The organism is Sphingobium sp. B2D3A (assembly GCF_025961795.1).
Classification (GTDB): domain Bacteria; phylum Pseudomonadota; class Alphaproteobacteria; order Sphingomonadales; family Sphingomonadaceae; genus Sphingobium.
On record NZ_JAOQOI010000001.1, the window covers coordinates 3471333 to 3586675 of the forward strand.

At 64.2% G+C, this 115343-nt stretch carries 108 protein-coding genes (1 of these 108 only partly in view); 39 read left to right on the top strand and 69 right to left on the bottom strand.

What is annotated here, in order from left to right:
• The 11 genes from M2337_RS16185 to ubiA all read right to left on the bottom strand — a co-directional run.
• Positions 1-418: the 5' end (the start) of a phage major capsid protein gene (locus tag M2337_RS16185; RefSeq protein WP_181560371.1), read on the bottom strand. It extends 734 nt beyond the left edge of the window; the window shows 418 of its 1152 coding nt (coding positions 1-418); the start codon lies at positions 416-418; the stop codon falls past the left edge of the window.
• A 79-nt stretch (positions 419-497) separates the two neighbouring features.
• A complete protein-coding gene (locus tag M2337_RS16190; protein WP_264571066.1) occupies positions 498-917 on the bottom strand; it encodes an HK97 family phage prohead protease in 420 nt (139 codons plus the stop codon).
• Entirely contained in the window at positions 914-2059 is a 1146-nt protein-coding gene (locus M2337_RS16195) for a phage portal protein (protein ID WP_264571067.1), read from the bottom strand. The genes M2337_RS16190 and M2337_RS16195 overlap by 4 nt, the downstream gene beginning before the upstream one ends.
• 116 nt (positions 2060-2175) lie before the next feature.
• Complete coding sequence (locus M2337_RS16200; protein ID WP_181560374.1) at positions 2176-2883, bottom strand: helix-turn-helix transcriptional regulator; 708 nt, start codon at positions 2881-2883, stop codon at positions 2176-2178.
• 106 nt (positions 2884-2989) lie between these two features.
• Positions 2990-4294 (bottom strand): DNA-packaging protein, encoded by a 1305-nt coding sequence (locus M2337_RS16205; protein ID WP_413716239.1) that lies wholly within the window; start codon positions 4292-4294, stop codon positions 2990-2992.
• 13 nt (positions 4295-4307) lie between these two features.
• The gene (locus tag M2337_RS16210; RefSeq protein ID WP_264571069.1) at positions 4308-4847 is read right to left on the bottom strand and encodes a hypothetical protein; all 540 of its coding nucleotides are present in this window, start codon (positions 4845-4847) and stop codon (positions 4308-4310) included.
• Between the two features lie 158 nt (positions 4848-5005).
• On the bottom strand, positions 5006-5713 hold the full coding sequence (trmB, locus tag M2337_RS16215) for a tRNA (guanine(46)-N(7))-methyltransferase TrmB (RefSeq protein ID WP_181560376.1): 708 nt from the start codon (positions 5711-5713) through the stop codon (positions 5006-5008).
• A gap of 153 nt (positions 5714-5866) precedes the next feature.
• Complete coding sequence (gene metK / locus M2337_RS16220; RefSeq protein WP_264571070.1) at positions 5867-7075, bottom strand: methionine adenosyltransferase; 1209 nt, start codon at positions 7073-7075, stop codon at positions 5867-5869.
• An 88-nt stretch (positions 7076-7163) separates the two neighbouring features.
• Complete coding sequence (lnt, locus tag M2337_RS16225; protein WP_264571071.1) at positions 7164-8753, bottom strand: apolipoprotein N-acyltransferase; 1590 nt, start codon at positions 8751-8753, stop codon at positions 7164-7166.
• Positions 8754-8757: 4 nt separating this feature from the next.
• The gene (locus M2337_RS16230) at positions 8758-9339 is read right to left on the bottom strand and encodes a YqaA family protein (protein WP_264571072.1); all 582 of its coding nucleotides are present in this window, start codon (positions 9337-9339) and stop codon (positions 8758-8760) included.
• Between the two features lie 55 nt (positions 9340-9394).
• Positions 9395-10306, bottom strand: a complete 912-nt coding sequence (gene ubiA, locus M2337_RS16235) for a 4-hydroxybenzoate octaprenyltransferase (RefSeq protein WP_264571073.1) — start codon at positions 10304-10306, stop codon at positions 9395-9397.
• A 268-nt stretch (positions 10307-10574) separates the two neighbouring features.
• On the opposite strand from ubiA, the gene M2337_RS16240 reads away from it, so the two are divergent.
• Both M2337_RS16240 and M2337_RS16245 read left to right on the top strand, forming a co-directional pair.
• The gene (locus tag M2337_RS16240; RefSeq protein ID WP_264571074.1) at positions 10575-11336 is read left to right on the top strand and encodes a 16S rRNA (uracil(1498)-N(3))-methyltransferase; all 762 of its coding nucleotides are present in this window, start codon (positions 10575-10577) and stop codon (positions 11334-11336) included.
• Between the two features lie 64 nt (positions 11337-11400).
• Entirely contained in the window at positions 11401-12774 is a 1374-nt protein-coding gene (locus M2337_RS16245) for a glutamate--cysteine ligase (RefSeq protein ID WP_264571075.1), read from the top strand.
• Between the two features lie 149 nt (positions 12775-12923).
• Here M2337_RS16245 and sthA read toward each other — a convergent pair whose 3' ends face one another.
• Complete coding sequence (gene sthA / locus M2337_RS16250) at positions 12924-14321, bottom strand: Si-specific NAD(P)(+) transhydrogenase (RefSeq protein ID WP_264571076.1); 1398 nt, start codon at positions 14319-14321, stop codon at positions 12924-12926.
• Between the two features lie 318 nt (positions 14322-14639).
• Between sthA and M2337_RS16255 the strand changes: the two genes are divergently transcribed.
• The 3 genes from M2337_RS16255 to M2337_RS16265 all read left to right on the top strand — a co-directional run bounded on the left by M2337_RS16255 (position 14640) and on the right by M2337_RS16265 (position 17012).
• Complete coding sequence (locus tag M2337_RS16255; RefSeq protein ID WP_181560383.1) at positions 14640-15845, top strand: toxic anion resistance protein; 1206 nt, start codon at positions 14640-14642, stop codon at positions 15843-15845.
• Between the two features lie 10 nt (positions 15846-15855).
• The gene (locus tag M2337_RS16260; protein WP_264571077.1) at positions 15856-16569 is read left to right on the top strand and encodes a hypothetical protein; all 714 of its coding nucleotides are present in this window, start codon (positions 15856-15858) and stop codon (positions 16567-16569) included.
• A 260-nt stretch (positions 16570-16829) separates the two neighbouring features.
• The gene (locus M2337_RS16265) at positions 16830-17012 is read left to right on the top strand and encodes a DUF465 domain-containing protein (protein WP_181560385.1); all 183 of its coding nucleotides are present in this window, start codon (positions 16830-16832) and stop codon (positions 17010-17012) included.
• A gap of 38 nt (positions 17013-17050) precedes the next feature.
• Here M2337_RS16265 and M2337_RS16270 read toward each other — a convergent pair whose 3' ends face one another.
• Positions 17051-18022 (bottom strand): ArsR/SmtB family transcription factor, encoded by a 972-nt coding sequence (locus M2337_RS16270; protein WP_264571078.1) that lies wholly within the window; start codon positions 18020-18022, stop codon positions 17051-17053.
• A 183-nt stretch (positions 18023-18205) separates the two neighbouring features.
• Here M2337_RS16270 and M2337_RS16275 point away from each other — a divergent pair, with 183 nt between their 5' ends.
• Entirely contained in the window at positions 18206-18415 is a 210-nt protein-coding gene (locus tag M2337_RS16275) for a circumsporozoite protein (protein WP_181560387.1), read from the top strand.
• Between the two features lie 73 nt (positions 18416-18488).
• Here M2337_RS16275 and M2337_RS16280 read toward each other — a convergent pair whose 3' ends face one another.
• Positions 18489-18869 (bottom strand): GtrA family protein, encoded by a 381-nt coding sequence (locus M2337_RS16280; RefSeq protein ID WP_264571079.1) that lies wholly within the window; start codon positions 18867-18869, stop codon positions 18489-18491.
• Between the two features lie 208 nt (positions 18870-19077).
• Between M2337_RS16280 and M2337_RS16285 the strand changes: the two genes are divergently transcribed.
• On the top strand, positions 19078-21126 hold the full coding sequence (locus M2337_RS16285; protein WP_264571080.1) for a hypothetical protein: 2049 nt from the start codon (positions 19078-19080) through the stop codon (positions 21124-21126).
• Here M2337_RS16285 and M2337_RS16290 read toward each other — a convergent pair.
• Positions 21085-21543 carry a nucleoside deaminase gene (locus tag M2337_RS16290; RefSeq protein WP_264571081.1) on the bottom strand — a complete coding sequence of 153 codons (459 nt, stop codon included), beginning with the start codon at positions 21541-21543 and terminating at the stop codon, positions 21085-21087. The genes M2337_RS16285 and M2337_RS16290 overlap by 42 nt on opposite strands.
• Before the next feature lie 159 nt (positions 21544-21702).
• Between M2337_RS16290 and rpmB the strand changes: the two genes are divergently transcribed.
• Positions 21703-21996, top strand: coding sequence for a 50S ribosomal protein L28 (rpmB, locus tag M2337_RS16295; RefSeq protein WP_181560391.1), 294 nt, complete (start codon positions 21703-21705; stop codon positions 21994-21996).
• A 101-nt stretch (positions 21997-22097) separates the two neighbouring features.
• Here the strand turns inward: rpmB and M2337_RS16300 are convergent, their stop codons facing one another.
• Positions 22098-23102, bottom strand: coding sequence for an esterase-like activity of phytase family protein (locus tag M2337_RS16300; protein ID WP_264571082.1), 1005 nt, complete (start codon positions 23100-23102; stop codon positions 22098-22100).
• 188 nt (positions 23103-23290) lie between these two features.
• Here M2337_RS16300 and M2337_RS16305 point away from each other — a divergent pair, with 188 nt between their 5' ends.
• Complete coding sequence (locus M2337_RS16305) at positions 23291-23665, top strand: glycine zipper 2TM domain-containing protein (protein WP_181560393.1); 375 nt, start codon at positions 23291-23293, stop codon at positions 23663-23665.
• Positions 23666-23767: 102 nt separating this feature from the next.
• Here the strand turns inward: M2337_RS16305 and M2337_RS16310 are convergent, their stop codons facing one another.
• From M2337_RS16310 to M2337_RS16320, 3 genes are read right to left on the bottom strand one after another with little or no spacing between them, the layout of a single operon-like run.
• Positions 23768-24568, bottom strand: a complete 801-nt coding sequence (locus M2337_RS16310) for a LytR/AlgR family response regulator transcription factor (RefSeq protein ID WP_264571083.1) — start codon at positions 24566-24568, stop codon at positions 23768-23770.
• The gene (locus M2337_RS16315; protein ID WP_181560395.1) at positions 24565-25665 is read right to left on the bottom strand and encodes a sensor histidine kinase; all 1101 of its coding nucleotides are present in this window, start codon (positions 25663-25665) and stop codon (positions 24565-24567) included. Before M2337_RS16315 ends, M2337_RS16310 begins: the two co-directional genes overlap by 4 nt.
• Positions 25666-25673: 8 nt before the next feature.
• Positions 25674-26183: a winged helix-turn-helix transcriptional regulator gene (locus M2337_RS16320; protein WP_264571084.1), complete on the bottom strand. Its 510-nt coding sequence runs from the start codon at positions 26181-26183 to the stop codon at positions 25674-25676.
• 178 nt (positions 26184-26361) lie between these two features.
• On the opposite strand from M2337_RS16320, the gene M2337_RS16325 reads away from it, so the two are divergent.
• Positions 26362-28458 carry a RelA/SpoT family protein gene (locus tag M2337_RS16325; protein ID WP_181560397.1) on the top strand — a complete coding sequence of 699 codons (2097 nt, stop codon included), beginning with the start codon at positions 26362-26364 and terminating at the stop codon, positions 28456-28458.
• Positions 28459-28696: 238 nt separating this feature from the next.
• A complete protein-coding gene (locus M2337_RS16330) occupies positions 28697-29296 on the top strand; it encodes a PEPxxWA-CTERM sorting domain-containing protein (protein WP_264571085.1) in 600 nt (199 codons plus the stop codon).
• Between the two features lie 64 nt (positions 29297-29360).
• Here M2337_RS16330 and M2337_RS16335 read toward each other — a convergent pair whose 3' ends face one another.
• The 5 genes from M2337_RS16335 to M2337_RS16355 all read right to left on the bottom strand — a co-directional run bounded on the left by M2337_RS16335 (position 29361) and on the right by M2337_RS16355 (position 34928).
• Positions 29361-30089 (bottom strand): DUF2807 domain-containing protein, encoded by a 729-nt coding sequence (locus M2337_RS16335; RefSeq protein WP_264571086.1) that lies wholly within the window; start codon positions 30087-30089, stop codon positions 29361-29363.
• Between the two features lie 183 nt (positions 30090-30272).
• Positions 30273-30803: a CarD family transcriptional regulator gene (locus tag M2337_RS16340; protein WP_181560400.1), complete on the bottom strand. Its 531-nt coding sequence runs from the start codon at positions 30801-30803 to the stop codon at positions 30273-30275.
• A 391-nt stretch (positions 30804-31194) separates the two neighbouring features.
• On the bottom strand, positions 31195-31533 hold the full coding sequence (gene fdxA, locus M2337_RS16345; RefSeq protein ID WP_264571087.1) for a ferredoxin FdxA: 339 nt from the start codon (positions 31531-31533) through the stop codon (positions 31195-31197).
• A gap of 94 nt (positions 31534-31627) precedes the next feature.
• Positions 31628-31912, bottom strand: coding sequence for an RNA-binding S4 domain-containing protein (locus M2337_RS16350; RefSeq protein ID WP_264571088.1), 285 nt, complete (start codon positions 31910-31912; stop codon positions 31628-31630).
• A gap of 52 nt (positions 31913-31964) precedes the next feature.
• Entirely contained in the window at positions 31965-34928 is a 2964-nt protein-coding gene (locus M2337_RS16355) for a helicase-related protein (RefSeq protein ID WP_264571089.1), read from the bottom strand.
• A gap of 226 nt (positions 34929-35154) precedes the next feature.
• Between M2337_RS16355 and M2337_RS16360 the strand changes: the two genes are divergently transcribed.
• The 6 genes from M2337_RS16360 to M2337_RS16385 all read left to right on the top strand — a co-directional run bounded on the left by M2337_RS16360 (position 35155) and on the right by M2337_RS16385 (position 43107).
• Entirely contained in the window at positions 35155-36741 is a 1587-nt protein-coding gene (locus M2337_RS16360; RefSeq protein WP_264571090.1) for a M23 family metallopeptidase, read from the top strand.
• A gap of 162 nt (positions 36742-36903) precedes the next feature.
• Positions 36904-39093, top strand: coding sequence for a TonB-dependent receptor (locus M2337_RS16365; protein ID WP_264571091.1), 2190 nt, complete (start codon positions 36904-36906; stop codon positions 39091-39093).
• Between the two features lie 111 nt (positions 39094-39204).
• Positions 39205-40293 carry a YjgN family protein gene (locus tag M2337_RS16370; protein WP_264571092.1) on the top strand — a complete coding sequence of 363 codons (1089 nt, stop codon included), beginning with the start codon at positions 39205-39207 and terminating at the stop codon, positions 40291-40293.
• Positions 40294-40308: 15 nt separating this feature from the next.
• Positions 40309-41391 (top strand): M48 family metallopeptidase, encoded by a 1083-nt coding sequence (locus M2337_RS16375; protein ID WP_264571093.1) that lies wholly within the window; start codon positions 40309-40311, stop codon positions 41389-41391.
• A gap of 13 nt (positions 41392-41404) precedes the next feature.
• Positions 41405-42163, top strand: a complete 759-nt coding sequence (locus M2337_RS16380; protein WP_264571094.1) for an alpha/beta hydrolase — start codon at positions 41405-41407, stop codon at positions 42161-42163.
• Positions 42164-42171: 8 nt separating this feature from the next.
• Complete coding sequence (locus M2337_RS16385; protein WP_264571095.1) at positions 42172-43107, top strand: hypothetical protein; 936 nt, start codon at positions 42172-42174, stop codon at positions 43105-43107.
• Positions 43108-43126: 19 nt separating this feature from the next.
• On the opposite strand, the gene M2337_RS16390 is transcribed toward M2337_RS16385, so the two are convergent.
• Positions 43127-43843 (bottom strand): SIMPL domain-containing protein, encoded by a 717-nt coding sequence (locus M2337_RS16390; protein WP_264572297.1) that lies wholly within the window; start codon positions 43841-43843, stop codon positions 43127-43129.
• Between the two features lie 112 nt (positions 43844-43955).
• Between M2337_RS16390 and M2337_RS16395 the strand changes: the two genes are divergently transcribed.
• The 3 genes from M2337_RS16395 to M2337_RS16405 all read left to right on the top strand — a co-directional run bounded on the left by M2337_RS16395 (position 43956) and on the right by M2337_RS16405 (position 45665).
• Positions 43956-44390: a VOC family protein gene (locus M2337_RS16395; protein WP_264571096.1), complete on the top strand. Its 435-nt coding sequence runs from the start codon at positions 43956-43958 to the stop codon at positions 44388-44390.
• Positions 44384-45115: a hydroxyacylglutathione hydrolase gene (gene gloB / locus M2337_RS16400; protein ID WP_264571097.1), complete on the top strand. Its 732-nt coding sequence runs from the start codon at positions 44384-44386 to the stop codon at positions 45113-45115. Before M2337_RS16395 ends, gloB begins: the two co-directional genes overlap by 7 nt.
• A 133-nt stretch (positions 45116-45248) precedes the next feature.
• Positions 45249-45665, top strand: coding sequence for a DUF6491 family protein (locus tag M2337_RS16405; RefSeq protein ID WP_264571098.1), 417 nt, complete (start codon positions 45249-45251; stop codon positions 45663-45665).
• A gap of 15 nt (positions 45666-45680) precedes the next feature.
• On the opposite strand, the gene M2337_RS16410 is transcribed toward M2337_RS16405, so the two are convergent.
• On the bottom strand, positions 45681-47474 hold the full coding sequence (locus M2337_RS16410; RefSeq protein WP_264571099.1) for an AMP-dependent synthetase/ligase: 1794 nt from the start codon (positions 47472-47474) through the stop codon (positions 45681-45683).
• A 219-nt stretch (positions 47475-47693) separates the two neighbouring features.
• Here M2337_RS16410 and ggt point away from each other — a divergent pair, with 219 nt between their 5' ends.
• Positions 47694-49436 (top strand): gamma-glutamyltransferase, encoded by a 1743-nt coding sequence (ggt, locus tag M2337_RS16415; RefSeq protein ID WP_264571100.1) that lies wholly within the window; start codon positions 47694-47696, stop codon positions 49434-49436.
• A gap of 66 nt (positions 49437-49502) precedes the next feature.
• Here ggt and M2337_RS16420 read toward each other — a convergent pair whose 3' ends face one another.
• The 4 genes from M2337_RS16420 to M2337_RS16435 form a co-directional block, all read right to left on the bottom strand.
• A complete protein-coding gene (locus M2337_RS16420; protein WP_264571101.1) occupies positions 49503-51230 on the bottom strand; it encodes a hypothetical protein in 1728 nt (575 codons plus the stop codon).
• Between the two features lie 394 nt (positions 51231-51624).
• Positions 51625-52998 (bottom strand): hypothetical protein, encoded by a 1374-nt coding sequence (locus tag M2337_RS16425; protein WP_264571102.1) that lies wholly within the window; start codon positions 52996-52998, stop codon positions 51625-51627.
• A gap of 95 nt (positions 52999-53093) precedes the next feature.
• The gene (locus M2337_RS16430; RefSeq protein ID WP_181560414.1) at positions 53094-54542 is read right to left on the bottom strand and encodes an undecaprenyl-phosphate glucose phosphotransferase; all 1449 of its coding nucleotides are present in this window, start codon (positions 54540-54542) and stop codon (positions 53094-53096) included.
• Between the two features lie 24 nt (positions 54543-54566).
• Positions 54567-56099: a tetratricopeptide repeat protein gene (locus M2337_RS16435; RefSeq protein ID WP_264571103.1), complete on the bottom strand. Its 1533-nt coding sequence runs from the start codon at positions 56097-56099 to the stop codon at positions 54567-54569.
• Between the two features lie 271 nt (positions 56100-56370).
• Between M2337_RS16435 and M2337_RS16440 the strand changes: the two genes are divergently transcribed.
• From M2337_RS16440 to M2337_RS16455, 4 genes are read left to right on the top strand one after another with little or no spacing between them, the layout of a single operon-like run.
• Positions 56371-56988, top strand: a complete 618-nt coding sequence (locus M2337_RS16440) for a polysaccharide biosynthesis/export family protein (protein ID WP_264571104.1) — start codon at positions 56371-56373, stop codon at positions 56986-56988.
• On the top strand, positions 56985-58178 hold the full coding sequence (locus M2337_RS16445) for a hypothetical protein (protein WP_264571105.1): 1194 nt from the start codon (positions 56985-56987) through the stop codon (positions 58176-58178). Before M2337_RS16440 ends, M2337_RS16445 begins: the two co-directional genes overlap by 4 nt.
• Positions 58178-59680 (top strand): GumC family protein, encoded by a 1503-nt coding sequence (locus M2337_RS16450; RefSeq protein WP_264571106.1) that lies wholly within the window; start codon positions 58178-58180, stop codon positions 59678-59680. Before M2337_RS16445 ends, M2337_RS16450 begins: the two co-directional genes overlap by 1 nt.
• A gap of 32 nt (positions 59681-59712) precedes the next feature.
• On the top strand, positions 59713-60516 hold the full coding sequence (locus M2337_RS16455; RefSeq protein ID WP_264571107.1) for a CpsD/CapB family tyrosine-protein kinase: 804 nt from the start codon (positions 59713-59715) through the stop codon (positions 60514-60516).
• 417 nt (positions 60517-60933) lie between these two features.
• Here M2337_RS16455 and rfbB read toward each other — a convergent pair whose 3' ends face one another.
• Genes rfbB through rfbA form a run of 4 tightly spaced genes read right to left on the bottom strand, consistent with a single transcriptional unit; the run spans position 60934 to position 64280 of the window.
• Positions 60934-62004 (bottom strand): dTDP-glucose 4,6-dehydratase, encoded by a 1071-nt coding sequence (rfbB, locus tag M2337_RS16460; RefSeq protein ID WP_264571108.1) that lies wholly within the window; start codon positions 62002-62004, stop codon positions 60934-60936.
• Positions 61997-62863, bottom strand: a complete 867-nt coding sequence (gene rfbD, locus M2337_RS16465) for a dTDP-4-dehydrorhamnose reductase (RefSeq protein WP_264571109.1) — start codon at positions 62861-62863, stop codon at positions 61997-61999. The genes rfbB and rfbD overlap by 8 nt, the downstream gene beginning before the upstream one ends.
• Entirely contained in the window at positions 62860-63405 is a 546-nt protein-coding gene (gene rfbC / locus M2337_RS16470) for a dTDP-4-dehydrorhamnose 3,5-epimerase (protein ID WP_264571110.1), read from the bottom strand. Before rfbC ends, rfbD begins: the two co-directional genes overlap by 4 nt.
• Positions 63405-64280, bottom strand: coding sequence for a glucose-1-phosphate thymidylyltransferase RfbA (gene rfbA / locus M2337_RS16475; RefSeq protein ID WP_264571111.1), 876 nt, complete (start codon positions 64278-64280; stop codon positions 63405-63407). The genes rfbC and rfbA overlap by 1 nt, the downstream gene beginning before the upstream one ends.
• A gap of 237 nt (positions 64281-64517) precedes the next feature.
• On the opposite strand from rfbA, the gene M2337_RS16480 reads away from it, so the two are divergent.
• The 3 genes from M2337_RS16480 to M2337_RS16490 all read left to right on the top strand — a co-directional run bounded on the left by M2337_RS16480 (position 64518) and on the right by M2337_RS16490 (position 67185).
• The gene (locus M2337_RS16480) at positions 64518-64775 is read left to right on the top strand and encodes an XrtV sorting system accessory protein (RefSeq protein ID WP_181560423.1); all 258 of its coding nucleotides are present in this window, start codon (positions 64518-64520) and stop codon (positions 64773-64775) included.
• 71 nt (positions 64776-64846) lie between these two features.
• On the top strand, positions 64847-66148 hold the full coding sequence (locus M2337_RS16485; RefSeq protein WP_264571112.1) for a UDP-glucose dehydrogenase family protein: 1302 nt from the start codon (positions 64847-64849) through the stop codon (positions 66146-66148).
• Positions 66149-66321: 173 nt separating this feature from the next.
• Entirely contained in the window at positions 66322-67185 is an 864-nt protein-coding gene (locus M2337_RS16490) for a UTP--glucose-1-phosphate uridylyltransferase (RefSeq protein ID WP_264571113.1), read from the top strand.
• A 153-nt stretch (positions 67186-67338) separates the two neighbouring features.
• Here M2337_RS16490 and M2337_RS16495 read toward each other — a convergent pair whose 3' ends face one another.
• From M2337_RS16495 to petA, 3 genes are read right to left on the bottom strand one after another with little or no spacing between them, the layout of a single operon-like run.
• Positions 67339-68178, bottom strand: coding sequence for a cytochrome c1 (locus M2337_RS16495; RefSeq protein WP_181560426.1), 840 nt, complete (start codon positions 68176-68178; stop codon positions 67339-67341).
• Positions 68179-68193: 15 nt separating this feature from the next.
• Positions 68194-69534 (bottom strand): cytochrome b, encoded by a 1341-nt coding sequence (locus M2337_RS16500; RefSeq protein ID WP_181560427.1) that lies wholly within the window; start codon positions 69532-69534, stop codon positions 68194-68196.
• A gap of 11 nt (positions 69535-69545) precedes the next feature.
• Positions 69546-70112, bottom strand: coding sequence for a ubiquinol-cytochrome c reductase iron-sulfur subunit (gene petA / locus M2337_RS16505; RefSeq protein WP_181560428.1), 567 nt, complete (start codon positions 70110-70112; stop codon positions 69546-69548).
• 298 nt (positions 70113-70410) lie between these two features.
• Between petA and M2337_RS16510 the strand changes: the two genes are divergently transcribed.
• Together M2337_RS16510 and hemF are read left to right on the top strand one after the other, a co-directional pair.
• On the top strand, positions 70411-70869 hold the full coding sequence (locus M2337_RS16510; RefSeq protein ID WP_264571114.1) for a tRNA (cytidine(34)-2'-O)-methyltransferase: 459 nt from the start codon (positions 70411-70413) through the stop codon (positions 70867-70869).
• A complete protein-coding gene (gene hemF / locus M2337_RS16515) occupies positions 70866-71747 on the top strand; it encodes an oxygen-dependent coproporphyrinogen oxidase (RefSeq protein WP_264571115.1) in 882 nt (293 codons plus the stop codon). Before M2337_RS16510 ends, hemF begins: the two co-directional genes overlap by 4 nt.
• Here hemF and M2337_RS16520 read toward each other — a convergent pair.
• Entirely contained in the window at positions 71734-72495 is a 762-nt protein-coding gene (locus M2337_RS16520) for a hypothetical protein (RefSeq protein WP_264571116.1), read from the bottom strand. The two genes, hemF and M2337_RS16520, sit on opposite strands and share 14 nt — an antisense overlap.
• 104 nt (positions 72496-72599) lie before the next feature.
• On the opposite strand from M2337_RS16520, the gene lipB reads away from it, so the two are divergent.
• Together lipB and M2337_RS16530 are read left to right on the top strand one after the other, a co-directional pair.
• Entirely contained in the window at positions 72600-73280 is a 681-nt protein-coding gene (gene lipB, locus M2337_RS16525) for a lipoyl(octanoyl) transferase LipB (RefSeq protein WP_264572298.1), read from the top strand.
• 146 nt (positions 73281-73426) lie between these two features.
• Entirely contained in the window at positions 73427-73705 is a 279-nt protein-coding gene (locus M2337_RS16530) for a hypothetical protein (RefSeq protein WP_264571117.1), read from the top strand.
• A 3-nt stretch (positions 73706-73708) separates the two neighbouring features.
• On the opposite strand, the gene queE is transcribed toward M2337_RS16530, so the two are convergent.
• From queE to nadB, 12 genes are all read right to left on the bottom strand, one after another.
• The gene (queE, locus tag M2337_RS16535) at positions 73709-74350 is read right to left on the bottom strand and encodes a 7-carboxy-7-deazaguanine synthase (RefSeq protein WP_264571118.1); all 642 of its coding nucleotides are present in this window, start codon (positions 74348-74350) and stop codon (positions 73709-73711) included.
• Positions 74351-74359: 9 nt separating this feature from the next.
• Entirely contained in the window at positions 74360-75064 is a 705-nt protein-coding gene (queC, locus tag M2337_RS16540) for a 7-cyano-7-deazaguanine synthase QueC (protein ID WP_413716208.1), read from the bottom strand.
• A 138-nt stretch (positions 75065-75202) separates the two neighbouring features.
• A complete protein-coding gene (locus M2337_RS16545; RefSeq protein ID WP_264571120.1) occupies positions 75203-75625 on the bottom strand; it encodes a DUF3617 domain-containing protein in 423 nt (140 codons plus the stop codon).
• A gap of 123 nt (positions 75626-75748) precedes the next feature.
• Positions 75749-76669 (bottom strand): Hsp33 family molecular chaperone HslO, encoded by a 921-nt coding sequence (locus tag M2337_RS16550; protein WP_264571121.1) that lies wholly within the window; start codon positions 76667-76669, stop codon positions 75749-75751.
• Between the two features lie 48 nt (positions 76670-76717).
• A complete protein-coding gene (locus M2337_RS16555) occupies positions 76718-77860 on the bottom strand; it encodes an acyltransferase family protein (RefSeq protein WP_264571122.1) in 1143 nt (380 codons plus the stop codon).
• A gap of 138 nt (positions 77861-77998) precedes the next feature.
• Complete coding sequence (gene argF / locus M2337_RS16560) at positions 77999-78928, bottom strand: ornithine carbamoyltransferase (protein ID WP_264571123.1); 930 nt, start codon at positions 78926-78928, stop codon at positions 77999-78001.
• Positions 78925-80124 (bottom strand): aspartate aminotransferase family protein, encoded by a 1200-nt coding sequence (locus M2337_RS16565; RefSeq protein ID WP_264571124.1) that lies wholly within the window; start codon positions 80122-80124, stop codon positions 78925-78927. Before M2337_RS16565 ends, argF begins: the two co-directional genes overlap by 4 nt.
• A 116-nt stretch (positions 80125-80240) precedes the next feature.
• Complete coding sequence (locus tag M2337_RS16570; RefSeq protein ID WP_264571125.1) at positions 80241-80756, bottom strand: serine O-acetyltransferase; 516 nt, start codon at positions 80754-80756, stop codon at positions 80241-80243.
• Positions 80753-81793, bottom strand: a complete 1041-nt coding sequence (locus M2337_RS16575; protein WP_264571126.1) for a glycosyltransferase family 2 protein — start codon at positions 81791-81793, stop codon at positions 80753-80755. Before M2337_RS16575 ends, M2337_RS16570 begins: the two co-directional genes overlap by 4 nt.
• Positions 81790-82830, bottom strand: coding sequence for a glycosyltransferase family 2 protein (locus tag M2337_RS16580; RefSeq protein ID WP_264571127.1), 1041 nt, complete (start codon positions 82828-82830; stop codon positions 81790-81792). Before M2337_RS16580 ends, M2337_RS16575 begins: the two co-directional genes overlap by 4 nt.
• Positions 82831-82916: 86 nt before the next feature.
• Positions 82917-84140, bottom strand: a complete 1224-nt coding sequence (locus tag M2337_RS16585) for a class A beta-lactamase-related serine hydrolase (protein ID WP_264571128.1) — start codon at positions 84138-84140, stop codon at positions 82917-82919.
• Positions 84141-84462: 322 nt separating this feature from the next.
• Positions 84463-86067 carry an L-aspartate oxidase gene (gene nadB, locus M2337_RS16590; RefSeq protein ID WP_264571129.1) on the bottom strand — a complete coding sequence of 535 codons (1605 nt, stop codon included), beginning with the start codon at positions 86065-86067 and terminating at the stop codon, positions 84463-84465.
• A 228-nt stretch (positions 86068-86295) separates the two neighbouring features.
• Here nadB and M2337_RS16595 point away from each other — a divergent pair, with 228 nt between their 5' ends.
• Positions 86296-86964 (top strand): PEPxxWA-CTERM sorting domain-containing protein, encoded by a 669-nt coding sequence (locus M2337_RS16595; protein ID WP_264571130.1) that lies wholly within the window; start codon positions 86296-86298, stop codon positions 86962-86964.
• An 89-nt stretch (positions 86965-87053) separates the two neighbouring features.
• Here the strand turns inward: M2337_RS16595 and M2337_RS16600 are convergent, their stop codons facing one another.
• The 8 genes from M2337_RS16600 to M2337_RS16635 all read right to left on the bottom strand — a co-directional run bounded on the left by M2337_RS16600 (position 87054) and on the right by M2337_RS16635 (position 92890).
• On the bottom strand, positions 87054-87974 hold the full coding sequence (locus M2337_RS16600) for an ABC transporter ATP-binding protein (protein ID WP_264571131.1): 921 nt from the start codon (positions 87972-87974) through the stop codon (positions 87054-87056).
• Between the two features lie 39 nt (positions 87975-88013).
• The gene (locus tag M2337_RS16605) at positions 88014-88712 is read right to left on the bottom strand and encodes an ATP12 family chaperone protein (RefSeq protein ID WP_264571132.1); all 699 of its coding nucleotides are present in this window, start codon (positions 88710-88712) and stop codon (positions 88014-88016) included.
• An 8-nt stretch (positions 88713-88720) separates the two neighbouring features.
• A complete protein-coding gene (locus M2337_RS16610) occupies positions 88721-89011 on the bottom strand; it encodes a purine permease (protein WP_264571133.1) in 291 nt (96 codons plus the stop codon).
• On the bottom strand, positions 89008-89667 hold the full coding sequence (locus M2337_RS16615) for an HAD-IA family hydrolase (protein WP_264571134.1): 660 nt from the start codon (positions 89665-89667) through the stop codon (positions 89008-89010). The genes M2337_RS16610 and M2337_RS16615 overlap by 4 nt, the downstream gene beginning before the upstream one ends.
• A gap of 136 nt (positions 89668-89803) precedes the next feature.
• Positions 89804-90394 (bottom strand): nuclear transport factor 2 family protein, encoded by a 591-nt coding sequence (locus M2337_RS16620; RefSeq protein WP_264571135.1) that lies wholly within the window; start codon positions 90392-90394, stop codon positions 89804-89806.
• 44 nt (positions 90395-90438) lie between these two features.
• Positions 90439-91926: a carotenoid oxygenase family protein gene (locus tag M2337_RS16625; RefSeq protein ID WP_264571136.1), complete on the bottom strand. Its 1488-nt coding sequence runs from the start codon at positions 91924-91926 to the stop codon at positions 90439-90441.
• Between the two features lie 44 nt (positions 91927-91970).
• A complete protein-coding gene (locus M2337_RS16630) occupies positions 91971-92279 on the bottom strand; it encodes a hypothetical protein (protein WP_264571137.1) in 309 nt (102 codons plus the stop codon).
• A 146-nt stretch (positions 92280-92425) separates the two neighbouring features.
• Positions 92426-92890 (bottom strand): MarR family winged helix-turn-helix transcriptional regulator, encoded by a 465-nt coding sequence (locus M2337_RS16635; RefSeq protein WP_264571138.1) that lies wholly within the window; start codon positions 92888-92890, stop codon positions 92426-92428.
• Between the two features lie 260 nt (positions 92891-93150).
• Between M2337_RS16635 and M2337_RS16640 the strand changes: the two genes are divergently transcribed.
• Complete coding sequence (locus M2337_RS16640) at positions 93151-94707, top strand: carboxylesterase/lipase family protein (protein WP_264571139.1); 1557 nt, start codon at positions 93151-93153, stop codon at positions 94705-94707.
• 123 nt (positions 94708-94830) lie between these two features.
• Here M2337_RS16640 and M2337_RS16645 read toward each other — a convergent pair whose 3' ends face one another.
• Positions 94831-95748 (bottom strand): hypothetical protein, encoded by a 918-nt coding sequence (locus M2337_RS16645; protein ID WP_264571140.1) that lies wholly within the window; start codon positions 95746-95748, stop codon positions 94831-94833.
• A gap of 37 nt (positions 95749-95785) precedes the next feature.
• Positions 95786-96790 (bottom strand): helix-turn-helix domain-containing protein, encoded by a 1005-nt coding sequence (locus tag M2337_RS16650; RefSeq protein ID WP_264571141.1) that lies wholly within the window; start codon positions 96788-96790, stop codon positions 95786-95788.
• Positions 96791-97123: 333 nt separating this feature from the next.
• Here M2337_RS16650 and M2337_RS16655 point away from each other — a divergent pair, with 333 nt between their 5' ends.
• From M2337_RS16655 to M2337_RS16675, 5 genes are all read left to right on the top strand, one after another.
• Complete coding sequence (locus tag M2337_RS16655) at positions 97124-99727, top strand: TonB-dependent receptor (protein ID WP_181560454.1); 2604 nt, start codon at positions 97124-97126, stop codon at positions 99725-99727.
• Between the two features lie 236 nt (positions 99728-99963).
• Positions 99964-101418, top strand: a complete 1455-nt coding sequence (locus tag M2337_RS16660) for a cytochrome ubiquinol oxidase subunit I (protein ID WP_264571142.1) — start codon at positions 99964-99966, stop codon at positions 101416-101418.
• Entirely contained in the window at positions 101415-102413 is a 999-nt protein-coding gene (gene cydB / locus M2337_RS16665) for a cytochrome d ubiquinol oxidase subunit II (RefSeq protein WP_264571143.1), read from the top strand. The genes M2337_RS16660 and cydB overlap by 4 nt, the downstream gene beginning before the upstream one ends.
• Complete coding sequence (locus tag M2337_RS16670) at positions 102410-102532, top strand: DUF2474 domain-containing protein (protein ID WP_264571144.1); 123 nt, start codon at positions 102410-102412, stop codon at positions 102530-102532. Before cydB ends, M2337_RS16670 begins: the two co-directional genes overlap by 4 nt.
• Before the next feature lie 101 nt (positions 102533-102633).
• Positions 102634-103053, top strand: coding sequence for a hypothetical protein (locus M2337_RS16675; protein WP_264571145.1), 420 nt, complete (start codon positions 102634-102636; stop codon positions 103051-103053).
• Positions 103054-103146: 93 nt separating this feature from the next.
• Here M2337_RS16675 and M2337_RS16680 read toward each other — a convergent pair whose 3' ends face one another.
• The 9 genes from M2337_RS16680 to M2337_RS16720 form a co-directional block, all read right to left on the bottom strand.
• Complete coding sequence (locus M2337_RS16680) at positions 103147-103734, bottom strand: urea carboxylase-associated family protein (RefSeq protein ID WP_264571146.1); 588 nt, start codon at positions 103732-103734, stop codon at positions 103147-103149.
• Entirely contained in the window at positions 103734-104417 is a 684-nt protein-coding gene (gntA, locus tag M2337_RS16685; protein ID WP_181560460.1) for a guanitoxin biosynthesis heme-dependent pre-guanitoxin N-hydroxylase GntA, read from the bottom strand. The genes M2337_RS16680 and gntA overlap by 1 nt, the downstream gene beginning before the upstream one ends.
• A gap of 118 nt (positions 104418-104535) precedes the next feature.
• Complete coding sequence (locus tag M2337_RS16690; protein ID WP_264571147.1) at positions 104536-106629, bottom strand: M3 family metallopeptidase; 2094 nt, start codon at positions 106627-106629, stop codon at positions 104536-104538.
• Between the two features lie 221 nt (positions 106630-106850).
• The gene (locus M2337_RS16695) at positions 106851-108137 is read right to left on the bottom strand and encodes a porin family protein (RefSeq protein WP_264571148.1); all 1287 of its coding nucleotides are present in this window, start codon (positions 108135-108137) and stop codon (positions 106851-106853) included.
• A 99-nt stretch (positions 108138-108236) separates the two neighbouring features.
• Positions 108237-109316, bottom strand: coding sequence for a transferrin-binding protein-like solute binding protein (locus M2337_RS16700; protein ID WP_264571149.1), 1080 nt, complete (start codon positions 109314-109316; stop codon positions 108237-108239).
• A 183-nt stretch (positions 109317-109499) separates the two neighbouring features.
• The gene (gene ahpF / locus M2337_RS16705) at positions 109500-111083 is read right to left on the bottom strand and encodes an alkyl hydroperoxide reductase subunit F (protein WP_264571150.1); all 1584 of its coding nucleotides are present in this window, start codon (positions 111081-111083) and stop codon (positions 109500-109502) included.
• A gap of 168 nt (positions 111084-111251) precedes the next feature.
• Positions 111252-111815: an alkyl hydroperoxide reductase subunit C gene (gene ahpC / locus M2337_RS16710; RefSeq protein WP_181560465.1), complete on the bottom strand. Its 564-nt coding sequence runs from the start codon at positions 111813-111815 to the stop codon at positions 111252-111254.
• 253 nt (positions 111816-112068) lie between these two features.
• Positions 112069-113079 carry an alpha/beta hydrolase gene (locus M2337_RS16715; RefSeq protein ID WP_264571151.1) on the bottom strand — a complete coding sequence of 337 codons (1011 nt, stop codon included), beginning with the start codon at positions 113077-113079 and terminating at the stop codon, positions 112069-112071.
• A 120-nt stretch (positions 113080-113199) separates the two neighbouring features.
• A complete protein-coding gene (locus M2337_RS16720) occupies positions 113200-115341 on the bottom strand; it encodes a PQQ-dependent dehydrogenase, methanol/ethanol family (protein WP_264571152.1) in 2142 nt (713 codons plus the stop codon).
• Positions 115342-115343: the final 2 nt, after the last annotated feature.

Genomic DNA, 115343 nt, shown 5'->3' on the forward strand with positions numbered 1-115343 from the left:
ATACGACACCGCCAGTCGTCACAAGCTTGCGGTATCCCGCCGACCCCGTACGCACCACATTGGCCACCGCGCGGATCGGGGAAATCGACTTGAGCGCCGCGTCGATCATCTGGTCGATCTCGCGCGGCACCGCATAGCCACCGCTGCCGCCGCTCGCGCCCGAGAAGCTCTTCAGCTCCACACCGGCCTCGATGCCGCGCCGCAGATAGCGGTCGGTGAAGGCTGCCCGCGCCGGGTCGACGTCGCTGCCCTTGGCGCCGTCCAGAGGCGGCCGACCGGCCAGCGCCATCGCCCGCTCGGCCTGCTTGCGCAGCGCTTCGTCAAAGGCGTCCATCCGGGCTTCCATGCCCGTCAGCCGGTCTGCTTGCAGGATCGCGTCGAAGCTCTCCTCAAGGCTCTTGGTTTCCACGTCCTGCATTGCGTCATTCTCCTGCGGTCAAAAACAAAAAAGGGGCCGCAGTCGGCCCCTCGAACATCCAGAAAATCGGCGCGCGCTGTTAGCCAGCCTCCACCGCGTGAACCCGCGCCAGCGGCTGCATCGGGTGAGTCACCAGGCTCACCTCGACCAGATCGAGCGCATCCAGCCGTCGGGGTTGATGGCCCTGCGCCGCCACCACGCGATAGCCGAAGGACAATCCCTCAATCCGGCGATCGCGCAGCAGCGCCTTCGCCTGTTCCGCTGTTGGCCCGGCCGCACTAATCGTGCCGATCACTCGCAACCCGCGCGCATCCTCCGCGACATGATCGATCCGCCCGATCACCGCGCCCGCCCGATGCTGCCAGAGCAGCGGCAGCGCTGTCGCCGCACGGCGCGCGAGGCTGGCCGAGAAGGCGCCCGGCGCGATGACATCGCCGCCCTGATCAATCTTGTCGAAGATCGCCGCATAGCCGGCGAACCGCACGATCCCGGCGGTCACGCGCGCGTGGCGTCCAGCCCCAGCATCGCGCGCTTTTCCTCGGTCGAGAGGAAATCTGCCCTCTCGATCCGGTCCCACAGCAGCATCCTGTCCTCGGCGAGCGCGGGCAAGCGGTTGAGATCGACCTCCAGCACCAGTTCGGGCCAGAAGTCGCGCAGCCCCTGCCCGAGCGCGCCGAGCAGTTTGGCCAGCAGCGGCAGCACGCTTTGCCGCCACAGCGCCTTATTGGCCTCCCGATAATTCGAGTAGGTGCTGTCCCCCGGCATCCCAATCAGCACGGGGGGCACACCGAAGGCGAGCGCGATGTCCCGCGCCGCCGCTGCCTTTAGCGCCACAAAATCCATGTCGTGCGGGGAAAGGCTCATCGACTGCCAGTTCAGCCCGCCTTCCAGCAGCATCGGCCGCCCCGCATTGTCCGCACCCTGAAATGCGCCTTCCAGTTCGGCCTTCAGCCGAGCGAACTGCTCAGGCGCGAGCACGCTGCCATCGCCCGGCGCATAAATGAGCGCCCCGGATGGCCGCGCTGCATTATCGAGCAGCGCCTTGTTCCACTGCGTCGCCACATTGTGAATCGCCACCGCACCCGCTGCAGCGCCCAGGCAGCCTAGCCCATAATGATCGTCTGCCGGGTTGATCGCTTTGACATGGATGACCGCAGTCCGCCCCGCCGCGTCCTCGCTGGCATAGCGCATCTCGCTATCGCCCGCCCGGTAGCGATAGCCCACGGGCCAGCCGGCGCGATCCTGCTCGATTGTCACCCGTTCGGGGCGCAGGGCATAGAGGGTCGCGGGCAGACCATCGGCGCCATGGCCAATCTGTGCGTAGCCGTTGCCATGCAGCAGCACATGCGCGGCGAGCGTCTCAATGAGACTTTGCCCCGCCACGCGCCGCTGCACGAGCGCCAGAGCCGCTTGCGCATCCCCCTCCTTGGCGGCCACCGCGTGCAACGCCGCGCTTCCCGCCGCCTCCGCCACCAGCCGCACCGCACGCTGCGCCACCGGGTTGGCAATCACTGCCGCGTTGAGTTGCGCCTCATAGCTTTGCGGCCAGTCGCCCGCTCCTGCCCAGCCAAGCCCCAGCCAGGCGCGCGCCAGCGGCGGCCGCGTCGGTGTCGACGCGGCTTTTCGTCCAAACCATTTCACCTGATCGTCTCCTCGCTTGCGCACGAAAAAGCCGCCAGCGTCGGGGCTGGCGGCTGCAAGATTCACTTATGGGTCGCGACGGCCGATACGTGGCAAACCCCGCGATCGCGCGGAGATCAGGCCGCGATCAAGCCCGACCCCACACCTTTGACGGCGGCAGACGTCCGGTCAGACACCTCCAGCTTCTCGTAAATCCGCCGCATATAGGTATCGACCGTTCCCGGCGATATCTGGAGGATGTCGGCAATCACCGTGTTGCTTTTACCCCGCGCCACCCAATGCAGGATCTCCTTTTCCCGCGCAGAAAGTTGCCGTTCGCGCCCCGTTTCTTCCGCGAAGAGACCGCAGATCCGCAAATGCGCCGCTTGCGCCGCAAAATGCAGTTGGGTCATCCGCTCTTCGCTCAGGTCCGCATCCGGCGCGATCCTTCCAAGGCCAACAACGCCATTGCGATTGCCGGGGCCATAGCAAGGCAAGGAGAACCCATCGGTGAAATCGATCTGCCGCATGGCCTCCAGAAACTGGCGCTCCTCGACCGTCAGTTCGGTATTGCCCCACACCTCATGCCACCGAATTGGTACGCCTGCTGCCAGCGCCGCGCGCGGCACGATATCCAGCCGCTGGAAATCGAACGAGCAATAGAGCGCCACCTCCTTTTTGGAGAAGCCATGTTGCAGCGGCAGGGTCGCCGGCATGTTGGTGCCGATTTTCACCCAATAATAGCTGACCGCGCCGAAGCCGTTGCGCGCATAATAGCGCGTCATCCCGCGCCACAGCAGCGGGAGGCTGGATGCCTCGGCAATCTTCTCCAAAATGTCGTTCACCCGTGGAAGCTCCTGGGGACAGCTTCATGGGACGATCATGCTGTGCCTGCTTGCAACCAATAGCAAGCACTTCCGTATCGTTCCCGAAACGGGGTGAAGCGACAAGCTAGAGTGATCGCACCCGCGCCTGCGGATTGGTCTTCAAAAGCAGTTCGGTCAGGCACCAGACGAGGGCATCCGCACGGTCAGGCGATCGTCCCGGCCCCTCGTAACGTCCATTGATCAACAAGCCGCACAACTGGTCCTCAAGCATCGCAAAGGGTCGGGCATGGCGGACCCGACCGGCCTCATAGGCGGCGGCAATCGGCTCGGCTCGCGCCACTTTGCCCTGCGCCGCATGAACCAGACGGACCGGCAGGGCCATGTCGGCCCCGCGCAGCACGGTACGCACCATCTCGCCGCCGTTGTTCGCTTCCGCCACGATGCGATCTGCCGCCCAGCGCTCCGCGGCGTGCGCTACAGCCTGTGCCCAGCGTTGCGGGCTCGCCCGCTCGACGCTCGCATCCTCCAGCACGATTGCCGTGCCGGCGTGATCGATTCCTGCGACAATGATGCCGCAAGCGTCGCCCTCCGCACTGGCTGGCGGATCAACGCCGACCGCGACCCGCACCAGATCCCCACGCTCCAGCACGGGGCCCGTTAAACGGCACGTCTCAATGAGCGCCCGCGTCCACAGCGCGCCTTCATGATCGAGCAACAATTCGCCATCCAGCTCCTGTCGCCCCAGCCGCGTGCCTCCGAAATTGCGTTCCATCTCCGCGAGGAAGCTCTGCGGAAGCGCACCTCGATTGTCCTGCGTGCTGCCCCGCGTCACCACCACGCGCGGATCGGCAGCTAGGCGTCGGACCAGTGGCACGGCGCGCGGCGTGGTGGTCGCGACGATGGCCGGTCGATTGCCCAGACGCAGCCCCATCGCCAGATTGTCCCACGCCGCTTCTCCGCGCGGCCACTTCCCGATCTCGTCCGCCCAGGCATGGCTGTGCTGCGGTCCGCGCAACGTTTCCGGGTCCGCAGCGCCGTAGAGCATGGCGCACGCCCCACCCGGCCAGCGCAACTGGCGCTTGGCAGGAAACCATTTCGGTTCAATGCCCTGCGTCGCGATGGCAAGCAGCCCGCTCTCACCTTCCACCATCACAGCTCGCGCTTCATGCAGGCTCGCCCCAACCAAAGCGATCCGCGCGGTGGGATCGCCCTCGGCCACCATTCGTACCCATTCGGCACCAGCCCGCGTCTTACCGAAGCCCCGCCCCGCCATGATCATCCAGGTGAACCAGTCGCCCGGCGGCGGCAATTGCGCAGGTCGCGCCCGAAAGCGCCAAGCCTGCATCAAGCGCCGCCGTTGCAAGAGTGACAAGTTTCGTAACAATTGCTGCCGCCGCGTGGGGCTCAGTCTGGCCAGGCGATCGATCATCGACAGCCTGTCGTCATTCACCTGCTGGCTCCCCGGCATTCTCCTCTCCATCGTCCTCCGTGAGGAACCGCTCGCAAATGGCCTCCAGTTCGGCATCCAGCCCGTCCAGATCTTCCGGGTCATCGCCAGCGCCACTTGCCGCCTCGGTTTCGCGCCGCCAGGATTCCACCTCCTGCCGATGGGCTGTCAGCAATCGCACGGCCACCGTCAACGGATAGCTGTGGATGGTCCGCACCTGCTTGACCGCCTTGGTTTCGCCATCGATAACCGTTTCGGTTCGCATCGTCCCGTCCATCGATTGGCGCATTAGGTGCAATTCGAGGTCGGAATAGCCCTGCTCCAGCGCCTCCTTCCAGGCTCGTGCGAAGTCCGGGTCGCGCCCCTTGAGCGCATAGGCCGTGCATCGGTGCATAGAGGCCGCCTGCGCCGCTGCACTGACATTGGATGTCTCGGCGAGCACCGCAAGAAACTGGCGGCGACGCTGGATTGTCCAGCGCGGGCGCCGGGGACGCGACATGCGCAGTCGCGGCGCACCGATCGGGCGTTGCGTCATGAACACCATCCTGTTGAGAGAGGCCTTCGCAACGCGCCGCATGACGAGGTGGCCGGTTCCATCAAAGCGGCCCGCTCGAGCGATTCGAATTGCGATGATGCCTTCTTCTAACCAGACAGCGTCACGATGTCAACAATAAATAACCTAAATGGTTATTTTCACTTCCGCCGATATCGGAAATACCAGACCTCATGTCCCTGCCTGCGGGCTTTGGCCTCATAGCGGGTTTCCGGCCAGCCGCCCGGACGGTTGAGGAAATCGCGCGGGCTATCGCAGAGCCAGTCGAAGTCCTCGCGGTCCCGCATCACCATCAGCGCCCAGCGCAGGTAGATCGGATGATCGGTCCCGAACCGGAATTCGCCGCCCGGTTTCAGCTTGGCGGCGATCATGTCGACCGGCCCCTTGTTCATCATCCGCCGCTTGGCGTGGCGGGCCTTTGGCCATGGGTCCGGGTGGAGCAGATACACGAAGCTGAGCGCCCCATCGGGGATGCGCGCCAGCACTTCGAGGGCATTGCCCATATGCAGCCGGACATTGCCCAGATGCTGGTCCCGCACATGCCCCAACGCGCCGACCACGCCGTTGAGAAAGGGCTCGCAGCCGATGAAGCCATGGTCCGGCAGCATATCGGCGCGGTAGGCCAGATGCTCGCCGCTGCCGAAACCGATCTCGAAATGCAGCGGTCGCTCGCCAAAGGCGGTCGGGCCGAACAAGCGCTCGGCGGTGATCTCGCCCTCCTCGGGCACGCTGATCGCCGGCAGCAGCTCATCGACCAGGGCCTGCTGCCCCTGCCGCAGCTTATGGCCGGATTGGCGGCCATAGAGACGGTTGAGCGTGGTGGGATCGCCTGATTTGTGCGCAGTCATGCGCGTGCGCCTAGATCATTTTGTCGCTGGAGGAAACGGGGGACGGCGCGCGCGGTGCCTGCTTTCATCCGCCCGCGCAGCACCTACGAAAAACGGCGCGAAGCAAGCCTCGCGCCGTTCCCTATCTCTTGGAACGCAAAGGAGCGCTTCGGCTCAGCCCAGCGCGGCCTTGAGGTCCTCGACCAGATCGGTCTTTTCCCAGGGGAAGAAGTCGCCTTCCGCCTTGCGGCCGAAATGGCCGTAAGCTGCGGTCTTGCGATAAATCGGCTTGTTGAGCCCCAGATGCGTGCGGATGCCGCGCGGGGTCAGGCCGCCCAGCTTCTCGATTTTGCCGATCGCCGCCTCGATCTTGTCGTCGCCCACCGTGCCGGTGCCGTGCGTATCGACATAGAGCGAGAGCGGCTTGGACACGCCGATGGCATAAGCCAGCTGGATGGTGCACTTGCTGGCCAGGCCCGCCGCCACGATGTTCTTGGCGAGATAACGCGTGATGTAGGCCGCCGAACGGTCAACCTTCGTCGGGTCCTTGCCGGAGAACGCGCCGCCGCCATGCGGTGCCGCGCCACCATAAGTGTCCACGATGATCTTGCGGCCGGTCAGGCCAGCGTCGCCGTCCGGGCCGCCGATCTCGAAGCTGCCGGTCGGGTTGATGTGGTACTCGGTCTCGTCGCTCAGCAGCGCGTCGGGCAGGACATCGGCGACCACTTTCTTCACATAGGCCTTGAGCTCGGCTTCCTTTTCGCCGGCATCATAGCCCTTGGCATGCTGGGTGGAGACGACGATAGCGGTGCAGGCGACCGGCTTGCCGTTCTCGAAGCGCAATGTGACCTGGCTCTTGGTGTCCGGCTCCAGGAAGGGCGCGGCGCCTGAGTGGCGGTCGGCGGCCATGCGCTCGAGGATCTTGTGGCTGTAATCCAGCGTCGCCGGCATCAGGTCCGGCGTCTCATTGCAGGCATAGCCGAACATAATGCCTTGGTCGCCAGCGCCTTCATCCTTGTTGCCGCTCGCGTCCACGCCCTGCGCGATGTGCTCGCTCTGGCCGTGGAGATTATTCTCGAAGCGCAGCGTCTCCCAGTGGAAGCCCTCCTGCTCATAGCCAATGTCCTTGACCGTCTGGCGGACCGTGCGTTCGATTTCCTCCAGCGCGCCCGGCGCCCACTGGCCATTCTCGTACACGCCCTTGCAGCGGATCTCGCCGGCCAGCACCACCAGCTGCGTCGTCGTCAGCGTCTCGCAGGCGATGCGCGCCTCGGGGTCTTTGGAAAGAAACAGGTCGACGATCGAATCGCTGATCTGGTCGGAAACCTTGTCCGGGTGCCCTTCGGAAACGGATTCAGACGTGAAGAGATAGCTGGAACGCATGGGAGATCGTGACCTTTCTTCTAGCGGCTCTCGTGGCGGAAGTTCGGGGCCGCAGTTCATATAAAGAAATGTTTATGTTGCGCGCTCCTTAGCGAGTGCGCCGGGCGATAGCAACGCCGCTTGCGAGCAGCAGCACGGCCAGGCCGACCGGCAGCAGGTTGCCCAGCCGTGCGAACAAGGTGGGCGGAAGCGGCGCCGGCAGGGGTGCCTCAAAAGCACCCGCCTGCTGGAAGGGTATGGACCGCACGACACGCCCGGCGGGGTCGACCAGCGCCGAAATGCCGGTGGGGGTCGAGCGGATCACCGACAGCCCCTCCTCGATCGCCCGTAGCCGCGCCTGCGCCAGATGCTGCGGCGGGCCCCAGCTACCGAACCACGCATCATTGGACGGGTTGAACAGGAAATCGGGACGGTTAGCCCGGTCGATCACCTGCCCGGAGAAGATGATCTCGTAGCAGATCTGCACCGCCATCCGCAGCTTGCCGCGCGCCTGCCCGCCATCCGGCGTCGCAGGCAGATCGAGCGTGCGCGGCCCCGGCCCGGGCCAGAAGTCGACGCTGCCCGGCACGAGCCGGGAAAGGCCGATCGCCTCCAGCACCGGGCGCATAGGAAGATATTCGCCATAAGGAACGAGGTGCGCCTTGTCGTAGCGGCCCTTAAGGTCCCCGCGCGCGTCCAGCACCCACAGGCTGTTATTGGCGCCCTCCAGAACCTGCGTATCCACCACGCCGCCCTGCTCGTGGAAATGATATTTGTCACCGCCGAGCATCAGCAGATCGTCCATCCCCAGCAGCGAGGCGATCCGCCCGCGCCAGCGTGGTTCCATATCCAGCACCGCTGGTACGGCTGCCTCCGGCCAGAAGATCAACGCAGGCTTGCCGGACCGCAGCATGGTCAGCTCCGCCAGACGGCGGAAGTTCAGGATTTCAAGATTGGCGTCGTACTTCTCGTTCTGATTGATATTGGGCTGCACCACATGGATGTTGGCAAGGGCGCCAGACTGGCCGTTTGCGCCGATATAGCTCGCCCGCAGCAGCCCCAGCCCAGCCACCAGCGCCAGACCGACGATCATGAGACCTGCCGGCCGCCATTGCCGGTGCGCCAGCCACCACAAGGCCGCCGCCGCCAGCATGGCGACCAGACCAAGACCATAAGTGCCGATGGCGATGGCCGTCTGCTCCACGCCCGTGCCCAGCCAGATCACCCCGAGCGGGTTCCAGGCGAAACCGGTGAACAGGCTCGCGCGCAGATATTCGGTCAGCAGCCACGCCGTGGCGAGAAACAGGGCGAAGACCTGCGGCCGGTCCCGCCCGAGCGTCCAGCCGATCATGGCGGCCATCGCCGGATAAACCGCCAGATACACCGAGAGCAGCCCAACCGCTGGATAGCCCAGCCAAGCCGGCATCGAATCCTGAAAGGTGAAGGCATGGGCAATCCAGTTGAGCCCGAGCATGAAATGCCCGAGGCCGAACAGATAGCCGATCTGCCCTGCGCTCTTGCGGTCCGACGCCACCCAGATCAGTTGCATCACCAGCGCGAGCATGATGAGCGTCACCGGCCACAGCCCGAGCGGCGCGAAGCCAGTGGCTGAGATCAGCCCGGCAAGCAGGGCCGTCACCCCCGGCCTGCGCGCAACGAAGGCCGCAGCGATCCGGTAAGGCGCGGGGGAGATTGTCACGCCATCACACCAGATACTTGACCAGCACGAACCCGCCGACGCCCAACGCGCCGACAATTGCCGTGATCAGCCCGAAGTTCCGGTCGATAAAGGCTTTCATCGGCTCTCCGAACTTCCACAGCAGACCTGCGACCAGAAAGAAGCGCGCGGCCCGCGAAATGATGCTCGCGATCACCAGCACATAAAGGGGCATCCCGGTGGCGCCCGCCGCAATGGTGATCACCTTGAAAGGCAGCGGCGTGAAGCCGGCGAGCAGCACGATCAACCAGCCTTGCTCGTTAAAGCGTTGCGCGAAGTGCTGAAACTCCGCCGTCAGACCATAAAAATCGAGGATCGCCCGCCCGATCGTATCGAACAGGAACATGCCGATGACATAACCGAGCAATGCGCCCAGCACGGACGCCACGGTGCAGATCAACGCGTATTGAAAAGCCTTGTGAGGCTTGGAAAGGCACATCGGCCCCAGCAGCACGTCCGGCGGAATCGGGAAGAAACTGCTTTCCATGAAGCTGATGCCGAACAGCCAGCGCGGCGCGGTGCGATGCCCGGCCTTCTCGAGAGTCCATTCATAGATGCGACGCAGCATTGGCGCTCCCCGGCGGTGTCAGGCTGCCTGCGCCTGCCCGCCCCCGCTGCGTTCGTCAAGCACTGCCCACCGCAAGGCAGGCGGCGAACATCAGCAAACCGGCAAAGCGGTTGGAGCGAAACTTGATGAGCGGATCCTTGCCATCCTCGCGCAAGGTCCCGACCTGCCAGCCGAACTGCACCGCCAGAGGCATCAAGGCCACGAGCGAGAGCCAGCTCGGCAGCACCTGCCAGAGCGCGCCGCCCCACAGAAGGAGGGACAGGGCAAAGCAAAGCCCCACGCCCGCCCGCACATGCCGGCCCATCGCCAGGGCGCTGGAGCGGATACCGACCAGCGCGTCATCCTCCTTGTCCTGCAGGGCATAGATGGTGTCATAGGCGATCACCCAGAAGAAGGCGCCGCCATAGAGCAACAGGCCAGCCGCGTTCATGCCCCCGCTGATCTCGACCCAGCCGACTAGGGCGGCCCAGGTGAACACCAGCCCCAGCCAAGCCTGCGGCCACCAGGTAATGCGCTTCATGAACGGATAGGCCGCGACCAGCGCAAGGCTCGCCAGCGCCACGACCTGCGCCTGCCAGCGCAATTGCAGCAGCACGATCAACCCGATGAAGCACAGGATGAGCAACCACGCCCAAGCCGCCTTCAGCGACACAGCGCCGCTGGCGATGGGCCGGTTGGCGGTCCGCGCCACCTTCGCGTCGAGGTCGCGGTCTACGATATCATTGTAGACGCACCCCGCCCCCCGCATCGCGATGCTGCCGAGCAGGAACCAGAGCAGCATCGTCCAGCGCTCCGGCACCCCGCCGGCGAGCGCAATCGCCCAAGCGCCGGGCCAAAATAGGAGCCACCAGCCGATCGGCCGATCGAACCGCGCCAGCATCGCGTAGGGCCGTGCCGCAGCGGGGAGCAGGCGTAAGAGACCCTGTACTTCGGTATCCGGCACATATTGCGGCTCGCTGCGCTCCATCGCCTTGCTAGTCCCTGTTGCCTTGATGGTCGCCCCACCCCTGCGCCAGGAGCGACCATCCGATCAACCCCTCGTCGAGCCGGACCTCCTCTTCCGCCACCTCCTGACGGCCTCTGCCCGTGTGCCTTGAGCGGCCACCGTTCGTGTCGAGCGAAGTCGAGACACGCCCCTCGACCTTACGCCATGCTGTCGAGTGTCTCGACTTCGCTCGACAAGAACGGAATTGAGGCGTTGCCGATTCAACGGACGATGCACTAGGGCAATGCCCATGCCCGCCACCCCTGCCTGGCCGCCCAAGTCCACGCCGCGCCTGTTCGTCGAAACAGAGCTTGGCGATCACATCGCCGTGCCGGTCGAGGGCAACAGCGCTCATTATCTGATTTCGGTGATGCGCATCCGCGAGGGCGACACCGTCCTTCTCTTCGATGGCCGCTCGGGCGAATGGAGCGCCACCGCCGAGCAGGTCCGCAAGCGCGATCTCGTCCTGCGCTGCACGGCGCAGACGCGGTCGCCGGAGAGCGTGCCGGATTTCTGGCTCTGTGTCGCCCCGATCAAGAAGGGCCGGATCGATCTGGTCGCCGAAAAGGCCTGCGAACTGGGCGTCGCGCGTCTCGTCCCGGTACGCACCGAGCGCAGCATCGTCGACAAGGTCAACGGCGAGCGGTTGCACGCCCATTTGGTCGAGGCCGCAGAGCAATGCGGCCGCACCGCGCTGCCCGAGCTTTCCGACCTCACCACCCTCCCCGTCCTGCTCGCCGATTGGCCGGCTGACCGCACCCTCTTCTTCGCCGACGAGACGGGTGGCGAGCCGATGACCACGAGCTTTGCGGCGAACAGCGGCCCGGCCGCCCTGCTCATCGGGCCGGAAGGCGGCTTTACCGAGAAGGAGCGCGCCCTGATCCGCGCGCATGCAGCCACCCGCCCCATCTCCCTTGGCCCGCGAATCCTCCGCGCCGAGACAGCCGCCATCGCCGCCACGGCCTGCTGGATGGCGCTCAACGGCGACTGGACAAGTTTCGAATCGAAATGAATTTGCGCGGGCGCGGCAAACCTCTTATGGGCGCGCCGATGCAGGGCGAGGACCGGATCAGGCAATGAGTACACGCAAGGAAACGGCGGGCGAAGATCCGATCATCGAGTCTCGCAGCCAGCTCATCAGCCTGTTCCAGGATGGCGAAAAGCCTGCGGATCGCTGGAAAATCGGCACCGAGCACGAGAAGTTCGTCTACCGCCTCGCAGACCACCGCGCCCCCTCTTATGATGAGCCCGGCGGCATTCGCGATCTGCTCGATGGCCTGCGCACGTTCGGTTGGGAACCGGTCGAGGAAGGCGGCAAGGTCATTGCGCTGTCAGGCAGCGATGGCACGATCAGCCTTGAGCCTGCCGGCCAGCTCGAACTCTCCGGCGCCCCGCTCGACAATCTCCACCAGACCTGCGCCGAAACCGGACGGCATCTGGAACAGGTCAAGGCCGTCGGCGACAAGCTCGGCCTCGGCTTCCTCGGCCTTGGCATGTGGCCGGACAAGACGCGCGAAGAGCTGCCGATCATGCCCAAGGGCCGCTATGGCATCATGCTGCAGCACATGCCGCGCGTCGGCAGCATGGGCCTGGACATGATGCTGCGCACCTGCACGATTCAGGTCAATCTGGATTATTCCAGCGAAGTGCGCATGGTGAAGATGTTCCGCACCAGCCTCGCGCTCCAGCCACTGGCGACAGCTCTCTTCGCCAATTCGCCGTTCACGGAGGGCAAGCCCAACGGCTACCTCTCCTATCGCAGCCACATCTGGTCGGACACCGATCCGCACCGCACCGGCATGCTGCCCTTCGTGTTCGAGGAGGGCTTCGGCTACGAGCGCTATGCCGATTACGCACTCGACGTGCCGATGTACTTCGTCTTCCGTGACGGCAAATATATCGACGCCGCCGGCCAGAGCTTCCGCGACTTCCTCAATGGCAAGCTGCCCGCCCTCCCCGGCGAGCGCCCGACCATGGGCGACTGGGAGGATCACCTCTCCACCGCCTTCCCGGAAGTGCGCATGAAGAGCTTCCTCGAAATGCGCGGCGCCGATGGCGGCCCGTGGAACCGCATCTGCGCCCTGCCCGCCCTGTGGGTCGGCCTGCTTTATGATGACGGCGCGCTCGATGCCGCCTGGGATCTGGTGAAGGATTGGACGATGGAGGAGCGCGAGACCCTCCGCACCGAAGTCCCCCGCCTCGCCCTTGGCGCGCCCGTCCCCGGCGGCCGCACCCTGCAGGACATCGCCGGCGAGGTCCTCGCCATCGCCCGCGCCGGCCTCACCGCCCGCGCCCGCCTCAACAGCATCGGCGAAAATGAAGGCGGCTACCTCTCCGCGCTGGACGAAGTCGTCGCCACCGGCCGCACCCACGCCGAACGCCTGCTGGATCGCTACAATGGCGCATGGGCCGGCGACATCACGAAGGTCTACGGCGAAGAGAGTTTTTGAGGGGGGTCAGTTTACCCCCCCCCGAGCGCTCATTCTCACCCCCGTCATTCCCGCGAACGCGGGGATCCAGATTCGGCGTTGGGTCTAAGCGGATAAGGCGCAACTGGATTCCCGCGTTCGCGGGAATGACGAAGTGAAGAACCGAACCCTCACCCCTCCCGCGGCATCCGGTTCCATGCATCCAGCGCCGCAATCTTGTAGGCCTCCGCGAGCGTCGGATAATTGAACGTGTTCTCGATAAAATAATCGATCGTGCCTTTGAGGTTCAGCACCGCCTGGCCGATGTGGATCAGCTCCGTTGCGCCCTCGCCGATGATGTGCACGCCAAGCAGCCGCCGCGTCTTGAGCGAGAAGATCATCTTCATCAGCCCTGAATCCAGCCCCATGATGTGCCCGCGCGAGGTTTCGCGAAAGCGCGCGATCCCGCATTCATAGGGAATCTTTTTCGCCTTCACGTCCTGCTCGCTCATGCCGACCGTGGAAATCTCCGGCACCGCGTAGATGCCATAGGGGAAATAGGCCGGCGCCGGCGGCATCGGCAGATCGAAGGCATGGCACGCCGCGATCCGTCCCTGCTCCATCGAGGTCGAGGCAAGGCTTGGAAAGCCGATCACGTCGCCCGCCGCGTAGATATGCGGCACCTCGGTCTGGAACGTCTTGGGGTCGACCTTCAGCCGTCCGCGATTGTCCACCGCCAGTCCGCAATGCTCCAGCCCGAGCGTATGCGTCGCGCCCACCCGCCCGGCCGCGAACAGCATCATCTCGGAGCGGATGGCGCGCCCGTCCTCCAGCGTCGTGACGACGGCTCCGCTCGCATCCTTGGCCACGTTGGTGACCTTGGCGCCCAGCCGGATGGTCATGCCCCGGTCGCGCAGCTGGTGGATGAATTCCTCGATGATCTCCCGGTCGATGAAGTCCAGGAATGTCTCGCGCGGCTCGATGAGCGTCACCGCCACATCCAGCGCGGAGAAGATCGTCGCATATTCGATGCCGATGACGCCCGCGCCTATGACCACCAGCGAGCGCGGCACGCGCGGCGCCTCGATCAGCACGTCACTGTCCAGCACGATATCGTCATCGAACGGGATATTATCCGGCCGGAACGGCGCAGTGCCGACCGCAATCAGGATCCGCTCGCCACGCACCCGCAATTCGCTCTCGTCCGGCGCGGTGACCAGCAGCGTGTGCGGATCGGTGAAGCGGGCAAACCCCTCCAGCGTGCGCACGCCATTGCGCTGGAACTGGTGCTCCAGCACGTCCACCTCATGCTCCAGCGTCTTGTCGATCCGGTGATCGAGATCGCTGCCGCCAATGTCCTTCTTCACCCGGTAGGAGCGGCCGTAAAAGCCGCGCTCGCGCCAGCCCGTCAGATTGAGCACGGTCTCCCGCAGGGTCTTGGACGGAATGGTGCCGGTGTGCACGGACACGCCGCCGACACGCTTGCGCCCTTCCACCACCAGCACCGATTTACCGAGCTTTGCGGCCTGCACCGCTGCCCGGCGCCCGGCCGGCCCACTGCCGATCACGACGAGATCATAAACATCCATAATGGCGCCCCCCGATGCCTGACAGGCTGCCTGCCTGTCCACCCGCCTTCCAAGGGACATCCTCTCGAAGCGATGATGGTGGTGCATTTCCGCCGCCTTTGCAATGTTCTCTCCAAGGCGGCAGGGCCTAGCCTCAAATGGCTTAGATTTGATTTACCATCGCTCGGCCCCGCGTCTCCTCGCGAGGGCCGTGGCCGCGCATCGCAATCCACGTCCTCGCCTCCAGGGACTTACTTCTCTGCCCCATGACCCCTATACTGAAGACCGGCCTTGAACCGGCGGTGTTATATCGCAATATTACACCCCAAGGAGACCCAGATGGCGACCAGCGCGACGACGACCCAAGACAAGCTCGATCTCACCCCACCCGAGGTGGTGCCCAATGTGACGGCTGAACGCGCTGCCGGCCTCGTCCCGCTGGAAGATGAGAAGAAGAGCAAGCTCGACGAAAAGGTCGATGCTTTTGTCGAGGAACTGGCCGCGCTCGACGCCAATTCCCCCGAGTTCGGCGCCAAGGTCGATCAGATCACCAATATGGGCCGCAAGGAGATTGCGGAAGCTGCCGGCCACTCCAACCGCTTCCTCGATCGCCCGGTGCGCGCCATGGACGCGGACAGCAATGTCGGAACCGACCTTGCCGAGCTGCGCCGTGTCATCGAGGATCTCGATCCCGGCAAGCGCGGCAATCTGCTCGCGCCGCGCAAGCTCTTCGGCATCATCCCGTTCGGCAACAAGATGCGCAACTATTTCGACAGCTACAAGTCGAGCCAGACGCACATCAACTCAATCCTCGGCAGCCTCGCCAGCGGCAAGGACACGCTGATCAAGGACAATGCCGCCATCGATGTCGAGCGGCAGAACATGTGGGCGACCATGGGCCGGCTGGAGCAGATGATCCACATCGCCAAGGCCATGGACGCGCGGCTCGAACAAAAAGCCTTCGAGCTGGAGGCGACCGATCCGGCCAAGAGCAAGGCCATCAAGGAGAGCGCGCTGTTCTACGTGCGCCAGCGCACCCAGGACCTGCTGACGCAAATGGCGGTCACCGTGCAAGGCTATCTGGCGCTGGATCTGGTCAAGAAGAACAATGTCGAGTTGGTGAAGGGCGTCGACCGTGCGAGCACGACCACCGTCTCTGCCTTGCGCACGGCGGTCACCGTGGCGCAGGCACTGGCCGGGCAGAAGCTGGTCCTCGACCAGATCACCGCCCTCAACACGACCACGGCCAATCTCATCGATTCGACGGGCGAACTGCTCAAGACCCAGTCGGCGCAAATCCATGAGCAGGCGGCCAGCAGCACAATCCCGCTGGAGACGCTGCAGCGCGCTTTCCAGAATATCTACGACACCATGGACAATATCGACACCTTCAAGCTGAAAGCGCTGGAGAATATGAAGACGACGGTGAACACGCTCAGCACTGAAGTCGAGAAGTCGAAAGGTTATATCGCGCGCGCGGAGGGTCAGGCCCGCGCGCAGGCAGCGGTCACCAGCGGTCAGTCTCCGCTGACGGCGATCGAGTAACACGGCCGCCATGCCCAGCGAAGTCGACGAGATCGTCCAGCGCGCCAATGAGCTGATTGCGCGGACCAGCGAGCGCTACCGCCATACCGGTCGCAAGATCGCCCGGATGCAGCGCGACTGGACGCGGCGGCTCAAGCGCATGATCCTCGCGGTCGCTGCCGTGCTGGTGGGCGCGGCGATTGCCGGGTTCGTGCTGGGTGGCATCGGCACCACGGGCGTTCTGCTGGTCATGGGCCTGCTCATCGCCTGCCTCGCTTTCGCGTTCATCTCCACCGAGCCGCGCGTCATGGAGCCGGAACGGCTCGCGCAGGCGGACCTCAAGACGCTTCCGCAAAAGACCGAGATCTGGCTCGACAACCAGCGTCGCGCGCTCCCGGCGCCCGCCATTCCCATCGTCAACGCCATCGGCAACCGCTTGGAAACGCTGGCACCGCAGCTCGCCAAGCTCGACCCCCGCCAGCCCGCCGCCGTCGAGGTCCGGCGCCTGCTCAGCGACCATCTGCCGGAGCTGGTTACCGGCTATCAATCGATTCCCGAACCGCTGCGTCATGTCCCTCGCAACGGCCGCGTGCCGGACGCGCAGCTGGTCGAGGGCCTCTCCGTCATCGAGCAGGAGATCGCGCATATGACGGCCCAGCTTGCCGATGGCGATCTCGACAAGCTCGCGGTTCATAACCGCTATCTTGAGCTCAAATATCAGGAAGCCCGCCAACTCGGCGAATAACGCCGGTCGCTCCGCGCCACGCCCGCTATGAGGCGGTTTTTGCGACAGAAAAAGCCTGTTCAGACTTGAACAGCCGTCCCGGCTTGCTACATTGGATGTGCGGGCCGGGCCCCTCTGGCGAGCAACGACGTTCCCCCTGCGTCAGCTCGTGATGTCGGACCGCATCGGGTGACACCGGTGCGACGTCTGGCACCCCCATGCAGACAAGATCATCGCCCGGTTGTCACCCGAGTTTTGGAAACCTTCCAACGGAGTGGCATATGTCCAAGCATATCTTCAGTCTCCTCGATCGGCACCAGAAGCTCGATGAAGCCCTGCGCTTTGAACAGCGGCAGCGCGCGCCGGATTTCGGAAAGCTGCAGCGACTCAAGCGCCTCAAGCTGGCGGTCAAGGACCGGCTGGCCTTGATGGCGCGCCGGCGCCACCTCGTGCCGAGCGACTGATCTCCCTCGTTGCGCAATGCAGTCGCGGCGCCCGGCGTTTATGCGCGTCGGGCGTCCTTTTTTGGAGCTAGCGGCACGCGCTGGCTCAGGCCGAGCCACAGCTTCACGGTCAACTCGCCTCCCGCCAGCGTATCCACCTGTTCCAGCGCCACGCCCGCCGCGGCAAACCATGCCCTGATCTGCTCGTCGGAAAAGCCCAGCCGGCTATGGGCGTCGCGCGTTCGCAATTCCTCCCGCTCATGCGGCGCGAAATCGACGATCAGCAGCCGCCCGCCCGGCCGCAAGGTGCGCGCGATCTCGGCGATGACCCGTTCGGGCGCCTGCGCATAATGCAGCACCTGATGCAAAATCGCCGTGTCGGCCGATCCATCCTCGATGGGCAAGGCACTGAAATCACCGGCCAGAAAATGCACCCGGTCGGCGATGTCGCGCGGCAGCTTCCCGCGCGCGAGCCGCAGCATTTCGGCACTGCGATCGATCGCCAGCACCTGCTCGGACTGCGCGGCGAACAGCGTCGCGATCCGCCCCGTCCCCGTTCCCACATCGAGCAAGCGGCCAAGCTTGTGCGTCTTGAGCATCGCCAGCATGGCCGCTTCCACATCGGCCTCCGGCACATAGAGCGAGCGCTGGGCGTCCCACTCCTCGGCATGGCTGGCGAAATAATCCTCGGCCGCGCGCGCCCGCTCCGCCCGAACGGCCGTAAGGCGGGCCTGGTCCGCCTCGATCCACAGCCGCTCGCTCGCCGATGGCGCCGCCGCGTCAAGCAGGGCCAGCAATGCCGGCGTCTCCCGTCCCCCGCACAGGCGCAGGAACACCCAACTGCCCTCCTTCCGGCGTTCCGCCAGCCCGGCCTCGACCAATATGCGGACATGCCGGGAGACGCGGGGCTGGCTCTGCCCGACGACGAGCGCGACTTCGCCCACCGCCAGTTCCATCTCACGCAGAAGATGCACGATCCGCAGCCTCGTGGGATCGGCAAGAGCGCGGAAAAGATCGAGTTGTCCCAGCATTGCCCGGCTGTCTGCGGCATCCGCGGAGGCAGTTCAAGCCATAGCTTTCATCGCTGGTTAATGGGCATCATTACCAAGGGATTGCGCTGGCGCTCACAAATCGATACGAATCGCTCCGCAGGCAAAGGGGGGGGACCCCTTCCACAGCTTCTGCTCGGTTTGAATTCATCAAGGGGTTTGCCCATGACCAAGACTATTGCCATCTCGCTTGTTCTGGCTGCTTCGCTCGGCCTCGCCGCGTGCTCCAAGTCCGAGACCAACGAAGCCGTCAACAACACCGTGAACATGTCGAACGACGTGGAAAACGCTGCCGACAACACCATGAACGCCGCGGGCAACGCGATGGACAACATGGCGAACGGTGCCAGCAACGTCGCCAACAACGCGATGTAATACACGGCTTTGCCGTAAGAATTCGAAAAGGGCTGCCGGCGATCCGGCGGCCCTTTTTTATTGCGCGCTCGCCTTAGCGGAACACCCATTGGCGGTTGAGCGTGAAGACCAGCACCGGCGTGACCACGCCCATCAAGGGAATCGGCGACCAGAGCGCCAGCATCAGCCGTTCCACGCACAGCCAGACCCAGAAGGCGTTGAGCGCCAGACTGAGCAGTGAAACGATCCCAAAGCGCACCGCCTGCGCCACCGGACGATCCCGGCTACCATGCCCCCGAAATGTGAAGCGGCCATGCAGCACATAGCCTGTAGCTACCGCAACCAGATAGCCGCAGACATTCGCGAGTTGCGGGTGGACGCCCAGCAATTGCGCCAGAACCCAGTAGACGCCAGCCTGCAGCGCCGTGACGAAGCCGCCGGTCAGCACATAGCGCACGAGTTGTCCACCGATCATCAGCTACACGCACTTTCAGCCGACCGGCGTTTCGATTCACTCATGTGTGATTTGCCCCGTTGCGCTTTTGATGCACATGGCTAAGCCCTAGGCCGTGAACTCGGCAGCGGCAATGGTCGCGGTTCCCCATTGGGGAAGACCGCAGGCGTATCGGGACGACGAGGCCGCCCTGCCTGTTCCTGCACATATGGCTATCGGGCGCTGAACCATGCGGATTGACAGTTCTGCCACTCAAAGCGGGTGGACATCGCGCGCGAGCCGGCTGTGGCGCGCCATAGATGGGTTCGCGCAGCGTGAATGGCGCTGGCTGATCGTCATCGCTTGGCTGATCATCGCGGCCTATTTCCTGAATCGCTCCGCGGATGCCATTCGCTTCCTCTCCCTTGGCGATACCGACGATAATATGCGGTATCTTCAGGTGAGGGACTGGCTCGCCGGGCAGAGTTGGTGGGATTTGCGGCAGCACCGCATGGCCCCGCCCGATGGCGCCAATATCCACTGGAGCCGGCTGGTCGATCTGCCGATCGCCGCCCTCATCCTCTTCTTCAGCCTGTTCACCGATCGCGCGCGCGCCGAGGAACTGGCGGTTGGCGTCGAGCCTTTGCTCCCGCTGCTGCTGCTGATGCTCGCCCTCGCCTTCATCGCCCGGCGCTTGTCGGATCGTGGCCAGGGCCAAGGCTGGTTCATCGCGATGCTGCTGCCGCTGGGCGCCGGCATGGGCCTCTCCATGTTCATGCCGCTGCGCATCGATCATCATGGCTGGCAGTTGGCGCTCACCGCGACCGCCCTGGCCGGCCTTGTCGATCGCAAATGGACGCGCGGCGGGGTCGTCACCGGCGTTGCAAGCGCTCTCTCCGTGGTCATCGGCATGGAAATGCTGGTGTATCTCGTCGGGGCCGGCGCGCTCATTGCCTTGCGGTGGATTTTCAAGGAAGGCGCTGCCCGCCGCGTCCGCCCCTATGCGCTTGGCCTCGGCGGCACGACGGCGCTTGGCTACGCGCTGTTCGCCAGCAACGCCAATCGCGCGCCGGTATGCGATGCCATCTCACCGGTCTGGGCCAGCGTACTCGTGCTGACGGCGGGCGTGCTTTACGGCCTCACTCTCCTGCCGCTCCGCGGCTGGTTGCAGCGCCTGGGGGCCGCGGCCCTTGGGGGAGCGGCCGTTCTCGCTTTTGCATGGCTGAGCTGGCCCAATTGCGTGACGGACCTCTACGGCATCTCGCCGGAACTCCAGAAGAGCTGGCTGATCTACATCCGCGAGGCCAAGCCGATCTACGTGCAGGCGCAATCGAGCTGGGTGCCTATGATCAGCCTGCCGGTCACAGGTCTACTGTGCGGCCTGATCGGTTGCTGGGCCGCCCGCCGCGATTCGGAGCGGATGTGGGCCTGGGCCACGGTCACGCTGATGATCGCCTTCGCCATCGCGCTGACTTTCTGGCAGATCCGCGCCGGCCCTGCCGCGCAACTTCTGGCCATCCCGCCGGTCGCCTGGGCCGGCTGGGCGATCATCGTGACCCTCATCACCGGCTCGTGGGTGCGGCGATTGCTCGCCGTGCCGGCCGCGCTCGTCCTCATCTGGGCGAGCAGCGTCTATTTCCTCTATCCCATCGTTTCGAAGACCTTTGCCCAGGCGCCCAAGCCAGAAAACCAGGCGAACGCCGCGCGTCCGACGCGCAACCAAGCGCCGCCCTCGGCGAAGAACGCCTCAGCCAACAGCGCCAACGCGGCACCGGCGGCCAACCTGTCCGCTATCTCAAAGCCCGTGGCAAAGCCCCTCACCGGCGCGCATCGACCGGAAGTGCGCTGCCGCACCCAGCCTGCGCTGCAACCGCTCGACCAGATCGCGCCTGCGACGATCTTCACCCTTGTCGATCTCGGGCCGCGCCTCATCGCCATGACGCATCACACGGTCATTGCCGGCCCCTATCACCGCAATCAGGAAGCCATTCTCGACGTGCATCATGCCTTCGATGGGTCGCCCGAGACATTCCGCAAGATCGCGCAGAAGCGCGGCGCGAGCTATCTGCTCTATTGTCCCGGCTTCCCGGAAGGGACGATCTACCAGCGCCGCAGCCCCAAGGGCTTCTATGCGCGGCTGGCGCGTGGCGAGACATTCCCCTTCCTGACGCCGGTCACCGTCAAGGCGGCGAGCGAGCTGCCCTACCGGCTTTACCGGATCACGCCGCTGGAGACGCAGGCGTCTTCTGCAACCGCGTCACCGCCGCGCGGCGAAAAAGTCCCACAAAAGGCGCGCTGAGCTGTCCTCGCCGATGCCGGGGAAGATCTCCGGACGGTGATGGCATTGCGGCTGCGCAAACACCCGCGCGCCATGTTCGACGCCCCCGCCCTTGGGATCGGCCGCGCCATAATAAAGCCGGGCGATCCGGGCATGGGCAATGGCCCCCGCGCACATGGGGCAGGGTTCGAGCGTCACCCACAGGTCGCAATCGCTTAGCCGGTCCTGCCCGAGATGCGCGCAGGCAGCGCGGATCGCGACGATCTCGGCATGCGCCGTGGGATCGCGATCGCGCCGGTTGCGATTCTCGCCCTGCGCGATCACCGCGCCATTCCGCGTTATCACAGCGCCGATCGGCACTTCCCCCGCGTCCGCAGCGCGGCGCGCGCAGCCCAGCGCCAGACGCATCGGCTCGGGCAGGGGAAAAGCGCTCGACATGATCGCAGCTAGTGGCTCATCCGCCCTTCCCTGTCGAGGCCAGTCCTGCTAGGCCGCGCGCAAGGACAGGGTCGTTTTGCGGGAAACCGCCTTGACGATTCGTCCCCCGCCTTGTATCGGCGCCGCTTTCAGAACGACCAAGTATCAGGATCGATTGACATGTCGCGCATCTGCGAACTGACCGGCCGGGGCCGCCAAGTGGGCCACAACGTGTCCCACGCCAATAACAAGACCAAGCGCGTGTTTCTGCCCAACCTGCAGAACGTGACGCTCATCTCCGACACGCTGGAGCGTGGCGTGAAGCTGCGGGTTTCGACCCACGGCCTGCGCTCGGTCGAGCATAACGGTGGTCTGGATAACTGGCTGCTCAAGACCTCTGACGAAAAGCTCTCGCTGCGCGTGCGTCGCCTGAAGCGTGAGATCGTCAAGAAGGTGGCCGTCAAGGCTGCCTGAGCTTCTGGCCGATCCAGTCGGCCAGAGACGTTTTCGAAAGGGGCGGCCTGACCGGGCCGCCTTTTTCTGTGCCTGCGCTTCCCTTTTTCTGTGCCTGTGATTCAGGGCCGCACACCCTCGCCGATCCAGTCGGGCGGCAAGGCGAAGCGCAGCAGCAAGGTGCGCTGCAGGGCAAAGCGGTTATTGTCGGAAACGACCCACAGGATCGGCTGGCCCGCCTCCCAGCCCAGCGCCAGCCCCTCGAAATTATCCGCCAGCCCCGGCGGCTCCAGCCGGGCCACGACCGTGCCGGAAAGCGCGGCGCCATCCTTGAACGCAGGCAGCTGCACAAGGCTCAGCCGCGCCGAAAAGCCATGTGCCAGTGTCAGCCGACGATTGAGGACCAGTAACCGGTCTCCGCCCAACCACAGCGCATCCGTCGGCCGGTATCCGACTGGCGCGTGATAGCGAAGCCGCAGCGGCGGTGGCGTCTCCCGCGCGACAGGATCGCCTTGCCACAGCAGGGCCTCGAACGCACCGGAGCGGTCCTGCGCCATCTCCGCAATGGCGAGAAACCGCCCATCGCCAAACCGCACCAGCGATTCGATGCTACCCGTCGATGGCCAATGTCTGATTTCCGCCGGCGCCACACAGGCTTCGACACGGCGAAACCGGGGCGCATAGCGGCAGATTCGCTGAAGATGCTCGAACCCCACCCAGGAGCGCCCCGACACCGGGTCATGCGCGAGGCTCTCCGAATCCATCTTCCACCGCGGCCAGTCCTGCTCGACCGCCCAGCGCGGCAGGGACTGGACCTTGCCAACGCCCGGCCGCCCCGGCCGCATGATCTCGAACAATTCCCCCGAATCGCTCAGCCCGGTCAGATTGCCGTCAGCGCGCACCATCAGCGCAGAAATGCCGCCGAAGACCTCACGCGCGCTGGTCAGGGACCAGACGCCCGTCAGGCGGAGCGGCCCGAAGGCCGTGGCGTCGGCTGCGGCCGACCTCAGCGCCAATGGCTCGGCCTTGATCAGCAGCGGCCCGCTCTCAAGACCCGGAGAAAGCGCCGGGTGGCGGCCATTCATCAGCAGAATGAAGAGGGCGAGAATGAGCAGGATGCGCCGCATGGCCTTGCTCCTAGCGCGCCCTCGGGCAGCGCGCCAGCCAAGCGACGTCAGGTCGGCAAAGCTGAACCTTGGCTAAAATGTCCATTCAGCTTTGGCTCAACGGATGGCGTCTAAACAGAGATCATGACGGACAAGGCGTGGCCACCGTGCCGCAAGATGCCCGCCAAAGGATTTCAAGGAGCAAGACCATGACTGCACGCAAGTTCCTCAGCATCACGGCGGCCGCCACCATGGTCGCAACCTCCTTCGGCGTCACGGCTCCGGCCATGGCTCGCGACCATTATCGTGACTATCGCGGCGATTATGGCCGTGACTATCGCTACAACGACCGCGACTATCGTGATTACCGAGATGCCCGTTATTCGGATCGTCGCAACTATCGCTACGACAACCGCTGCCGTGACAATGGCACGGGCGGCACGATCATCGGCGCCCTTGCCGGTGGCCTGCTCGGCCATGAGGTCGCCGGTCGCCGTGGTGACAAGACCGCGGGCGTGATCATCGGCGGCGCCGTGGGCGCGATTGCCGGCCGCGCGATCGACAAGGCCGACAGCCGCTGCTGAGCAGCCTGACAGCCGAGCTTCTGCCTCCCAGGCAAATGGAAAGGCCGGACCCGCAAGGGACCGGCCTTTCTTTTCAGTCGCATCACCTGAGCGGTGGCGCTCTTAGTGCACGAAGCGCGCGACCACGTCGCGATAGGAGCGGCTCACCTTCACCTGGCTGCCGGATTCAAGGATCAGGAAGCACTCGCCATTGGTATGCGGCTTGACCTGACGAACCTGCGACAGGTTGACGATGGTCGAGCGATGGATGCGCTGGAAATTGCGGGGATCGAGGCGCTTTTCCAGATCCTTCATCGTCTCGCGCAGGATCAGCGAATTATCTGCAGTGTAGATGCACATATAATCGCCCGCGGCGTCGATGCGTTCGATCGTATCGACGTCGATGCGGAAGATCTGCCCACGGTCCTTGATGTTGATGAGCTTTTCATAGCGGCTGGACGAAGGCGCCTCAGCCTCTGCCGGCATCTCAGACACCGCGTCCGGCGCGACCTCTGCCAGCACTTCGCGCAGGCGGCCGGCTTCCTCCACCTGCTTCTTCTCATGCAGGCGGGTGCGGGCACGGTCGAGCGCATCGGCAAGGCGCTGCTCCTCCACCGGCTTCATCAGATAATCGATCGCCTTGGCCTCAAAGGCTCGCAGCGCGTGATCGGAATAAGCCGTCACGAAGATGAAGAGCGGCGGTTCGACCTCCATCACCCCCTGGACCACGGAGAAGCCGTCAAAGCCGGGCATTTGGATATCGAGAAAGACGAGATCGGGCTTGTGTGTCTTGATCGCGCGGATCGCTTCGCGACCGTTGGTGCACGTCTCCACGATCTCAACGTCGGGATGAGCCTCCAGGCGGAGCTTCAGCCCCTGAATGGCGAGGCTTTCATCGTCGACGAGAATGGTGCGTATGGTCATGCGGCTACCCTTGATGGTTCGGCGGTAATGAACGGCATCTCGATGATGACGCTGTAGCCCCCCTCGGGTGGTGAACGCGTTTCCATATTCTGGCGTTCCCCGAACGCCTGAACCAATCGGTCACGAATGTTGGCAAGGCCCACACCCGTACCCTTCGTCATGCGCTGATCGCTCCCATTCAAGCCGGGACCGGTGTCCGAAACGACGATCCGCACGTTTTCGCCGACAGGCTGCGCTGTGACCACGATATCCGCGCCCTCCTCCTGGGGGGTTACGGCATATTTAATGGCGTTCTCGACCAAAGGTTGCAGCAGCAGCGAAGGAAGTCGCGCGGAGGCGACCGCCGGATGAATGTCGAAGATCGGGCGCAGACGATCCTCGAAGCGCATTTTCTCGATTTCCAGATACAGCTTGAGCGTCTCCACCTCCTGCTCCAGCGTCACCTGCGCGGTCGGCTCGTTGATCAGCGTGTAGCGCAGGAAGGCCGAAAGGCGGGAGAGCATCGCATTGGCACGCTCGGTCTGCTTGAGCAGCACCAGCGTGGAAATGCTGTTCAACGTATTGAACAGAAAATGCGGATTGAGCTGATAGCGCAGCATGGCCAGTTGAGCGCTGCTCGCCTGGCTCTCCAGCAACTGCAACTGGTCGGCCTGCTCTTCTACCGTGATGTAGAAATTAATCGCGTAATAGAGCGCCGACCACGCCCCCAGCAGCGTGAAATTGAGGTAAAAGGCTCCCAAGAACAGCTTGAGACTGGAGCCATCGCCCGACTGGTTGAGCGTTGTGAACACCCAGGCGTCGATAAAGGCCGATGTTCCGCCCGCGACGATCGCGATGACGATCGAGGCGGTCCAGGTGACGATCGGCGTCTGCCGCAGCAGGAAGCGATAGCCCACCGCCATCAGCAGCGTCAGCGAATAGCCGGTGATCGTCGAGATCAGCACCGGCACCAGGAAGGACATCGGCTGGCCATTGGCGATGCCGGAGACGGCGCGCAGGAGGAACGCGCCGGTCCATCCGACCGCCTGCAAGGTCCAAAACGCCTTGTTCTTGTCCTCAAAGAACGGCCGACGGCGGATGACGAGCACGGAGGTCATCGGCGGGCTCAACGCGCGGCCCCCATCGCGCGCAAGGGCGCGGCGGTGCAATCCGGCTCCTCATCGGCCGCGGCCGGCGCCTCGATCCAGCACAGATCCTGATAGTCGAGCAGCCGGCCATCGGCGGCCTGCAAGCGCACCTCGCGGACTGGCTGCCGGTCCCGGCTATCCGCCAGAATCCGGCGCGCAGGTGGCACCGGTTCCCAGCGCTCCCCCCACTGGCGCAGCGCAATCATCACCGGCATCAAGGCTTTGCCTTTCTCGGTAAGGCCGTAAGCGACACGGCGCTTGTCATTGGCGACCGGCTCACGGGTGAGGATTCCCCTCGCAACCAGCTTGCCCAGCCGATTGGACAGGATGTTGCGGGCGATGCCGAGCGCGCATTGGAAATCCTCGAAATAAACGATGCCGCTGAAGCAGGCGCGCAGGATCATGAACGACCACCGCTCGCCCATCGTTTCGAGCGCGGCCGGCAGGGCGCAGCCCTCAAATGCATCAAGACCCTTGCGTTCAGCCATGGCCAGCGACGCTAGCGCATTCGGCGCGCCGCGCCAAATGGCGAGTGCGCTCGACTGTGCCTTCGTCGCACGGATCGGGCGGAGCGTGGCGTTGAGGGGACAACTTCCCCCTCCCCGGCCGCTGCAGCGCGAGTTTTTTGTTGCGCTGCACGGGGTCCGCCCACCATGTTGCGCGACGATGTTGCGTCAATATGAACTGGTCGAGAGGGTCAAAGGCTATGACCCGGATGCCGATGAGGCCCTGATCAACCGCGCCTATGTGTTTTCGGTCGCCAAGCATGGCACGCAAAAACGCGCCAGTGGCGATCCCTATTTCAGTCATCCGATTGAAGTCGCAGGCATTCTGACCGATCTGTTCCTCGACGATAAGACCATCGTCACCGCCCTGCTGCACGATACGATCGAGGATACGCTCACCACCACAGCGGAGATTGAGCGGCTGTTCGGGCAGGACGTCGCCCGGCTTGTCGATGGCGTGACCAAGCTCAGCAAGATCGAGGCGCAGAGCGAGAGCCAGCGGGCGGCCGAGAATCTGCGCAAGTTCCTGCTCGCCATGTCGGACGATATTCGCGTGCTGCTCGTCAAGCTGGCCGACCGGCTGCACAATATGCGCACGCTGCACTTCATCAAGAATGAGGAAAAGCGCCGCCGCATCGCCCGCGAGACGATGGATATCTACGCGCCGCTCGCCGAGCGCATCGGCATGTACGAGTTCATGCGCGAAATGCAGCTCCTTGCCTTTCAGCAGCTTGAGCCCGATGCCTATGACAGCGTCACCAAGCGTCTTGCCCTGCTCAAGGAAGGCGGCGAAAGCAAGGTCGCCCGCATCTCGACGCAGCTGCAAAATATGCTCACCTCAGCGGGCATGCACGTCACGGTCTCCGGTCGCGAAAAGCATCCCTACTCGATCTGGCGCAAGACGCAGGAGCGCCACATCAGCTTCGAGCAGCTGACGGACATCATGGCGTTCCGGGTCGTCACCGACAGCACGGACGATTGCTACCGCGCCCTGGGCCTCATCCACCAGCGCTTCAAGATGGTGCCCGGGCGGTTCAAGGATTACATCTCCACGCCCAAGCGCAATGGCTATCAGTCGCTGCACACCACCGTGATCCACGAGGAGAATGCCCGCATCGAGGTGCAAATCCGCTCGGAACGAATGCATCAGGATAGCGAGTTCGGCCTTGCCGCCCACTGGGCCTACAAGCAGTCCGGCGCGCGGCCCGACGGGCAGGCCGGCTGGCTGCGCGATCTCGTCGAAATCCTCGAGCAGAGCCACGATGCGGAGGAGTTGCTCGAGCACACCCGCATGGCGATGTATCAGGATCGGATCTTCGCCTTCACCCCCAAGGGAGAGTTGCAACAACTGCCCAAGGGATCGACGCCGGTCGATTTTGCCTATGCCGTCCACACCACGCTCGGCAACCAGACCGTGGGTGCGAAGATCAATGGGCGCGTCATGCCGCTGCGCACGCAGCTTGAGAATGGCGACCAGGTCGAGATCCTCAAGTCCGATGCGCAGGAGCCCCAGCCCGGCTGGCTCAGCTTCGCGATCACCGGCAAGGCGCGCGCAGCGATCCGCCGGTTCATCCGCCAGAAGCAGCGCACCGAGACGATCGCACTGGGCGAGAAGCTCTACGAGGAGATCGTGCTGCGCCTGCCGGTCGAGATTGGCGACAAGGCGGAGAAAGCGGCGATCAAGCGGCTCAAGCTGGAAGACAAGGCCGCGCTGATGATCGCCATCGCTACCAACCGCATCTCGGACGAGGAGGTGATGAACGCCCTTGTGCCCGGCAGTGCGGAGGACGCACCCGGCGCGGCGCGGCGGCGCAAGAAGCAGGCGCAGGCGGTCTCGATCATCGGCCTGACCCCGGGCATCGCCTTCACCCTATCAGAATGCTGTCATCCCGTTCCGGGCGACCGCATCGTCGGCCTGCGGCGGCCGGGCGAACCAATCGAGGTACACACCATCGATTGCCTCGTGCTGGAGACCGGTCAGGATGCCGACTGGGTGGACCTCAGCTGGGACAGCGAAGCCAAGGGCGGCACCGCGCGCCTTTCGGTCATCCTGAAGAACCAGCCCGGTGCTCTGGCGACGGTGGCCAACATCTTCGCGGTCAACAAGGCCAATATCCTCAACCTGCAACTGGTGAACCGCGAAGGCCCGTTCCACACCGATCTCATCGATCTCGAGGTGGAAGATGCGAGCCACGTCGCCCGAATTCTCTCGGCGTTGCGGGCCGTGGACGCCGTGGTGCAGGCGGATCGGATCTAGCTGCGGCGGGCGGCAGCGCCTTGCAAACGATCATCCCGATTCTCCACGCGCGTTAATCCTTGCTGCAAAACAGTGCCAATGTCGGACAGCGCCCGGAAGGGCCAGGAAACTATCCTTAACGACCTCGCCCCTTTTTGCTGGCGCCTCTACATGCTCGGTCATCAGGAAGCCTCCGTTGGGACGAAGGCAGGCCTGCCAAGGAAACGAGCCGAGAACGCTCAGTCGGGAAGTTCGATACATGCGTAAGATCCTCATCGCATCGCTGGTGACCTGTGCTGCTTTTGCCGTTCAGCCGGCTCAGGCTGCGCTTGTCAGCTCTGCCGCAAGCTGCTCCGCATCGGACATTGGCCTCACGGCGAGTTCGAGCTTCAGCTGCGTCGGCTTCTACAATGGCAATCTGGCCAGTCAGGCGACCACGGGAGATCAGACGTCCGCGCTGGCCCTGCTCGGCTTGACGCTTCCCAACGCGTTTTCCAGCGCCGTGGAGAAGGTTTCCGGTTCGCCCTGGATCTCGACCACCACCCTGAATTTCGACACGATGATGTACGGCACGACCTACATCGGCGTGCACTTCGGCAACATTCCCAATCCGTCGGGCAAGGGTCAGCCGCTCGCCAACAACATCACCGCGTTCTACAAATTCGATGCTGGCACCGACGGCATCGACCTGCTCAATCTCCAGTTCGCCAGCGGCTCGAACGCGACCATCTACAAGACAGGCGCAGCGCCGGTCCCGGCTCCCGTGCCGGAGCCCGCCACCTGGACACTGATGGTTGCCGGTCTCGGCCTGGCAGGCATGCTGATGCGCCGCCGCGCCGCGAAGGTTCAGTTCGCCTGATCGACCTGACTCTCAGAATTGCATAGAGAAAGGGCGTCGGATTTCCGGCGCCCTTTCTTTTACCTCAAGGCGCAGGGTTTCCGCAGCGTACCAGCCCACTCCCGACCTGGCGCACGGTACAGGCGGGGCGTCCCTTCACCACCGCGCTGCCGGTTCCCACCAGCATCACTTTGGCGGTTCGTTCGGCTAAGGTTTCGGCCGTCGCGGCGCCATCCACCGCGAGCTCAAGGTCCACGGCGCGCAGGTCGCTCGCATCGAGCGTGCCGCTGCCGGAGAGGCCGATCTGCACCTTGCGCGCTCGCCCGGACAGGAGCGTGCTGCCCGCCCCGCCCTGCACGAGCTTGAGATCGTCGATCTCGATTCCCCTCACCTCGATGCGACCGCTGCCCACGAGGTTCACATCGGCAGCCGCCTTGCTAAGGCCCTTCACGCGCAGCAAACCAGAGCCCACAAGTTGCACCCGGCGCAAGCTCGGTGCTGTGAGAGCGAGCCGCGCGGTGCCCCGGGCGCCCTGCGCCCCTGCAGCGCCGGCCACGGGCGCGCGGAGGCGCACCGTCAGCGTGCGTGCGGACACCGTCAGTTGCAGGGCATCCAACGTGGCACGATCTCCCTCGCCCCGCGCGGACGCCCCGCGCCCGGTTTCAAGGGAGACTTCCAGTGGTCCCTCGACGCGGATGCTATCAAAATCGGTCACGATATAGGTGCGGTTCGCTGCATGGGCCGCTGACAGTCCGCCAGCGGCGGCAACGAGCATCAGCAGCCGGATCGCCCGGCGCGCGGCACCTGATGTCATGACGGTCTTCCCCCGAAGCAGTTCATGAGCGCGAGCATAGCAGATGTGTCGCCCCAAGTCGCCAACACGAGGTCCCATCGTGACGAGATGACTATGGACGATGCCCTTGGCGTGGACGCGCCCCAACAAAAAACGGCGCCCACAAGGGGCGCCGTCTCTTGGGCTCTAAGGAAGAAGCCTCGATTACTCTACGCGTTCCTTGGCATATTTCGGGGCGGCCTCGTTGAGGATCTGGAGGATCTTCTTGAGAGCCGTCGCCTCGTCCACCTCTTCCATCGCCGCGAGTTCACGCGCCAGACGGCTGGAGGCGGCTTCGAAGATCTGACGCTCGGAATAGCTCTGCTCGGGCTGATCGTCCGCCCGGAACAGGTCGCGCGTCACTTCCGCGATCGACACCAGATCGCCGGAATTGATCTTGGCTTCATACTCCTGTGCGCGGCGCGACCACATCGTCCGCTTCACCTTCGGCTTGCCCTTGAGGGTTTCGAGTGCCTCGCCCAGTGTCTTGTCCGAGGAGAGCTTGCGCATCCCCACGCTTTCGGCCTTGTTCGTCGGGACGCGGAGGGTCATCCGCTCCTTCTCGAAACGCAGCACATAAAGCTCGAGGTCGATCCCGGCGATCTTCTGGCTTTGCAGCTCGATCACCCGGCCGACGCCGTGCTTCGGATAGACAACATAGTCGCCGACATCAAAAGACAGCGCTTTTGCAGCCATTCTTGCGAACCTTTCTTCTATCTGTTTGTATTCTTGGCTGAGTTACGCGGCACGTTGAGAATGCAGATTTGCGAGAATGCAGATGTGCAGGTGCCAGCCACAGGCCATGCGCGAATACTCCTGAGTGACGAGGGGTGTCACTTCCCGGCGGGTTTAACAGATTCGCAACAAAATTACCAGCCTAACCGGAGGTAATCTGATATTTTGCGGCATATCGCACGCCGACACACTATGGATGGCGTGTCGCGCTGGTCTGGAGAGTTCATCTGGCCCAACCGTAGCGGGCTCGTTCCGAACCCGCCCTTAGTCCTTCGCGAGCCACTAGGTCGGCATCGCGAGGGACCGCATCCGCCCGCAATTGCAGGCGAATACAGTCAGTTGTGCGTAAGGCTCAGCCGCCTTCGCCCGGCTCAGGCGAGAAATATTTGTCGAACTTGCCGGCCTCACCCTTATGCTCTTCAGCATCCGCGGGGGGTTCGCGCTTGGTCGTGATATTCGGCCACTCGGCGGAATATTTGGTGTTCACCTCAAGCCACTGCTCGAGACCGCTCTCGGTATCGGGCAGGATCGCCTCAGCCGGGCATTCCGGCTCGCACACGCCGCAGTCGATGCACTCGTTGGGATTGATGACGAGCATGTTCTCGCCCTCATAGAAGCAATCCACCGGGCATACTTCCACGCAGTCCATATATTTGCAGCGAATGCACGCGTCGGTCACGACATAGGTCATGGCTGGCTTTCCTAGCTTGGTTTTCGCTGATCGCGATATGCGCGCGCCGCCACAGGGTCAACAGGCAAGGGCAAGGATTGCGCGTAGCTTAACTTTATCGGGGCATCACCGTCGTATCCGGGTCGGCGCCGGGCGTGATCGCACTGTAGCAAAGCTGGGCCTCGGGGGCCGGGCCACGCCGCTCCGGCAGATGTTCCACGCGGATCACGCGAATGACATTGCCCTGCGGCAAGGTGAGCAGGTCACCCACACGCACCGGCGCGTGCGCCCGCTCGATCCGGCGGCCATTGATGCGCACGATGCCCCGCTCCGCGAGCGCCTGCGCGCTAGAACGACTGGGGGACAGGCGCACGAACCAGAGGAATTTGTCGAGGCGCAAACTCGGTCCATGGCCGGTCGATGCGCCCTCATCCCGCTGCCTCGCCAGAAAGTCAGTCCTCTCGGCCGAACAAGGCGCCAAGACCGGCCAAGGCCTTGCCCGTGGCGACGATCGGCCGCCCGCGACCACCGCCGTCACGGTCCGGTCGGGGACCACGATCCGGCCTCGGGCCGCGATCGGGACGATTGTCGCGATCCGGGCGCTTGTCCCGTTCACGCCGCGGGCCACCCTCACCCGCCTTGCCGCGCCGATCCGGGCGGTTGCGCGGGCCATCGCCGGCCGCTTGGGACTGGCCATCCTGATCCTGCCGCCCCTGCTGGGCCGGACGACGATTGCCGCCGCGATTGCGCGGACCCTCGAATTTCGGACGCGGCTTGGGCCGGCCACGGAACTGCCAGTTGGGCGCGCCTTCCGCCGCATCGAGCACGGGGCGGAACCCCGCCTGCCGCATCAGTTCCAGGAAGCTCGCTTCATTCAGGCCAATGGAGACGATGGTCGGATCGTCGGCGCCATAGGGCTTGCCGGCAGCAATCGCCTCGTGCGCCCCGCGCGCGAGCCGTTCGGCCATATCGATGCGCAGCCAGGCCTCGCCCAGCTTGCGGAACCCGGCAATGCGCGCGCCAATCTCGTCGATCGGCACGACAGGCTTGGCGACCTTGGCAGGTGCGGGCGCCTCAGCAACTGCCGGCGTTTCGGATGCGGGAGCCTCGACTGGTGCCGGCGCTTCAGCGGACGCTTCGACCTCAACCGGCACTGCGACGTCGCCGGCTTCCACCGCTTCGCTCGGCGCACTCGCCTTGCGCTCTTCGCCGCCACCGCTCTGCAGCAACACCGCGCCCGGCGCGGGCAGCGCCACCAATGGTTTGCCGGATTTCAGCGAGAGCAGCACCATGCGCCATTGCGCCGCCGCCGGCTTCATCAGGCCGGGATGATACAAATCCATGACGCCGATCACCACGCCGGCCTTGCGCAAATGTGTGCGGTCTTCCTTGGCGACCTGCCCGAGCGCTTCATCCAGCGTGTTGCGCGGTACGATGCCGCCGGCGTCCGCCAGTTGCGCGAGCACGGCGCGCACGGTCGCGGGCAGTTCGGCCTCCGTGGAGCCGGCCTCCATCTTCAGCAGCGCCGGAATGTGGCGCTCGAATTGATTCTTGAGCCAGAGCGCGAGCCGATCGCGCACGCCCTGCTGAATTTCCGGGACGAGGCTGGAGAGCCCCGCATCCAGCGTCATTTCAGGCGCGAGCAGACGCTGCCCTGCCTTCAATGTCGCGACCGGGTGCCCGTTCCAGATGATCTGCGCATCACCGCCGGGAGGGCTGGCGAGAGTGAACGCTTTATCGTCCACCGCCAGCAATGCCTGAGCCATCTCGTTCAAATGCGCACCCAGTCTCCGTTCGGCAGCGGCCAGCAGCAGCCGCTTCTCATTCGCTCTCGCCAAGGGATCGACGATGAAGCGGAAGCCCCGCATCGTACCGATCCTGTGACCATCGACTGTTACATTGCCTGCGCCGTCGACGTCCACTGACAAAAACGCCTTGGCATCACCGCCGCGCCGAAGCAAGGCGGAGGCGCGCCGATCGACGAAACGCTGCTTCAATGCGCCGTGCAACGCATCGGAAAGCCGCTCTTCCAGCGCCCGCGCGCGCGCCGCCATCTCGACAGGCTGGGTCAGCCAATCGTCCCGCTGGGCGACATAGGCCCAGATTCGCACGGCGCCGATCCGCCCGGCCAGCGCATCGACATCGCCCTGCACATTGTCCAGCCGGGCGAGCTGCGCTGCGAACCAATCCTGCGGAATATGGCCGCTGCCCTGGCTCAGCCACGTCCACAGGCGGTGGATGGTGCGCGCATGATGCTCAATGCCGAGCTTCTGGAAATCCGGCACGGAACAGGCCGCCCAGAGCCGTGCGACCTGCCCCCGGCCCCGCACCCGTGCGCGCACGTCTGGCAGGTCGGCGAGATATTGCAGCACCGCCAGGTCGATCGCTTCGGGCGCCGCGCGCAAGCCCGCGCGCTCCGGACGATCCAGTAGCGCCTCGATCAGCGTGTCGATGTCATCCATCGGCAGGTCCGCTTCCCGCCAGAAAATCTGCTCGATGGGGTCGAAGCGATGCTCCTCGATCCGCTCCACCTCCTCGGCGGAAAAAGCCGGCTCGCCATCCGCCGCGCCGACATCGCCGAATGTCCCGTCCCGCTGGTGACGCCCGGCGCGCCCGGCAATCTGCGCCATTTCAGACACGGTCAGGCGGCGTGTCCGCCGCCCGTCGAACTTGCGGAGCGACGCGAAGGCGACGTGATCGACGTTAAGATTGAGCCCCATGCCGATGGCATCCGTGGCGACCAGATAATCGACCTCCCCTGCCTCGAACATCGCGACCTGCGCATTGCGCGTCGCAGGGCTGAGCGCCCCCATGACGATCGCCGCGCCCCCGCGATGCCGGCGCAGCATTTCAGCGACGCGGTACACCTCCTCGACGGAGAAAGCGACGACGGCGCAGCGGCGCGGCAGGCGGGAGAGTTTCTGCGGCCCGCTGTAGCGCAGGGTGGAGAAGCGCGGCCGCGTCACGATTTCCGCCTTGGGCAGCAGCGTGCGCACCAAGGGCGCCATGCTCGCCGAGCCGAGCAGCATCGTCTCCTCGCGCCCACGGGCATTCAGCATCCGGTCGGTGAAGATGTGGCCGCGCTCGGGGTCAGCGGCGAGCTGGATCTCATCCACCGCCACGAACGCGAAGTCTGAGAAGGCGCCGAAGCCGCCGCGAACCGGCATCGCCTCGGCAGTCGCCAGCACATAACGGGCGCCCGGCGGCGCGATTCGTTCCTCGCCGGTCAGCAAGGCGACTTGGTCGGCGCCCTTGATTCGCACCACGCGCTCGTAAACCTCACGCGCCAGCAAGCGGAGCGGAAACCCCATGAGCCCGCTCGAATGGCCGCACATCCGCTCAATTGCCAGATGGGTCTTGCCCGTGTTGGTCGGTCCCAGGACCGCCTTGAGAGCTGCAGGCTCGTAGCTCGACATGATTGTCTGACACATGGAGCGCGGCGTGGCTAACGGCAAGGCTCAATCCAGACAGCGCATGAATTAGGGATGGTTCCGCAACCAGCCGACGATTGCGCACAACTCGCCGCAAGCTTTGGGCCGATATTGTGTCTTTATTTGACTTTAACCCGCTGCGTTTACAAACAAAGCGCGACGTTTGGCAGTCGCGACAGCGTGGCAGAAGCCGTCAGGGGCGCATCAATTCGTGTTTCAGAAGATCGAGCTTAGCCCCACGCAGGGCGCCGGCACCGGTACGCTTTGGCTCAACAGCCCGGCGAAGGTGCTCGCACCGCTCCGCTCTGGCGACTGGCGCGAGCGGGTGCAGGACTGGGCGCATCGCGTCGATCTCGCGCCCGATCTTGGCCAGAACATCGGTAGCCGGACCTGGTGGCGCGGCCTCATCACCTGCTTTTCGCTGTGCGGCATCATGGTCATGTCCGCGCCCGGCGTCCTGACCGTTCCCGGCGCACAGCCCGCGCCGCTCTCCACGGAGCAGCTGGACCAGTATCGCTCGCAGATGATCAGCGCCTCGGCGCTCGGGGCCGATACAGGCAAGCGCATGGGGCCGACCGATCTGGTCGCGCCACTGCGCGAGACACCCGAGCGCCCGCAGATCGAGCTGGATGCCGCCGTCGGCACTGGCGACAGCTTCGCGCACACTCTTTCGCGCGCCGGCATCAGCAGCAATGATGCCAGCGCGGCGATGGCGCTGATCCGGCAGGCCGTCGATCCTGCCACGATCGCGCCCGGCACCCGCGTGCGCATCGTGCTCGGCCGGCGCGCCAATCGCAATGTCGCACGCCCGCTGGATCATCTGTCCCTCCGCGCGAAGCTCGAGCTGGCTCTGGAAATCACCCGGCAGGATGGCGCGCTGACGCTGCGCCGCATTCCCATCATTGTGGACAACACGCCACTGCGCATTCGCGGCCAGGTGGGTGACAGCCTCTACCGCTCTGCCCGCGCAGCCGGCGCCGATCCGTCGACGATCCAGGCCTATCTCAAGGTGCTGTCGGCGCAGGTCAATGTCGGCAACGGCCTGCGGGCTGGCGATACGTTCGATATCATCGTCGCCCATCGCCGCGCCGCGACCGGTGAAAGCGAGACCGGAGAGCTGCTGTTCGCAGGGCTGCAGCGGCAGCGCGGCAAGGACATCAACCTGCTGCGCTGGACGCAGGCCGGCCGCGCGCAGTGGTTCGAGGCATCCGGCGTCGGTGAGCGGCGCGGCGTTCTCGCCCGTCCGGTAAGCGGACGACAGAGCTCCGGCTATGGCATGCGCAGGCATCCGATCCTCGGCTACAGCCGGATGCATGCTGGCCTCGACTTCGCCGCCAGCACTGGCACACCCATTTATGCGGTGAGCGACGGCCGGGTGACCTATTCCGGTTGGCACGGCGGCCACGGCAAGTACGTCAAGATCGAGCATGGCGGCAGCCTTGGCTCGGGCTATGGTCATATGAGCCGCATCGCCGTCGCCGCTGGTCAGCGCGTCAAGCGCGGGCAGGTCATCGGTTATGTCGGCTCGACAGGCCTCTCCACGGGGCCGCACCTGCACTACGAGCTCTATCGCAATGGCCGCACGATCAATCCGGCGAGCGTGAAGTTCACAGAGACGGCCCAACTGGCGGGCGCCGAACTGCGCGCCTTCAAGGGCCGCCTTTCCGAACTCAAGCGCCTGCGCGCCGGCCTTCCTGAGCCTGCGAAGACGGAGCCGAGGGAAATGGCAGCGAGCAATGCCTCAAGCGCTGCTGCGTCCGCTCAGTCGGCAGGCGGCGGGTCCAGCCACACGCGATAAGCGCGATCCGATCGGTCGCGAGCGACGCCGGTTCCCCTCGGATGCCGCGTCTTCGGCGCGCCTGACGCGCCCCGCCCTGCTGCCGCGTCAGAATTCGCACGAAGCGAACGCCGAAGGACATTTCGCTTGCGCAGCATTTTTTCACTCGTTACGTTATAACATATGAAAAACAATTTCCGTCCGCGCCTCGCGCATGCCGCCGCCCTCTCTGCCCTTCTCTCCAGCGCCGCGCTGTTCGCCGCCCCCGCTCTGGCGCAGCGCCAGCCGCCGCCGGATACCGGCGAAGCGCATGGCCATGACGATCGCCCAGAGAACATCGTCGTCACCGCGATCATCCCGCGCTCGCATATCGATGTGCTTGGGGGCACATCCGTCCTCACCGGCGAGGAGCTGGCCCGCGACATCCGCCCGAGCCTGGGCGAGACGCTGGCCCGGCAGCCGGGCGTTTCTTCCACGTCCTTCGGCCCCGGCGCCTCTCGCCCGATCCTGCGCGGCTTCTCGGGCGACCGCATCCGCCTGCTCACCGACGGGATCGGCAGCTTCGACGCGTCCGCCACCTCGGTGGACCATGCCGTCGCAATCAATCCGCTGCTCGCCGACCGGATCGAGGTGCTCCACGGCCCTGCAGCGTTGCTCTATGGTTCGTCCGCGGTCGGCGGCGTCGTCAATGTCATCGACACGCGCATTCCCACACATCTGCCCGAAGGCGGCTTCGATCTGGCCGCTACCGGCACATTCGGCAGCGCCGCCCGCGAGAAATCGCTCGCCGGCAAGACCGATATTGCATTGGGCGGCGGCTTCGTCTTCCATGCCGATGGCAGCTGGATCGAAACCGGCGATCTGCGCAGCGGCGGCTATGTGCTGGGCACCGAGCCGCGCGCCGAAGCGCTGGAAAGCGACGAAGCCGACATTCGCGACCTCGCCGGGCTGCGCGGGCGCATCCCCAATTCCGCCATCGAAGGCTGGAGCTATACCGGCGGCCTCAACTACATCGATTCCGGCGGGTCCCTCGGCTTCTCGGTCGGCCGCTCGCAATTCACCTATGGCCTGCCGATCCGCTACGTGACGCACGAGGATCATGAGGACGAAGGCGCGATCGAGGGCGAAGAAGGCGAGCACGAGCACGGCGCCGAGGAAGTCAAAATCCAGATGAAGCAGACCCGTGCCGATCTGCGCGCGCAAGTGAATGTCGGCGGCGGATTGCTCGACCAGATCCGCCTGCGCGCCGGCTGGGCCGATTACGAACATGCCGAAATGTCGCTTGACGGGCAGGACATCCACACCCGCTTCTTCACGCAAGGCCTCGAAACCCGGCTCGATCTCGTTCAGGCGCGGCGGGGCGGATGGGAAGGCGCGATCGGTGGCCAGATGCTGCTGCGCAAGAGCCACATCGAAGGCGAGGAGAAGTTCCTGCCGGCCATCGACAGCGAGACCTGGGGTCTGTTCACGCTGCAGGCGCTCGATCTCGGCAAGGTGCGGCTGGAGGCCGGCGCGCGGTTCGAGCACAACCGCATCGAGGCGGCGCAGGACAGCGACCTTGGCTCGCCGGACTATCGCCGCAACTTCGACACGGTGTCGGGATCGCTGGGCGCCAGCTATGCCATCGCGACCGACTGGCGGGTCGGCGTCAACCTCTCCCGGGTCGAGCGCGCACCCACGGCAGACGAACTCTTCGCGCGCGGCAACCATGCCGGCACGCAGGCTTTTGAGCTTGGCAACCCGAATTTCGGCACCGAGCGCGGCTGGGGCGTCGAGGGTACGCTGCACGGGCGGGGCCAGGACTTCCACCTCACCGTCTCGGGCTTCTACAACAAGTTCGATCGGTTCATTTACGATTCCATCGTCGATGACAGCGCCTGTCTCGCGGCCAGCGGCGCGACCTCGCTCGAATTCCCCTGCTTTGCCTATCTGCAATCCGGCGCGGAATATTATGGCGCGGAGATCCAGGCGGATTGGACGGCAGCGACATTCGGTCGCACCGAACTGCGCCTGGATGGTCTGGCCGACTTCACGCGCGCAACGCTCGACAGCGGCGAGCCTGTCCCGCGCATCCCGCCGCTGCGGCTGCTTGGCGGTGCCACGCTCGATGCCGGCGAATGGTCTGTGCGCGGCGAGATCGAACATGCCTTCAAGCAGGACCGGGTGAGCGCGCGCGAGACCGTTACGCCCGCCTACACCTTCGTCAACGCCGGGCTGACCTGGAAGCCCGCCATCGCGAACCAGCGGGTCTCCTTCTCCCTGCAAGCCAACAACATCTTCGATGTCGAGGCGCGGCGCCATGCCAGCCTGCTCAAGGATTACGCCCCGCTCGCCGGGCGCGACATACGCCTCACGGTCTCCCTCGCCCTGTGAGTGCCGGGCGGGGCGCCCCTCTTCGCGCCCCGCCCTTTTTTCTCAGTCACTTGACAGGTCAGCTGCATCCGGTGTCTGGTCGCCCGCGCAATAGCCGGGGGACCATTGCCAATGAACGACCAGACCGACCGTGCATTCGGTTTTGAAGGAAGCTGGCGGGAATACGCCCCGATTGCCTTCACCAATCTGCTGCTGACCATCGTGACGCTGGGCGTCTATCGGTTCTGGGCAACGACGCGGACGCGGCGCTATTTGTGGAGCCGCACCCGCTTCATCGACGAGCGGCTGGAATGGACCGGCACCGGCGTTGAACTGCTCATCGGCTTCCTGATCGTGCTGGTGCTTTTCGGCATTCCTTTCCTTTTTCTCAACTTCGGCATGCAGGCCATGGTGTTGCGTGGACAGGCACCGCTCGCCGGCGTGCTGGGCCTAACGTCGTTCGTGGTGATCTTCTATCTCGCCGGCGTCGCGCGCATGCGGATGCTGCGCTATCGCCTCAGCCGCACCTGGTGGCACGGCATTCGCGGCGGCAGCAATGACAAGGGCTGGGCCTATGGCTGGTCCTACGTCTGGCGCAACATCGTCGCGTGGATGATGATCGGCCTGCTCATTCCCTGGTCTATGACCTCACTGTGGAACGACCGCTGGAACGCGATGAGCTTTGGCCCTCATCCCTTCCGCGCGGCGGCAATGCCCGGCCAGATCTTCCGCCGCTTCCTGCTGTTCTACCTGCTGCCGTTCATCATCTTTGCCGTCATGGCCGTACTCATTTTTGCAGGTGGCGGCGCTGCGATGCGTGGCGGTTTCGATCCCGAGACGCAGGCCCAACCCGGCCTCGCCTTCGTGCTCGCGATGATCCTGATGGTGCTGCTGATCTATACGATCATCGGCTTTTTTGCGCTGGCCTATTACGCCAAATTCTTCCGCGTGGCCGTGAGCAGCCTGTCACTTTCGACGCTCGATTTCCACTTCTCGGCCCGCACCAAGGACTGGTTCAAGCTCATCCTTGGCGACATCGCGCTGGTGGTGCTGACGCTCGGCATCGGCCTCGTCTTCCTCTCCTATCGGCACTGGAAGTTCTTCATCGTTCATCTCGATGCCAGCGGCGAGATCAGCCTCTCCTCTCTCACCCAGTCGAGCACGAATGCGCCGGGTCAGGGCGAGGGCCTTGCCGATGCGTTCGACATCGGCGCCATCTAGCACCATAGCGCGCGCATGACCCAGGCCGGCCCGGACGAGACCATCTGGCATTATGATGGTACCAGCGCGACGCGCCATCATCCGGTTCTCGAATGGACAGCAGAGACGTTCACGCTCCGCTGGGGTCTGAACAAAAGCGGCCCGCACCGCTGGGGCGATCTGGTGCCGGTCGATGGCAGCGGCGGGCGCTCCATTTATGGCCTGCGCGGACAGCATGGCTGGCGGCTCGGCTTCACCGGCGCGCCACCGCAGGACTTCGCGATCCACCTGCCCCTCCCCGCGCGTTATGGCCGCTGGATCGACCGGGTCGGTCTGTGGCGGGCGCTGGCGCTCTTCGCCGTGATCGCGGCGGGCGTCGTCTACGCCGTTCTCCGCGCGCCGGACTGGATCGCGCCGCATGTTCCGCTCAGCTGGGAACAGCGGCTCGGCGATGCCATGATCGGCGATTTCGGCGGTCGCCTCTGCCAGACGCCCCAAAGCCGCGCCGCGCTCGACAAGCTCCAGCGCAAGCTCGGGGAAGGTGTACCCATCCGCCGCATCGGCATCGCCAATGTAAAGATGGTCAATGCGGTCGCCCTGCCCGGCGGCCACATCCTGCTGTTCGACCAGCTCATTCAGGATGCCCAGTCGCCCGATGAAGTGGCGGGAATCCTCGCCCATGAGATCGGCCATGTCCGCAACCGCGACACGATGACGGCGCTGATCCGTCAGTTTGGCCTCAGCATCGTGCTGGGCGGGTTCGGCGGCGACCTCGGCAACACCGCCAACGGCCTGCTGTCCCTGAGCTATGGCCGCGATGCCGAGCGGGCGGCGGACAGCTACTCTATCGGCGCCTTGCAAAAGGCCGACATATCGCCCCTGCCCACCGCCGCCTTCTTCAATCGCCTTGGCGGTGGTGAGGGCGGGGAGCAGATTGAGCGCGCCGCCAATCTCATGGCGTCGCACCCCATCTCCGCCGAGCGGCGCAAGGCGTTCGAGGCCTCTGCGCGCAAGGGCCACCGCTATGAGGCCGCACTGACTCCGGCGGAATGGCGCGCCATCGTGAATGCCTGCAAGGATGACAAGGACGTCGCACCTGCCAGCCGCTTCCCTTTCTGATAAGGGCAGCGTCATGACTGACGACACCACCAGCGCACCGCCCGCCTTCCTGCCCAACGCCGCAGGCCTGTCCCTCGCCTTCCGCCACCGGCCCGGCACAGGGCCGACCATCGTCTTCCTCCCCGGCTACATGTCGGACATGATGGGCAGCAAGGCGCTGGCGCTGGACGACTGGGCCGCCGCCCAAGGCCGCGCCATGCTCCGTTTGGATTATGCCGGCTGCGGCGAAAGCGAAGGGCGGTTCGAGGACGGCACACTCGCCAGCTGGCGCGACGATGCCCGCGCCGTGATCGACCATTGCATCCCCGCCGGGCCAGTCATCCTCGTCGGCTCCTCCATGGGCGGCTGGCTGGCCCTGCTGCTCGCCCGCGATTTGGGCGCGCGCGTCGCCGGCCTCGTCGGCATCGCCGCCGCGCCGGATTTTACCGATTGGGGCTTTGATGCCGCGCAAAAGGCAACCCTGCAGCGCGAGGGCAAGCTGGTCGAGCCCACGCCCTATGGTGACCAGCCCTATGTCACCACACGCGCCTTCTGGGAGTCGGGCGAAGCGCTGCGGCTGCTCGATGGCGACATCGCGATCAATGGCCCGGTGCGGATGCTGCAGGGCCAGGCCGATACCGACGTTCCCTGGCAAATCGCTGTGCGGATCGCGCAGCAGGTTCGTTCAGCCGATGTGCAGACGCTGCTCGTCAAGGATGGCGATCATCGCCTTTCGCGCCCGCAGGACATCGCCCTGCTGATCGCGACTGTCGCGCGCCTCGTGGAGTCCTGACCCTGCCCATGCTCGTTGCCGCCGCGCTTTCCCTCGCCCAGCTCGCCCAAGCGAGCGTGCCCCATCATGATCCGGAAATCGAGGCGCTGCTGCGGCGACGAGACGAGATGCGCCGCGCCGAGGCCGAGCAGCGAGAGCAGCGCCCCTGGATCGAGCAGGTGCCCGCAGAACGCGCCGGCAATGACAGCACGGAACTGGCCGCCGTCGTCCCGCCCGCCATTGCGCCCCGCCTCGCCACCTGTCTGGAGCGCGCCAACGCAAACCCCTCCGAGGGCATTGCCGCTGCGGACGCCTGGGCAAAGGCCGATGGCGGCGCTTATGCCGCGCAGTGCCGGGGCTATGCGCTCGGGCAGGCCGGGCGCTGGAGCGACGCGGCAAAGGCTTTCGAGGATGGCGCGGCCTTCAAGGGCCTCGACGCGGTAACGCAGGCGCGATTATGGTCGCAGGCCGGCAATGCCGCGCTGATCGCGGGCGAAACGCCGCGCGCGCTGCGGGCGCTGGATGCGGCACTCTCGCGCCCCTTGCCCAAGACGCTCGCGACCGGAGAAATCTATCTGGATCGCGCCCGCGCACGCGTGGCTGCCGACGATCTGCCCGGCGCCCGTACCGACCTCGATCAGGCGATCGTGCTGGCCGCCGCCGATCCGCTCGCATGGCTGCTCTCGGCCACGCTGGCCCGGCGCATGGACGACCTGCCCTTGGCTCGCCTGCATATCGACGAAGCCGCCAGCCGCGCCCGCAACGATGCCGCCATTGCGCTGGAACAGGGCATCATTCTGGCGCTCTCAGGCAATGATGCCGGCGCCCGCGCTGCCTTCAGCCGCAGCAAGGAACTGGCTGCGCGCGATAGCGATATTGCCCGACAGGCCACCGACTATCTCGCCCAGCTGAACGGCGATCCGGCCCCCGCGGCCACTGCCGCAGGGACCGAAACCGGGCGGTGAAGCGTGCGTGCGGCCGACCTCAGTCGAGGTAGAAGTCCACCGTCGTCACGACCCGCACCTTCTTGAACGGTGTGTCTGCCGCGCCATAGCCGCCGGATGTCTCGCCATCGCGCGGCTCGATGGAGAAATAACCCTGCGTCGCACTCTTGATGCCGCCCACGCCGGTGCCGCTATCCTTGGCGAACTGTTCGGCCGAGGAGCGCGCATCCTTGGTCGCGGCAGCGACCATCTGCGGCTTGATATCGTTGAGCTTGGTGAAGCTGTAGCTCATCGCCGAACCCTCCTGCAGCGTGACGCCGCGCCGGACGAGATCGAACTGATTGGCCACTGCCTTTTGCGCCCGCTCGATGTCGGTCGTGCGCAACTGCATCCGCTGGGTGATCGTGATGTTAGGCACGCCATTGTTGATGAACTGATTGACCCCGGCACCGGTCGCGGTCAGCGCAGTGTCCGGGAAGCCGAGGCTCTTGAAGTAGCCCCGCAGTTCGGCCGTATTGCCCTCGATATCGGCCCGCACGCTGGCAAGGTCGGTGCCGGTCGCGGAATAGGCGATGGTCCAGGTCGCAAGATCGGCGGTCACATTGCGCTCGGCAAGGCCCCGCACCGTCACGGATCGGTCAGCTGTGTGGGCACGCCGCAGGCCATCCCCAAGCAGGTAGCCACCGGTGATCATGCCGCCCGCAAGCACCACCGCACCTGCCAAAGCGACCCTGTTCATGTCCTGCAGCCAAACCATTGTGCGCATTCCTCTCTTTTCCCGCGACCGCGAGACGCCTATTTGAGAGGTGACCAATCTCACTCTTGTGCTGAACCGTTGCTGACGCGGGACCAAAGGAAAGAGCTGCACCATGCCCAAATATCTCCACACCATGATCCGCGTGACCGACATCGACGCGACCTTGCGCTTTTTCGAATTGCTCGGCCTTAAGGAAGTCCGTCGCTTCGATAATGAGAAGGGTCGTTTCACGCTCGTTTTCGTCGCCGCGCCGGGCGATGAGGATGCGCAGGTGGAACTGACCTACAACTGGCCGCCGGAAGACGGCAGCGCCGGCGAAAGCTATGGCGGCGGGCGCAATTTCGGTCACCTCGCCTATCGGGTCGAGAATATCTACGAGACCTGCCAGCGCCTCATGGACAATGGCGTGACCATCAACCGCCCGCCCCGGGACGGCCATATGGCATTTGTCCGCACGCCCGATGGCATTTCCATCGAGCTGCTGCAGGATGGCCATCTCGAGCCAGCCGAGCCCTGGGCCTCGATGCCGAACACGGGTGAATGGTGAGCGCGCTCGAAATCCTGCGCGTCCCGGTTCTGTCGGACAATTATGTCTGGCTGGTTCATGACAAGCCGAGCGGGGAGACGCTGGTCGTCGACCCCTCGGTGGCCGAGCCGGTGCTGGCGGCCGCGCAGGCGCGCGGCTGGTCAATCACCCAGATCTGGAACACGCACTGGCATGGCGATCATATCGGCGGGAATGCGGGCATCGTAGCCGCGACCGGCGCCACCGTCACGGCGCCCGCCGCCGAACTCGCGAAAATCCCCAATGTCGATCGCCCGGCCCGCGAAGGCGACCGGGTACGGCTGGGCGATCACGAAGCGGTGGTGATGGAAGTGCCGGCCCACACCGCCGGCCACATCGCTTATCACTTTGCCGACGACGCCATGATCTTCGTGGGGGATACGATGTTCGCCATGGGCTGCGGCCGGCTGTTCGAGGGCACGCCTGCGCAGATGTACGCCAATATGCGACGCTTCGAGGCCCTGCCCGACGACACCCAGGTCTATTGCGCGCACGAATATACGCTCTCCAACGGCAAGTTCGCCCTTCAGGCAGAACCGCAGAATGCGGCCATCGCGGATCGCCTCGCGCAGGTCGAAGCTGCCCGCGCGCGCGACGAGGCCACCGTTCCCACAACGATCGCGCTGGAACGCGCCACTAACCCCTTCATGCGCGCCCAAAGCGTGGAGGAACTGGCCAGCCGACGCGCGGCCAAGGACAGGGGGTAAGGCTGCCGGAGCCTACTCGCTCCTTCCCTGCTTTCGCAACCAAGGGCGCGCGCGTTCGTATCCGTCATATAAGATGCGAGACAGCCGGAAATCTGCTAGTTTCGCGAGACAGAAGGACGCGAGAGGAGCGGAGATGATGAACAGATTGTGTCTCTCATTGGCGGTCCTGCCGCTGGCCGCCTGCGCGACGGCGGGCCCTGCTCCCGAACCAAGGCTCAGCGAACGCGAAACGCAGGAGCTGGAGCGCCTGCTGGAGGGCAAGACGGCGGGCGAGCCCGTCTCCTGCGTCACCTTGTTCGACAGCAGCCGCCTGCGGTCCATCGGCGATAACACGCTGGTCTATGTGGTCAGCAAGGATCAGGTCTATCTCAACCGCCTGCAGGGGAGTTGCACCGGCATCTCGCGCGGCGACACGCTTGTGATGAACCGCATGAGTTCATCGCAATATTGCCGTGGCGACATCGCCCGCGTGGTGAACCTGCCCTCGGGCGCGATGACCGGCAGCTGTGCACTGGGCGACTTCATTCCCTATCGCACGCCCGGCAAGTAACACGCCGGGCAGCCGTCACGCCTTGTAAAGCGCGTCCAGCCGCGCCTGATAGCGTGCGCGGATCACGTGGCGGCGGATCGATTGCTTAGGCGTCAGCATCTCGTTGTCGATCGTGAACGGCTCGTCCGCCAACGCAAAGCGCCGCACCTTCTCGATCACGGACAGGTCAATATTGACGCGATCGACCGCGGCCCTGATCCCCCCGTGCAACGCCGGGTCCTCCCGCAGCGCTGCAAGATCGGCCGGCTTGCCCTGCGCCTGTGCCCATGTCTTGAGCCAGTCCGGATCGGGCACGATCAGCGCCACGATGTGCGGGCGCCGGTCGCCATGCACCATCACCTGCCCGATTTCCGGCTGCAGGGTCAGCATGCCCTCCAGCTTGGCCGGTGCGACATTGTCGCCCTTGTCATTCACGATCAGGTCCTTCTTGCGGTCCGTGATCATCAACCGCCCGGCATCGTCGAACCGGCCGATATCGCCCGTGTGCAGCCAGCCATCCTGAATCGCCCGCGCGGTTTCCGCCGGATTGTTCCAATAGCCCTTCATCACCAGCTCGCCGCGCACGAGAATTTCGCCATCCTCGGCAATGCGTACCTCGACATGCTTGAGCGGCGGCCCCACCGTGTCCATCCGCAGCCCTACCGAGGGGCGATTGCAGCTCACCACCGGTCCTGACTCCGTCTGGCCATAGCCTTGCAGCAAGGTCAGGCCGAAAGACTGGAAAAAGGTGCCCACCTCCGGGTTGAGCGGCGCACCGCCGGAGACGAGCGCCTTCATCCTGCCGCCGAACCGGGCCTGGATTTTGGGATTGATCGTCCGGTTGAGCACGGCCTCGAGCGGCTTGTCCCACAAGGGCAGCGTGCCGCCCCTTTCCGCCCGCTTTGCGCCCAGCCGCAGCGTCTGTTCCAGCAACAGCGCGGGCACCTTGCCCTGCTTCTCCACCGCCTTGGTGACGCGGGTCTTCAGCAGCTCGAACAAGCGCGGCACAACCACCATGATGGTGGGCCGTGTTTCAGCAATATTGCTGGCCAGCTTTTCCAGGCTCTCGGCATAATAGATCTGCCCGCCCAAGCCGATCGGCAGGAACTGACCGCCCGAATGCTCATAGGCATGGCTGATCGGCAGGAAGGAGAGGAACACCTCATCATCCCAACCGAAATCACCGGCAATGATGTCGACACAGCCCTCCACATTGCAGAGAATGGCGCCGTGATGCTGGATCACCCCGCGTGGTGCCCCGCCGGTGCCGCTGGTGTAGATCAGGCAGGCGATATCATCGCGCGTGGCCGTCTGCTCGGCAGCGCAGGCGACAGGATCGGCCGGATGCTCGGCGATGAGCGTCGCCCAGTCGCAGATCTGCACAGCCGAGTTCTGCATCGACTTGATCGGCTCGATGCTGATCGCGAATTCGATCCGCGAGCGCATAACGGCGGGCAGTAGGGCAGCGCCGATTTTCGCGGTCGAGAAAATCACCGCCCGCGCGCCGCTATTGCCGATGATGTGCTCATGATCGCGCGTGGTGTTGGTGGTGTAGGTTGGCACCGTGATGGCGCCCGCCGCCATGATCGCCAGGTCGGCAATGCAGAATTCCGGTCGGTTCTCACAGACCAGCATCACCCGGTCGCCCGGCGCGACGCCCAGCGCCTTGAGCGCCTTTGCCATTGAGGCGACCCGGCGGGCGGTCTCCATCCAGCTGATCGGCTGCCATTGCTCGCCCTGCTTGGCCCACAGGAACGGCCGCTCGCCGCGCTCCATGGCGCGCGTGAAAAACATGGCGGTCAGGCTTGGAAAATATTCGAGGGCCTGCAAGCAACGCTCTCCTTGAACCGGCTGCTCCGACAGCGAGCGCCTTTACATCCCATATAGCGCGCCGTTCCGTGAGGGCCACCCTGCCCGCACGTCCGATCGTGCATGGGCGGCAGCGCCGGCAAGATACGCACATCATCCCCTTGCTTCGGGATCGTGCGCGCCCCACTGTGCCGCGACTGCAGCGCAGCGTCGTCGATCACAACCAAGCGGGCTTGCCATATGTTCCATTTCCGTGCCGCCATCGGCTTCCTTTCCGCGCTAGCCCTGACGGCCTGTGCGACGACTGCGCCGCCCCGCTCGAGCACAGCGCCGCGTCCTGCTTCGCCGGTAGCCCAGAATTTCGTCGTGGCCTCCAACCCGCTGGCAGCGGAAGCCGGCATGAAGATCCTGCGCCAGGGCGGCAGCGCAGTCGATGCAGCCATTGCCGTGCAGGCGATGCTCTCGCTTGTCGAACCCCAGAGCTCGGGCATGGGCGGCGGCGCATTCATGACCTTTTTCGATGGCGGCACGGGCAAGGTGGTCGTCTATGACGGCCGGGAAACCGCGCCCGCCGGTGCCACGCCGGACATGTTTCTCGGTGCCGACGGCAAGCCCATGCCCTTCCGCGACGCGCTGGTGAGCGGCCGGGCGACCGGCGTGCCGGGCGCGGTGCGGATGCTGGCCCTGGCTCATGACGAGCATGGCAGCCTGCCCTGGAAATCTCTCTTCGGCGACGCGGAGCGGACGGCACGCACCGGCTTCACCATCACGCCGCGCCTGGCCAAGTTCCTGGAAGGCAATTTTCCCCAGATGCAGGTGGCCGACGCGCGGCGTTATTTTTCTGCCCCGGACGGATCGATCAAGAAGGCCGGCGATCAACTCGCCAATCCCGCTTATGCCGATTTTCTGGAGCGTCTCGCGGCGCAAGGGCCATCCGCGCTCTATGCCGGCGATACCGCGCAACGGATCGTGACGCGGGTCACCGCCGGGCCGCTAAGCAGCAGCATGACGCTGGCTGATCTAGCGGCCTACCGTCCGATCAAGCGTGAGGCTGTGTGCAATCCCTACCGGGTCTACGTCGTGTGCGTACCGCCGCCGCCGTCAAGCGGCGTCGCCTTCCTGCAATTGCTCTCCCTGTTGGAACGCACCGACATCGACAAGCGCGGGCCAGCCGACCCGCAGGCATGGTTCCAGTTCGCCGAGGCAAGCCGGCTGATGTACGCCGATCGCGACCGTTATGTCGGCGATCCGGCGTTCACTGCCGTTCCCGTCGCCGGGCTCCTCGATAGCGTCTATGTCGACAGCCGGGCAAAGCTGATCGGCGCTACCGCGGGGCCGCCGCCCTCGGCCGGCGTGCCGCCCGGCGCGCAGATCGCTGGCATCGACGACACCCATGAGCCCGGCGGCACCTCCCATTTCATCGTGGGTGATGCGCGCGGCAATGTCGTCTCGATCACGACGACCGTCGAATCCATCTTCGGCACGGGCCGCATGGTCGATGGCTTCTTTCTCAATAATCAGCTCACCGATTTTTCCTTCACGCCGCAGGATGCGGACGGAAGGCCGGCAGCCAACGCCGTCGCGCCCGGCAAGCGCCCGCGCTCCTCGATGATCCCGCTGGTGATGATTGATCGCGCGGGCCACTTCGCGGGCGCCATTGGCTCAGCCGGCGGCAACGCCATTCTCGCTTATGTCGGCAAGTCGCTGGTCGCTGCGGTGGACTGGGGTCTCCCCATGCAGGAAGCCCTCGCCCTCCCCAATCTCATCGCACGTGGCTCTGCCTTTCAGGGTGAAGTGAGCAAGTTCTCGCCGGACACGCTGGCAGGCCTGAAGGCCCGCGGCATCGACCTGCGACCCGGACAAGGTGAAGACAGCGGTGTTCATGCCGTCATCATCCGCAATGGCGTGGTTGACGGCGGCTATGACCCACGCAGAGAGGGCCGCGTTCTCGTTGAGGCCGCGATCCCGCAAGTTGACCGGTAAAGTTAATCCGTCAGACAAGAGAACGGGCCGCGCTCAGCGCGACCCGTCCCATCTAATCTATCCTGATCAGCGTGTGATGTAGGACTGGCGGAACAGCTCCACAGCTCTTTCCTTATTCGCCTCACTCAAAGGCTGGCCCACATAATCCCGCTGGCCCCAGCTCCCCCATTGGCTGCCGCCTCCATAATCCGCGAACATCACCATGAGGTCTCCGACCTCGTCACGCCATTTGGTGAGATAGGTCGTGTAGAGCTTGGTCATGCGCGCGTCCCGTTGCAGGGCGATCATTTTGTCCAGCGGCGCCGATCCCAGCACGTGCTGGCCCGCCTCATAAGTGATCGTTCGCAAACCGAATTTGGTAGCAACGTCCTTGACCTTCTTGGATTCGGCGATGCGGTCATTCACGTCATTGGCCAGACCGGCAAAGGCAGCATCGACACCCGCCGAGGTATCAAGTGCATTCGCAGACAGGTTCGCTGCAAAATAGGGCGCGATGGCAACAGCATCCACCTTCTTTGCAGTGTCGCCAAAACTTAGAACAAAGTCCGCATTCCAGGCACCCGTCTGAACTGCCGCAACACGGACGATCCGTTGCATCTGACCGGCAAAAACGGAGGACCAAATGTCCATCACCTGTCCAGTCTTCTGCGAATAACGAGACAGCATCGCCATATGGTCGTTCGAGGAGAGACCGGCCGCCTTACCTTCTTTCAAAGCCTGCGTCGTCACGGGATAAACGTAATTCCAAACCTCGTTGGATACCTCAACATAGGCTTTGAGAGACGGGTCCAGCCGTGTGCGCACGAGCTCCGCGAACTTGCGCACATACTCGTCGTCGGCATTCCAGGGAACGCAGAACCAAGGATCGGCCTTTAATTCATTGGCCAACTGGATCATATATTCCAGCGCCACGCCGTCCGGACCGGCAACGATTTCGTCGCCCAGCTTTGCTCGGGTCTCCCAACGCACAGGAAGATTGCCCTCGACGCCCCCGTAGGACCATTTCATGAACCGCAAGACGCCGTAGCGCTTCACCTCGGCAAGATAAGTCGGGTCGAACGTCGCATTCGGATCGGCGTCGACTTCACGACAGTCTGCGTTCCGAACAGGATCCGACGGGCTTGTACTTGCGATACGCAGCCAGGCTGTGGAACCTCCCTGAGGGACGAATGTGAATGTCAAAGTTTTTCCCGATACTCGGGAATTCTTTGCAGGCGTACCGCCGACACCGACGCTTCCCGTACCCTGCCACCGACAGATGATATCGACACTCTCACCCCACAGGCTGCGCGTAGGCAGAGCCATTTGGCGAATGCCCGATTCACCCGGTCGCAGATCGATGAGCCGTTTGTTGGCGTCCAGACGGTCCTCGGGCATGTCAGACCATCCGCCCTGCGCATTGCTGAGACGCCAACCGCTTAGAAGGTTCAGGAAAGACCTGTTTCCCATCCATGTGGTGGGAGCGGTCAGGTTCAATCCGAGCTTCATGGCCGGCACGCCAGTCGCTGCCGACCCGCTTCCAACAGTGGTCGCGGAACCCGGTGTGGAAATCGTCGTCGTGGAAGAGCCCGACGGCTTGGTACCCGAGGACGTCGACGGGAGTGACGCAAGGGTCAGAACCGAGAGAACATCGGCCCATTTCACCAGATTGAGGCCTTTCAGCTTGATTGACGCCGTATAGAGAAGAAACGCGCTGGCCGTGCTAGCAGCCACTGCCGCCGTGCCCATCATCACTGTCGAACTCAGTGCCATCGCACCGATCAACCTGAGTTTCGTCTTACGCACCCGGTTCATACGCTTCAACTTCCTGCCAACCCCGTAGGGATTCATTGCGTCCCGAAGCGAACCTAGGAGAGAGCCAAAAAGCTTCGATTGCCAAGTGTGGTTAATTTCGCCTTAGGCAATCAGACGCATGCGAATGGACACCACCGCACGCACCCGATTTCTGACGTTCTAGAACTCCCCAAATCGCTTATGAAACTGCCGCGACAAACACTGGCGTACAACCCCGAAAGCTGCCGCCGGTGGCGAAAATGCGACTGAATTCACTTGCGCTACCGGAGTGGCCCGTAGGAGAACACGTAGACCAGAAAACCCGTGGATAGGGCCAAAACGACCAATAGGAATGCCGCAGCTCCTAAGCAACTCAGCCACGAGATCGACCGCCGTCCATCTTCTGGAGGGTTGTTCATCTGCTATCTCCATCCAGTTTGGGCTGATTCACTTTAATCTTCGAATTCATCACGGCACACAACGCTCCAGCGATCAGCCACGTCACGGGTCCTAGAGAAGAGTTAGGGATCAAATCCAGTAGGTTGAACATATGTACAGCAGCGAGTGTAAGTGTAGCTGTGGGTGTCTTGAACCGGCGAAACCGCAAAATCCGCCAGAATGGGTAGGTGAGCAAACCGAAAAAGAAGAAATAGCCGACCCAGCCCAGCATGCCGATCACAATGATCCAAGTGCCATCTGTGACAGAAATATCCACCGTCCCACCCCAGTGCGTGACCACAATCACGCGGTTCCGGCCGAAAGTCCCCCAGCCAAAGAGCGGCTTTTGCTGCGCCCTAGTGAGCAGAATCTCTTCATTGCGTAAACGGAAGTCGAGAGACTCTGCGCGATCGGGGCTGACCGAGCGAATCGTTTGCACGACGTCCTGCAAGGGAATAAGGCCGCTGCCGCGCAGGGCGGGATAAGTCACGACCATCAGGGCCAGTCCGGCCATGATCGTGAGGTATAGGCGGGGGCGCAGGAACAGCAGTAACGGCGCCAGGAGCAGAACGAGCAGCATCGCACCGAGTGACTTGTTCAGAACGAGGACGACGGCAAGGAAGACCACGATCAAGCTCATCGGCAGGCCGAAGAGGGCGACTCGCATCTTCCCCAGTCCGATCGCCGCGAGAAGTGCCATCGCCAGGAAAGCTGAAACCAGCAAACCGTGCCCAAGGAACACCATCGAGCGAAAGCCACCGAACCGCATCTGTTGCAGGAAATATTCGGCGTCTTCGATGCCATAGACCCATCGCTGCAAAAACGGACTGAGCCTGACTTCGAGCATGATGGGGATAGAATAGGCCAGCGCGCCGATCACCAGCGCAAGCAGGATCTGCCGATGGCCACGCTCATTACCGAGCAGACCGGCGCCGAGCACGAAGGGCGCCAGCGTGATCACGTGGCCGACCGACATGGACAGGCCTTCTCTGAAACCGAGTGCCGGGAAGGCCATGCTCCCGATCATGTAAAAATCGCGGTTGGTCAGAGCCGTGGCAAAGGGCGTGAGGACAAAGCCCAGCATCAGCAGGTTCAGCGCCTTGCTGCGCGGCCACTTGAACTCACCCCGCCGCGAGGTGGCTAGCGCGAGCACGAACGCTGCGAGGCTTGGGATGGTGGACTTGTCGAAGGCCGGGATGCCCGGAAGGTCGAACGCAACCCCGCGCGGCAGCAGCAGATAGCCCGCGAGCAACGTCCAGATCGTTGCCCGTCCGGCCGACATGGTCATGTAAAGGACCAGAGCCACCAACGGCCAGAGGATGAGAACGCCCTGTGCGATCAACGCCTGCATCGCTTCACCCCCTCCGCGCGATGCAGTTGAGCCCACTCATCAGCGCGCCGCCCATGGCAGCCCGCTCGAACGACCCTTCAGCCTGGCGGACAGCCTCAGTAGGCATGCTTGTCCCAGATCAGGCGCACGACAGTCTCGAGGATGATCCGCAGATCAAGCAAGGGCGACCAGTTCTCGATATAATAGATGTCATATTCGACACGTTTCTTGGCTCTCTCGATCGTATCGATCTCCCCGCGCAAGCCCCTCACCTGCGCGAGGCCGGTGATCCCGGGCTTCACGCGATGCCGCGCAGCATATCCCCGAACCGCGTCGTGATAATAGGCATCGCCGACGCGCATCGCCAAGGCGTGGGGCCGAGGCCCGACCAGAGACATCTCACCCCGGAGCACATTCCACAGCTGCGGCAGTTCGTCGATGCTGGTGCGACGAATGATGCGGCCCACCCGGGTGATCCGCGGGTCGCCCTTGCGGGTCCGTTCGCCACCACTGACATCCTGACGATCGGTATACATCGACCGGAACTTGAGAACCTCGATTTCCAGATTGTTGAAGCCGAGGCGCTTCTGGCGGAACAGGATCGGCCCCTTGCTCTCCAGCCGGATGGCGAGCGCGGTGAGGATGAGCAGCGGCGCGAGAACGATCACGCCGATGAGCGCAAGAAGGCGATCCTGAATCTCCTTCAGCACGCCGTCGAAATCCCGCATCGGCAGTTGCCACACGCTGAGCACCGGCAGGGAGCCGATATAATTGACGCTGTACCGATCCCGCAGCACCAAGAACTCGCGCGGCATGATGCAAATGTCGATCGCGCCGGCACTGAGTTGCTCGATGATCTGGTTGAGACGCTCCTGTCGCACCAGAGGCAGCGCCACGATCACCTGGTCCAGCATCCCCTGCTGCGCGAGGCCCAGCATCTCGTCGAACCCCCCGAGATACGGAAATCGCCCGATCATACCCGTCTCGACTCGAGAGCGCCGGTCGTCCGCAAAACCCACGATGTTGATATGGGGCAGCCGCTCGATCTCCAGCAGTTCCAGCAGCCGGCTCGTCACCTCCCGGTCCGCGCCATAGATCGCCACGCGCTGCCCGATGATCTTGTGCTTCATCGCCACGCGAACGAGCTGCCGGAACAGTAGGCGCGAAAACACCAGAAAGATAAGGCAGACCAGCGAGAAGACGAGCGCGAAGCGGAGCGACAGATCGCCGCCTTTGCCAAATTGGACGAGGATGAATCCGGTCAGCGTCAAAGCCACGAGGAAGTCGAGGAATGTGCTGCCACCAAGATCATCGCCCTGCCCCCGGAAGCCGGAATAGGCGTCCCGGGAAATCCGGATCAGGAAAAAGTTGATCGCCATGACGACCACGACGGTCGAATGGAGGCGTGCGTCCAGATAATAGCCTAGGAAACTGCGGTAAAAGGCGACCGTGATCAGATAGGACAGCAGGAAGCACAGGCTATCATTGATGATACCGCCCGAGCGCAACACGTTGGACGTGAAGCGGACATATTTGTTACGCGCAGGACGCTGAAAGCTGATCATGGTTCGCCGAATTACAAAACGGTGTCAAAAGCGACCAAACAGGCCGCGATCGGCCGGTTTGCCTGGGGGATCATCCACGAGATAGGCTGTCCGGGCATTGTCCAATCCATTCTGAGCCACGCTCGCGCAGGTCCCATCTTGTATGGCCGCGCATTGCGCCACGAGCAGGCTCCACGCCTTTTCCGACGACGGCAAAGCCCGGGCAAAATTGCGCGCGACCGACATACTCCGCGCCCTATCCCCCGAGTCATGAAGATATTGCATATAAGATTGCACCAGAGGAAAATTCTGGGGAATCTGCTTCAATCCCTCTTCGTAGATCTGGCGGGCACGCCAGATCTCGCCGCGCGCCCGATAAAGCTGCGCCACGGCCTGATAGGCGTCGGGATTGCGCGGATCGTTCGCCAGCGCCAGCTGCGCCGCTTCCAGCGCAGCGCGTGCGTCGCCTCTTTTCGCGGCATAGTGCGCGCGCAACAGCAGCGCGTCGACATTCTCGGGATCCTGCTTGAGCAGCGATTCGACCTGCCCCTCGACTCCCTTATCCTTGCCGGTTTCCATGAGCAGGCGCAGCTTGAGCGGTGCGATCAAATCCTTGGCCCGCCCATCCGGCACGGAATTCAAAAGCAGATTGGCCGTCTCGCGATTTCCGCGCGCGAGCAGATAGCGCGACACCGTCAGGACGGCGAGCGGGTCACGCCAATCCGTCGGCCCGCGCGCGACCTCGGGCGACAGCGGCGTGGGGTCGAACTCCCACCAGATGCGGGTGAGCACTTCATAATCCGACGGCTCTCGCAAACCCTCACGGAGCAGCGCCAGGCTGGCCTCGCGGGCCTGCGGCAGCCGGCCCATCTTGTAGAGCAGGTTGATGCGGTCCAGCTTCATGGCCGTCCCGGCATTCCCGGTCGCGACCAGCCGGCCCAGCGCCTCAGCCATCGGCTCGGGCTTGCCCAGATAGCGGTACAGATTGACCTTGTTGGTCAACAGCGCCGAGGAATCGCCGGAGACACGCAACGCGTTGTCGATCAGGGCGATGGCCTCTTCCGCCTGCCCGCGCCGCGCCAGCACCCGCGCCTTCACGATAACACCGGCTTCGTCCGTCGCCGAGCGCGCCAGAATCCGGTCCGCATAGGACATCGCATCGTCTAGCTGCTCGCGGGCCAGGGCGATCATGCCCTTCGTCTGCAGCGCGGGCATGGCATCGGGTTCCAGCGTCAACAGTCGGTCCGCTGCCGCTTCGGCATCTGCGATCTGCCCAAGCTGAACACCGAGATTCGCCACATAAGCGAGGGCCAGACGGTTCGTGGCATCGAACTCCAGCGCTCTCTGGAACGCCCGATAGGCCCCCGCAGGATCGCCCGACTGCAAGGCAATCATGCCAGCCAATTGCTGGAAATTGGGTCCATCTTCCCGCAGACGGATCGCCTCGCCAATCGCCCGCTGGGCGCCGGCGAGGTCACCCGCCTGCAGCATCGCTTCCGCCGCCTGCGCCCGCTCGGCGGCCTGCTCACTCGGGCTCTTGCAGCCGCCCAAGGCCGCGAGGATCAGCAAAGCTGCCAAAGCGTTCGATGATGGGCCTCGGCCCGAGGCCTTCGGCATTCTACTGCCGAAACGGGCAGCGCTGCCATGAGCGAAAGTCAGCCTGCCAAACCCGGTCATATCGCCCTGTCGTGAATATCGCCCAACCCGCGTCGCGTTACAGGGCTTAACCCCAGCAAGCAACGAAAGTAACCATTGCCCCCACATCATTAACCCAGCTTTTACGTAGTGACGGCATAGGGTTTTGGTATATGAAGCCTGCATTCCCGGCCAAGTAGAAGGATCCTCAACCGTGCGGTTTCCCGTAATTTCATGGTCCATGGCGGGCCTTCTTGCCGCCGTCGCAACGCTGCCAGCGATGGCGCAGCAGAACGCCGCTGCGGCAGGCGGTGCATCCAATCAGGTCGCCCGGCCCTATACAATTAACCCCGGCGACCAGATCGAGGTTTATGTGTGGGGCGAGGAGCGTCTGCAGCGCTCGATCCGCGTGCTGCCGGATGGCAGCTTCTCCTTCCCGCTGGTCGGCCGCATCGTCGCGCAGGGCATGCTGCCGGAGCAGGTCCAGACTGCGATCTCGAACGGACTGGCCAGCCAGTATCGCGGCGAGCCCCCGCAGGTGACCGTCTCGGTCGAAACGCCCTCGGGCTTCACCTTCTCGGTGGTGGGCCGGGTCCGCGGCCCCAGCTCGTTCACACCGGGTCGCTATGTGAACCTGGTCGAGGCCATCGCCATGGCCGGTGGACCGGACGAGTTCGCCAATCTCGATAACGTCACCATCATCCGCAAGAACGGCAATGAGCTGTCCGCGCTGCGCTTCCGGCTCGGCGGCGCGATGAAGGGCAATCTTTCCGAAGAGGCCGCCCGCGCCATTCCCCAGATCCAGACCGGCGACACGGTGATTGTTCCATGAATAAGACGAAGCTGATCGGCTCGGCAGCCATCGCCGCCCTCATGCTCGGCAGCGCCGCGCAGGCTGACACCCGCATCGGCGCAGATCTCGGCGTCACCGGCGGTGTCGCCAGCAATCCCTATGGCACGGTGGGCGGCGATAGCGCCGCCGCCACGCTGGCCGGCAGCTTCGCCCCCACCGTCACGATCAATTCGCCGACGGGCACGACCCAGTTGCGCGGATCGGTGACGCATACGGAATATTCGCGGCTCTACGACGGCACCACCGACTATGGTCTTTCCGGCAACATCAGCCGCCAGATCAGTCCGCTAACCTCGCTGACTGCAGGTCTTTCCTACTCCAGCTACGTGCGCAACGGCCTGTATCCGGTCTACGATCCGATCGTGGGCGGGCCGGTCGATCCTGGCGCCCCGATCATCGTCGATCCGAGCGGCAGCGTGAACTATCGCCAGCGGTCCGACGTGTTCTCCGGCCAGCTGGGCCTTGGCTTCACCCTCTCGCCCCGCGACACGCTCAACGTGTCAGTCAACGGCACGCGCGTGCGGTTCCCGGACAATATGGGCCTTTCCAAGGAATATGACACCTACGGCGGCGGCCTGACCTATATGCGTGCAATCGGCGCGAATACCTCTGTGGGCGTGGGCTTCAATGCGGCTCGCAGCGATTATCTCGATCCCGCCTTCGGCAAGACGACCCAATATACGCCGACCGCCCAGCTCAACACGCGGCTGGCGCCCCGGCTGAGCCTGAAACTCGCGGCGGGCTTGACCTTCAGCGAGACGCAATTCCCTGCCGTGTCGATCAACAACACATCCTTCTACGCCTCGGCAGATCTCTGCCGTGAAGGGGATCGCACGAGTTTCTGCCTCACCGGCTCGCACGGGGTTTCCCCCTCGTCGATCGCCGGCTCCTCGCGAGTCACGGCCATCGGCGCGCTGTATAATTACAAGATCGATCAGCGTAGCAGCTTCAACGCCAGCGCCTCTTATTCCCGGTCGAGCAGCCTCGTGGGAACCGGCGGCAATGATAGCGATTATGCGCGGGCGAGCGTCGGTTACGAGCGTTTGCTACGTCCTCGGCTGTCTGCTGTCATTTCGGTAACCTATAGTGACACATATAGCTCGCTCGTCTCACGCAACGCAAACATCCACGGACTCGTTGGATTGCGGTACAGGCTCGGTCAGAACTGATGAACAACGTCCACGCCAATTACGACACGGCTGAGGAGTCCGGCGGGGCATCGTTCCTGCCGCATATCCCGACGATTCTGATGCAGCGCAAATGGCTGGTCATCGTGCCCGCCCTCCTGCTGCTCCTGGCCGGCATCGCCACGGCATTCCTTCTGCCGGTGCAGTACCAGTCCAAGGCGGTTCTGCTGGTCGAGGCCTCGCTTCTTCCCGAGGATGTGGCGGGCGATCCCCGCAGCGCCGACGGCACGAGCGTCGTCGACCAGCGCATGGCGCGCATTCGCCAGCAGGTCCTCAGCCGTCCGCAGTTGGTGGAACTCATCCAGAGGAACGGGCTGTACCAGACCGAGTTGCGGACCCAGTCGCTCTCCGAAGTCATCACCACGATGCGCGAAGCGATTGCCATCGAACCGGTCACAGCGGACATTCAGGCCGCCAATGGCGGGCGGCGCAGCACCATCGCCTTCTCGATGAGCTTCAACTATTCCGACCCGGTGAAGGCGCAGGCCGTCGCCCAGGCGCTGACCGACCAGGTGCTGCAGCTGGACGCCAGCACCTCTGCCGCGCAATCGGTGAACACCATTCAGTTCCTCACTGACCAGCAGGCCGATTTGCAGACGCAGATCGCCGCGCTGGACAAGCAGATCGCCGATATCCAGCTGAAGAACGGCCTCACGCTGGCCAGCAGCACCATGGCGACGACCGGCGGCGGCACCATCGGCATCGACAGCCGCATCGCCGCGCTTCAGTCCGCCAATGCGCAATTGCAGGCGCAGCGAGAACTGACGCAGAGCGCGGCTGACCGCGATCCGGTGATCGCCGAAGCGGAAGCCGCTGTGGCCACCGCCCGGGCGCGTTACACCGAGCAGCATCCGGACGTGGTTCTGGCCAAGCAGCGGCTCGCCGAGGCGCGGGAGCTGGCGAAATCCAATCAGTCGCGCATTCCTACTTCCGCTATTTCCGCCCAGATCGCCGCCAATAATCGCGAGATTTCCCGCCTTGAATCGGCGCGTGCCGCCGAAGAAGGCCGCAGCGCCTCCATTCTGAGCGCCCAGATCCGCGCGCCGGTGGTGCAGCAGGAACTGGCGCAGCTGCAGCAGCGCATGACGGGCCTCAACGAGCAATATCAGAAGGTGTCCAACCAGCTGATGAACGCCAAGGCTGGCAAGCGTGCCGAGGACGAGCAGCAGGGCGAGCGTCTTTCCGTGATCGACCCGCCGGTGGTGCCGGACGATCCCTATTCGCCCAATCGCCCGAAGATCATCCTGCTCGGCGCCTTCGCAGGCCTGGGTCTCGGCTTTGGCCTGATCTTCCTGATCGAGATGCTCACGCGGCCGATCCGTGGCGCTGACGCCGTACTGCAAGCGACCGGTGCGTTGCCGCTGGTAGTCATTCCCACGATCATGTCGCGAGCCGAGCAGCAGCAGCGCGGTTTGAAGCGCCTGTGGCCCTTTGGCGGGCGCAAAGGCCGCACGAAGCCCGATGACGATGATGACGACGACTGATCCGCGCGCACTGTATCCAAGGAGTTTGAGCATTGTCTGATCAGCTTGCGCCATCGGCCCTGCAGGGCGCGCCTTTCCGCATTCCCGCGCCCAACGAGACAGCGCTGTTCACGCCCGACCCGAAGCTTCTCGAAGCCCAGCATGTCGTGGCGTTCAGCAACCGGCACCTCGCCTCCCGTCCGTTCAGCCTGCTGCGCTCGCAGGTGGTCAAGCGGATGGCAGCGGGCGGGCACAGGATCATCGGGGTCACCTCCCCGGCGCCCGGTGCCGGCAAGTCGTTCCTGACCGCCAATCTCGCCGCCACGCTGAGCCGCCTGCCCGGCAAGCAGGTCCTCGTGTTCGACCTCGACATTCGCCGGGCCTCGCTCGCGCAGAATTTCGGCTTGGTGGGCGAAGTCGGCCTGGAGCGCTTCCTCGCCGGCGAAACCGACGATCTGCGCAAGATCGGCCGCCATGTCGAAGGCACCAACCTCACGCTCTACCCCTGCTATTCGAACGATCTCGACAGCATGCCGCTGCTCGCCGGCGACCGCTTCGACCGGTTCGTCAAAGCCCTGCGCACGCTGGATGACGATACGATCATCCTCTTCGACATGCCGCCCGTGTTCGCCAATGACGACGCCATGGTGATCGCCGGCCATGTCGATGCTTATCTGATGGTGATCGAACAGGGCCGGACCAACCAGAAGCAGGTCACCGATTCGATCCGCCTGCTCGACCCCGCCGAATGCCTCGGTTCCGTCCTCAACCGCTACGATGGCGGCGTGACCGACCCCTATGGCTATTCCTACGGCGGTTACGGCAAATATACGGATTACTTCAGCAAGGAAGACTGAACGGCGAGGCAGGTTCACGCATCCCGCGCTGCCTGACTGGTCGCACTGGAAGGACTGTCCTCGCTAAAGGGGCTAGAGTGCCCCCAGTTCCCCACCGTCACCCCGGGCTTGACCCGGGGTCCAGCTTCCTAATGCTCAATTACATTCCGGCGCTCGAATGCACGGTTTGGTTGAAACTCCCTCCCCCGCAAGAAGCCTAGCGGGGCCCGGGTCAAGCCCGGGGTGACGAGGGTGGTGGGCCGGCTCGTCGGGCGTCAGGCCGACGTCATGAGTTCGATCAAAGGCCGATAGCGCTGCACTCCAACCCTCTCCCTCTGAGGGAGAGGGATGCGCAGACTTGGCAGCGTGCTGCCTGGTCGAAGCTGAGAGAGGGCTCAGCGATCCGAAGGGTCGCGCGGATCCGAGATCCGCCCCCCGTCACTGGCCAGCAGCGGCCTTCTCAAGCAACGGCCGCCACCACTGCTCATTGCGAAGATACCAGTCCAGCGTCTGCGCGAAGCCTTCACTGAAGGTGCGGCGTGGCGCATAGCCCAGTTCCGAGCGCGCCTTGGTTTCGTCAATCGCGTAGCGCCGGTCGTGCCCAGCGCGATCGGTGACGAAGGTCTTCAGCGTCTCGGACGCCTGTCCCCGCGCGGCGGGCGCGTCGGGGAAGCGCTGGGCAAGTTGCGGATCGGCAGCGAAGGCGCGATCCACCGTCGCGCAAATCTCCTCGATAACGGTGAGATTGGGCAGTTCCTGACCGCCGCCAATATTGTAAGTTTCGCCCGGTCGCCCGACCTGGAGAACCTTCTCGATGCCGTGGCAATGGTCCTCGACATGCAGCCAGTCGCGCACATTCATGCCGTCGCCGTAGATCGGAAGATTACGACCATAGAGGCAGTTGAGCAGGAACAGCGGGATCAGTTTCTCGGGAAACTGATAAGGGCCATAATTGTTCGAGCAATTGCTCGTCGTGACCTCAAGGCCATAAGTGTGGTGATACGCGCGCACCAGATGATCCGAACCCGCCTTGCTGGCCGAATAGGGCGAGTTGGGCGCATAAGCGGTGGTCTCGCTGAACGCCGGATCGTTCGGCCCCAGCGAGCCATAGACCTCATCGGTCGAGACATGATGGAAGCGGTGCGGACGGCCCGTGCCGGTGTCGAGCCACAGCTTGCGCGCGGCCTTGAGCAGGCTGTGCGTGCCGATGACATTGGTCGTCACGAAGGCGTCCGGCCCGGTGATCGAGCGATCGACATGGCTCTCAGCGGCGAAGTGGACGATGGTGTCGATCTGCTTGCGGGCCAGCAGATCCTCGACGAGCGGCGTATCACAGATATCGCCCACCACCAGTTCGACATCGCTCAGGCCATCGAGATTGGCTGGATTGCCCGCATAAGTGAGCGCATCCAGAACCGTGACAACGTCGCCAGCATGATGGGCGCGCCAATAATGCACGAAGTTCGCGCCGATGAAGCCGGCACCGCCGGTGACGAGCAGATTAGCCATTCGCCTTGATCACTCCGAGCATGTCACGAAGATGGACGCGCCAGTGCGGCGCGGGTGCGCCGATGTGCGCAACGGTGCTGCTCTTGTCCAGAACCGAATAAGAGGGTCTTTGCGCCGGCGTGGGATAATCGCTGGTGCTGATCGGCAAGACCGGCACCGTCCGGCTCAGCAGGCCAAGCGCGACCGCTTCCTCCTGAATCGCTACGGCAAAATCATACCAGCTCGCCGCACCGCTGTCGGTCCAGTGATGGAGGCCGCTTGCCCCTGCGGTGTGCAATCGCCAGAGGACGTCGGCCAGCCCGGCGGCATAAGTCGGCGTGCCGATCTGGTCGGCGACCACCCGGACCTCATCCCGCTCCGCCATCAGGCGCAGCATCGTCCGCACGAAATTAGGGCCGGTGTCGCCATAGACCCAGGCCGTCCGCACGATGAGGGCGTGCGGACACGCCGCAAGCACGGCTTCCTCCCCCGCCCGTTTGCTGGCGCCATAGACACCCAGCGGGGCAACGGGGCTGTCCGGCCGATAGGGCGTGCCCTGTGTGCCGTCGAACACGAAATCGGTCGAGACATGCGCGAGGGCCGCGCCGCTTGACGCTGCCGCGCGCGCCAGATTGCCCGGCCCGTCGGCATTGATGCGCCAGGCAAGATCGCGTTCGCTCTCTGCCTTGTCCACGGCGGTATAAGCGGCCGCGTTGAGAATAAGCGCGGGTTGGACCTCGGCGACGCACGCCGAAACAGCCGCCTCGTCCCCGATATCGAGCGCGGCCCGATCCAGCGCGACAATGTCCGCATCCTTAGGCGCGCATCGCTGCAGCGCCTGGCCAAGCTGACCGCCTGCCCCTGTGATGATGACCTTCACGGGAAGGTCACCGCATCCGCCAGCGGCTTGCCGGCCATGTCCTTGGCGGAAAGCTGCGGTACGATGTCCCCTAATGGCCAGTCGATGCCGAGCGCCGGGTCGTTCCACAGCAGGCTGTGCTCATGGCTGGGATCGTAAAAGCCGCGGCATTTGTAAAGAAAGTCCGTGCCATCCTCAAGGCAGAGGAACCCGTGGGCCATGCCTTCGGGCACCCAGAGCATCCGCTTGTTGGCCGCGCTCAATTCGACGCCCACCGATTTGCCGAAGGTCGGCGAGGACCGGCGCATATCCACAGCGACATCGAACACCGCGCCGGCCGTGACCCGCACCAGCTTCCCCTGTGGACCAGGCTGCTGATAATGCAGCCCGCGCAGCACCCCGCGCGAGGAGCGGCTGTGATTGTCCTGCACGAAGTCGATATCGATCCCGGCATCCTTGAACGCGCGCGCATTCCAGCTTTCCAGAAAGAAGCCGCGCTCATCGCCGAAAACCTTCGGCTCGATGATGAAGACGCCATCAATGGCCGTTTCTATGAGGTTCATCAGGCTTTGCCGTCCAGCAGCTTGAGGAGATACTCGCCATAGCCGGACTTGCGCAGCGGCTCGGCGACGCGCAGCAGCTGCGCATCATCGATAAAGCCCATGCGCCAGCACAACTCCTCAGGGCAACAGATTTTGAGGCCCTGCCGCTCCTCCGTGATCCGCACATAATTAGCGGCATCCGTCAGCGAGCCGTGCGTGCCGGTGTCGAGCCAGGCATAGCCGCGCCCCATCAGCTCGACATTCAGCTCGCCGGCTTCCAGATAGACGCGATTGAGATCGGTGATCTCCAGCTCGCCCCGGGCGGACGGCGCCAGCCCGGCCGCGCGCTCCACCGCCTGCCCGTCGTAGAAATAAAGTCCCGTTACGGCATAATTGGATTTGGGCTGCGCGGGCTTTTCCTCGATCGTCTGCGCCTTCCCGTCGGCGTCGAAGGAGACGACGCCATAGGCTGTCGGGTCGCTGACATTATAGCCGAACACCGTCGCGCCATGCTCGCGGGCATTGGCGGCCTGCAATAGCTCGGTGAGCCCGTGGCCATAGAAGATGTTGTCGCCGAGGATCAGCGCGGAGGGGTCCGTGCCGATGAAATCCGCACCGATATGATAAGCCTGCGCCAGGCCACGGGGCTCTGGCTGCACGGCATAATGCAGGTCGAGACCCAGCGCGCTCCCGTCGCCCAGCAAAGCCTGGAATGCCGCCTGATCATGCGGCGTGGTGATGATCATGATCTCCCGAATGCCCGCCATGATCAGCACCGAGAGCGGATAGTAGATCATCGGCTTGTCGTAGACTGGCATGAGCTGCTTGGAGACAGCCTTGGTCAGCGGATAGAGCCTCGTCCCCGATCCGCCTGCCAGAATGATTCCCTTACGCAATAGCAACACTCCATGCCTGTGCCCGGACGGGCGCTCCGAGGTAACGCATCACTTCTACAATGCAAGACGACCATTTTCGGCCGGTCCCGAGCCTGAACCATTTTGGCATGGCGGGATTATGCAGGCATAGGACGAAAAGATCGTGAATCGCTTTGCGTTTTCATTTCAGAAAAATTAGCGGTTTCGAACCGATCGATCCTGCGATCAAAATTGTGCCGCCTGACGGGAGAAGACTGCATGGAAACAGTTTATGACTGGCTCTCTCTGGCGATATTTGCTGGCATCATCGTGCTGTTCCTCCAGCGTTCCTCGATGGAAAATCCGCCGGACCGGATGATCGACTATCTGCCGCCGGCGCTTGGCTGCGCCATCGCCAACCAGGCCGGCAATTATGCGATCGAGCATGACAGCATGGTCATGCATGCTGCCGGGATTTTGCTGCTGGTCGGCGTGGTGGCCTATGTTTGGCTGGTGTTGAAGCCCAGTTTTAAATAGGCCTTGCGCCTGTTGGCGGCTTCCCGCTGCCGGCGCATCCACCGTGATTACGGCAAAAAGGGCGTGTTCCTGTGAGAATTACAATGATCGGCTCGGGGTATGTGGGCCTCGTCTCTGGCGCGTGCTTCGCGGATTTCGGCCATGACGTCATCTGTTTCGACAAGGACGAGGCGAAGATCACCGCCCTCCAGGAAGGCCGCATCCCCATCTTCGAACCCGGCCTCGATCATCTCGTCGCCAGCAATGTCGCGGCCGGCCGGCTGTCCTTCACGACGCAAGCGGCAGACGCCCTCGCCGACCCCGACGCGATCTTCATCGCCGTTGGCACGCCCTCGCGGCGCGGCGATGGCCATGCGGACCTGAGCTATGTGTACGGCGCGGCCGCGGAAATCGCGCCGTTCCTCAAGCGCTTCACCGTGGTGGTCGACAAGTCGACCGTGCCCGTCGGCACCGGCGACGAGGTCGAGCGGATCATTCGGGAGACCAACCCCGACGCCGATTTTGCCGTAATCTCCAACCCGGAGTTCCTGCGCGAAGGCGCGGCAATCGATGACTTCAAGCGTCCCGACCGCGTCGTGATCGGCGGCGATGATCGCCGCGCCCTGGACGTGATGCGGCAGATCTATCGCCCCCTCGTCATCGGCCGCTCGCCGGTGATCGAGATGAGCCGGCGCGGTGCCGAGCTGACCAAATATGCCGGCAACGCCTTTCTTGCGACCAAGATCACCTTCATCAACGAGATCGCCGACCTGTGCGAGAAGGTGGGCGCGGACGTGCATGAGGTCGCGCGGGGCATTGGCCTCGATAATCGGATCGGCGCCAAGTTCCTGCACCCCGGCCCCGGCTTTGGCGGCTCCTGCTTCCCCAAGGACACCCTCGCCCTGTTGAAGACCGCGCAGGATTATGAAGCGCCGCAGCGGATCGTCGAAACGGTCGTCGCCGTGAACGATTCGCGCAAGCGCGCCATGGGGCGCAAGGTCATTCAAGCGATGGGCGGGGAAGTGCGGGGCAAGACGATCGCCGTGCTCGGTCTCACCTTCAAGCAGAATACGGACGACATGCGCGATTCGCCCGCCATCGCGATCATCGAGACGCTGCAGGACGCGGGCGCCGAGATCCACGCCCATGATCCCGAGGGCATGGAGCAGGCCAAGCTGGTGCTGCGCGACGTCACCTATTTCGGCAATGCCTATGACACGATGGCCGGCGCCGATGCGCTGGTGTTCATCACTGAGTGGGACGCCTTCCGCGCGCTCGATCTCGCACGCATCAAGTCGCTGCTGAAGACGCCGGTGATGATCGATTTGCGCAACCTCTACCCGCGCGATCTGGTCGAGGACGCCGGCTTCTCCTACACGGCCGTCGGTCGGTAATTCGGCGGAACCGAGTTTCGCACCGACCGTTCTGACCTCGGCCTGGATGGATGCCACCACAAAGCGGGGCTCTTCATCCGGCCTTTGGGGCGGCCAATCGAACAATATGCGGTATCTTTACCTTAATGCTCGATAGGCACGTCCACGACTGACAGAGCAATCAGGGGGTTCATTTGACGATACGCAAAGCTGTCTTCCCGGTCGCCGGGCTTGGCACCCGCTTCCTGCCCGCCACCAAGGCGGTGCCGAAGGAAATGCTTCCCGTCGTCGATCGCCCGCTGATCCAATATGCCGTCGATGAAGCGCTGGAAGCCGGCATCGAGACGATGATATTCGTCACCGGGCGCGGCAAGGGCGCCATCGAGGACCATTTCGATATCGCCTTCGAGCTGGAGCGGACGCAGGCCGACCGCGGCAAGAGCGTCGCGGCGCTGGAAGGCACGCGCCTGACGCCCGGCAATGCGATCTTCGTCCGGCAGCAGGAACCCCGTGGCCTTGGCCATGCGATTTGGTGCGCGCGCGATATCATCGGCGATGAGCCCTTTGCCATCATCCTGCCGGACGAGCTTCTCGTCGGCCGTCAGAAGGGATGTCTGGCCCAAATGATCGAGCAGTATGAGAAAGTCGGCGGCAATCTGGTCTGCGCGCTTGAAGTGCCGATGGACGAGACGCCCAGCTATGGCGTGATCGATCCGGGCCCCCGCGACGGCGTGCTGACAGAGGTCCGGGGCTTGGTCGAGAAGCCGGCGCTGGGCACGGCGCCCTCCAACCTGATGCTGCCCGGCCGCTATATTCTGCAGCCCGAGGTCATGGCCCTGCTGGCGACGCAAGAGGCTGGGGCGGGCGGCGAAGTGCAGCTCACCGATTCCATGGCGAAGCTGATCGGCCAGCAGCCCTTCCACGGCGTGACCTTCGATGGCGAGCGCTTCGACTGCGGCTCGAAGCTCGGCTTTGCCCAGGCCAATTTCGCGCTCGCCTGCCGCGACGATGCCATGGGCGGCGATCTCAAGAGCTGGGCTCGGGATTTCCTCGCCTGAGAGGCGCCGACTCCGACGCAACGACCCTAGGCTTGCGCAGCAGCGCCTGACGCAAGCGCCATCTCCAATATCCATCGGCACATAAAAAAGGGCGGATCCTGCGATCCGCCCTTTTTCTTATCTCGTCGGGTCTATCGACCCGGACTTGAACCCTCAGTGCTTCTTGTTCGCCCAGATGTTCTGGTACGACATGTAAGCCAGCACCGTCGCGAACAGCAGGAAGATCACCACGGCGATGCCGGTGCTCTTGCGCGCTTCCATCTTCGGCTCGGCCGTCCACATCAGGAAGGCAGCGACGTCCGTGGCCATCTGGTCGACGGTCGGCTTGGGCTGACCCTCGCCATAAGTGACCTGACCTTCGGCCGTCAGCGGCGGCGCCATCGCGAGATTGAGGTTCGCGAAGTACGGGTTGTAGTGCAGCCCTTCCGGCGTCTTCGCGTCGGGGAACTTGCGCAGCAGTTCGGCCGGCTGCTCACGATAACCGGTCAGCAGCGCATGAACATAGTTCGCACCGTCATGACGGGCCTTCGCGATCAGCGAAAGATCCGGCGGAATGGCGTTGTTGTTGGCGGCAGCGGCAGCCACGCTGTTCGGATAGACCAGCGGGAACTTGTCCGCCGGCACGCCCGGACGCGTGCTGGGTTCACCCGTGCTGGGGTCGATCGACGGAACCTGACGGGCCGCGGCGATCGCCTTGATCTCGGCTTCATTATAGCCAAGGTCGGCGAGGCTGCGGAACGCCACCTGATGGATCGAGTGACAGGCCGAGCAGACTTCCGTGTAGACCTGGAAGCCGCGCTGCAACTGCGCGCGATCGAATTTGCCGAACGGCCCTTCAAAGCTGAAGCCAGCCTTTTCGGGGTGGAGGTGGAACTCCTTCTCAGCCGTGGGCTGCGGCGGCTCGCTCACATAAGCGACCCCACCCCAGATGAAGCTGAGCAGCAGCATGCCGGAGAAAAACAGGCCGACAAGGAAGGCCAGGACACGAACCATTGACGGACCCCTTAATTAAGCTGCGCCGGTGGGCTGGGTATCGCTGCCCATGCCCGGAGGTGCAGACTGTTCTCCCTCGAACTTGCCCTTGGCCAGCACCGCTTCGGTAATCGAACCGGGGAGCGGCAGCGGCCGCTCGATGGACGCAATGATCGGCAAGATGATCAGGAAGTGCGCGAAATAATAAGCCGAAGCGATCTGGCTGATCATGACATAGGGCTCTTCCGCCGGTGCACCGCCGCAATAGCCGAGCACGAGCACGTCCAGAATGAGCAGCCACCAGAACTTCTTGAACAGCGGGCGGTAGTTGCCCGAGCGGACCGGCGAGGTGTCGATCCACGGCAGGAAGAACAGCAGCAGAATGGACGAGAACATCGCCATCACGCCGAGGAGCTTCGCGGGAACCAGCACGATACCGGTGAACGGGATCACCAGATCCATCGTGAAGGCGCGCAGAATGGCGTAGAACGGCCAGAAGTACCATTCAGGCACGATGTGCGCCGGCGTCGAAAGCGGGTTGGCCTGGATATAGTTGTCCGGGTGGCCCATCGAATTCGGCGCGAAGAACAGCACCAGTGCGAAGAGGATGAGGAACACGCCGAGGCCGAAACCGTCCTTCGCCGTATAATAGGGATGGAACGGCACCGTATCCTGAGGCCCCTTCACTTCCACACCGGTCGGGTTGGACGAGCCGGGAATGTGCAGCGCCCAGATGTGCAGGATGATGACACCCGCAATCACGAAGGGCAGCAGATAGTGGAGCGAGAAGAAGCGGTTGAGCGCGGCATTACCCGGAGCGAAGCCGCCGAGCAGCCAGGTCTGGATCGGCTCACCCACCACCGGAATGGCGGCGAAGAGGCCGGTGATCACCTGCGCGCCCCAGAAGCTCATCTGACCCCAGGGGAGCACATAGCCCATGAACGCCGTCGCCATCATCAGCAGGAAGATGACCACACCGAGCAGCCACACCATTTCGCGCGGCGCCTTGTACGATCCGTAATAGAGGCCGCGGAAAATGTGGAGATAGACGACGATGAAGAAGAAGCTCGCGCCGTTGGCGTGCGCATAACGCAGCAGCCAGCCCGAGTTCACATCGCGCATGATGTGCTCGACGCTATCGAACGCCACGCCGGCATTCGCCGCATAGTGCATGGCGAGGATGATGCCGGTGATCAGCTGGATCGTCAGCGCGACGCCCGCGAGGACACCGAAGTTCCAGAAATAGTTGAGGTTGCGCGGCACTTCGTAGCCGCCGCCGACGGCGTTGTAGACGAAGCGCGGGAGCGGCAAGCGCTCATCCACCCACTTCATCACGGGATGCTTCGGCGTGTAATGCTCAGCCCAGGGAAAGCTCATTATCTTTATCCTCAGCCTACGAGAATGGCGGTGTCGGAGGTGTACTTATACTGCGGAACCACGAGGTTCTTCGGCGCAGGCCCCTTGCGGATGCGCGCGGCAGTATCATAGCTCGAACCGTGGCACGGGCAGAAATAACCGCCGAACTCGCCCCGGTTCTCACCCTCGCCGGCACCGAGCGGCACGCAACCCAGATGGGTGCACACGCCCATGGTGATCAGCCACTGCTTCTTGCCGTCGACCGTGCGCTCTTCCAGCGTCTGGGGATCGCGCAGGGTGGAGACGTTGACGGCGTCCGCCTCGGCAATTTCCTTGTCCGTCAGATGCCGCACGAACAGCGGCTGCGAGCGGAACACCGTCTTGATCGCCTGGCCGGCCTGGATCGCCGACAGATCGACTTCCGTCGTCGCCTGCGCCAGCACGTCCGCACTCGGACTCATCTGGGTAATCAGCGGATACAGAACGGCGAGACCGCCAACACCAGCGAAACTCACGGCTGCGATGTTGATGAAGTCGCGACGACGCACGCCTTCGCCATCGTCCATGACAGCTTCCGTCCCTTGCACTTCAGTGGCCATGCTTTGTCATTGCCTCCCTTTGTCCACGATCGCCCGAGAGCGTCGTGCACGCCGAAATCTCGATTCGGGCGCCAGTCGATCGCGCGGTCGAACCGAAAGGCTTCCTTATTGGCCGGAAGTCCGCTCGTCCGCCGAATGATACGACACACCGCACGCCAGGATGGTCCCGGCGCGTTCGGGCGCCTGATAGCGCCCTTGATTGCGATTTGCCAACCTTCAATTTCGTGGCCCGCCCGCCTTTTTCCAGCCGGGCGCAAGAGGGGTGGGATTGCGCAAGGGCCGTGGCTAGGAGGTAAGGATGCGCATCGCCCTCTATCAGCCCGATATCGCCGGCAACGTCGGCACCATCCTGCGACTGGCCGCCTGCTGGCAAATCCCCGTCGACATCATTCTCCCCTGCGGCTTTCCGGTGTCCGACGCGCAGCTGCGCCGGGCGTCCATGGATTATGGCGCGCAGGCCGATGTGATGCGGCATGTGGATTTTGAGAGCTTCTTCGCCGAGCGGCTGAAGGACGGCGCGCGCCTGGTGGCGCTGACCAGCGTCGGCAGCCTACCCCTGCCTCAGGCCAGCTTCCAGCGCGACGACATCCTCTTGCTGGGTCGCGAGAGCGCCGGTCTGCCCGAGGCGATCCACGCACAAGCGGCTTTGCGCGTGCGGATTCCCATGGCGCCGGGCTTTCGCTCCTTGAACGTCGCGGTAGCAACTGGCATCGCGCTTGGCGAAGCTCTCAGACAGACCGGACTTTTCCCCGCATGACTTCCACCGCACCCAACAGCCTCGACGATCAACAGCTGGCCGCCCGCGCCTGGTTCGAAAGCCTGCGGGACCGGATCTGCGCCGCGTTCGAAGCCATCGAGCGGGAAGCGGGCAGCGATGCGGCGTTCGATTATCTGTCCTGGTGGCGCGAGAGCGACGGCCAGCCCTCCGGCCCCATTGAACAGGGCGGTGGCGGCGGCGGCGTGCGCGGCGTCATGAAGGGCAAGGTGTTCGAGAAGGTGGGGGTGAATGTCTCGACCGTCGGCGGCGCCTTCTCGCCCGAATTCGCCCGGACGATCCACGGCGCGGGCGAAGAGCAGCCGGGCTTTTTCGCAACCGGCATCAGCCTTGTGGCGCACATGGCCAATCCGCATGTGCCGGCCGTGCACATGAACACGCGCATGCTGGTCACCACCAAGCGCTGGTTCGGCGGCGGCGCGGACCTCAATCCGCCGATCGTCTATGAGGAAGACACGGCGGACTTCCATGACACGCTGCGCCGCGCCTGCGATGCGCATGATGAAAGCTACTATCCGCGCTTCAGCCAGTGGGCGGACGAGTATTTCTACATTCCTCACCGGCAGGTTCACCGCGGCGTGGGTGGGATTTTCTACGACCATCTCGAAGGGCCGTTCGAGGAGAGCTTCGCCTTTACCCAAGCGGTGGGCGAGGCGTTTCTGGAGGCCTTTCCGCGAATCGTGCGTCGCCGCATGGGATTGCCATGGACAGCGGAGCAGGAAGCGCAGTTGCTCGAATGGCGCGGCCGCTATGTCGAGTTCAACCTCGTGCATGATCGCGGCACGCTGTTCGGCCTCAAGACCGGCGGCAATATCGACGCAATCCTGATGAGCCTGCCGCCGCGCGTCACCTGGAGCTGAACGGCGCTCCGGCTGCCGGCGCACCCGCCGTCGCCCGGTAAAGCGCGGCGCAGATCAGCACGACGAGCACCGTGCGGGCGGTTTCCACCAGCGCCGAGACCATCGCGATCAGCAGGTCGGCGATGTCGGCCGGCAGCAGCAGTTCGGCGACCACCCCCACAACGGAGGTGAGCACGACCCCCAGCACGATCATCATGATGAAAATAAGGCCGAGCACGCCGAAGACCCGCCAGCCGTTGCCCCGGGTCAACGCGGCGCTGCGCTGGAGGATAGTGAGCGGGTTGCGCTGCGACTCCGCCGCGGCGACCGGTGCGATCAAGGCCAGCCGGCCGATCAGATAGCAGCCGGGCAGAATGAACAGCATGAAGCCGCCCATGGCGCCCAATCCCTGCAGCAGGTTCGCAAGGAAGAAACCGGGCAGGACCGGAAGAGCCATGACCAGAGCCTCCCGCACCGTCGGTCGCTCGCCGCGCAGCAGCAGCGCGTGCATCGCCAGCACGGCGAAGGACGAGATGGCGGCGAAGGCCAGCAGCACGGGCCAGTTCAGCTCGGCATATTGGGTCAATCGCGCCAGCATCATGTCGTTGGTGGCGTTCTCGGCCAGTGGCTCGGGCTGCTTCACGAGCTGCTCGGCCACCAGAGCGGGCAGGAACATGAACATGCCGGCCACGGCGCCCAGAAGGTCACGGTTTGCCGTGCCCATCTGCTTGGCGTCGTCCCATATCGCTGCCAGATCGATCCTGCTCAACCGCTTGTGCTCCCGTTTGCGCGCTCGATAGGCAATATCTGTCCCGCGCGCCATAGGCGAGCCATGCCTTGCCAAATTTGGTCGCAGATCGCATCTCGGGCGAGATGACCGCACCTGCCCTCCCCGAACAGGATTTCCCGGCCAGCCCTGAGTGGCGGATCGAGCCGGGATTGCTCGATTATGAAAGCGCGCTGGCCGATATGGATGCGCGCGTCGCGTCGATTGCGGCGGGCGAGGCGCGCGAACGCATCTGGCTGGTGGAACATCCCCCGCTCTACACCGCCGGCACCAGCGCGCTCTCGACCGATCTTCTGGCGCCGGTCTTTCCCGTCCATGTCACCGGACGCGGCGGGCAATATACCTATCACGGCCCCGGCCAGCGCGTTGTCTACCTCAATCTCGATCTGAGCCGGCGCGGGCGCGATGTGCGGCGCTTCGTCCGCGCGCTCGAGCAGTGGATGGTCGCCGCGCTGGCCGATCTCGGTGTCGAGGCGTGGACCGTGGATGGCCGCGTCGGCGTCTGGACGCAGGGGCCGCACGGGGCGGAGGCCAAGATCGGCGCCATCGGCGTGCGGGTCCGCAAATGGGTGACGTTGCACGGCCTCTCCATCAACGTTGCGCCGGACCTTGCGCATTATGGCGGCATCGTGCCCTGCGGCATCAGCGATCTGGGCGTCACCAGCCTCGCTGATCTGGGACGCCCGGCCGACATGCACCGCCTCGATGCCATTCTCCAGTCGCATCTGCCGGCCATGCTGGCAGCGCTGGAGTCCGACGGCGGGTGAACGGCCGCAGCCATGGGGTGGTCGGGTTCCACGGCCCCTTGAGCCCTGCGGCATCCCTCTTTAAGACCGGCTCTTCGTGCTGCCGAGGGGGCCTCGACCGATCGGGAAATCGGCCACGACCAAGAAGACCAGAAAGGATGCCGCTGATGCGCAAGACCCATGTTCCCCTTCTTCTGCTCGCGGCGATGGGCGGTCTCGCGCTCGCAGGCTGCGATGGCGCGCAGGACAGCTCGGGCAATACGGTGGAAATGCGCGACATGAACGTGCTGGAAGGCACGGTGAACGATTCGATGACCGACCTCGATGCCGTGAAGGCCGATGGCCTCGGCGCCGTGGGCAATGCCGGCAGCGTCAGCCGCAAGCAGACGAGCGAGCCCGCCGCCAATGCCAGCTCTGAAGACACCGAGACGGTCGCCTCGGAGTAAGCGCTACTTCAGCCCGAGCAACTTGTGGGTCTGGAGGGACAGGCGCCAGCGGCTGTCTGACAGGACCAGCGCGATGGCGGCCTCCCGGTTTGCGGCATTGGCCTCCGGGGTGCCGCTATCCATCGGCTGCACGAGAAACTGGCCGAAGTCCCAATCCAGCAGCTCGGCCGGGTCGATTCCAGGCTGCGGCCAGACCAGCTTGAGTTCATCGCCCCGACGCTGCGTCACGCCACTGCCGGCCTTGGGGCTGATGCAGAGCCAGTCGACGCCCGGCGTCGCCGCCAGCGTGCCGTTGCTCTCCACCGCGATTTCAAAGCCGGCGGCATGGAGTGCGTCGATCAGCGCCGCATCGAGCTGCAGCATCGGCTCGCCGCCGGTGATGACGACGAACCGCTGGCCGGCCTCATCACCCCAGAGATCGGCCACAGCCTGCGCGAGCGCCGGTGCCGCGCCGAAGCGGCCGCCATTCTCCCCGTCCGTCCCCACGAAATCGGTGTCGCAGAACTGGCAGATCGCGCTCGCCCGATCCTGCTCCCGCCCGGACCAGAGATTGCAGCCGGCAAAGCGCAGGAACACCGCCCGGCGACCGGCCTGCATCCCTTCCCCCTGCAAGGTGAGGAACATTTCCTTGACGGCGTAGCTCATCGGCGCGGCTCAGGGATGCGTCGCGTAACGCGTCGGGTCGGGCAAGCCGGCTTCCTGATAGCCCTTCGCGCGCAGGCGACAGCTATCGCACAGGCCGCAATGCAGGCCTTCGGGCGTCGGATCGTAGCAGGACCAGCTCATGCCGGCATCCAGCCCCAACCGCCCCGCCTCGGCGGCGATCTGCGCCTTGCTCATATATTGGAGCGGCGTGGCGATCTGCACCGGCGCGCCTTCCACGCCCTGCTTGGTGGCCAGCGATGCCATATGCTGAAACGCGGCGATGAACTCCGGCCGGCAGTCGGGATAGCCGGAATAATCGAGCGCGTTCACCCCGATATAGATGCGCTCGGCACCCACCACCTCGGCCAGTCCAAGCGTGAGCGAGAGGAAGATCGTGTTGCGCGCCGGCACATAAGTGATCGGAATGCCCTCGCCCACGCCCTCCTTGGGCACGTCGATGTCGGCAGTCAGCGCCGATCCCCCGAACAGCGAGAGGTCGAGCGGCAGCACGACATGGCGCTCCACCTCCAGCGCGGCCGCCACGCGCTTGGCGGCCTCCAGCTCGACGCGGTGGCGCTGCTGATAATCGATGGTGAGCGCCGCCAGACGAAACCCCGCCTCGCGCGCCAGCCCACCGGCGACCATCGAGTCGAGTCCGCCGGAAAGAAGGACAACCGCCATGGGGCCGTGCGATGCAGACGATATCGGTGACATGATGCCCCGCGCTAGCGCAAATCCCCTGCCCCTGTCACGGGATGAGATGATTTGGCGTTTTTCGAACGGGCGCTCGGGCGGGAGAACGCCGTTGCGGCAGTGCTAGCCCCTCCTCTTTAGAGGAGGGGAGACATGTCGTCAGCGCCCCGCAGCACCCGGGCGGCAGGCCCCCACCCGTCGGGCTTCCATCTCATGCGCAAAAGGGAGTCCATCCGACACGCCCTGCGACGAAATCTGCACGAGCCGCGAGGTCTCGATCCGCAGATCAGTGCGACCACGGCCGCCCTCGCCACAGTCATAGGATGCCGCGACGGCACGCGGCGACTGGCGAATCAGGTAACGCTCGCACTGCCGATAGGGGTGCTTGGGCTGGAGCAGCTGGCTGCCATCGCTGATGCAAATCCGGCGCGCGGCCTGATTACTCCCGCGCTCCAGCAGCTCCCACTCGCCCGATTCGACCGAGTCCAGCCCACCCGCCTGCGGCGCCTGCGCCATGGACATGGGCGCCAGCAAGCTGCCCAGCGCGAGCCCGATCGCCAGCGTCGCTGCCTTGAATGCCATGTCACTTCAGCCACTTCTTCGTTTGCAGGCGGCAGAGGCCGACGGGGTCGGCTGCCGCAATATTTCAACGATGGAAATGCACGGCTTGTCGCAGATTGTCAAATTTGCCGGCGGGCGTGCGCCTCAGTGCGGGGCCTGCAACTCGGCCAAGGTGATATCGAAAATCCGCGAACAGAAAGCGCAGTCGACCGCGATCACCCCGCGCTCATCGGCCATGGAGGTGCGCTCGGCGGGGTCGAACCGGCCCAGCACGCCGCGAATCCGCTCCGGGTCGCACCGGCAGCCCTTGCGCAAATCGGCGCTGGAAAGCGCGCGAATCTCGTCTTCCTCATGGAACAGGCGCCAGGCGATATCCTCCAGCCCCAGCGCCGGATCGGTCAGTTCTTCCTCGGACAGGGTGTTGCCGAGGATCATGACGTGCTCCCAATCCGGATGATCGTGCCGCACATGCAGCCGCTCGCGCCCCACCTCGCCCTCGGGCAGATGCTGCAGGAGCATGCCGCCGCCGATGCAGCCCTCCTCCGCATCGTGCCGAACCGCGATTTTCACGATGCTCGGAATCTGCTCGGACTGGGCGAAATAATGCTCCGCCGCCGCGCCGAGGCCAGTGCCTTCGAGCGGGACGATGCCCTGATAGCGCTCGCCCGTGACCGCCTGATCGAAGGTGATCGCCAGATAGCCCTTCCCGAACAGACCGAAGAGCGTGGGATTTTCGCCCAGCTCGGCGAGGCGCTGCTCATCGAACTGTGCATAACCGCGCACCGCGCCGCCCATATAATCGGCGACCAGCAGCGACACCGCACCCTGCTCGGTCTGCGCCTGCAGGGTAAGCTGGCCCTCATCATCCTTGAGCATGGCGCCGAGCAGAGCGGCCAGCACGAGGGCCTCGGCCACCAGCTTCTCGATGACGGGCGGATAACGATGGGCGGCGAGCACCGCATTGAGCGCAGGGCCAAGGCGCACGAGCCGACCACGGACATTGCGGGCAGGCAGGGCGAAACCGAGGACGCGGTCCTCTGTGCGGGTAAGATCGAATTCTGACATGGCGCCTAGATAGGCACTCCCCTCACGAATGTCTAAGGGAGCGAGAGTCTAAGGGGCCGCCTGCGAGGAAGCAGGCGGATGAGGCCGTGCCTCCAGCCGGGCCCGCAACCAGCGCCGCGATGGTGTCTCGAACAGGCGGAAGGAGAGCACCGCGATGATGACCACGATGGCCATAAAGATCAGAAAGAAGGCCGGCTCGCGCGCCAGCTGATGGTCAGTCGCCAGACCCGGTACAGCGAGCAGCAGCACCAGCTGGACGGGAAAATGCCACAGATAAATGCCGTAGCTCGCATCCCCCAGCCAGCGCGTCCGTTGCAACAGGCTCGCCCGCAGGCAGGGCTCCAACAGGGCGGCCAACAGCACGATCGCCATGCTGAACAGCGGAACAGAGAGATAGCGCCGGATGTCGAGACTGTCGTCCCAGCTCGTCCATCCCCCTGCTCCCAGCAGCAGGACGACCAGCACGGAGAGCCAGATGGTGCGATTGGCGTGAACAGCAAACAGCGCCGCGCCGCCGAAGAAACCTGCCGCGCACATGAAGAGGATGTAGCCCTCGAACAGGAAACAGCCGGCGATGGCCGCTGCGGCCAGCAGGGCGGGCCCAAGCACGCCCGCGCGAAACAGCACCGGCAGGCTCAGCCAGAACAGCGCGTAAACAAGAATCTCGATGGACACCGACCAGATCGGCGCATTGAAGCTGTAGACCACCGTCGGCCACCAGTTGGAGGCAAGACCAAGATGCAGCAGAAAATTGCCCAGCGTATTGTGCTGGTAAACGAGGAACGCGCCGAATTTCGCCTGCGCGATTGCCTGCAAGCCTGCCACGATCAGCAGCGTCAGCACGTGAAGCGGATAGAGGCGCGCGACCCGGTTCACCACAAAGTCGCGCGTGCTGCTTTTCCGGCCATGATAGACATGGGCGAAGACGAAGCCGGATATCACCCAGAAGAGCTGCACGGCATATTTGCCATGCTCATAGAGCCAGCTGGCCTGCTCGAAAAAGGGCTGCTGCGGGCGGAAGCCGGCCATCGCCCGCTCGGCGCCCGGCGGGTAGAAGAAATGCTGATAGTGCCAGAAGATGATGACCAGCGCGGCCACGCCCCGCATCGCGTCGATCAGCAGAAAATGCCCCGACGTCCGCTCGGGCGGCGCGAACAATGCGGCAATCCGCCGTGCCCCGGCGCCGATCATGCGTGAATTATGCCGGAGCGCGAGTTGGGCGCCCCGGCATACCCTGCGTGACTCCGGCACGGCGCCGGATGTCCTGTGTCTGGTATAGCACCGACCAACATTCAAATGATGGCCGCCAGCGATGAATGGCGGCTGGTCCTAGCCAATCAGGCCCGCCGCCCAGAGCAGCACCGACTTCTGGGCGTGGAGGCGGTTTTCGGCCTCATCCCAGATCAGCGACTGCGGACCATCAATCACCTCTTCCAGCACCTCTTCCCCGCGATGGGCGGGAAGGCAGTGCAGGAACTTGGCGTCGGGCTTGGCACGGGCCATCAGCGCGGGCGTCACCTGATAGGGCATCATCGCGCGCAACTTGGCCTCGCCGCCGGCCTGACCCATGGAAATCCATGTGTCGGTCACCACGACGTCCGCGCCGCTGGCCGCCTCCACCGCATCGCGAGTGAGCGTGATGGTCGCACCCCCAGCCCGCGCCGCCTCGGCAAAGCGCGGATCGGGATCGAACCCTTCCGGCACGCCGATGCGCACATCGAACTTGAACAGCCCGGCCGCCTCGATGATCGAGTGCAGCACATTATTGCCATCACCCAGCCAAGCCCACTGGCTACCCGGCAAGGCAAGGCCATGCTCGATGACAGTCAACAGATCGGCCATGATCTGGCAGGGATGCGAGAGGTCGGTCAGGCCATTAATCACCGGAACGGTCGCATGATGCGCCATTTCCTCGATCTTGGCGTGATCGTCGGTACGGATCATGATCAGATCGACCATGCGGCTCAGCACCCGGGCGGTATCCGCCACCGTTTCGCCACGACCGAGTTGGGTCGTGCCGCTGTCCAGGATCAGCGACGAACCGCCGAGCTGGCGGATCGCCATGTCGAAGCTGACACGCGTACGCGTCGAGTTCTTCTCGAAGATCATGGCGAGCGTGTGGCCCGCCAGCGGCGCGTCCTTGTCGACAGCGCCCTTGGGCATGCCCGTACGCGCCGCCTTGCGGTCCATCGCATCGTTGAGAATGGCCGCGAGCGCGTCGCCGCCTGCATCCGTGAGATTGCGGAAATGCCGGATCATGATGCGTTCGCCTCTGCCTTGATGCTGGCGGCCCCCGCCGAAAGCTTGGCGATCGCTTCGTCGATGTGACTCTGCTCGATCACCAGCGGCGGCAGGATGCGCACGACATTCTCGCCAGCCGACACGGTCAGCAGGCCATGATTGTCGCGCAGATGCGCCACGAAGTTGCGTGCCTCCACCTGCGGCTTGAGCTTCACGCCGAGCATCAAGCCGAGGCCCCGCACTTCCTCGAAGACATCGTCATGATTGGGGATGAGCTGCTCAAGCGCGCCGCGCAGCCGCTCGCCGGTTGCCGCGACCTGCTCCAGGAAGCCCGGCTCGAGCAGCACGTCCAGCACCGCCATGCCCGCCGCCATCGCCAACGGATTGCCGCCATAGGTGCTGCCATGGGTGCCGAACACCATGCCCTTGGCGGCTTCTTCCGTCGCAAGGCAGGCGCCGAGCGGAAAGCCGCCGCCAATGCCCTTGGCCACGGCCATCACGTCGGGCTTCACGCCGTAATGCTCATGCGCGAAGAACTTGCCGGTGCGGCCATAGCCACACTGCACTTCATCGAGCACCAGCAGCAGCCCGTGCTTGTCCGCCGCCTCGCGCAGGCCCTTGATGAACTCGGGCTTCCCGGCGGTCAGCCCGCCCTCGCCCTGCACCGTCTCCACGAGGAAGCCGGCGGTCTCATCGTCGATCTTGGAGAGCGCCGTCTCCAGATCGTTGAACGCGACATAATCGAAGCCGGGCAGAAGCGGCTCGAACCCGTCGCGCATCTTCGGCTGGTCGGTGGCGCTGATCGTGCCCAAAGTCCGCCCGTGAAAGGCGTTCTTGAACGTGATCAGCTTGTGCCGCTGCGGGTTGCCATTGGCGAAGTGATAGCGCCGCGCGGTCTTGATCGCGCATTCCACCGCTTCCGCGCCGCTGTTCGTGAAGAACACCGTATCGGCAAAGCTGTTCTCGACAATGCGCTGCGCAAACGCCTCACCCTGCGGCGAGCCGTAGAGGTTGGAGACGTGCATGAGCGTCGCAGCCTGCTCGGAAATCGCTTTCACCAGGTGCGGATGGCCATGGCCCAGCGCGTTGACCGCAATGCCGCTGGCAAAATCCAGATAACGCTCGCCGCGCTCGCCGATCAGATAGCAGCCCTCGCCTCGCACCGGACGCACATCGCACCGGGGATAAACGGGCATGAGCGGGGTGATAGACATAAGACTACTCTTCCTTCCTCGCACGGCTTTTCAAACAGAAAAAGGCGGCCCGTGCGAGGCCGCCATCGTCAGGGGGTGGCTATAGCTGTGTGCGGACTGGTTGGCAAGAAAAGCGCCTAGCGGACCTTCACTACCGCCGGGACACCGACCGCGAGGGCACCGGGGGGCACATCCGTCATCACCACCGCGTTCGCGCCGATGGCGGCGCCATCGCCAATCGTCACGCGCCCCATGATCACGGCACCGGCGCCGATGTTCACATTCCGCCCGATAATCGGGGCTTCATCAAGCCGTTGCAAGGACCGCAAGCCCAGCGTGCAGTTCTGCCGAATGATCGAGCCATCGCCAATGATGCTGGCCCCGTGCACCACGATACCGCCCTGATGCTCGACGATCACGCCCCGGCCGATCGTCGCGGTATAGGGAATCTCGATGCCATAGACATTGCGGCAATGCCGATAGCCCCAGCGATAGATCATGCTCAGCGGCGCCCGCAGCAGCTTGGAGCGCACCGTCATCCGCCAGTTGCCGAACCGGTGCCAGAACAAGGTGCGGAAACCCGGCCGGGTCCATTCGCGCCCATGCGCCGCATAATCCTCGCGCACGAGCTGACACATGTCTTTGAAGCTCATGGCCGCGCACTCCCTTCTGCGCCCTTATATTCGATAAGCCGGGCAGGCCCTCCCCCCCGCGCGCGCAGATGATAGCGCGCCAAGCCGCCGAATTGCGCGAACTTGCCGAGCATCATCCACAGACCATAGCCCATGGCGAAGCGCAGGGGCGACCCCGCCGCGCGCTTGCGGGCCGCGATCCGTACGACCTGAGCGGGATACATCAGCAGCATCGCAAGCGCAGCCCAGATCAACGGCGCAACGCCCGATACCAGCCCGAGCAGGATCGCGCCCAGGATGAGGAGCGGGATCATACCGCCCCACAGCAGGATGCTGTTGCGCTGGCGGCGCCAGCTCGGAAATGCCGCATCGCCATGACGCGCGACATGCTCGGCAAAGGCATAGCCGGCCCGGCGCGCACGCAGCCATTGTTGGCGCGCATGGTGAATGTCGGCATCGTGCAGCGTCATTTCCGCGTCGATCCGCCGCACCTGCCAGCCCATCCCACCAAGACGCAGGCAAAGGTCAGGCTCTTCGCCGGCAATCAGGCTGCCGTCATAGCCATCGGCTTGCGACAGCGCCGCCACGCGGAACAGCACATCGCCCCCACAGGCCTCGACCAGCCCAACGGGGACATTCCATTCATCGTCGCACAGCGCGTTGTAGAAGCTGGCAGCGGGGAAGCGCTCGCGACGCCGCCCGAAGACCGCGCACAGTCCCGGCTCGGCATCCAGCGCCTGTTCGGCCCGACCGATCCAGTCCGGCGCAAGTTCGCAATCGCCATCGACGAATTGAACGAAATCGAGCGTGGGATGATCCGCCAGCAGGCGCCGCCATCCGGCATTGCGCGCACGCGCCGCAGTGAAAGGCGTCGCGACATCCAGCTCCACCACGCCAATGCCGAGGCTCTGCGCGAAGGCGATGCTGCCATCCGTCGAACCCGAATCGACATAGATCACCGGACAATCAGCCGGCGCGCTTCTGAGGCAGCGCTTCAAGCGCTCGCCTTCGTTCCGGCCAATCGCCACGATGCCCGTGCGCGGCGCCACGACGCTCATGGCGCGGTCCAGCCCGGCGCACGGTCCGCCGGCTCGTCCCACCGGGGGATGGAGGCGCGCCCATCCGCCCGCTTGGGCCAGAAGCCATGCCGCAAGGTCATCGACACCTCCTGCGGAACGGCATCGGCCCTCGGCCCACGCAACGGGCGCAAGGCGAGCGCCAGCGCCCGCCCGGCAAGCCACGCAAGGTTGGCACTGAACAGCCGCGCAACGCCGCCGGTGCGCACAAAATAACGCCGCCGCGCCTCGAAACGATAAGCCGGATAGGGCCGCACCGCGACCTGCGCCCCGCTCGCGACGCCCGTGGCGGCCCCGGCAATATGGATCACGCGGCTGCCCGGCACGAACCACATCTCCCAGCCCGCGCGGCCCATGCGGTGCATCAGTTCGACTTCCTCGAAATACAGGAAAAAGCCGTCGTCGAACAATCCGGTCTCTCGAAGGGCCGCACTACGAAACAGGACGCTGGCACCGGTGAGCCAGTCTGCCATGACAGGCGCGTCACCCTCGACCAAAGTCGGCGCAATGCCGAGCATCGTTCCGAGCTTGGCCATGCCGCACCCCCGGACGAACTCCCGGCCCGGCGTCGGGAAGCGAAAGGCGGAGCCGGCCAGCGCGCCATCCGGCTCCAACAGGCGACTGCAAACGGCCCCGGCGCGCGGGCGCGCGCGCATGGCCTCCAGCAAGGCCGTGATCGCGCCGGGCTGGACCAGCGTGTCTGGATTCAGCACATGAATGAAGGCCGGCGGCGCGGGGCGCTGGAGCAGGCGCAACATCGCCTGATTATTGGCCCAGCCAAAGCCGCCATTGCGCTCCAGCGGCAGCACCGTGACCCAATCGTTCCACTCAGGTTGAGCGAAATGCTCGGTGAGTTTTTCTGCCGACCCGTCAGCCGAGCCACCGTCAACCACGATGACCTCGAACGGCCCTGCCTGTGCTCGTTCCGCAACGAGCGAGTCCACGCAGCGGATGACATAATCCGCCGTCCGGTAATTGACGATGACGATCGCGAGATCGGAAGGAGAAGTGGCAGGCATGTCGGTTCCGATAAGGCATCATGGGCCGGCGCGGTCGACGCCGCCCCGCCCCGCTCTTAGCGGCATTTCCTAAACGAAAGCTATGGTCAGCGCGCGGCGCTGTAGCGGGCGCCGCCCTGATGCAGCGTGCCGACCGCACGGGAGACCGCCTGCATCAGCTCCCAGCGCTGTGGAATGCCCACCGTTGTCTCGCCGATCATCACCGCAATCGCATAGCTCGAGCCATCCGGCGCGGTCATGATGCCGACATCATTATAGCCGGTCGAACGCGGCGCCAGATCCTGCCCGGTGCCGGTCTTGTGGAGATAGGTCCAGCCCGCCGGAACGCCGGCCTTGATCCGTTGCGGACCGGTCTTGGCGCGCTCCATCGTCGCCAGCAGGATTTGCGTCGAAGATGGCGAGAGCATCTCGCCTTTCTGGAGTCGTGCCAGCGCCCCCACGATGGCCAGCGGCGCGGCGCCATCAGGCGGATCGGCCAGATAGCTGTCGAGCGCGCGCTCGCGCACGGAGCGGGGCAGGTTGGACCGCGCCGCATAGAAGTTCCGCCCGGCGGACATGTTCTGCGACCAGGTCAGCCCGGCCGTCTGGCTCTGCAACAGCCGCTCGCCGGGGCCGAACCTGATGCTGTCCGTTCCGATAAACCGCCGCGCCAGATAGCTGCGCACGGCTTCCGGCCCGCCAACGGTGCGCAAAACCGAATCGTTCGCGGTATTGTCACTCTGCGTCATCGCCCGCTCGAACAGGCTGCGCAGCGAGGTGGTATAACCCTGCTCGCTGTTCACCAGCGCCGCGATGGGCTGATGGAAGAGCGTCAGGTCGGACGGGCGAATGGTGACATCCCGGTCCAGCGTCAGCTTGCCGCGGTCCACGGCATCGAGCATGGTCATCGCCACCCACAGCTTGGAGACGCTCTGCTGCGGGAACAGCAGATCGCCGTTGTGCGAGACGGTCCACCCCGCATCCACGCTCTGCACCGCGATGCCGACCTTGCCATTGAACTGGCGCCCGAGCGCCTGAATGCTGGCAACCAGCGCGGGCGGCGCCGCTGTGACCGGCACGCGCGGCGTGGGAACGGCATTGCGATTGGGCAGCCAAGGCGCGCTCACCGTGCCGCCGCGCTGCACCCGCTGAACGGCGGCCTGCTGCGGGACCGGCTGCACCACTTCGCGCGGCGGCGCGTAGCGGACGGCGGGCTGCGCCGGCGCCGCGATCCGCGCGCTTGGATGTGTCGATGACGGAATGGCGGTGCACGAACTCGCCAATGCAAGCACCGCGAGCGCCGCCGACAATGGCCCCAGACCCTGCCTCACGCGCTGAAATCTTCCTTGCCGAACATAGGGATATACTGACCGAGCCCTGCGCATAATTCCAGAACGAAGCGATCAGTTGCGGTGTACCGAATCCCTTTTGCGACAAAGTGAGGATGTCGCGGGAACAAGCGCTGCCCTAATTATTGCAAATCGCAACGGTTTGATCTCTGTCAAAGCGCGCACTGCCGGCATCGCCCATAAACATCGTGACGCGACGATCCGCAGTCGAAGCGTTGAAGGCAGCTCTGCTGTTTTCCCTCCTAGTCAGAACCTCAGGGCGCGACGGCCTGGCCATCGCGCCCTTTTTTTGCTCATTCTGACGTCAGGGCACCAGCACCGTGTCGACAGCCTCCGGCAGCATGTCGGGGTGATCGAGCGTGTAATGCAGGCCGCGGCTCTCCTTGCGCTTGAGCGCGCTGCGAATGATCAGCCGGGCGACTTCGAGCAGGTTGCGCAGCTCGATAAGGTCGGACGTCACGCGGAAATTGCCGTAATAGTCATCGACTTCGCGCGCGAGCAGGTCGGCGCGGTGCTGCGCCCGCTCCAGCCGCTTGGTCGAGCGGACGATGCCGACATAATCCCACATGAACCGCCGGATTTCCTTCCAGTTATGGGTCACGACGACTTCCTCGTCGCTGTCCGTCACACGGCTTTCGTCCCACGCCCGGATCGGCGGCGGGGCGGGCAGATCGGCCCATGTCGCGCGGATGTGATTGGCAGCCGCCTCGCCGAACACGAAGCATTCGAGCAGCGAGTTGGAGGCCAGGCGATTGGCGCCATGCAGGCCGCTTTCCGTCACCTCACCCGCTGCATACAGGCCTGGCAGGTCGGTGCGGCCATCAAGATCGATCACCACGCCGCCGCAGGTGTAATGCTGCGCCGGCACCACCGGAATCGGCTCCTTGGTGATGTCGATGCCGAGACTCAGCAGCCGCGCATAAATGGTCGGGAAATGCTCCTTGATGAACTCGGGCGGCTGGTGGCTGATGTCGAGATGGACATAATCCAGCCCCAGCCGCTTGATTTCATGGTCGATGGCGCGGGCCACGACATCGCGCGGCGCGAGTTCACCGCGCGGATCGAACCGGTCCATGAACCGCTCACCGCCACCGGGCACGCCGGCGGGCAGTTTGAGCTTGCCGCCCTCGCCCCGCATCGCCTCGGTAATCAGGAAGTTCTTGACCTCCAGATTGTAAAGGCAAGTGGGATGGAACTGCATCATCTCCATGTTGGAGACACGGCAGCCGGCCCGCCAGGCCATGGCAATCCCGTCCCCGGTCGCGCCACGCGGTGCAGTCGAGAACAAATAGGTGCGGCCTGCCCCGCCAGTCGCGAGGATCGTCGCCCGACCCACAAAGGCTTCCACGCGCCCGGCCTTGCTGTCGAGCGCATAGACGCCCCACACCCGGCCATCGCCGGAATAGCGCTCGCCATGACGGGAGGTGATGAGGTCGATCGCGACCATATTCTCCATCAGGGTGATGTTGGGATTGGCGCGCGCGGCCGCCATCAGCGCGACCTGCACCGCATGGCCGGTCGCATCATCGACATGCACGATGCGGCGGTGCGAATGCCCGCCCTCGCGCGTGAGATGCCAGCGCTCGCCAAAGGCCTCGCCCGCGTTGAACGGCACGCCCAGCGCCGCCAGCCTCTCGATCGCGGCAGGTGCCTCCGATACGACGAACTCCACCGTCGCCCGGTCGTTCAGCCCCGCGCCGGCGACCATGGTATCCTCGACATGCGCCGCAAAGCTGTCCCCGCCATCGAGCACCGCAGCAATGCCGCCCTGCGCCCAGTTGGTCGATCCGGAATCGAGCGCGCCCTTGGCAAGCACCAGCACCCTGTGGGTCTGCGCCAGGTTAATGGCGGCGGTCAGGCCGGCCGCGCCCGATCCGATGATGATGATGTCATGCGTGGAGATGGTCATGCACAAAGTCCCGAGCGGCCGCGTGGTGGAATGGCGCGCAATGCCGTGTCCTAGCCTGCGCGCGGCGCTTTGCAATGCGGCAGCTCGTAATAGACTGATCGAGAACGATCTTTCCGATTATTCGGCGGAAACTCAAGGGAAGATAGTTAACGAAGAGGAAATATATCGCGAAATGGAGTACAAAGCGTCGTGTGACGCCTTGTGCGTTTGCGTGTGGGAGAAAAGATCATGAAATCACTTTATTTTCTGGGGACGGCTGTCGCGCTCGCCCTGACTGGCCCCGCCATGGCGGCCAATCTCGTCACCAATGGTGGATTCGAGTCGGGCAGCTTCAGCGGCTGGTCGTTGAGCAATGTCGGCGGCGGCACGGCTCCGGTCGTGATCGCTTATGGTCAGGGCTCGGGCTACCCGACCGGTGCCTATGGCGAATCCATTCCCGCCCCGGCTGGCGGCGGCACCTATGGCGCCTATTTCTCGTCCGACACGGCCAACCCTGACTCGCTCTCGCAGAGCGTGAACGTGGTTGCCGGCGTGAGCTACTATCTGTCGTTCGACTATTTCGTGCCGCTGAATGGCTATGGCAACCCGTTCGACGCCTCGCTCCAGTTCCTGATCGACGACGTGCCGGCTGGGCTGAGCCTCACGGCGGGCAGCGTGAGCGGCACCACGCCGCAGACCTGGTACACCTTCACCACGCAGTTCACCGCGACGAACAGCGGCCCTGCCAATCTGAAGTTCAACTTCTTCGGTGACGGCAGCACGGCCGCCGACTTCGTGGTCGACAATGTGTCGATGGCTGCGGTTCCCGAGCCGGCGACCTGGGCTCTCATGATCGGCGGCTTCGCGCTCGCCGGCATGCAGCTGCGTCGCCGTCGGGTTTCGACCAGCTTCGCCTGAGCCCCGCTCAGTCTGAACACATGAAAGGCCGCCGGTGCAAATCGGCGGCCTTCATTTTGCGCATCATGTCTGACGCATGAGAGATTTCTTCAACCGTCCGCGCGGGTGAGAGTCAGGAAGACGTCTTCAAGGTCAGGATCATGCGTGGAGACGTCCACGATGCTGTAGCCCTGCGCCTGTACGACATTGAGCACATCGCCCGCCGTGGCCTTGTCCTTGAGATAGGTGATCTTGAGGCTCCGCGCTTCGGACCGCTCGACCCGCTCGAACCGGTCATGCGCGGGCAGCGTGCCGAGGTCGCGGTCGACGGTGACTTCCACCACCTTTTCCCGCGCCATGCCGACCAGCTGGCGCGTCGGCTTGTCCGCGATCAGTCGCCCATGATTGATGATCGCGATGCGATCGCACAGCTCCTCGGCTTCCTCCAGATAATGGGTGGTGAGCACGATAGTCACGCCCTGCGCATTGAGCGAGCGGACATAGGACCAGAGCTGCTGGCGAAGCTCGATGTCCACGCCTGCCGTTGGCTCGTCCAGCACGAGGATTGGCGGGGCATGGACCATCGCCTTGGCGACCATCAGCCGCCGCTTCATGCCGCCCGACAGCGTGCGCGAATAAGCCGATGCCTTGTCCTCAAGATGCACCGCGCGCAGCAGGTCCATCGAGCGCCGCTCCGCCTTGGGCACGCCATAATAGCCGGCCTGATTTTCCAGCGTTTCCAGCGGCGTGAAGAAGGGATCGAACAGGATTTCCTGATTGACGATGCCGATCGAGAGCCGCGCGTTGCGCGCATCCTTGTCGATATCGAACCCCCAGATCCGCGCCGTACCGCTGGTCTTGTTGACCAGCCCGGCGAGGATGTTGATCATCGTCGACTTGCCGGCGCCATTGGGGCCCAGCAGGCCGTAGATGCTGCCGCGCGGCACGGTGAGGTTCACGCCGTCCAGAGCGCGCTTGCCGCCCTTGTAGGTCTTGCAGAGATCCTGAATTTCGAGAGCGGCTTGCGTCATGGTTCGCGCCCTAGACCAAATCGCGGAGCAAGGGAACGCTCAGCGCTCGGCCGCCAGCGCGCAATAGCGCGCCGCGTTGAGGAAATCAGCGCGACGACGTGCAAGCCGCGCGCCCTCTTCGGCATCCTCGCCCCATTGCTCGGCCTGCCAGGCCTCGTCCAGGCTCGCCGCCGCGAACAGATCCTCCGCCGACAGCCTGCCTTCCATCAGCGCGAGCGAACCCACCAGCGTGCCGCTGATCTGCACGAGCGTGGCAAAGCCTGCGAGCAGCCAGGGATCGAGCGCTTCGACGGCGGCGCGTAGGCCAGCCAATGTCAGCGCGGGCTGATCCACCGGGATGATGCCCTGCGTGACGACGAAGGCGATGCCAAAGCGCTCGCCAGCCCAGTCGAGCAAGGGCTGCCATTGGGCTTCCTGCCGCGCGATCAGCGTCTGCGGTCCATCGGCGCGGTAGCAGAGCAGATCGCTTTCGGCATAAGCGGCCACCTGCCCGCGAAAGTCGCCCAGCGCCGGCAGCACGCGGTCGATCGTCGCATTGGCAAAGCCGGTCATCGGCATGGTTGCGGGGTCGATCTCCTCGCCCTGCCCGTTCCATTCCTCCGCAATCGCCTGCGCCAGCGCCGCACCGGGCACGATCAGCAGCGCGCGCGCAGGGGTGCGCACCGCCCGCCCGTCCAGCCCGATCGACCAGCCGTCCTCGCTCGCAATTGCCTGCGCGGAAGTCCAGAACCGCTTCATGTCGGGGCTTAGCCTTTGTCCTTCGGCGTCGCGAACGCGCGCGCCAGCATCCGGGGCACAATGAGAAACTGGATGAAGCCGACGGTGGAAACGATCACGCCCATCCACTTGGCCTTGTCACCCTGCACCCAATCGAACCGCTCCAGCGAGATTGCCATGCCGAACAGCAGGATGAACGCGCCGGACAGCCGGAACAGGCCGATCGCGTAAAAGCGCTGCTTGGCTGCGGCCGCACGGCGGGCCTGCGCTGCGGCATCGAACGGGTCCGGACCGGCGCTGTTGGGTGTCGTCTCTGTCATGAAAGGCCGATATGGCGCGCCAGCTCGGCACTGTCCATGGCCACGGATGCAGCACCGGCTTCGATCAGCTCTTCGGCGCGATGATAGCCCCAGGCGACGCCCAGCGCCTGGACCCCGGCCGCCCGCGCCATCAGCATATCGAAGCTGGTATCGCCGATCATGACAGCGCTGGCCCGCTCGACGCCCGCCTCGGCAAGCGCCGCCCCGATCATCGCCGGGTCCGGCTTGGAGGGATTGCGATCCGCCGTCTGCAACGAAACGAAGCGCTTCGACATGCCATGATGTTCGAGCAGCAGCCGCAAGCCCCGCTCCGATTTGCCGGTGGCGATGGCGAGCAGCCAGCCCTGCGCTTCGAGCCGATCCAGCAGGTCGGCAATGCCCGGGTACAGCGGCTCGCGCAGCCCACCGGAGGCGCGCAGATGCTGGAAGCGCAGCTTATAATGGTCGCAAATTTCGTCGCGCAGCGCGTCGGAGCCATCGGGCACCAGCCGGGCAATCGCATAAGGCAAGGAGAGGCCCACCACCGAAAGGCACTGCTGGCGGTCGGGCGGCACCAGCGACACCGCGCGAAACGCGCCATCCATGGCCTCGATGATGCTGTGCTGGCTGTCGACCAGCGTTCCATCGCAATCGAAAATGGCAAGACGCAGGCTCATGACAGGCGAGGCATCCGGATCAGGCGGGTGTGGCTGGACGGGCAGACCGTCCAGCCGCCCGTGCCAGACGCGCCGAGGGCACGCAAGGCCAGCGATGGCTGCCCCTGCGGACATCGCGCGAGGACAACACAGCCGGTCAGTCCGATTGCCGCGGGTCCTTCTCGCCCAGCTCGGGGTAGAACAGCGCCCGATTGTGGCGGGATTCGTTGAACACCGCGCGCTTGGAAAACAGCCATTTGCCGTCTTCCTTCACATAATCCTCGATGACATGGCCGAAGTAGAGCACCTGCACATCCGTCTGCGGCGTATTGTTCGTGAGCGCGAACCAATACACGCGGCCCGACGCGGTCTTGCCGTCCGGGTTCACCGTGATGTCGTGGTTGAGCACATAATGGCGGGTGCGTGGCTGCGACTTGGCGTCCGCTGGAATCGTCGCCTTTTTCGCGATCTGGGCGCGCCACTCCTCGATGGCCTTGCGGATCGCTTCGCGGCCATGTTCCACCCCGCCAATCCAGTCCAGCACGCCATCACTGGCGAAGCTCTCGGCATAGGTCTCGGCATCCCGCGCGTCGGACGCGATCATGAGCCGGTTCGACAGGTTGACGATTTCGGCGCGCGCGACCGCATAGTCTTCGGCCGAAAGGCTCTGAGCCTGGGCATTACCGGTCATGGCCAGCCCCATCGCTACGGCCGTCAAAGCCAGGCACCGCAGTCTCGTCATGGCCATATCTCTCTCCTCCTGTTTTTGCAGCCTCAAGGGCCTCGGTCTCATCACGCATCGATGCCTCCTGCTTTTGGAAAGGGCGCCAGTTCGTCCGGCCGCACCCAGATGCCGTGGACTTGCGGACCTGCGCGGAACGGCAGGATCACGCGGGCGATGTCGCCCTCTTCCAACCGCTGCGCATCGGCGATGATCAGCTCGGAGCGCATCTCTGCATAATTGGAGGCCGTACCGATCAGATAGCCATCGCCCTCCGGCGCGTCGGCATTACGAGGAATGAAGCAGCACTCCTGCAGGCTGTGCGTATCGCCGGGGAAATAGCGGTCGACTTTGTTTGTATGCAGGTCGAACCGGGCATAGCTGTTCGTCACGCGCCCGCGCAGATTGCCTGCCCGCGCCTCGTCGAACGGGCGCGTGGGGTCGGTGAAGCCCGTGAAGCAGTAGCGGTTCTCCTGCGTCAGATAACGCGGATCGATCCGCCCCAGATCGCCGATGGGCAGCGGGAACAGGATCTCCTCCTCCCAGCTATCCTTCTTGGAATTGAGATCGAACGTCAGGCGGCGGACATAGGCCTTGGCCCGCGTCGGGTCCCAGGGGGAGCCATCGACATTGGGGAAGAAGGGGAAGAAATTGGAATCGTAGAAGGGGGCGTAGAGCACGACCTTGTTGCCGATGGTCTGCGCGTTGAACGTGTGCATCATGCACCGTTCCGGGCCTTTGAACCAGCGGATGTCCTTGCCCTCGCCATCGCGCGGCATGATGCCGATGTAGCTGTCCTTGCTGCGGTCCCACCCCCAGTGAACCTTACCTTCGCGCAAGCGCTCCATGCTGGTGACATAACCACCGAACGGGAAGAGGATGTGCTTCTCGGTCAAGGCAATGTCATGCATCACCGAGACATAGGGCACCTCGAACCGGGTCTCGCGCGTCACCCGGCCCGCCTTGTCCATCGCGTAGACGAACACGTCCCTGGAGGCCGGCCCCGTCGCCTCATAGCCATAAGCGATCATCTCGCCGGTGAACGGGTCGATCTTGGGATGCGCCGTGAAGGTCTGGCTCTTGTACTTGCCGTCGAAATCCCACGCGCCGATCGTGTCCAGCGTCACCGGATCGATCTGCTGGGGCAGCGAATCCTCCTTGAGCGTGAACAGCTTGCCGCCATGCACCAGCGGGGTGGTGTTGGACACGGTGCCGTCGATACCCTGCACGCTGGGATCGTCGGTAAAGCGATTGCGATAATAGCCAAAGAGTTGCCGGCCCGCCTTGAGATTGGCCTGGAAGCGCGGCGTGCGGACGAACTTGCCTTTGTAGGAGACGCGCCCATCCTTGAACCGGAAGGTGCTGACATAACCGTCGGTATGCAGCATCGCATCGTCCGGCTTGCTCGGCGGATAATACCATTCGCCCCCCAGGCGCACGAAGGTGCCCACCAGATCGGCGGGCAGTGTGCCCTGCACCTCGCACTCGAGAATCTCGGCATCATAGCGCTGCGGGGAAAAGAAGCCGCGCTTGGCCGGATCAGAAGAAAAATCGACCACTTGAACCTCCGGTCAAGGGCCGCCGCACATCTCGGCAGACCCGTTCAGACATAACAATTCACTCTGCGCAGCATCTCGTCGGACAGCGGCTCCAGGCCCTCGCCGCTGCGGCACCCCTGCGGCGGGTGCCAGGGCGCGGCGCGGCCGGTGCGGTCCAGCCACGGTTCGTTGGAATGGAAGGACAGCACTGCGTCCATCCGGGTGGTTCCGCTCGCGCGCGCCAGCACGGCGGAGCCGCCCGCGCCGATCAGCAAGGCGCCCACGCACGCCCCGCGCAACATCTGGCGGCGGCTGGCCAGAAGCCCCAGTTCATGCGCCAACCGGGGACGATGCTCCCGATTGTCCGACTCCACCGACACGTGCTGCTCTCCTGCAATTGCACATGATCGTTAGAAGGGCCGGCCCCGCGGGGCTTTACTGGCGACGCATCGTGCTTTGCATTGCCGGGAACAAGCCGCGGGTGGCCAAACCGCCTTGCGCCACGTCCGGCAGCAGGCGGTCAGCCGAACCGGCGCAAGAGCTCGCAAAGCTGGGCGATCCGCTCCTGCCCGATGCGCGCATCGAAATGCGCCTCATAGGCATCGTGGCAACGCCGCACCTCGGCCAAGAAATCCGTACCCGCCGCCGTCATCCGCAGCAGGCGCACGCGCCGATCCGCTTCGCTCACCTCCCGCGCCACGAAGCCGCGCTTGACCAGATCGTCGAGAAGGCGCGTCATATTGTTGGAGGTGATGCCCATGATCTCCGAGAGGTCGCCGGGCGCGCAACCGGGGTTGCTGTGGATCAGCAGGAGAACGGAATAAGCGCTCGGCGTCATGTCCGTGCCGGCGAAGAAGCGGTTGAACGTCGTCGAGGCATCGCGCCAGGCCGCATGGAGCAAAAAGCCGAAGGTGTGCTCCAGCCCGGCCAACTGGAAGCCCCTCTCTTTCAGTTGCTCTGTTCGTTCCACCGCCGCCTCGCTCATGTCCGCTCCAGCCTTGGCGCGAGCAATGCGCCCTGTCGACCCTCATGCGCGCGCGGGGGCGATCTTCGAGCGCCCAGTTCACCGGCAGACGAACAAGAGTTCCCTGTCCGCAAATTGCGAGCGGGCCGGAGTTCCTAGAATGAGGCGAACCAGAGGAGCCTGCCATGCCCGCTCACCCCGGCGTCAGCAGACGAACGGCATTGAAAGCCGTCTTTGCTGCCACGACCGCTCCCGCCATCATTCTGCCAAAGGCTTTTGCGATGACATCATCCGAACCGATTGCCGACACGCAATATGGGCGCCTGCGCGGCCGCCTCGAAGGCGATGTGATGGCGTTTCGCGGCATTCGCTATGCGCGGGCCGAGCGCTTCCGCCCGCCCGTCGCGCCGGAGGGCTGGACGGGCATTACCGATGCGCTCGCATTCGGGGCCAGCGCACCGCAATCCAACCCCAATCCGCCGCCCGGCCCGCCTTATGTCATCCTTGCGCAACTGCCGCGCCCGGCCAATGCGCCGCCCGCACCCCCGCCGGTCCCGGAATCGGAGGACTGCCTATTCCTGAACATCTGGACCAGCGGCCTGCGCGATGGCGGCAAGCGCCCGGTGATGGTCTCGCTTCATGGCGGCTTCTTTTATGGCGGCTCAGGCTCGGCGGTGGACGGCAGCAAGCTCGCGGCGCGCGGCGATGTCGTATTCGTCAGCCTCAACCATCGCCTCAATGCCTTTGGCTACACCCACCTCGCCGGCCTGACGGAGAGCGACGAATTCGCGCACGCCGGCAATGCAGGGATGCAGGACATTATCGCCGCGCTCGGCTGGATCCGCGACAATATCGAGAATTTCGGCGGCGACCCGGCGCGCATCATGGTGTTCGGCACCTCCGGCGGCGGAATGAAGACCAGCTTCCTGATGAGCAGCCCCGCCGCACAGGGCCTAATCCACCGTGCCGGCGTGCAGAGCGGCCCGGCGCTGCGCTTCATGGAGCGGGACGGTGCGGCGGCCGCGACGGACCGGCTGCTGCACCGGTTGAACATCCCGCGCGACAACTGGCAGAGCCTGCTCACCCTGCCCGTGCAGACCCTGCTTGCAGGCTATCATGCGGTGGCGGACGATTTGAAGCCGCGCAACTTCACGCATCTGCCCTGTTTCGCGCCGGTGCTCGATCCGCTGTTGCTCCCGCAACACCCCTTCTCGCCCCGCGCGGCGCCGCTCACCAACGCCATCCCCATGCTCATCGGCTGCAACGCGCAGGAAATGAGCTTCTTCTGGGGCAATGATCCCGGCGCCTTCACGCTGGACGAGGCCGGCCTCGAGGCCCGCTCCCAGGCGTTTCTCGGCGACCGCACCGGCAGAGTCCTCAGCCGCTACCGGCAGGCCTATCCCGAGGCCACGCCGAGCCGGCTCTTCCTCCAGGTGTTCAGCGACTATTCCATCCAGGCACCGATCATCGCGCAGGCCGAGCGCAAGGAAGGCGCGCCCGCCTTCATGTACCGGCTCGATTATCAGAGCCCCGCGCTCGGCGGGAAGCTGGGCGCCCTTCACACCATGGAGACGCCGTTCATTCTGAATACGCCGCAGTCCGCCCGAGCACTGCTGGGTGAAGGCGATGCCCCGACCACGCTCGCGGCCAAGATGAGCAGCGCCTGGGTTGCCTTCGCCACCAATGGCGATCCCAATGATCAAGCGAGCGGATTGCCGCACTGGCCCGCCTATCAGCGGAGCACCCGCGCGACGATGCTGTTCGACCAGTCGTGCCGCGTGGAGCCCGACGCAGGCGGGCTCGCGCGCGAGATCATGGGCGATCTGGTGGAAGGCTAGGCACGCGGGGACCGTAAGGACATTCTACCCGTTCGTCCTGAGTAGCCGCTGAGCTTGTCGAAGCGGCGTATCGAAGGGTCGGCCCTTCGAAACGATGCTTCGATACGCCTCTTAGGTCCGCGCCTACTTCCCGTTGCCCGGCCCCCAGGGCGACGTCGCATTATAGGGCGCCGTGATGAACGTGGCTTCCACCCCGGTAATCATGCCGCCCTGGATCTTGAACATTTCCAGCAGCGCCCAGCTATGCGGCTCACGGAAGATGGATCGACGCGGCGTGCCGTCGGTCAGGGTGTAATCGGCCAGAACGCCCTTGTGATCGATGAAGCCGCGGAACAAGGAAATGCCCCGCTCCTCATCGACGAGGATCGGCACCCGCCTGACCTTATTGTTGAAGGCATAGCGACCCAGTCGGAAATCCTTCTCGATGTCGCCGAAGATCATGCCGTTTTCGTAGCGGATCGCATCGGGCGCAAAGCGCGTGTTGCGGATTTCGCCGATGTTATTCTCCAGCGTCTGGAAGTAGCCGTCGCCCAGGCTCAACAATTCCTCACGGCTATTGCGGCGCGCCTGAGGGACCGGCGCTGCACGGTCGGCGGGGCGCATGAAATCCTTGGGCTCCGCAAACGGCGTCGGCGGCGAGCTCAGGTTGCGCTTGGTCGAGAGCATATGCTCGACCTCGGTAATCTTCCGGTTCTCGATCTTCAGCCGGACGGCGAGATAGCCGGGAATTTCGCTCTGGTTGATGGCCATGAACGCAGCGGCCTGCCCGGTCTGCGGGTCGGAGAGCGTCAGCGCCGTGCCGACTTCCTCCGTCACAGTATCCCAACTCGCATCGGGAAACGCCATCTCGATATTGTTTTCCGTGAAGCGCACATGATCGGCAAAGGGCGCAGCCGAGACATCATGGGCGAGATAGGCCGCCCGATATTGCCCCATAATCTCTTCCAGGCAGGCTTTGTCGCAGCCAGCCTCGGCCTGCACCGCGCCACTCGACATCGCCATCATCATCAATGCTCCCACACGCGCCAGAACCAACCGCATCACACCCTCCACTCGATCGGCTGTCAGCCTAGCATCGTCACGTCCCCGCGCTTGTCGGGGCGGACATGCGCGTTTTGTCCGTGCGTGAACCGGCATCCAGCATCTGCGCGCGGTACGCCTTGGGCGCGGTGCCGAATTTTTCGCGGAAGGCGCGGCTGAAATGCGCGGAACTGCTAAAGCCGTTCTCGAAGGCGATCTGCGTCAGCGTCGTCTGCGCCGCCTTGGGCGACGCCAGCGCGGCGCGGCAGCTTTCAAGCCGCGTTCCCCAGATATACTCGCTGATCGTCTCGTCGCCATTGAAGACCTTGTGCACATAGCGCTTCGAGCACTTCATCGCCTGGGCGATCATATCCACGGATAGAGCGGGATTGCCGACGTTCCGCCGCACAAACGCACGGATGCGGTCCTGGGTGAGTTCGCGCATCGGCGCCACGTCGCTGCCCAGCCGCTGCTCGTGCAGCAGCATGCGCATGAAATCGACCATCGTCTCGCCAAGATCGGCATCGAGCCGGTCGTCCGTCTCGGCGGTGGTGGTAATCGCGCTATGCAGGCAGGCCTGCAGCATCCGTGCGATACCGCCCCCGACCTGCAGCGCACCGGGCAGTCGGGCAATTGCGTCCTGCTCATGGCGCGCCAGCCGGCCGAGCGGTAGTTGCAGCGCCAGCTTGCGCGAGGCTTCCAGATGCGTCGCCACATAGGGATATCGCCCGTCGCTCACAGACCATTGCCCGGCCCGCACGATATGTTCGCCATGGCGGGTCGAGACGATTGTCGAGCCGCGGTGCTGAAACCAGATGCGGACATGCGGATCGCCTTCACCTGCGGCAATCAGGCGCCGCGTCCACGCCGCGCGATGCGGGGATGTGTCGAGCCGAAAGACCTTGGCCTCGCCGAGCGCCCGCCGGACGACGACGCCCTGAAAGGCGTGGTCCTCGATCCGGTCGGCTTCTACCCCGCCGATCGCCGCGGCGCCGGCATTCCAGAACCCCAGCCGGTCGCGGTCTGGGATGTCCTCAGTCGAGACTCTGCGCGCTGCGCCCACTGCCCTCTCCCGTCCTCATGTCCGGGCCGCTCGCATCCCTCTTGGGACCGGCCGCCCGCATTATCTCTTTGCGAGAGATTGTTTCGTGAGACCGCTTCCAAGTCAAGCCGCTTACAGTGCAGCCACTGTTGCGCCCGTGCATCATGAAACAAGTCCGCGTGCACCATCGGAGAAGGCAAATGCCTTTGCCTGCCGTAATTTGGCGGCGGTCTGCCCGATCAGGGTCCCTCGACCGGTCGGACGAAAGAAACGGCCAGTCCCGATTTTGCGCTTCGCATCCTTAGATATCCCAATTATAGTAGGACAAAATAAATTACACACAGGGGAGATGTCATGAGAAAGTTCCGTTTTGCGCTCTTGTCGTCCGCGATCGCGCTGATCTCGTCGACCAATGCTTTTGCTCAGGATGCCGCGCCGCAGGCGGGCAATACGCAGGCCGCGAGTGACGGCGACATCATCGTCACCGCACAGTTTCGCGAGCAAAATCTGCAGGATACGCCTATCGCTATCACCGCCGTGAATGCGGCGATGCTGGAGGCACGCAGCCAGACCGATATCAGCCAGGTCGCCAACCAGGCCCCCTCTGTGACACTCAAGCCACAGGGCGCTGCCTTCGGCCCATCGCTCGGCGCTAACATCCGCGGTGTCGGACAATTTGATTTCAACCCGGCGGTCGAACCGGGCGTCGGTTTCTATGTGGACGACGTCTATTACGCCACGCTCACCGGCTCGATCCTCGACCTGCTCGACCTCGATCGCGTGGAAGTGCTGCGCGGCCCCCAAGGCACGCTGGCTGGCCGTAACTCTATCGGCGGCGCGGTGAAGCTCTATTCGCAGAAGCCGGAAGGCACGAACACCGGCTATGTCGCCGCAGCCTATGGCAGCCGCAACCGCATCGATCTGCGCGGCAGTGCCGACTTCAATCTGGCACAGGGCGTTGACATGCGCATTGCCGGCGTCGCCAAGAAGCAGGAAGGCTATGTCGATCGGCTCGACTTTGGCTGTATGTATCCCGCTGGCGGCACGGCGACCTTCACGCCGGCCTTCGCCACCGCAGCCAATCCCACCCGCGCTCCGCAGCTGATCAATCCCGTCGGCGGTGTGCCCGCGCGCACCAATCGGCCGGACTGCGTGCTCGCCAAGGAAGGAGAGGTCAACTACATCGCAGCGCGCGCGCAACTGCGCCTGCGCCCCAGCGACACGATCGATATCAATATTATCGGCGACTACACCGACGACGATCGCGTCGCGGCCGGCTCGGTGCTGCTGCTGCGCACTTATCCGGATGGCACGGTGGCCTCGCCGCGCTACCCGCTGCCGCTGACCCCGGCGCCCGGCTCCTCACCGGCGCAGAACTATGCGACCGCCTCCGCACAGCGGGACATCAACCCGTTCCCGATCGGCAATACCGCCAATGCCAACCAGTTGGCCTATGACAACCGCTTCATCTGCGGCAATTACTGCAACTTCGCGACCTATGACATGCCCGCGGACACCGCGATCGGTCAGAACGGCCAGCCGATCCTCGTCGGGGGTCAGCCGCTCACCTATCGCGCCGCCTCTGGCGACGGACGCGTGCGTTTCAAGGGTTGGGGTCTCTCCGGACAGATCGACTGGGAAATCTCGCCAAATTTCCAGCTTAACTCGATCACCGCCTATCGCGAGTACACGTCCAACTTCTCCAACGACAACGACGTGTCGCCGATGGCCCACAGCCTCGGCTATGGCCCGCTGACTTTCCGCTTCTTCAGCCAGGAACTGCGCCTGAACGGAAAGGTCAACGACCAGATCAACTTCACCCTGGGCGGCTATTACAGCGACCAGAAGTCGGTCTACACATCCTTCCAGGATCTGCGCTCCTCTGGCCTGCAGTTCCAGCAGAGCGATCCGGTAGACGCAGACAGCAAGGCTGTTTTTGCTCACCTATCGTGGAACCCGGTCGAACAGCTGACCCTGACAGGCGGCATTCGCTATACCGAGGAGTCCAAGACCTACACCTATGTCCGCCAGCGGCCTTATCTGGATGCGACCTCGCTTGCGGCGAACGGCGTGTTGCCGCTGAACGGCACCGTGGGCAAGTATAGCGGAAATCGCGTCGACTATCGCGCCAACGTGCAATATGCCTTTACGCCGGACATCATGGCCTATGCCCAGTTTTCCACCGGGTTCAAAGGGGGCGGCGTGAATCCCCGTCCGTTCTTCGTCCAGCAGGCCCTCTCCTTCGGGCCGGAAACGCTGAGCGCGTACGAGCTTGGGTTCAAGACCGATCTTTTCGATCGCATGGTACGCTTCAACGTCGCGGCCTTCCTCAGCAAGTATAAGGGAATCCAGCTTACCCTCAGCAATTGCACGGCGATCACCGGGGCTGGCTTCGGTGCGCCTTGCGCGCTTCCCGTCAACGCCGGCGATGCCGACATCAAGGGTCTGGAAGCGGAGATCACCATCCGCCCGGTCGAGGGCATGACGCTTGATGGATCGCTGAGCTACATCGACTTCGACTACAAGAAGTTCGGGACCTACACGTCCGGCACCTCCACGGTGGCCGTCGGTGGACCCACCAACCTCAATGGCCCGCAGTTTGGCGATTATGCGCCTTACACGCCCAAGTGGAAGTGGAGCATCGGCGCGCAGTATCGCATCGATCTGGGCAATTCCGGTTCGCTGACGCCGCGCATCGACGCCTCGTACCAGAGCAAGGTCTATACGGTTTCTGCCAACCGCTCGAGCAACCGCATCGACGCCTATGGCGTGGCAAACGCCCGTCTGACCTGGCGCAACGCGGATGAGGATCTCGATGTCTCGCTCGAAGTGACCAACCTGCTCGACGAATATTATCTGCTGACCATCTATGACCAGACGGTTGGTGGCCAGGGTTACTCCAACGGCCAGCCCGGTCGTCCGCGCGAATGGGCTGTGAGCGTGAAGAAGAAGTTCTGATCTTTCTCACTACGATTTAAACGGAGGCCGCGGCCAGCTCATGCTGGTCGCGGCCTTCTTCATTTCCTGAGCGCTGCTTCACCCCGTTCAAGATTCCAGAACAAAAACTGTGGCTTCCGGGCAACGCTGCCGGAGAGTTCCGAGCAACCCTTCAATCTCCAGCGCCAGACTGGTAGGACCGGCCCATCGACGCGCCACGAGCCGTCGACCATGGGAACCATATAGGGACCAGTGCTATGTTCGCGGAGGCCGACGCTCTCCTGCTGGCGCGTATCCAGTTCGCTTTCACGGTGAGCTTTCACTTCATCTTCCCGGCCTTCTCGATCGGCCTGGCCAGCTATCTCGCCGTTCTGGAAGGGCTGTGGCTCAAGACGGGCAAGTCGGTTTACATCGACCTGTTCCGCTACTGGCTGAAGATCTTCGCCATCGTCTTTGCGATGGGCGTCGTCTCGGGCATCGTCATGTCCTACCAGTTCGGCACCAACTGGTCGGTCTTCTCGGATGTCGCCGGGCCGGTCATCGGGCCGCTCATGGCCTATGAAGTCCTCACTGCCTTCTTTCTGGAGGCAGGCTTCCTCGGCGTCATGCTGTTCGGCATGAACCGCGTCGGCAAGAAGCTGCATTTCTTCGCGACGTTGATGGTTGCCATCGGCACCTTCGTGTCAGCCTTCTGGATTCTCTCGGTCAACAGCTGGATGCAGACGCCGCAAGGCCACATCATGGGCGCGAACGGCCAGTTCCTGCCGGGTGACAGCTGGCTGCCGATCATCTTTAATCCCAGCTTCCCCTACCGCCTCGTCCACACCGTGACCGCTGCCTATCTCACCACGGCGCTGGTCGTCGGCGCGGTCGGCGCCTGGCATCTGCTACGCGATCGGGCCAATGCCCATGCGCGCAGAATGTTCTCCATGGCCATGTGGATGATCGCGCTGGTCGCGCCCATCCAGATTTTCGTCGGCGACATGCACGGGCTGAACAGCTGGGAGCATCAGCGCCCCAAGGTGCTCGCCATGGAGGGCCATTATGAGAGCTATCCGGATGGCGCGCCGTTCATCCTCTTCGGCGTGCCGAACGCCAAGGAAGAGCGGGTGGATTATGCCGTGAAACTTCCCGGCATGACCTCCCTCATCCTCGAGCATGACATCCACGCCCCGATCGAGGGCCTCAAGACCATTCCCGTTGACGAGCGCCCGCCGGTCGGCGTCGTCTTCTGGTCCTTCCGCATCATGGTCGGGCTGGGCATGCTCATGCTCGCGCTGGGCATGACCAGCCTGTTGGCGCGGTGGCGCAAGGGCCTGTACGACTGGTCGCTGCTCCACCGCTTCGCGCTGGTCATGGGGCCGGCGGGCTTCGTCGCCGTCATCGCCGGCTGGGTGACGACCGAAGTCGGCCGCCAGCCTTATGTGATCTATGGCCTGCTCCGCACTGCCGATGCGGCCTCGCCGCTCGCCGCGCCGGCCGTCGCCGCCTCGCTGCTGGCCTTCGTCGTCATTTACTTCGCGGTGTTCGGCGCAGGCACCTGGTATATCCTGCGCCTCATGAATGCCGCGCCGCATAGCGGCGAGCCGGGGGTAGAGGCCACGGAACGCGGTCCGATCCGCACCGCCGGGATCACACCTGGTCCTGCACAAGGGGACCCCAGGTCGACGTCACCAGTTCAGCCGACAGTTGAGGGGAGGGCCGACTCATGATCGATCTCACGGTCATCTGGGCATTCATCATCGCCTTCGCCGTCTTCGCTTATGTGGTGATGGACGGGTTCGATCTGGGGATCGGCATCCTGTTCCCGACCATCACGGTCGGCCACGGACGCAATCGCGCGATGAACTCCGTGGCGCCGGTGTGGGATGGCAACGAGACCTGGCTGGTGCTCGGCGGCGGCGGGCTGATGGCCGCCTTCCCGCTGGCTTATGCGATCATTCTGCCGGCCACCTACCCGCTGGTCATCGCCATGCTGCTGGGGCTCGTCTTTCGCGGCGTCGCCTTCGAGTTCCGCTGGCGCGATCCGGGCCACCGCGCCTTGTGGGACATGTGCTTCTTCGGCGGCTCGGTGGTCGCCGCGCTGGCGCAAGGCATGATCCTCGGCGCACTGCTGCAGGGCATCGATGTCACCGGGCGCTCCTATGATGGCAGCTGGTGGGATTGGCTGACGCCCTACACCCTGCTCACCGGCGCCGGCGTGGTCGCGGGCTATGCCCTGCTCGGCGCCTGCTGGATGATCTGGAAGCTGGAGGGCGAGGTGCAAGAGCACGCCTATCGGCTCGCCTTCAAGGCCGCGATCGCCACGCTGCTGCTCATGGGTGCGGTGAGCGCCTATAATCTGCTGCTGCTCTCCGATTATCGCGCCCGCTGGCTGGAAATGCCGAATATCCTGTTCGCCAGCCAGGTGCCCCTGCTCACCGCCATCGTCGCCGGCGCGCTGTTCTATGCGCTCAAGACGCGGCGCGAACTGATGCCGTTCCTTCTGGCACTGGCCCTGTTCCTGCTCGGCATGGCCGGTCTTGGCGTCACCATCTGGCCCTATGTCGTGCCGGATCAGATCACCATCTGGGATGCGGCCGCACCTGAGAAGAGCCAGATCTTCATGCTGGTCGGCGTCGCGATCACCCTGCCGCTCATCCTTGCCTATACCGGCTGGTCCTATTGGGTCTTCCGGGGCAAGGTTGGCCATGAGGGCTATCATTGAGCCGGGCGCCGCACGAGGCACCGCTGTGGCAGCGCCTCGGCTGGATGGCGGGCATCTGGCTGGCGAGCGTGTGCGTGCTCGGCGTCGTGGCCTGGATTCTGCGCCTCTGGATTGCCTGACACGCCGCCACGCCTAACCATCCGGCATGATAATAATCAGCCGGCGCGCCGGGGGCCAATCCGCCTCTCGCTCATTGTGCTCCTGCAACAGGAGCACCGCCATGACTGCCAACCCCTTTTCGATGTGGTTCGATTTCGCGCAGACCTGCATTCGGGCGACCGAAACGATGGTGAGCACGCACAATGTCCTGCTCGCCCGCACGCCGATCATCATGGCGGCATGGCAGTCCCCCTTCACCGCCGATGGCCGCGAGCTCAGCCTGATGGTGACGGAAAAGACCGACGCCTTCGGCAAGGCGGCCCGCGCGCAGGATCGCGGCGCCCGCCGCTTGCACCAGACCGGCGCGGCCAACGCCCGCGACATGCAGCGCCTCGCCTCAGGCCAGCCCTTCTGGCCCCACGACTGGATGCGACTGATGGAGCGCAATGTGGCGACGACCGTCGCCATGATGGCGCTACCGGGCAAGATGCTCGCGCCTTATCACAGCGCCGTGACGGCCAACGACCGGCGTTTGCGCTAAGCGCTTATCGAGGCAGAGACCGTCGGGGCAACCTTGGCCCCTCCTCTTCAGAGGAGGGGAGACTGGGCAGTCAACGCCTGGAACCCGGCGACCCTAAACCAGATCCTCAACCATATAATCGATCGGACGAAAGCTCCCGCCATTGCTGGCATAGGCCGAGCAGGCCGTCAGGCCGATGATCAGATCAATCTCCGCCTTGAGGACAATCCGGTCGCCCGCCGAACTGAGCGGCGGCAGAACGCTGATCTTGCCGTCCGCCCCCACCGGCACATTCATGAAGCAATTGAATGCGACCGGAATCATGTCGGCCGTGATGCCATAGGGCGCCAACGCCGCTGCCAGATTGCCGAAACAACCCGGCACGACCGGCTTGTCCGGATAAAAATGCAGGAAGGTATCCGTACTGCACGGCGTCAGCAGGAAATCATGGCAGCCGACCGTATCCTGCTCGATCGTCAGCAGCACATTGGACCGGTTCGACCACAGCCTGTTGCCCGTCGTCAGCCGAATGGTCTCCTCATAATCCAGCGTGCGACCATTGCTGAGCACCTCGCCGATATCCGCGCGATTATAGGCCAGCAGGTCCGCCACCTGGCACCCTTCCGGGTCGATCACGGTCAGATACTGGCCGGCAAGCATCTCGAACGCCACGCCCGAGCGGGGCGGAATACGCTCTGCCATCACGCGACCTCGCGGGGGTCATGGAACGGGCATTTCCAGTCCTCGCCGACATGCCGCCCGCTATACTGCGCGGCCTCGCTGCTCGTGCCGTGGCGTGCAAGCATCGGATTGGCCTCACCGGCAAGATCGACATCGCGGGCGATGATCGTCTCGCGGATCTTTTCGTAGCGCCCTTCCTGACGCAATTGCTCGAACTGATCGTGCAGGTTGAACACGATCACCGGCCGCTCGAAACGCCGCGCCGGCCGGCTCGCCGCCGGATGCAGGCCGACCGCGAAAAAGGCTTCGCCGCCAAAGCTCAGCGAGAAATGGGGATCGTCCGGATCGCGGCTCACCCGCTCGTCATAGGGCAGGCCGAGCCACGCATCCTTGTCGGCCAGCGATTGCAGGCGGTCCCACATCGCCTGCTCATAGGCCTTCTCGTCCAGTGGGGCCGCATGCGCGAAAATGATCGCGAGGCTGCGGAACAGCCCCGGATCGCTCGCATAGGATTGCGCCCAGGCCATCAATTCGCCGTGCAGGCGCAAGTCATCCCAGCCGCTGTCGATGGACCAGCCCACGAGAATGTTGAGCGTGCCGCGCGAGAGGGCTGATTTGGCCCCCACGCACGGAAAACTCCGGTCCATAATAAACGCCTCGAAAGAGGCGCGCAGCCGCGCTTCTTCCGCATGTGAAATCAGCATCCGTCCAAAATCCGCTATCTACTCAGTCTAATTCAGAAATCCTGCCCGGGGCATTCGTTCCAAATCGAGGCGGGTTCCCCGCACTAACAAAAAGCAAATCGCACGGATTGAGGCGGGATTACTGCGCAGGAACGGGGAAGCCCCGCTTGCGCAGCAGCGCATTCACATCCGGGTCGCGGCCGCGGAATGCCCGATAGGCTTCGGCCCGGTCGGTCTCGTTGCCGGTCGCGAGCAGCGCCTTGTTGAAGCGCGCGGCCAGCGCCGGGTCCCAGACATTGCCGGTCTCCTCGAAGGCGGCCCAGGTGTCCGCATCCATCGTCTCGGACCACAGATAGCTGTAATAGCCCGCCGAATAGGCATCGGATGAGAACAGGTGATTGAACTGCGGTAGGCGGTGCCGCATGATCATCTCCTTGGGCATGCCGATTTCCGCCAGCGTCTCCCGCTCGAACGCATCGATATCGGTCGGCGCGTCGGGGCGATTGTGCAGCTTCATGTCGACGATGGCCGAGGAGAGATATTCGACCGTGGCAAAGCCCTGGTTGAAGGTATCGCTGGCCTTGATCTTGTCGACCAGAGCCTTGGGGATCGGCGCGCCGGTCTGGAAATGGCGCGCATAGGTCTCGAGAATATAGGGTGTCAGCACCCAATTCTCATGAACCTGGCTCGGATATTCCACGAAGTCGCGCGGCGTCGTGCCCAGCCCCGGCCAGGTGATGTCATAGCTCAGATAATGCAGCGCGTGGCCGAACTCGTGAAACAGCGTGGTGGCATCATCGAGGCTGATCGTCGTCGGCGCCCCGGCGCTGCCCTTGGCGAAATTGTTATTGTTGGCGGCCAGCACATACTCATTGCCGTTCAGATGATCCTGCCCCTTGTAGGTGGTCATCCACGCCCCTGACCGCTTGCCGCTGCGTGCCCAGGTATCGAGGTAGAACAGCCCGACAACCTTGCCGCCGCGCGTCACCTCGAAGGTGCGCACATCGGGGTGGAAGACCGGCACGGCGCCCGTATTCTCGGTGAAGGTGAAGCCGTAGAGCCGGTTCGCCATGTCGAACATGGCGGAAACCATCTTGTCGAGCTGGAAATAGGGCTTCACCTCATTCTGATCGAGGTCGTACTTCGCCTTGCGGACCTTCTCGGCGTAGAAGCGGTAGTCCCATGGCTCGATGGTGATCTTCGGCCCCTGCCCGGCTTTCACCTCGGCATCGGCGATGGCCTGCATGTCCGCCACTTCCTCGCGGACGCGGGCGACAGCCGCCGGCCACACCTTCATCATCAGCGCCATCGCCTTGTCCGGCGTCTGCGCCATGGTGTCGCGCATGCGGTATTCGGCATGTGTCTTGAACCCGAGCAGCTTCGCCCGCTGGGCGCGCAGCGCCACGATCCGCGCGATGGTCGCATTGGTGTCATTGGCATCGCCATTGTCGCCACGGTTGGCGAACGCCTCGAACACGCTCTTGCGCAGGTCGCGCCGCGTCGAGCTTTCGAGGAAAGGCTGCACATAGGAGCGCGTGTTGACCAGCAGCCAGCCATCCACGCCCTTGTCCTGCGCCGCCGACTTCATCGTCGCCACGAAGTCCGCCGGCAGACCCGCGAGATCGGCTTGGCTGGTGAAGGTGATGAACTTCTCCTCATCGGCCAGCACCTTGTTCTGGAAGCTGCTGAACTCCTGCGCGAGCGCCGTCTCGATCCCGATCAATTCCTTCTTCTGCGCGGCATCCAGCATGGCGCCGTTGGCGACCAGATCCTCATAAGTGCGGGTCAGCAGCCGCATCTGCTTGGCATCGAGGCCCAGCGTGTCGCGCTTGTCGTAGAGCGCCTTCACCCGCGCGAAATAGCGCGGATCGAGCGTCAGTTCGTTGAAGAACGCGCTGAGCTTCGGGCTCCACTCACCCTGAATGCGGCGGATGTCGTCATTGGAGAGATTGGAGACATACACGCCCCAGATCGGCATGACCCGGTCGGACAGCGTCTCCTTCTGAAGCGCGGTGATCGTATTGTCGAACGTCGGGGCGGCCTTATTGGCCAGCACACCCTCGAACTGCGCCTTCACCGAGGCCATCACCGCCTCGAACGCGGCAGGGAATGCCGCCGGATCGACCTTGTCCCAGGCGGGCACGCCGCCATAGGGGCCGGTCCATGGCGCGGTGATGGTTTCCGCCTTCTGGGCGGCGAGCGGCGTGGACAGCGCGAGCGCGACGGCGCTCAACGGGGCAAGAACATGCTTTGAAGGCATTTGTCGGAAAACCTCAATCCTTGGGGAAACGCAGTGTCGCGTCACATGAGGCCAAACTTATCGGCTACCCGCTTGGTTTCAACCCCTTGCAGCCGACGCGACAGTCCTCTCGACAAGCCCCCTCGCCTATTGGCACGACGCGGACGCTACGGCGCAGCGTGATCGCCTTGCGCGCAGACCGCACGCACGCGGGATCAGAAAATCGTCGTCACGCCGATGTCGAAGCGGGTGCGGCGGTAGGCGTAGAGCGCGATATTGCTCTCGTTGATCGTATGCGAGACGCCCACGCGCGGCGCAAACCGGCCAAGCGTCACCTTGCGATTGAGCGCGCTCACGCCAAGGCTGTAGCTCGTGTCACGCCGCGCCGTGCCGAACGCGGCAAACACGCCATCGAAGCGGCTGTAGGAAAAACCGGGCTGCAGCGAGAGCGAGAAGCCCATCGGCAATTCGCGCGCGTAGATAGCGCCCGCCGTGTAGGAGGTCTGGGCAAAAGCGCGGTTGGCCGCATCGTGACGATTGATGCCGACGCGCAAATTGCCGAGGCTCTGTTTGTCTAGCGAGCGCGTGACGCCCAGCGACAGGCCGAGCAGCGCCCCATTCAGATGCGTGGCGCCCTCATGGCGCAGGTCGCTCGCGCTGGCTTGCAGGCTGATCGCCGTGCGGGTGCCCGGATAGTAAGCGACATCCGCCTGACCGCCGAGCATCCGGCTATAGGGCTGCCCCCCATACCAGCGGCGGGAGGCCGTGCCGGCGGCGGCCAGCGCGAACCCGCCCAGCGTCACGCGCGGGCCGAGATAGGCGCTCAGCACCATGTCGTCGAACTGCTGCCCCTGATAATCGCGCCGCGAGAGGGATGCGCCAAATCGCTGCCGAACCCGCGCGGACAGACGTGGCGCCCACTCCGCGCCGATCTGCCCATAGACCCCCACCCCGCTCGACCGGCGGGCTGCTTCCGACAGGTCAAACGGCAGGCCGTAGAGCTCGATCGTCTCCGCCGCTGTCGCCGCATTGATGTTGGTATCCGGCGCGAGCGCGAAGGAGGCGCTGAACGACCAGGATCGCATTTCACGAATGGACTTGAGGTAGCGATCGACATTGGCGGAGACGATCGCGGGCAGATTGGCCGCGCCGGCCAGACGGAACTGCCGCTCGGCATTGGCATAATCCCGGGCGACATAATAAGCGCGCGCCAGCTCCAGCCGCACGCGCACCGCCTGCGGCTGATCGGCCAGTAAATGTCGGAACTGCCGGATCGCCTCGCGCGTCCGCCCCGCTTCCATCAGCGCCATGCCGAGGCGAAACCGCAGCTCGGGATTGGCCGGATCACGCGCGAGCCGTTCGGCATAGGCCTCTGCCGACACCGACACGGCCGCCGCTGGCGCTGCCGCTTCCGGCGCGCTGCTGGCCGCCGCATCGGGATGCGCGGCGATGGCCGTTGGTGTCCCGGCCATCGCCATCGCCCCCACCTGGGACATCAGCATGAATGCTCCCACTGCAGACATGTGCTGCCGTCCCATTCGATCCGCTGCCCCCACCACGCCCTCGGCGCCCCACGCGCGGGCAGCGGATCGCCCCTCGGGTTACTGCTTGATTCCGGCGATCGTCCCGAGCGCCGTGTTCGTGCCGTCGGAGAGCGACCAGATCGCGCCGACCTCATCGGCTGCCGGCCCGTAGAAGCTGCCGCCGATCGTGCCGACCGCGCCGCTCTGCAAGGATGCCGCACCGCTCGGTGCGCTGGTCACCGCCGTGGCGCCCGAGAAGTCATTGCCGGAGAGCGAAGCGGTGAACGAGGCGTCGTTCCACGCCGCCTGCTGCCAGTTGCCGTTCTTCTCGTAGCCAACCTGCATGTTGGACGTGGTGCCGGTCAGGCTGTTGGCGGCAAAGTTCACGCTGATCGCGGCATTGCCTTCCAGCTCGCCGACATCGCGGGCACTGCCATCGACAAAGCTGACATAGCCCTCCACCTCGCCGGCATAGGTGGCGGTGCCGCTTGTCGGCATGCCGCCGCTCGGCGTTTCGTACCCGCCGATCAGCGGCGCATAAGTTCCAAGCTGGCCGTTCTGTCCAAAGACCGCCCATTCGCCGAAGCGCAGATAGCTCAGATCGCCATTATCCAGCTCGCCATCGAGCACGACCTCCAGCTTGCGACCGTTGGAGAGGTTGGCCGAGTAGCAATCGTCGCAATCCTCGACGAGGGCCACATTGGTGATCCCGGCCGCGGGGACATTGACGGTGAACTTCAAGCCCGATGAGTCCCGGCTGATCGTGACGCCATTGGCGTTGGCAGTCGCCGCGGCGGTGGGATTCCCCTGTGCGTCGAAATTCACCGCAAGCTGGCTGAGCGGAAAGCTGATCGTTCCCGACGTCTGGGTATCGAACGAGGCGCCATTGGTGGCCTGCACGGCCGGCGTCGCGTTGGTGCCCGGCCCTGCAACGCTGTTGGCGATCGGCCCCGCCGCGGGAGTGGGGGTCGGAGTCGGGGTGGGCGTCGGGGTCGGCGTGGGTGTCGGTGATGGCGTGGGTGTCGGCGCAGGCGTGGGCGTGGGCGTGGGCGTTGGTGTCGAGTTCACGCCTTCGTCTCCGCAGGCAGACAGGGTGAGTGACAGCGCCGCTGCCGAAGCGAGCAGCAAGGCCCTGGAATAAGTCCGTGAAATTATCATGATGCACCCCCTGGCAAAGACATGGACCGGCTCGGGATTTCATCCGTTCGCCGCTACAGCCTGCGCCTGCCAGAAGGTGATCGACCCGGCATCTCCCAAACGGGATACGCGCGCGCATCCACGAGAAAGGGGCGCCCGGCCCGTGCCGAACGCCCCTTTCAAATCTTAACCGATCAGCTCCGCTCAGGCTGCCTTCGCCTGCTCCTCTGCCGGCGCGAGGCGGATCAGATAATCGAAGGCGGAGAGCGCGGCGGTGGAGCCCTGCCCCATCGCGATCACGATCTGCTTGTAGGGCACGGTGGTGCAATCGCCCGCCGCGAAAATGCCCTGCTGCGAGGTATGCGCCCGCGCATCGATCTCGATTTCACCGCGATTGCTCAGCGCCACCGCATCGGTGAGGAATTCGGTGTTGGGCACCAGACCGATCTGGACGAAAATGCCTTCCAGCTCGACCAGATGCGATTCATCGTTGTTGCGGTCGCGATAGGTCAGACCCACCACCTTTTCGCCATCGCCATGCACCTGCGTCGTCAGGGCGGAGGTCACCACCGTGACATTGGGCAGGCTGTGCAGCTTGCGCTGGAGCACGGCATCGGCGCGCAACTGGCTGTCGAACTCGACCAGCGTGACATGCTTGACGATGCCGGCGAGGTCGATCGCGGCCTCGACGCCGCTATTGCCGCCGCCGATCACCGCGACGCGCTTGCCCTTGAACAGCGGGCCATCGCAGTGCGGGCAATAGGCCACCCCCTTGTTGCGATACTCGTCCTCGCCGGGCACGTTCATCGTGCGCCAGCGGGCGCCAGTGGCGAGGATCACCGCCTTGGCCTTGAGGGTCGCGCCGCTCTCCAGTTGCACTTCAGCGAGGCCGCCCGGCGCCTTGGCCGGCACCAGCTTGCTGGCTTTCTGCAGGTTCATGATGTCGACATCATAATCCTTCACATGCTGCTCCAGCGCGGCAGCCAGCTTCGGCCCCTCGGTGTGCGGCACGGAGATGAAGTTCTCGATGCCCATGGTATCCAGCACCTGCCCGCCGAACCGCTCGGCAACGACGCCCGTGCGGATGCCCTTGCGCGCGGCATAGATGGCCGCGGCGGCACCGGCCGGCCCGCCACCGACCACGAGCACGTCGAACGGCTCCTTGGCGGCGATCTTCTCGGCCGCGCGGGCGACAGCGCCGGTATCCAGCTTGGCGAGGATCTGCTCGATATCCATGCGTCCGGAGGCGAACGGCTCGCCATTCAGATAGACACTGGGCACCGCCATCACCTTGCGCTCATCGACTTCCGCCTTGAACAGCGCGCCATCGATGGAGACGTTGCGGATGCGCGGGTTGAGCACGCTCATCAGGTTGAGCGCCTGCACCACGTCCGGGCAGTTCTGGCAGGAGAGCGAGAAATAGGTCTCGAACTGATAGTCGCCCTCCAGCGCCCTGACCTGCTCGATGACGTCATCGCTCACCTTGGGCGGGTGCCCGCCGACCTGCAGCAGCGCCAGCACCAGCGAGGTGAACTCGTGCCCGAGCGGAATGCCGGCGAAACGCACGCCGATATCCGTGCCGACCCGGCGAATGAGGAAGCTGGGCTTGCGCGCATCGCCTTCATCGGCCGCAATGGTCACAAGATCGCTCAGCCCGGCAATGTCTTCCAGGAGGCCCCGCAGCTCCGACGCCTTGGCGCTGTCGTCCAGCGACGGCACCAGCTCGATCGGCTGCTTGATGTTGGCCATATAGGCCTGCAACTGGCTCTTGATATTGGCTTCCAACATGGGATTTCCTTTGAATTTCTCCTGCTTTCAGCAGGGTGGGGTGGTGGCGATGCGCAGCACCGCGCAAAAGCGAAAGGTCGCAGCGTCGCCGCACCACCCTCTGCCCCTCCTCGCATGAGGAGGGGAGAGAACGACGGGATCGCCACGCGACCCCGTCGCGAAGCAGTCTTAGATCTTGCCGACGAGGTCGAGCGAAGGTGCGAGGGTCTTCTCGCCTTCTTCCCACTTGGCGGGGCAGACTTCGCCGGGGTGGCTCGCCCAATATTGCAGCGCCTTGATCTTGCGGAGCAGTTCGGCAGCGTTGCGGCCGACGCCTTCCGGCGTGATCTCGACCAGCTGGATCGTGCCTTCAGGGTCCACGACGAAGGTGCCACGGTCAGCAAGGCCGACGCCTTCGCGCAGGATCTCGAAATTGTTCGAGATGCTGTGGTTCTGGTCGCCCAGCATGTAGTAGCTGATCTTGCCGATGGCCGGCGACGTGTCGTGCCAGGCCTTGTGACAGAAGTGCGTGTCGGTGGAGACCGAATAGACTTCCACGCCCATGCCTTGGAGCGTCGGGTAGATGTCTGCCAGATCCTCAAGTTCGGTCGGGCAAACGAAGGTGAAGTCAGCCGGGTAGAAGAAGAAGACGGCCCACTTGCCCTTCACGTCCGCCTCAGTCACGTCGACGAACTTGCCTTCCTTGAAGGCCGTGGCGGAAAACGGCTTGATCGGGGTGTTTACGAGACTCATGTCTGCTCCTCTTGGTGAATTGACGCCTTGCACATAGGCATCATTGTTGTTCAGGCAAAATTGATTAATCTCAACGCAAAGATCGATTTTGTCGATCTCTACGCTCTCAATTGCGCGCCTGTCACACAGTTAGGGAGAAAACATGTTGGCTAAAGGACAGGCGCGACCATCCAACGCACATTGCGCCCTGCCGGTCTCGAACCGGGCAGGGCGTCATGTGGCCAGAGCGGTGCCGCGCTCGCCCTCCGCGAGATCAATCCTTGGCAAGATGCTCGGCAAAGAAGGGCAGGACGAAGGCCCGGAAGCGCTCGCGCACGCGATTGCCATGGTCGCCCTCATAGACGGTATAGCTATGCGCAACGCCCATCCGGTCGAGCAGCCTGGCCATATCGCCATTATCCTTGATCAGCGTGTCCTTGTCCCCCACGTCAATCGCGATGGCCTTGAGGCTCTTGAGCGCCGGCAGATATTGCGGCGCCATGGCGAGCGGTGCATTGGCCGCCCATTGCGCGATGATCTGCGGTTGGACGACGCCCTTTTGCGTGCCAAGGTCGAGATAGAAGGGCGCCTTATCCGGCGCGGGCGACCAGGCCGAGGCTGCCGCGAAGTCTGCCCGCACGCCAAAGTCGCCCTTGAGCGCTTCATCCATGCTCATCGCTTCGAGGCGCTGGCTGCGCTCTGCATCCACCGGCCGGGCGGAGAGGCAGCAGGCGCTCATCGCGTAGATGCTCGAAAACACGCCGGGATATTTCATGGCAATGCGTAGCGTCCCATAGCCACCCATGGAGTGGCCGCTCAGGCCGCGGGACTCTTGCTTGGCGAGCGTGCGATAGTGCTTGTCGACATAGGCAACGAGATCCTGCGCAATGAAGCGCTCGAAATTGCCCGTGGTCGGTGAGCTGGAATACATCGAGCCGCCATGGCGGGAGTTGGAATCCGGCACGACCAGAATCGCCTGGCGGTTCTTGGCCTCGGCGGTGTTCAGCGCGTCGGCAAAGCCGATATATTTGTCATAGCCCTCGGCCGATCCCATGAAGCCGTGCAGGAAATAGACGACCGGATAGCGCTTGGCGCTCGTCGCATAATCCTCCGGGAGGAAGACGATCACGTCGCGGTCGGCGCTGTTTCCTTCCAGATTGCCCTCCACCGCCTGCGAGTGGACCTTGATATGCTCCACCTTCACCTCGGCGCGGCTGGCCGTCAGTGGGAGAAGCATCAGGGACGCCGCCATCAGGCAGCGGGCAAACAGGGATTTGGGCGGCATCACTCTCTCCTCAACGCGCGACCCGCCCTTGCGGGCGGATCGTTAGACCATAGCGTTAGCAGGAGTTGCACGACCGCCGCCGACCGCGCAACGCATTATGCGGTTGCGCGGTCGGTCTGATCAGCGTGCCTTGGCTTTCTCTTCGGCAAGCAGCGCCTTTGCCTGCTGGTTGAGATAGGCCCGGATGGCCTCGGCTTCCTCGGGCTTGAGATAGGCCGCGAAGCTCGCCATGCCATTCTGCGCCAGCGCGCCGCCGATCACGACCTGCTGCCACAGATCCTTGTCGGCAATCAGCGGCGAGCGCCGCAGGTTCGGGTTGACCGGACCGCCATGGCAGATCTGGCAGAACTGGAAGAAGCCCTTCTGGCCGGTCGCGATCTGCGCCGCCGTGAAGGTCTCGTTGCTCGGCGTCGGCTCGGGCTGCGGGATCGGCGTGTAGGGCGGCAGCTTGCCGCTGCCCTTGATCTTGAACGCCAGCACGAGGCCGTTGGGCATCTTGTTCTTCATGAACGGCGTGCCGCTTGCCATACCCATCGAGCCGCCATAGCCGGCCATGACGGCAATATATTGCTCGCCATTGACGCGATAGGTGATCGGCCCGGCCAGCACGCCGCGATGGGTCTGGAAGGACCACAGCTTCTTGCCATTGTCCGCGCTGAACGCCTCGAAGTCGCCATGCGGCGTGCCCTGGAAGACGAGGTTGCCAGCGGTCGCCAGCGTGCCGCCATTCCACGGCCAGTCGCGCTCGACTTCCCAGCGCGGCTTCTGCGTCACCGGATCATAAGCGACGAGCTTGCCCTTCACCATGGATTCGAGGGCCTTGCGGCGCCCTTCCACGGTATCGGGCAGACCCGGCATCGCCGGCGGATCGAGGAAGGACACTGCCGTATTCCAGCGCCCCTCATGGATCACGAACGGATCGGCATCGCCATAGACTAGCGGGTGCTCCATCGCCGGAATGTAGACCAGCCCGGTCTTGGGCGAATAGCTCATCGGCATCCAGGCATGGGCGCCGATGCCCGAGGGGATGACCAGCGCCGGCCCATTATCGTAGCGCACGCCGGGCTTCTCGATCGGCCGCCCTGTCTTGAGATCGATGCCTTCGGCCCAGTTCTGCCGCGCATAAGGCTTGGCGGAGATCAGCTTGCCGTTCGTCCGGTCGATCACATAGAAAAACGCGTTCTTGGGCGCCTGCATCAGCACCTTGCGGTCGCGCCCGTCGATCTTCAGGTCTGCGAGCATGATCTGCTGGGTCGCCGTGTAATCCCAGGTTTCGCCGGGATTGATCTGATAGTGCCACTTATAGGCGCCGGTATCCGGGTCGAGCGCGAGAATGGAGGAGAGGAAGAGATTGTCCCCCTTGCCGGCGCTGCGCCATTTGTGATTCCAGGGCGATCCATTGCCGACGCCGATGAGAAGCTGGTTCAGTTCCTGATCGTAGACCACGCTGTCCCACACGGTGCCGCCGCCGCCGAGCTTCCAGTAATTCTCGCCATACCAGGTCGGCCGGGCGAGCTTTTCGAGGATCGCATCGGACGCGGCACCATCGGGGCCGTCCTTCGGGTTGCCGGGCACCGTGTAGAAGCGCCAGACGAGCTTGCCGGTATTGGTATCGTAGGCCGACACATAGCCGCGCACGCCCAGTTCCGCGCCGCTATTGCCGATGATCACCTTGTCGCGCACCACGCGCGGGGCCATGGTGATGGTGTAGGGCTTCTTCTGGTCGACCGTGATGGTCTCCCAGACCTTCTGGCCGGTCTTGGCGTCGATGGCGATCAGCCGGCCGTCGATGGTGCCGACGAAGACGCGGCCCTTCCACACGGCGACGCCGCGATTGACGACGTCGCAACAGGCGTGCGCCGCTTTTGAGCCTTCATTCTCCGGATCGAACTGCCAGAGCTGCTTGCCGGTCGCGGCATCGATGGCGACGACCTTGGACCAGGCGGTGGAGGTGTACATCACGCCATCGACCACGATGGGCGTGCCCTCCTGCCCGCGTGCGGTATCGAGTTCCAGCGCCCAGGCGAGGCTCAGCTCGCCGATATTGCCGTCATTGATCTGGGTGAGCCGCGAATAGCGCTGCTCATCATAGGTGCGGCCATAGGTCAGCCAGTTGTCGTCATCCTTGCCAGCCGCCTCAAGCCGCACCTGATCGATGGCGGCGGGGCCGAGCGACGTTTCGCTCCCCTCGACGCCGCTGCACGCCGCCAGAAGCATCGTCAGCACCGCAATCGGCACAGGCCGGATCGACCGCAACACCATAA

Bases quoted from the DNA above. Each gene is read 5' to 3' on its own strand.
- hemF (WP_264571115.1), top strand. From the start codon at position 70,866: ATGACTTCCACCGCACCCAACAGCCTCGACGATCAACAGCTGGCCGCC.
- M2337_RS16565 (WP_264571124.1), bottom strand. From the start codon at position 80,124: ATGTCTATCACCCCGCTCATGCCCGTTTATCCCCGGTGCGATGTGCGT.
- M2337_RS16600 (WP_264571131.1), bottom strand. From the start codon at position 87,974: ATGACGCAAGCCGCTCTCGAAATTCAGGATCTCTGCAAGACCTACAAG.
- M2337_RS16555 (WP_264571122.1), bottom strand. From the start codon at position 77,860: ATGATCGGCGCCGGGGCACGGCGGATTGCCGCATTGTTCGCGCCGCCC.
- ggt (WP_264571100.1), top strand. From the start codon at position 47,694: ATGTTCCATTTCCGTGCCGCCATCGGCTTCCTTTCCGCGCTAGCCCTG.
- M2337_RS16325 (WP_181560397.1), top strand. From the start codon at position 26,362: ATGTTGCGTCAATATGAACTGGTCGAGAGGGTCAAAGGCTATGACCCG.
- M2337_RS16230 (WP_264571072.1), bottom strand. From the start codon at position 9,339: ATGCTGCGTCGCATCTATGAATGGACTCTCGAGAAGGCCGGGCATCGC.
- M2337_RS16280 (WP_264571079.1), bottom strand. From the start codon at position 18,869: ATGATCGGTGGACAACTCGTGCGCTATGTGCTGACCGGCGGCTTCGTC.
- M2337_RS16330 (WP_264571085.1), top strand. From the start codon at position 28,697: ATGCGTAAGATCCTCATCGCATCGCTGGTGACCTGTGCTGCTTTTGCC.
- cydB (WP_264571143.1), top strand. From the start codon at position 101,415: ATGATCGATCTCACGGTCATCTGGGCATTCATCATCGCCTTCGCCGTC.
- M2337_RS16285 (WP_264571080.1), top strand. From the start codon at position 19,078: ATGCGGATTGACAGTTCTGCCACTCAAAGCGGGTGGACATCGCGCGCG.
- M2337_RS16500 (WP_181560427.1), bottom strand. From the start codon at position 69,534: ATGAGCTTTCCCTGGGCTGAGCATTACACGCCGAAGCATCCCGTGATG.
- M2337_RS16530 (WP_264571117.1), top strand. From the start codon at position 73,427: ATGCGCAAGACCCATGTTCCCCTTCTTCTGCTCGCGGCGATGGGCGGT.
- M2337_RS16210 (WP_264571069.1), bottom strand. From the start codon at position 4,847: ATGACGCAACGCCCGATCGGTGCGCCGCGACTGCGCATGTCGCGTCCC.
- M2337_RS16645 (WP_264571140.1), bottom strand. From the start codon at position 95,748: ATGCGGTTGGTTCTGGCGCGTGTGGGAGCATTGATGATGATGGCGATG.
- petA (WP_181560428.1), bottom strand. From the start codon at position 70,112: ATGGCCACTGAAGTGCAAGGGACGGAAGCTGTCATGGACGATGGCGAA.
- M2337_RS16395 (WP_264571096.1), top strand. From the start codon at position 43,956: ATGCCCAAATATCTCCACACCATGATCCGCGTGACCGACATCGACGCG.
- M2337_RS16715 (WP_264571151.1), bottom strand. From the start codon at position 113,079: ATGCCGCCCAAATCCCTGTTTGCCCGCTGCCTGATGGCGGCGTCCCTG.
- M2337_RS16420 (WP_264571101.1), bottom strand. From the start codon at position 51,230: ATGAACCGGGTGCGTAAGACGAAACTCAGGTTGATCGGTGCGATGGCA.
- M2337_RS16615 (WP_264571134.1), bottom strand. From the start codon at position 89,667: ATGAGCCTGCGTCTTGCCATTTTCGATTGCGATGGAACGCTGGTCGAC.
- M2337_RS16275 (WP_181560387.1), top strand. From the start codon at position 18,206: ATGACCAAGACTATTGCCATCTCGCTTGTTCTGGCTGCTTCGCTCGGC.
- ahpF (WP_264571150.1), bottom strand. From the start codon at position 111,083: ATGTTGGAAGCCAATATCAAGAGCCAGTTGCAGGCCTATATGGCCAAC.
- nadB (WP_264571129.1), bottom strand. From the start codon at position 86,067: ATGACCATCTCCACGCATGACATCATCATCATCGGATCGGGCGCGGCC.
- M2337_RS16620 (WP_264571135.1), bottom strand. From the start codon at position 90,394: ATGGCCATGACGAGACTGCGGTGCCTGGCTTTGACGGCCGTAGCGATG.
- M2337_RS16655 (WP_181560454.1), top strand. From the start codon at position 97,124: ATGAGAAAGTTCCGTTTTGCGCTCTTGTCGTCCGCGATCGCGCTGATC.
- trmB (WP_181560376.1), bottom strand. From the start codon at position 5,713: ATGACTGCGCACAAATCAGGCGATCCCACCACGCTCAACCGTCTCTAT.
- gloB (WP_264571097.1), top strand. From the start codon at position 44,384: ATGGTGAGCGCGCTCGAAATCCTGCGCGTCCCGGTTCTGTCGGACAAT.
- sthA (WP_264571076.1), bottom strand. From the start codon at position 14,321: ATGGATGTTTATGATCTCGTCGTGATCGGCAGTGGGCCGGCCGGGCGC.
- lipB (WP_264572298.1), top strand. From the start codon at position 72,600: ATGACCGCACCTGCCCTCCCCGAACAGGATTTCCCGGCCAGCCCTGAG.
- metK (WP_264571070.1), bottom strand. From the start codon at position 7,075: ATGCGTTCCAGCTATCTCTTCACGTCTGAATCCGTTTCCGAAGGGCAC.
- argF (WP_264571123.1), bottom strand. From the start codon at position 78,928: ATGATCCGGCATTTCCGCAATCTCACGGATGCAGGCGGCGACGCGCTC.
- ahpC (WP_181560465.1), bottom strand. From the start codon at position 111,815: ATGAGTCTCGTAAACACCCCGATCAAGCCGTTTTCCGCCACGGCCTTC.
- M2337_RS16480 (WP_181560423.1), top strand. From the start codon at position 64,518: ATGGAAACAGTTTATGACTGGCTCTCTCTGGCGATATTTGCTGGCATC.
- M2337_RS16660 (WP_264571142.1), top strand. From the start codon at position 99,964: ATGTTCGCGGAGGCCGACGCTCTCCTGCTGGCGCGTATCCAGTTCGCT.
- M2337_RS16375 (WP_264571093.1), top strand. From the start codon at position 40,309: ATGACCCAGGCCGGCCCGGACGAGACCATCTGGCATTATGATGGTACC.
- M2337_RS16675 (WP_264571145.1), top strand. From the start codon at position 102,634: ATGACTGCCAACCCCTTTTCGATGTGGTTCGATTTCGCGCAGACCTGC.
- M2337_RS16595 (WP_264571130.1), top strand. From the start codon at position 86,296: ATGAAATCACTTTATTTTCTGGGGACGGCTGTCGCGCTCGCCCTGACT.
- M2337_RS16545 (WP_264571120.1), bottom strand. From the start codon at position 75,625: ATGGCATTCAAGGCAGCGACGCTGGCGATCGGGCTCGCGCTGGGCAGC.
- M2337_RS16640 (WP_264571139.1), top strand. From the start codon at position 93,151: ATGACATCATCCGAACCGATTGCCGACACGCAATATGGGCGCCTGCGC.
- M2337_RS16290 (WP_264571081.1), bottom strand. From the start codon at position 21,543: ATGTCGAGCGCTTTTCCCCTGCCCGAGCCGATGCGTCTGGCGCTGGGC.
- M2337_RS16680 (WP_264571146.1), bottom strand. From the start codon at position 103,734: ATGGCAGAGCGTATTCCGCCCCGCTCGGGCGTGGCGTTCGAGATGCTT.
- M2337_RS16205 (WP_413716239.1), bottom strand. From the start codon at position 4,294: ATGATCGATCGCCTGGCCAGACTGAGCCCCACGCGGCGGCAGCAATTG.
- M2337_RS16510 (WP_264571114.1), top strand. From the start codon at position 70,411: ATGCGCATCGCCCTCTATCAGCCCGATATCGCCGGCAACGTCGGCACC.
- M2337_RS16430 (WP_181560414.1), bottom strand. From the start codon at position 54,542: ATGATCAGCTTTCAGCGTCCTGCGCGTAACAAATATGTCCGCTTCACG.
- M2337_RS16570 (WP_264571125.1), bottom strand. From the start codon at position 80,756: ATGAGCTTCAAAGACATGTGTCAGCTCGTGCGCGAGGATTATGCGGCG.
- M2337_RS16310 (WP_264571083.1), bottom strand. From the start codon at position 24,568: ATGACCATACGCACCATTCTCGTCGACGATGAAAGCCTCGCCATTCAG.
- M2337_RS16610 (WP_264571133.1), bottom strand. From the start codon at position 89,011: ATGACAGAGACGACACCCAACAGCGCCGGTCCGGACCCGTTCGATGCC.
- M2337_RS16575 (WP_264571126.1), bottom strand. From the start codon at position 81,793: ATGAGCGTCGTGGCGCCGCGCACGGGCATCGTGGCGATTGGCCGGAAC.
- M2337_RS16550 (WP_264571121.1), bottom strand. From the start codon at position 76,669: ATGTCAGAATTCGATCTTACCCGCACAGAGGACCGCGTCCTCGGTTTC.
- M2337_RS16450 (WP_264571106.1), top strand. From the start codon at position 58,178: ATGAACAACGTCCACGCCAATTACGACACGGCTGAGGAGTCCGGCGGG.
- M2337_RS16315 (WP_181560395.1), bottom strand. From the start codon at position 25,665: ATGACCTCCGTGCTCGTCATCCGCCGTCGGCCGTTCTTTGAGGACAAG.
- M2337_RS16260 (WP_264571077.1), top strand. From the start codon at position 15,856: ATGCCCAGCGAAGTCGACGAGATCGTCCAGCGCGCCAATGAGCTGATT.
- M2337_RS16390 (WP_264572297.1), bottom strand. From the start codon at position 43,843: ATGGTTTGGCTGCAGGACATGAACAGGGTCGCTTTGGCAGGTGCGGTG.
- M2337_RS16305 (WP_181560393.1), top strand. From the start codon at position 23,291: ATGACTGCACGCAAGTTCCTCAGCATCACGGCGGCCGCCACCATGGTC.
- ubiA (WP_264571073.1), bottom strand. From the start codon at position 10,306: ATGGAGCGCAGCGAGCCGCAATATGTGCCGGATACCGAAGTACAGGGT.
- gntA (WP_181560460.1), bottom strand. From the start codon at position 104,417: ATGCTGATTTCACATGCGGAAGAAGCGCGGCTGCGCGCCTCTTTCGAG.
- M2337_RS16370 (WP_264571092.1), top strand. From the start codon at position 39,205: ATGAACGACCAGACCGACCGTGCATTCGGTTTTGAAGGAAGCTGGCGG.
- queE (WP_264571118.1), bottom strand. From the start codon at position 74,350: ATGAGCTACGCCGTCAAGGAAATGTTCCTCACCTTGCAGGGGGAAGGG.
- M2337_RS16270 (WP_264571078.1), bottom strand. From the start codon at position 18,022: ATGCTGGGACAACTCGATCTTTTCCGCGCTCTTGCCGATCCCACGAGG.
- M2337_RS16300 (WP_264571082.1), bottom strand. From the start codon at position 23,102: ATGCGGCGCATCCTGCTCATTCTCGCCCTCTTCATTCTGCTGATGAAT.
- M2337_RS16385 (WP_264571095.1), top strand. From the start codon at position 42,172: ATGCTCGTTGCCGCCGCGCTTTCCCTCGCCCAGCTCGCCCAAGCGAGC.
- M2337_RS16320 (WP_264571084.1), bottom strand. From the start codon at position 26,183: ATGGCTGAACGCAAGGGTCTTGATGCATTTGAGGGCTGCGCCCTGCCG.
- M2337_RS16265 (WP_181560385.1), top strand. From the start codon at position 16,830: ATGTCCAAGCATATCTTCAGTCTCCTCGATCGGCACCAGAAGCTCGAT.
- rpmB (WP_181560391.1), top strand. From the start codon at position 21,703: ATGTCGCGCATCTGCGAACTGACCGGCCGGGGCCGCCAAGTGGGCCAC.
- M2337_RS16605 (WP_264571132.1), bottom strand. From the start codon at position 88,712: ATGAAGCGGTTCTGGACTTCCGCGCAGGCAATTGCGAGCGAGGACGGC.
- M2337_RS16695 (WP_264571148.1), bottom strand. From the start codon at position 108,137: ATGCTGATGTCCCAGGTGGGGGCGATGGCGATGGCCGGGACACCAACG.
- M2337_RS16240 (WP_264571074.1), top strand. From the start codon at position 10,575: ATGCCCGCCACCCCTGCCTGGCCGCCCAAGTCCACGCCGCGCCTGTTC.
- rfbB (WP_264571108.1), bottom strand. From the start codon at position 62,004: ATGGCTAATCTGCTCGTCACCGGCGGTGCCGGCTTCATCGGCGCGAAC.
- M2337_RS16425 (WP_264571102.1), bottom strand. From the start codon at position 52,998: ATGCAGGCGTTGATCGCACAGGGCGTTCTCATCCTCTGGCCGTTGGTG.
- M2337_RS16335 (WP_264571086.1), bottom strand. From the start codon at position 30,089: ATGACATCAGGTGCCGCGCGCCGGGCGATCCGGCTGCTGATGCTCGTT.
- M2337_RS16495 (WP_181560426.1), bottom strand. From the start codon at position 68,178: ATGGTTCGTGTCCTGGCCTTCCTTGTCGGCCTGTTTTTCTCCGGCATG.
- M2337_RS16635 (WP_264571138.1), bottom strand. From the start codon at position 92,890: ATGAGCGAGGCGGCGGTGGAACGAACAGAGCAACTGAAAGAGAGGGGC.
- rfbC (WP_264571110.1), bottom strand. From the start codon at position 63,405: ATGAACCTCATAGAAACGGCCATTGATGGCGTCTTCATCATCGAGCCG.
- M2337_RS16445 (WP_264571105.1), top strand. From the start codon at position 56,985: ATGAATAAGACGAAGCTGATCGGCTCGGCAGCCATCGCCGCCCTCATG.
- M2337_RS16380 (WP_264571094.1), top strand. From the start codon at position 41,405: ATGACTGACGACACCACCAGCGCACCGCCCGCCTTCCTGCCCAACGCC.
- queC (WP_413716208.1), bottom strand. From the start codon at position 75,064: ATGTCACCGATATCGTCTGCATCGCACGGCCCCATGGCGGTTGTCCTT.
- M2337_RS16580 (WP_264571127.1), bottom strand. From the start codon at position 82,830: ATGCCTGCCACTTCTCCTTCCGATCTCGCGATCGTCATCGTCAATTAC.
- fdxA (WP_264571087.1), bottom strand. From the start codon at position 31,533: ATGACCTATGTCGTGACCGACGCGTGCATTCGCTGCAAATATATGGAC.
- M2337_RS16365 (WP_264571091.1), top strand. From the start codon at position 36,904: ATGAAAAACAATTTCCGTCCGCGCCTCGCGCATGCCGCCGCCCTCTCT.
- M2337_RS16255 (WP_181560383.1), top strand. From the start codon at position 14,640: ATGGCGACCAGCGCGACGACGACCCAAGACAAGCTCGATCTCACCCCA.
- M2337_RS16355 (WP_264571089.1), bottom strand. From the start codon at position 34,928: ATGTCGAGCTACGAGCCTGCAGCTCTCAAGGCGGTCCTGGGACCGACC.
- M2337_RS16245 (WP_264571075.1), top strand. From the start codon at position 11,401: ATGAGTACACGCAAGGAAACGGCGGGCGAAGATCCGATCATCGAGTCT.
- M2337_RS16405 (WP_264571098.1), top strand. From the start codon at position 45,249: ATGATGAACAGATTGTGTCTCTCATTGGCGGTCCTGCCGCTGGCCGCC.
- M2337_RS16720 (WP_264571152.1), bottom strand. From the start codon at position 115,341: ATGGTGTTGCGGTCGATCCGGCCTGTGCCGATTGCGGTGCTGACGATG.
- M2337_RS16340 (WP_181560400.1), bottom strand. From the start codon at position 30,803: ATGGCTGCAAAAGCGCTGTCTTTTGATGTCGGCGACTATGTTGTCTAT.
- M2337_RS16700 (WP_264571149.1), bottom strand. From the start codon at position 109,316: ATGATAATTTCACGGACTTATTCCAGGGCCTTGCTGCTCGCTTCGGCA.